The organism is Blastococcus sp. SYSU DS0541 (assembly GCF_054050875.1).
In genome coordinates, this window is record NZ_JBJHAD010000009.1 from 1 (window position 1) to 115,343 (window position 115,343).

A 115,343-nucleotide genomic window follows, 5' to 3' on the forward strand; every position below is an offset into this window, starting at 1 on the left:
CCGCCCCCACCCCGCCTCCCCCCCCCCCCCCCAGCCACCCCCCACCGGGGGGCCGGCCCGCCGCGCGACGGCCGGCAGGCCGCCGGGGACGCCGACCGTGCGCCCGCGCGCCCGCTGCGCTGTGGCAGGGTTTCCGGCGTCGGCCGGCCGGACGCTCTCGCACCCGATGACCCGCACCCCGACGACCCCGCACCCCCGATGAAGGACGACCTCCCATGAGCACCGACACCCCGAACCCGACCGGCCCCCCGGCGGGCGAGGGCCAGCCGAACCCGTCCTTCCCGCCGCCCGTGCCGGCGGTCGCCGGGCCGACCGACGGCGTGACCAGCGGCGTCCTCGACGGCGGCGGTGTCGCCGGCGCATCCGCCCCGGGCGGGCAGCCGGAAGGCTCGGGCGAGCCGGGCTGGGCGGCGCGCAACAGCGGCCTGCTGATCGCCGCGCTGGTCGCCGTCGTCGTGGCGGCGATCGCCATCGCCGGCCTCGTCCTGTGGCGCGGCGGCATCGACGAGGACGACGCCGCCACCGAGGCCGCCGTCACCCGCGCGCTGGCCGAGCAGGGCGGTGAGGTGGAGACCATCGAGTGCGACGGCGACACCTGCGACGCGATCATCGGCGGTCAGGCCTACACCGTGCTGGTCCAGGTGGACGAGGACGGCGAGCAGCACTTCGGCGTGGCCGCCTACACCGGCGACTGACCATGACCCGACGCGAGCCCCGCACCCGACCGGGTGCGGGGCTCGCGGGTTCTCCGGATCAGAAGCTCGACCGCGGAACGCCCATGCCGGGGTCGATCCGGGTGGGGCCCGACGCCGACGGCGTCACGTCGAAGTCGAAGATCCCGGTCGGCAGGTAGACCGTGGAGCAGGAGTTCGGGATGTCGACCACCCCGGACAGCCGGCCCTCGATCGGCGCGGCGCCGAGGATCATGTAGCCCTGCTCCGGCGTGTAGCCGAACTTCGTGAGGTAGTCGATCGCGTGCAGGCAGGCGCGCTGGTAGGACAGGTGCGAGTCCAGGTAGCGCTGCTCGTCGTCCAGGGTGACCGACGTCCCGGAGAAGGCCAGCCAGCGCTCGTACCGGGGGTCGACGTTGCCCGGCATGAAGATGGCGTTCTCGCTCACCCCGTAGGTCTCCATGCCGCCCTTGATCAGGTCGACGTGCAGGTCGATGAAGCCGCCCATCTCGATGGCGCCGCAGAAGGTGATCTCGCCGTCGCCCTGGGAGAAGTGCAGGTCGCCGAGCGACAGCTTCGCGCCGTCGACGAACACCGGGTAGAAGACGCGGCTGCCCTTGGTCAGGTTCTTGATGTCCTGGTTGCCGCCGTTCTCCCGGGGCGGTGCCGTCCGCGCGGCCTCGCCCGCCACCCGGTCGTACTCCGCGCCCTCCAGCGTGCCGAGGATGGCGTCCTGGGGGAGCGGCGGCAGCGCCAGCGGCGGCACGCGGTCGGGGTCGGTGTCGATCAGCGCCTGCTCGCGGCGGTTCCAGCGGGCCAGCAGGTCGGCCGACGGCGCGGTGCCCATCAGTCCCGGGTGCACGATGCCGGTGAACGAGACCCCGGGGACGTGCCGGGAGGTGGCGGTCTGACCGGAGAAGTCCCAGATCACCTTGTAGGCGTCGGGGAACTGGTCGGTGAGGAAGCCGCCGCCGTTCTGCTTGGCGAAGATGCCGGTGTAGCCCCAGCCCTGCCCGGCGAGCGGCCCGGAGTCCTCCTGGGGGATGGGGCCGACGTCGAGGATGTCCACGATCAGGAGGTCACCGGGCTGCGCGCCTTCGACGGAGAACGGGCCGCTCAGGCAGTGCACCGTCGAGAGCGGGGCGTCCCGGACGTCGTCGGCGGAGTCGTCGTTGTGGATCGCCCCGTCGAACCACTCCCGGCAGTCGACGCGGAACGTGTCGCCGGGGCGGACGGTGACGTTGGTCGGGATGTCGGGGTGCCAGCGGTTGTGGCCCACGTACTTCTGGTCGGTGAACTTCTTGGACGAGTCCAGCGGGTAGACGACTTTCGGCACGGCTTGCCTCCTGGTCGGGCGACGCTGCACGGCCGGTGCAGCGGGGGTGGATCCGGCAGCGGGCGCGGTCACCTCCTCTCGTGGGCGGCGGGGGTGCCGGAGCGGGGGGACGGCGGCGCGTCGGGCTCCCGGAGTTCCGGCGCGGGTGCCCTCGCCTCCGCCGGCTGGGGCACGCGCAGCCTGGGGGCGAGCGCGAGCGACGCCAGGCAGATCACCGCGAGGACGATCGCGGACTCGGTGAGGTAGTCGCCCCAGACGCCGGTGAGCAGCATGAAGGCGGGGATCGCGGCGGTGAACACCCCGGCGACGACGGCGACCAGGCCGGTGAAGCGCGTCCACTCCTCGCGCTTGAGCCCGAGCACCACCCAGAACAGCGCCCAGAGGACGGCCCAGTAGAGCCAGATGACGCCGAAGGCCGGGTCGTCGAGGCGCCCGAAGTTCAGGCCGGCGTAGACCAGGGCGCACCCGGCGACGAACGCCGAGAACCACCCGAGCCCGGTGCCGTCCAGGCCGCCGAGCAGGTTGAACCCGACGTAGAGGTAGGTGAAGCCGAACAGGTACAGCCCCGAGGCGGCGAGGACCGCGTCGGGGTTCCCACCGGAGGTGAAGATCAGGTACGTCGGGGTGATCACCTGCAACCCACCGACGAAGAAGTTCAGCGGCGCGGCCGCCCGGGCGTCCACCCGGCCCAGGAGCATCAGGCCGTTGAGGATCAGGACGGCTCCGACGTACAGGAGTCCCACGCTGGCCATCTGGACATCCCCTCGCTGGTTGGCGTCGTGGTCCCCGTTCGGCGTAGCGGTGTCGCGTGGTGCGGTGTCGTGGTGCCCGGGTCAGGGCCGGGGGAGCCGGCGCAGCGCCGGGTTGGCGGCCACCGGGGAGGATCGGGCCGGCCGCGGGCCGGGGGAGGAGACGACCCGGGGTTCGTCGCGCGTGCGCTCGGTGCGGTCGATCAGCGCCCGGCGGGTGGCGTCACCGAGGGAGAGCCGCGGTGCGGTGATGACCCGCGCGGCGGCGGACCCGCAGGCGGGGCAGGGCGTCGTCGGCCCGGCGGTGCCGATCGGGTGCGAGCGCTCGGTGAGCCCGTGGTCGTCGCAGCGGTACACGTACTGCGCCATCGCCGTCCTCCGTCGAGCCGGGTGCGGTGATCGAGGTCGGCCACGCTGCTCGCGTGTGGAAGTGCTGGTCAACCCCTCGGGCGACGGCGACGCAGGCACGGCCGACCGTCCGGGATGGCGCATGCGCGCGCCCTCACCCGCCGTGCTGCCCCGTCACCGACCGCAGGGACTGCTGGTCACGGGCGGGGGACCGACGGCCCCGCCGCCCGCCACCGGGTCACGACCCCCGGCACGAGCTCGGCACCCGCGGCGGCCGCGGCGGCGCAGCCCAGCACCACGGCCCACGAGACCGGGTCCAGCGGCGTGCAGCCGAAGAACCGGCTCACCCCCGGGGTCTGCACGATCGCGACCAGGGCTGCCAGCGAGCCGGCCACGGTGACCAGCACCAGCGGGTTGCGCCGCCCCGACCACGCGGTCTGCGCCAGCTGCGTGGTGATCAGCGCGGCCAGCCCCATCGTGCTGGCCCGGCCGGGGAACACCGGCGTCGCACGGCCCACGAACCACGCAGCGGTGGCGCCGGCCGTCGTCGCGGCACCCCGCACGAGCACCATCCGCCGCACCGCCGCGGTGAAACCCCGGTGCGGGCCGGCCCGCAGCACCGGCGCCAGCGGGTGACCGGCCAGCGGCCCGTCGTCGTCGCCCGCCGGGGCCTGCCGGGGTGCGGCCACCGCGACGGCGAGCGCCGGGAACATGTCGGTGAGCAGGTTGACCAGCAGCAGCTGGCGGGTGTTCACCGGCGCCCGGCCCCCGACGGCGGTGCCGAGCACGGTGAACGCCACCTCGCCGGCGTTCCCACCGACCAGGACCGACACCGCGTCGCGCACCCGCGACCACATGGCCCGGCCCTCGGCGATCGCGTCGACCAGCCGGGTGAGGTCGAGGTCGGTGAGCACGAGGTCGGCGGCGGTGCGGGCGGCGGGGGACTCCGCGCCCTCGACGCCGACGCCGACGTCGGCCAGCCGGATCGCGGCGGCGTCGTTCACCCCGTCGCCGGTCATCGCGAGCGTCGCCCCCGCCCGGCGCAGCGCCTGCACCAGCGTGACCTTCTGCTCGGGGCTGAGCCGGGCGAAGACGGCGGTCCCGGCGACCAGCCGCGCCCGCTCGGCGTCGGTGGCCCGGGCCAGCTGCGCGCCGGTGACCACCCGGTCGGCGTCCGGGACCCCGGCCTGCGCGGCGATCGCGCTCGCCGTCTCGGGGTGGTCGCCGGTGGCCACCACCACCCGCACGCCGGCCGCCCGCAGCTGCTCGACGGCGCGCACCGAGGACTCGCGCAGGGTGTCCGAGAGCCCGACCAGCCCGCGCAGCGCCAGCCCGGTGGCCGCCCCGTCCAGGTCCTCGGGTGTCCCGTCGACGGCGCGGTCGGCGACGGCGAGCACCCGCAACCCCTCGCCGGCCAGCTGCCGGATGCGGTCGCGCAGCTCCGGGGCGCCGTCGCACCGGCGCAGCACCACCTCGGGCGCGCCCTTCACGACCAGCCGGCCGTCGCGGACGGCGGCGGAGAAGCCGCGGCCGGCGGCGAAGGCCAGGCACGCGTCGGGCGGGGAGCTCCACGCGTCGCCGGCGGCCTCCAGCACCGCCCGGTCGGTCTCGTGGGAGCGGTCGTCTCCGTTGCCCATGCCGGCGGCGGCGAGCCGGAGGAGCTCCTCCTCGGTGCCGTCGTCCAGGGGGAGCAGCCGGGCCACCCGCAGCCGGTTCTCGGTCAGCGTGCCGGTCTTGTCGAAGCAGACGGTGTCCACCCGGCCGAGCGCCTCGAGCACCCGCGCGCTGCGCACCACCGCGCCGCGCCGGGACAGCCGCCGGGCCGCGGCCTGCTGGGCCACGGTGGCGACCAGCGGCAGCCCCTCGGGCACCGCGGCGACCGCGATCGCGAGCCCCGATGCGACCGACTCCCGCAGCGGGCGACCCCACAGCACGCCGAGCAGGGTGACCGCGCCGCCGCCCGCGAGGGTGAGGGGCAGCACGGCGCGGGTGAGCTCGGCCAGCCGCGCCTGGACGCCGGCCGGGGGTGCGGCGCCCCCCGCGGCGCGGGCCGCGCGCCCGGCCTGGGTGGCGGCCCCGACGGCGACGACGGCGGCCCGCCCGCGCCCGGCGACCACCGTGGTGCCGTCGAAGAGCATGCAGGTGCGGTCGGCGAGCTCCGCCCCCGGCGTGGCGGGCACCGACTTGGCGACCGACAGCGACTCCCCGGTGAGGCTCGACTCGTCGACCTCCAGGTCCTCGGCCTCCAGCAACCGGGCGTCGGCGCCGATCACGTCGCCGGGCTCGACGAGGAGCACGTCGCCCAGGCGCAGCGCGGTGGCGGGGACCTCCTCGGTGCCGCCGCCGGTCTCGCGGCGGGCGCAGTGCGCCTGCTCGAGCAGCAGCGCCTCCAGCGTGCTCTCGGCGCGCATCCGCTGCAGGCCGCTGACGACGGCGTTGATGGCGGTGACGCTGCCGACCAGCACCGCGTCGGTGACCTCGCCGAGCACGGCCGTGGCCGCGGCGCCGGTGGCCAGGATCGGGGTGAGCGGGTCGGCGAGCTCCGCGCCGACGGTGCGGCCGAACCGGGCCGGGACCCGGACGGCGCGGGAGGCGGCGGCCCGCCGCGCGGCCGCGGTCACCCGGCCCGGGGGGTGCTCGGGCGGAGCCGGGACGTCGGCCAGCCGGCGCAGCACCTCGTCGGGGTCGAGCGCGTGCCAGGGGGTGTGCGCGGTCGGGGCCGGCACCGGGCGGCGGGCGGCCACCACGGCGGCGCGGGTGCCGGTGACCATCGTGGTGACGGTCGCCCACTTGCCCGGTGTCGTGGCCCGCTGCTGGCCGGCACGCGGGCTGCCGACGGCGGCGAGCAGCCCGCCGAGGACGTTCCCGGTGAGCGCGGCCGCGGTCGCCCGGCGGCTGACCGTCCGGGCGTCGGGGACCGCGGCGACGATGCGGCAGGCGTCGGCGAGGCCGGGATCGGTGACCAGGTCGGCGCCCCACACCGGCGCGCGGCCAGGCAGCACCGGGGCGACCGCGACGTCGGCGGCCATCAGCGCGGGCCCGTCGGTGGCCGAGACCACCAGGACGCCGTGCCCCTCCTCCTGCAGCCCCCGCACGGTGTCGACGAGCGCCGTCCCCGCATCGGCGACGTCGTCGGCGAGCCCGGCTATGTCGCGGGCCCCGACGTGCCGGGTGAGCACCAGCCGCAGGCCCGCGTCGGCGACGGTGGTGAGCAGCGACTCGGCGTGCGGGTCGAGCTCGGCGGCGACGGTGACCGTGCCGACCCGGCGGCGGCCCTGCAGCAACGAGCGCACCTCGCCGCCGGGGGCGTCGTCGCTGCGGCGCACCGGCCCGAGGCGGAGCCGGTCGTCGCCGTCGCCGTCGCCGGTGAGCAGGCGGGTGGCGGCCGACCAGACGGCGGCGTCGTCCCACCCGTCGGCGTCCGCGACGGCCTCGACGACCACCGGCGGGCCGGTGCAGAGCGCGGCGGCGTCGACGACGGCGGCGTCGACCCGGTCGAGCCGGCGGTAGACCGAGCCGTCCATCGGCAGCACGCCCTGCCGGCACAGCAGCAGGTCGAGCGTGGCGGCGAAGGACTCGCGGCCCTGCACGGCCGCCTTGGGGGTGAGCGCCCGGATGAGGTCGGCCGAGCGTCCGGGGCGCCCGGTGAGCGCGAGCAGGCCGAGCGCCGCGCCGAGCTCGGTGGGGCCGAGGCGGTCGCGGTAGGTCTCGATCGGGCCGCGCGGCAGCTCGCCGGGCCGCGGGCCGGGCGGCGGCGCGGGCGAGCGGTCGTCGTCGGGCTCCGGGCCGCACAGCTCCCGCTCGCGTCGGCACCACACCCGGCGGCGGGCGCGCACCTCCAGCGCTCGCTGCACCGCGGCGGCGGCGTTGATCGCGGGCAGGGTGGGGCTCTGGGTGAGCGAGTGCAGCAGCGCGCTGGTGCCCTCGAAGACCAGGTCCGTGCCGACCGGGCCGATCCGGTCCGACAGCCCGCGCTTGAGCCACTGCTGGGTGTCCAGCAGCGCCATGACCAGCGTGGCGTGCCGGTGCACCGCGGGGATCGGCAGGTACTTCGCGGCGGTGGCGACGCCGACGGCCGCGACGTCGACGGCGGCGGCGGCCACGGCGGCCAGCAGCGGCTCGACGTCGGCCGGGTGGTCGGGGCGGTACGGGAAGACGCCGGTGCCGCCGCGGGCCTGCTCGATCTCGGTGACCACGCCGACGACGTCCTCGATGCCGACCCGGCGGGCGTCGACCGCGACCAGCACCCGGCCGACGACGTCGTTGACCGTGGCCCACTCGACGCCCTCGAGGCGTTCGAGCTGGCGGCGCAGGGCGGCGCGGGCGGCGGGGGGATCGTCGTCGGCGGGGTCCTCGACCTCGATCTGCAGCCGGTCGCGGTCGCGCCAGACGCGGCGCGTGTGCCGGGTCTGCGGGGGCTCCAGCAGGCCGCGGGCGGCGTCGACCAGGTCGTGCAGGTGGCCGCTGGGCAGCGGGTCGGCGCCGCTGACCAGGGTGCCGACCGCGCGGGTGCCGGAGACGGCGACGCCGTGGGCCAGGTGCAGGGACCCCGCGACCCCGGCGCGCGCCGCCCGCGTGGTGGCCGACGCCGTCCCGCCCAGCAGGCCCGCACCCACGACCACCGGGACGGCGGCCAGCGCGGCCGCACCGGTGGCCACCTGCGTGGCCTGGCGAGCGGCGGAGCCCAGCCGGTGCAGCACAGTCATGGCGCCCCCGTGACGACGGTCACGGGAAACGGTACGTGAACGGCCGGTGAACCGCAGGGTTCGCGGCCCGGCGGTCTCACCGGCGCAGCGCGGCCGGCCCGTCGGGGGTCACGAGCAGTGCCCGCCGTGCTCCCCGTTCGCCGGCGCGCAGTGGGAGGAGGCCGACCGCGGCACGCCGAGGGCCGGGTTGCGGTCGAAGAACCCGACCGGCTTGAGCGTGAACCCGGCGTAGTCGACCGGCATGACCGGCCAGTCCTCTGGCCGCGGGAAGTGGGTGAGGCCGAAGGTGTGCCACAGCACCACGTCGGTGTCGGTGAGCGGCTCGTCGTCGGCGACGAACGCCGGCAGCCCGGCCGATCCCGGGTGCTGGTTCACGAAGTCACCGGCCGCGTACCGCTCCGCCGGGTCGTACCGCGTCACCCACAGGTGCCTGGTCGAGAAGGTGGCCCGGGCGTGCACCGAGGAGTTCTCGTCGGCCAGCAGCACCGGCCCGCCCTCCGGGTGCAGCGCGTAGCCCACCGGCTGGCCGAGCCGGTTGCGCTTCGACTCGTTGACCACGTGCCACACCCGGCCGACGCTGCTGTCGGCCAGCCGGGCGGCCTCCGCCTCGGAGGTCAGCGGGGTGCTGCGCCGGGTGAAGGCGTTGCCGTACGGGTTGGCGTCGCTCACCGGCTGCCGGACGGCGTCGACCTCGTAGACGGTGTTGTCGACCCCGTCGACCGCCATGTCCAGCCGGGCGGAGAACAGGTGCTGGTGGAACGGCGCGCCGAGGCCCGGGGCGATCTCGGTGGCGTACGGGTGCTCCTCGCCGCGGAAGGCGGAGGTGAAGACGACGCCGGTGGCCTTGCTCTCCAGCTGGATGGTGCCGTCGAGGTAGAGGTACCAGTAGAAGCCGTAGTCGTAGTTGCCGATGGTGGTGAAGAAGCTGACCACCAGCCGCCGCTGCCGCCGGGTCTCGGCCATCCCGTTGAAGAGGTCGGTGTGCTTGAAGAGGACGCCGTAGTCCTCCTCGTGCATGCAGATCGCGTTCCGGATGGTGCGCGGGGCGCCGTCCTCGTCGGCGATCGTGGCGTCGAGGTAGTGGATCTCGCCGAGGCAGTCGCAGCCCAGCTCCAGGGAGTTGGTGTACCGGGCGAAGAGGTACTCGCCGGTGTCGAAGTAGTTCTGCCAGAACCGCACCGGCGAGGGGTCGGCGTAGGGCACGACCATCTCCGCGATCGACGCGCGGTGGATCACCGACCGGCCGTCGATCGAGACCTGGTGCAGGACCAGCCCCTCCCGCATGTCGAACCCGATGCGGAACCGCCAGCCGGCCCAGCTGACCTCGTCGTCGACGACGGTGAAGCTCGGCCCCTCGGGCTGGGTGATCTCGATCGGCTTGAGGTCGCGCAGCGGGGCGGGGTGCACGTCGGGGGTGAGGTCGGCGCGCTCGGCGGGGACCGCCAGGTCGTAGTGGTCCTGCACCGCCGTCGCGACGCCGCGGGTCATGTCGACGAACGCGACGACGCCGTCCACGGGGTGCGCCCACGGCAGGTCCGCCTCGTCGGCCTGGTGGAAGCCGAGCACGCGGATCATCCGGTGCCCCTCCTCGTCGGCGAAGTAGGAGCCGGCCGACAGGGGCACGCAGCGCACCTGGGCGACGTCGAGCCCGCGCTTGGTCATCGCCGCGACCCAGCGCTCGTCGGCGGCGAGGATCGGCTCGATCGCCTCGAACTCGGCGTCGAGGATCGGCACCTGCCCGTCGGCGACCGCGTCGAGCTCGACGTCCCGGACGACGGCGCCGGCGGTGAGCGAGACGGTGACGTCGCGCCCGCCGCCGGTGGCCCGGTCCAGCAGCAGTGCCCGGACCCGGCGCTCGACGGCGTCGCCGGGCTGCCAGGCCAGGACCTGGGCCTTGTGCGGCTCCTCGAGGCCGACGTAGACGACCTTCGTCGACCCGGCGCAGAGGCCCGCGGCGCGGACGATCCCCGTCGCGGTCGTGATCTCCTCGGCGGTGAGCCGGGCGAGCGGGTGGGCGGTCGTGCGCGTGGTGACGGCGGTCATGGTGATGTGCCTACTCCCGGTGGCGCCGGAGCGGAAGGGCCCCGCGTGACCGGGAGCACGTCCCCGCTCCGGCGGCGCGGGTGTCGGGCGGGCGGGTGCGTCGGCTAGACAGGTGCCATGACCGAGCTGACGACGGCGACAGGCGGGGGCTGGCTGGCCCGCGAGGAGATGGACGCGGCGCGCGAGCGGCTGCCGATCCTCTACGTCGACGTGGTGCCGGTGCGGGTGGACGAGCAGGGCACGGTGACCTCGATCGGGCTGCTGCTGCGCGCGGGCGAGGACGGGCAGATCAAGCGGGCCCTGGTCTCGGGGCGGGTGCTGTACCACGAGCGGGTGCGCGCGGCGCTGCTGCGGCACCTGGAGAAGGACCTCGGCCCGCTGGCGCTGCCGCGCGTCCCGCCGGCGCCGCAGCCGTTCACCGTCGCCGAGTACTTCCCGACCCCCGGGGTGACGCCGTTCCACGACCCGCGCCAGCACGCGGTCTCGCTGGCCTACGTCGTCCCGGTGGAGGGTGACTGCTCGCCGCAGCAGGACGCGCTCGAGCTGACCTGGTTCACGCCGCTGGAGGCGCGCGACCCGGCGGTGCTCGCGGAGCTCACGAACGGTCAGGCGACCCTGCTGCTGCAGGCGCTCGCGCATCTCGGCGTCTGACCCCGGCCCCGCCCGGTGGCGGAGCTGGTGGGCGGGCACGCTCTCCCGGCACCGGCCGCGCACGCCTCTTCGGGCCGGGCGGCCTCGTCGCCCGGAGCACCCGCTGCGCGCGTGGGGGTCGACGCCTCCGCCGGCGCACGGGCTGGGCTAGCGTTGCGTCATGCGCAACGGTGCGGACGGCGACGGCCAAGCCCCGCTCGTCCAGTCCGTCGACCGGGCGCTGGCGATGCTCTCCCTCCTGGCCGACCGCGGCAGCGCGGGTGTCACCGACCTCGGCGCCGAGCTGGGGGTGCACAAGTCCACCGCCTTCCGGCTGCTGGCCACCCTGGAGGCCCACGGGCTGGTCGAGCAGCTGGGGGATCGGGGCACCTACCGGCTCGGGTTCGGGTTGGTGCGCCTGGCCGGGGCGAGCGCGGCGCAGCTGGACCTCACCCGGCTGGGGCGCGAGGTGTGCGAGCGGCTGGCCGCCGAGCTCGACGAGACGGTCAACCTCGCGGTCCTGGACGGCGACAGCGCGGTCAACATCAGCCAGGTGCAGGGGAGCGCCTCGGTGGGAGTGCTGAACTGGGTCGGCCGGCGCACCCCGCTGCACGCCACCTCCAGCGGCAAGGTGCTGCTGGCTTTCGGGCCGGCGGCCGCGCGCGCGGCCCTCTCCGGCACACCGCTGGAGCGGTACACACCGTCGACGATCACCGAGGCCGCGGTCCTGGACGAGGTGCTGGCCGGGGTGCGCGAGCAGGGGTGGGCGGCCACCGAGGGGGAGCTCGAGCTGGGCCTCAACGCGGTGGCCGCGCCGGTGTGCGCGCCGGACGGGCGGCTGGTCGCCGCGCTCAGCGTCTCGGCGCCGTCCTACCGGCTGCCGCGCGACCGGTTCGCCGAGGTCGCGGAGCGGCTGTGCGTCGTCGCCACGGAGACCGGCCGGCAGCTGGGCTGAGCGCCGGAGCCGCGCTCCGTGTCGGCGGTGTGAACACCGTGTCAGGACGCGCGACGACACGCGGACGCCTCTTGACGGGGTGCGGAGGCCTTTCGGACGCTGTTGCGCATCCCGCGAACCGTTGCGGGATCCGCAACGAGCGAAGGGCGTGGCCATGGACATGGCTCCCCGCAGGACGTCGCCCCGCGTCGTGGTCATCGGCGCCGGGATCGTCGGGTGCTCGCTGGCCGACGAGCTCACCGCGCGCGGCTGGACCGACGTCACCGTGCTCGACCGGGGGCCGCTGTTCGCGGCCGGCGGTTCGAGCTCGCACGCGCCGGGCCTGGTCTTCCAGACCAACCCCTCGAAGACGTTGGCCGAGTTCGCGAGCTACACCGTCGGCAAGCTGGGCGACCTCGCGCTCGACGGCGCACCCGTATTCCGGCCGGTCGGCGGCCTGGAGGTGGCGACGACGCCGGAGCGCTGGGCCGACCTGGCCCGCCGGCACGGCCTGGCCACCTCGTGGGGCATCGAGGCTCGGCTGGTCGACCCGGAGGAGTGCGCCCGGCTGCACCCGTTGCTGGACCCGGCCGCCGTGCTGGGCGGGCTGCACGTGCCGAGCGACGGGCTGGCGCACGCGGTGCCGGCCGGGGAGGCGCAGGCGCGGCGGGCGATCGAGCGGGGCGCCCGCTACCTCGCCCGGCACCGGGTCACCGGGGTCGCGCAGGAACGCGGCCGGGTCAGCGGCGTGGAGACCGACCAGGGCTTCGTGCCGGCCGACGTCGTCGTCTGCGCCGCCGGCTTCTGGGGCCCGGACGTCGGCGCGCTCGCCGGGCTGACCGTGCCGCTGCAGCCGCTGGCGCACCAGTACGCCACCACGGCGCCGGTGCCGGCGCTGGCCGGTGCGACCCGGGAGATCAGCGCGCCGATCCTGCGGCACCAGGACGCCGACCTCTACTACCGGGAGCACGGCGACCGGATCGGCATCGGCTCCTACGGCCACCGGCCGATGCCGGTCACCGCCGCGGAGACCGAGCAGCACCCGAACAGCTGCCTGCCCTTCACCCCCGACGACTTCGCCGACGCCTGGAAGCAGAGCCTGGCGCTGCTGCCCGGGCTCGCCGCCACCGAGGTCGCCGACGGCATCAACGGCGTCTTCTCCTTCACCCCCGACGGCATGCCGCTGCTCGGCGAGCACCGCGACCTGCCCGGCTTCTGGGTCGCCGAGGCGGTGTGGGTGACCCACTCGGCGGGCGTGGCGAAGGCGCTGGCCGAGTGGCTGGTCGAGGGCCAGCCGCGCACCGACGTGCACGAGTGCGACCTGCACCGGTTCACCGACGTGCAGCTCTCGCCGGAGTACGTGGCCGGGCGCGGGGCGCAGCAGTTCGTCGAGGTCTACGACGTCGTGCACCCGCTCGACCCGCCCGCGGTGCTGCGTCCGCTGCGCACCAGCCCGTTCTACGGCCGGCAGCAGGAGCTCGGCGCCGTCTTCACCGAGGCGGGCGGCTGGGAGCGGCCGCTGTGGTTCGAGGCCAACGCGCCGCTGGCCGAGGGGCTGGACCTGCCGCCGCGGCACCCCTGGGCGGCGCGGTGGTGGTCGCCGACCGTGGCCGCCGAGGCGCTGGCCACCCGGAGGCACGGCGCGATGTACGACATGACGCCGCTCACCCGGATCGAGGTGACCGGTCCGGGGGCCTGCGCCTTCCTGCAGCGGCTGACCACCAACGACGTCGCCCGGCCCGTCGGCCGGGTGACCTACACCCTGCTGCTGGACGCCGCGGGCGGGATCCGCAGCGACCTGACGGTCGCCCGGCTGGGCGAGCAGCGGTTCCAGGTGGGGGCCAACGGCCCGCTCGACCTCGACTGGTTCCGGCAGCACGCGCCGGACGACGGATCGGTGCAGCTGCGGGACACCACCGCGGGCACCTGCGGCATCGGGCTGTGGGGGCCGCGGGCCCGCGACGTGCTCCAGGTGCTGACACGCACCGGCGTCTCGCACGAGGCGTTCGGCTGGTTCCGGGCGCGCGAGCTGTCCGTCGACGGCGTGCCGGTGACCGCGCTGCGGGTCTCCTACGTCGGCGAGCTCGGCTGGGAGCTGTACACCGAGGCGGCCACCGGGCTGCGGCTGTGGGATGCGCTCTGGGAGTCCGGGCAGCGGCACGGGCTGGTCGCCGCGGGGCGCCGGGCGTTCGACAGCCTGCGGCTGGAGAAGGGCTACCGCGCCTGGGGGGTCGACATGACGACCGAGCACGACCCGGTCGAGGCGGGGCTGTCCTTCGCCGTCCGCCAGGACGAGGACTTCGTCGGCGGGGAGGCGCTGGAACGCCGTCCGCACGACCGGCGGCTGGCCTGCCTCGTCCTCGACGACCCGGCGACGACGGTGCTGGGCCGCGAGCCGGTGCGGATCGGCGGGACACCGGTCGGCCACGTCACCAGCGGGGGCTTCGGCTACACGATCGGCCGGTCGATCGCCTACGCCTGGCTGCCGGCGTCGGTGGCGGGCCCCGGCACCGCGGTGACGATCGACTGGTTCGGGGAGCCGGTCCGGGCGACCGTCGCCGCCGACCCGCTCGTCGACCCCGCCGGCGCCCGGATGAGGTGCTGACCATGACCTACGACGTCATCGTCCTGGGGCTGGGCGGCATGGGCAGCGCGGCCGCCGCGCACCTGGCCGCCCGCGGGCAGCGGGTGCTCGGGCTGGAGCGGTTCGGCCCGGCGCACGACCAGGGATCCAGCCACGGCGGCTCGCGGATCACCCGGCAGGCCTACTTCGAGGACCCGGCCTACGTGCCCCTGCTGCTGCGCGCCTACGAGCTCTGGGACCAGCTGTGCGCCGACTCCGGCACCGACGTGCTGGTGCGCACCGGCGGGGTGTTCCTCGGCCGGCCCGACAGCCGCACCGTCGCCGGCAGCCTGGGTGCCGCCCGCGAGTGGGGGCTGGCGCACGAACTGCTCGACGCGGCGGAGGTCCGCCGCCGGTTCCCGACGCTGACCCCGGCCGACGACGAGGTCGGGCTGTTCGAGGCCGCGGCCGGGTTCGCCCGGCCGGAGGCGACCGTGGCCGCGCACCTGGACCTGGCCTTCTCCCGCGGCGCAGAGCTGCGCTTCCAGGAGCCGGCGCTGGAGTGGACGGCGACCCCGGGCGGCGGGGTGCGGGTGCGGACGGCGGCGGGGGAGTACGAGGCGGGCGCGCTCGTGGTCAGCCCCGGCTCGTGGGCGCCCGAGGTGCTGGCCGCCCTCGGCGTCCCGCTCACCGTGGAGCGCCAGGTCATGTACTGGTTCCAGCCGACCGGCGGCACCGCCGCATGGACGCCGGACCGGCACCCGATCTACATCCACGAGGCGGCCGACGGCACCCAGGTCTACGGCTTCCCGGCGATCGACGGCCCGGACGGCGGGGCGAAGGTGGCCTTCTTCCGGCGCGGGATCCCGTGCACGCCGGAGACGATCGACCGGGAGGTGCACGCCGAGGAGGTCGCCGCGATGGCCGGGCACCTGGCCGGGGTGCTGCCGACCCTGCCGGGCGAGCTGCTGAAGGCCGCGACGTGCATGTACACGACGACCCCCGACGAGCACTTCGTCATCGCGCCGCACCCCGCGCACCCGCAGGTGACCGTGGCCTGCGGCTTCTCCGGGCACGGCTTCAAGTTCGTGCCGGTGGTCGGGGAGATCCTCGCCGACCTCGCCACGACGGGAGCGACGACGCACCCGATCGGCCTGTTCGACCCCCGCCGGCCCGCACTGGAGGCCACCCCATGACCGCGACCCTCCCTGCCGCGTCCGCGAGCCTGATGCCGACCCTGGCGGGGCGGTACTACACCGACCCGGCGCTGTTCACCTGCGAGCAGGAGCGGGTGTTCGAGGTGATGTGGCAGTGCGTCGCCCGCACCGACGAGGTCGCCGCCCCCGGCAGCTTCCGGCGGGTGCAGGTCGGCCGGGAGAGCGTGCTGGTGGTGCGCGGCCGGGACGGCGCGCTGCGGGCGTTCCTCAACGTGTGCCGGCACCGCGGCGCGCAGCTGTGCAGCGAGGAGTCGGGGCAGGTGACCCGCACGCTGCGCTGCCCGTACCACGCGTGGTCCTTCGGGCTGGACGGCGAACTCGTCGCCGCACCCAACCTGGCACGGATGCCCGACGTCGACCGGGTCGCCAACGGCCTGGTGCCGGTGCACCTGCGCGAGTGGCTGGGCTACGCGTGGGTGTGCCTGGCCGACGCCCCGCCCTCCTTCGAGGACGACGTCGTCGGCGCGGTGACCGAGCGGCTCGGCGACCCCGCGGCGATCGAGGAGTACGACGTCGGGCGGCTGGCCCTGGGCCGGCGGATCCGCTACGACGTCGCGGCCAACTGGAAGCTCGTCGTCGAGAACTTCATGGAGTGCTACCACTGCGCGACGATCCACCCCGAGCTGACCGACGTCCTGCCGGAGTTCAGCCGCGGGTACGCGGCGCAGTCCTTCGTCGGGCACGGGGCGGAGTTCGCCCCCGCCGCCGAGGGCTTCACCGTGGACGGGAGCGCCGGGTTCCCCGCGCTCCCGGGGATCGACCCGGACCGGGACCGCCGGTACTACGCGGCCACGATCAAGCCGGCGGTCTTCCTCAACCTGGTGCCCGACCACGTGATCCTGCTGCGGATGACCCCACTCGCGGTGGACCGGACGGTGGTCGAGTGCGACTGGCTGTACGCATCCGAGGTGGTCGCCGCCGGGCTGGACGTCTCCCGGTCGGTCGAGCTGTTCCACCGAGTCAACCAGCAGGACTTCGCCGCCTGCGAGCGCACCCAGCCCGGCATGAGCTCGCGGGCCTACGCGGCCGGTGGCGTGCTGGTGCCCGTCGAGCACCACCTCGCGCTGTTCCACGACTGGCTGCGCGACCGGCTCGGCGAGGGCTGAGCCTCGACGGGCTGGTCGCTCAGGCCGGAGCTGCCAGCCGCTGGGAGGAGCGGTCGATGAAGGCACGGACGACCGGGTAGATCTCCGCCTCCCAGCGGGATCCGCTGAAGACGCCGTAGTGGCCGACCCCCGGCTGCAGGTGGTGGTGCTTCTTCTCCTGCGGGATGCCGCTGCACAGCTCGTGGGCGGCCACCGTCTGCCCGGGTGAGCAGATGTCGTCGTTCTCGCCCTCGACGGTGAGGAGGGCGGTCCGGCTGATCGCGCGGGGGTCCACGCGCTGCCCCCGCCAGGAGAGTCGGCCGGTCGGCAGGGCGTGCTCCTGGAAGACGCGGCCGACGGTCTCGAGGTAGAACTCCGCGGGGACGTCCATGACGGCGCCGTACTCGTCGTAGAAGGCCCGTGTGGCGGCCGCCCGCTCCGTGTTGCCGGCGACCAGGTCGCGGTAGAGCCGCCCGTGGGCGGACAGGTGCCGGATCGGGTGCATCGACATGAACGCGGTCAGCTGGACGAAACCCGGGTACACCCGGCGCCCGGCGCCCGCGTACCCCTTCGGCACGGTGTCGACGACGCGTCGCTCGAACCAGGAGAGCGGCTTGGTGGCGGCCCTGGTGTTGATCCGGTTCGGGTTCACCCGGGTGTCGATGGGTCCTGCCATGAGCGTGACGCTCGGGGGTTGAGCGGCGTCCTCCGCGGCGGCGAGCAGGGCCACCGTGGCCAGCACCGGCACGGCCGGCTGGCAGACGGCGACGACGTGGGTGTCCGGACCGAGGAACCGGACGGCCTCCATCACGTGCTCGATGTACTCGTCCAGCCCGAACGGGCCGTGCTCGACCGGGATGTCGCGGGCGTTGTGCCAGTCGATGACGTGCACGTCGTGGTCGGCGAGGAGGGTGTGGATCGTCGGGCGGATCAGCGTCGTGAAGTGCCCGGACATGGGCCCGACGACGAGCACCCGCGGTTGACCGGCGACCGCGGGCTTCTCGAAGTGCAGGAGGGTGGCGAACGGCGTCCGCATCGTCGGGCGCTCCTGCACGGCGACGGGCTCGTTGTCGATGAGCACCGAATCGATGCCGAACGCCGGGCGGTCGTGCGTCGGACGCGCGTGGCCGAGGACGTCGCAGGCCGCGCGTACGTGGCGGAGGGCCGGCGTACGGGCCAGCGGGGCGGGGACGGCCTCCAGTGCCCGGGCGGTCAGCTGCGATGCGGTCAGGAGGGGCGCCGTGGCCCGCCGGTTCCACTGGTAGGCGCTGTAGAGCATGCGATCCGCCTGTTCCGTCGTCGGGCGCAGCGTGAGATCTGCGTCACGTCACGGTAACCGGGTGCCGAGCCGCGCGCCCGCAGGAGGGCGGCTCGCTCGTGCGCGTCGCGCAGGGGGCCTGGTCAGGCCCGCAGGGCCGGGGTGCGGGCGGACCGGTCGTCCAGCGACGCGACGACGTCCGCCAGGGGTGCGGGCCGGCCGAAGTGCCAGCCCTGGCCGAAGCTGCAGCCGACCGCGCGGAGCTCGGCGTCCTGCTCCGCCGTCTCGACGCCCTCGGCGACGACGTCGAGACCCAGGCCGTGCGCCATGCCCACGATGCTGCGCAGCATCGTGGCCCGCCGCGGGGAGCTGGTGATCGTCGCGGTGAACGACGCGTCGACCTTGAGGACGTCGAGGGGAAGGGTGTCCAGGCGGCTGAGGGACGAGTACCCGGTGCCGAAGTCGTCGATGGCGACGACGAAGCCCAGGGCGCGCAGGTCGTGCAGCGTCGCCACGGCGAGGGAGGACTCCGCCTCGAGGAGGCTCTCGGTCACCTCCAGCACGGTGTCGGCGGACCGCCAGCCGGTCTCGGCCAGCACGGCGCGGACCCGCTGCACGTAGGCCGGGTCGGACAGCTCGCGGCCGGACACGTTGATGCCGACGTGCAGCCGCCGCCCCGTGGCGGCGTGCAGCGCGGCCAGTTCGGTGCAGGCGGTCCGGAACACGTGCTCGCCCAGGCGGGGCATCAGGCCGTGCTGCTCGGCGACGGCGACGAACTCGCCCGGCGGCACCGGGCCACGCTGGGGGTGCGTCCAGCGGGCCAGTGCCTCGACGCCGACCACCTCGTCGGTGCGCAGGTCGAGGATCGGCTGGTAGTGCACCGTCACCGCGCCGGCGTCGAGCGCCGCGGCGAGATCGGTGGCCAGGTCGGAGGTGGGGCCGCACTCGAGCCGGCACCCGCCCCGGCCGGCCGTCTTGACGCCGTAGAGCGCCAGGTCGGCGCGGCGCATGAGCTGGGCGGCGCTGTCGCCGGGGCGGTGCTCGGCCACGCCGCAGGACATGCCGATGTCCGGGTGCAGGGCGCGGACGAGGCTGACGACGTCCAGGGCGGCCGGCCCGGTCAGCCCGGGCAGCAGCAGGGCGAACTCGTCACCCCCGTGCCGGGCGAGGACGGCGGGTGCCGGCAGGGCCGTGCGCCAGACGTCGGCCACCCGCTGCAGGATCCGGTCGCCGGCGTCGTGGCCCTGGGAGTCGTTGAGGGCCTTGAAGTGGTCGAGGTCGAGGAGCGCTGCCGACAACGGCTCGCCGGTGCGGGCGGCCGCTGCCATGGCCTCGTCCATCGCCTGGTCGAAGCCGCGCCGGTTGGCCAGGCCGGTGAGCGGGTCGCGGCTGGCGCTGGAGGCCCGCATCACCAGGCCGCGGGTGATCGTGCTCAGCCCGATGGCCACCGCGTCGAGCGCCAGGGCGGTGGGCAGGGCGATGTCGCCGCGGAGCAGGAGGGCGGTCGTGAGGGTCCCGAGGACCGCGACCACGTGGACGACGGCGAGCCGGAGGCTGAAGAAGCAGGCGTCGATCGCGATGAAGCTGGCCAGCGAGCCGATCACGACCGCCGTCACCGGGTCCGGGCTCAGGGTGACGGCGACGAGGATGACCGTGGTCGCCGTGCCGATGGCGACGTGGAAGGCCTGCCGGGGCCAGCTCCGTCCCCATCGGAAGGCGATCCCGGAGGTGACGAGCACGCCCCCGGCGAGGGCGAAGAGGGCGGTGCGCGACGGGTCGCCGGGGTCGGTGCCCAGGGTGGCGAGCATGCCGGCGATGCCGCCGACCAGGTACAGGACGGCGGCGGTCTGGGTCATGACGCGCGGTGTCGCCACCTCGGGGACGTCGGACCACCTCATGGAAACGACATCGACCGGAACGTGCGGGCCGTTGATCTCCGCTCACCCGTCCGGGGGGACCGAGGCAGGCGGGGCGCCTCGCCGGTTCCCGCCGCGACCGGTCAGCGGCCGGCGTCGGGCACGATGCGCCGGCTCTGCAGCGGCGCGCGCACGTCGTCGGCTCGCGCCGATGCTCACGCACGCGAGGGGTGGCTGGTGCCGTCACCCCATCGAGCGACACGATTCGGATAGCGGCTCTGCGCACCGAGGTCTTGACTGGCTGTGAGACATCGATCACCGACGGTTGGGGGGCGGCATGGCCATGCGTGTGACCGCCGCCCTCCGCCGGCCGTGGGGCCCGCCCCTGGGCCGGCGCACGTTGCTGCTGGTGGGCCTCGGCGTCGGGCTCTGGGTGGCGGGGTCGGCGACGGCGTCGGCGGCCGCGGATGACTCGCCGCCGTCGCCACTCGCTCCGCTGACCGCCCCGGTGCAGGACATCGCGGATGGAGCCGGCAGCCTGCCGGCGCCGGTCGCTTCTCCGGTCGCACCGGTCGTGGCGCCCGTCGTCGACGCCACCGTGGCGCCGGCGGCCGAGGCCATGGCGCCGGTCGTCCGGAGCACCGCGCCGGTGACGGACGTGCCGGCGCCGGTCGGGAGAACCGTGGTCGTGCCCGTCCTCCGTGCGGTCGAGCCGGTCACCGCGCCGGTGATCACTGCTCTCGCGCCGGTGGTCGACTCCGTCTCCCCGGTGCTGGAGCCGGTGAGCACCGCGGTCTCGCCGGTGCTGGCGCCCGTGATCCGTGAGGTCGTGGAACCCGCGCGTGCGGCCGGTGCGCCGGTCGCCGCAGGGGTGATCACCGGATCGCCCGTCGTGGGGGCGTCTGCCGCCTCCTCGACGAGTCCGGGGTCCGCCGTCCCGACCAGCTCCGATCCCTCGATCGCCGGGCGCGCTCCGGCCGCTCGGGTCGGCGTCGCCGAGCACGTGGACGACGCCGTCACCGCCGTTCCCGCCCCTGTCCCCGGCGGGAACCACGTGCCGGTGCCCGGACCGGCTCTGCCGTCCGGCGCACCGGCACCGGCGGCGGCCTCCGGGCCGTCGTCCCCGGACCAGCCGGCGGCGGACCAGCCGCCGGCCGCCGGTCTCGTCGACCCCGCCGCGCTGCCCGCCGCGGCCGACGGCGCACGCGGCACGGCAGCCGACCGCGCGCTCGACCCTTCCTTCGCCCCCGACTGAGGGCGCCCTGGTCAGCCCCGCGCTGACCGCGGCCATCCCACCCGGTCCGACGGACCGGTCCCTCAGTCAGAGAGAAGGACATCGCTCATGAACGTGTGGATGAAGCGCGGGCTGCAGACGGCCCTGCTCACCGGCGGTCTGCTGGCCGCCGGCACGGGCCTCGCGTCCGCCGACGAGAACGCGGTCGCGGTGACCGTCCCGGTCACCGTCACCGACAACGCAGTGGCGGTGCTGGGCACCGCGCCCGGGAACACGCCGGCCGAGATCGACCTGCCGGTGCTCGAGGGCACGGTGGGCGTCGACCTCGGCGGCCTGGCGGTCGAGGTGCCGATCAGCATCGGCGGGAACGCCGCCGACGTCGCCGGGGTGGATGCAGCTCAGCCCGCGGCCGCTCCGGCGGCCGGCGGGTCCTCCGGCTCGGTGGTCGACGCCGACGTGCCGGTGACCGTGACCGGCAACGCCGTCGGGGTGCTGGGCGACGCCACCGCCGGTGGTTCCTCGCCCGGTGCCGCCCCGGCGGCACAGCCCGACGCCGGTGCCTCCCTCGTGGATGCCGACGTCCCGGTCACCGTGTGCGGTACCGCCGTCGGCGTGCTGGGTGACGCCGCCGCGGACTGCGCCGCCCCGGTTCCGGCCGCGGGTGGTTCGACGGACGGCACCGACCCGGTCGTCGGCGTCGATGCGCCCGTGAGCGTGTGCGGGATCGGCGTCGCGGTCCTGGGTGGAACCGGCACCACCTGCACCGGTCCGGTCTCGCCGGGCACCCCGGTCGCGCCGGCGGCGCCCGTCCAGCCGGCGTCCGGTCCGCCGGCCGCTCACCCGGGCGTGGTTCCTGCGAGCACCACGGTGTCGACGGGCGAGGGGGACAGCGCCGGAACGAAGACCGCCGGCGCTGCCGCCGGTAGCGACTCGGCGCTGGCCTACACCGGCAGCGCCGCCTACCCGGCGCTGTTCGCCGGGCTGCTGGCCGTCGCCCTCGGTATCGGACTGACGCTGCTCAGCCGCCGCCGGGTCGCCGTCCGCAGCTGATGCCGGGACGGCGGGCCCGGCCACCCACGGGTGGTCGGGCCCGTCGGGCTGCGCCCGGGTTCAGGCGGGCACGAGCTCGCGTTCCGCGACGCGCGTCCGGGGCGCGCGGTGCGTGAGGCCGGCGGCGACCACGAGCGCGGCGGCCACCGCCGGTGCGGCGAGCGCCGTCCCCACGCCGAGCCGGTCGACGAAGGCGCCGGTCACCGCGGCCGCGAGCGCCTGCCCGACGACGACCGCGGAGTTGAGCATCGTCATGGTGGTGGCCGAGCGGCCGGCCGGGCTGAGCAGCGCGCCGACGCTGTAGAGGGTGACCAGCGTCGGCCCGATCCCGCAGCCGAGGACGGCGAGGGCGACGACGAGCGCCGGCACCGAACGCGCGGTCGCGTAGAGGATCGCGCCGGCGAGCAGCAGGGTGCCGAAGGTGGCCCAGCGCGCCCGCAGGGAGAAGCGCCGGGGGAGCGCCGCGGTGCCCAGCGCCAGCACGGCCGACCCGATGCCCATGACGCCGTAGAGCAGGCCGGCCCGCTCGCCGCTGCCGTCGTCCGCGGCCAGGAAGCCGGTGAGCGAGGTGAGGGTGGCGCCGAAGAAGAGGCCGACGCCCAGGGTGCCGGCGACGACGGTGAGCAGCGGCAAGCGGGCCAGCTCGCGGGCGGGGGCCCGGTCTGCCCTGCCGTGCTGGGCGCCGGGCTGGAGCCGGCCGGTGGGGTGCAGCGCGAAGGCGGTGACGAACACGAGGGTGAGGGCGGCGGCGCCGGCGATGGCGACCCACGGGGCGATCGCGGTGGCCAGCAGCCCCACGAGGAACGGTCCGACGATGAAGACCATCTCGTCGGCGGCGGACTCGTAGGCCATGGTGCCGTCCAGCGCCCGCCGGCGGCGGTCGCGCTGCACCGAGCGGCGGATGACCGCCATCAGGCGGGTGCGGGACATGGGGGCGACCTGCGGGGCGGACATGCCGATCAGCACCGAGAGCGCGAGGACGGCGGCGTCGGCGGCGGTGCTCGCGACGACCAGCGGGAAGGCGCCGAGCAGGGCCGCGTGGACCAGGCTCACGGGGACGAGCACGCGGCGCTGGCCGAACCGGTCGGCCGCGGCACCGAGGAGCGGGCCGGCGAACGCGGTGCCGATGCCGGCGACGGCGGAGTTGAGCCCGCCGAGGGTGACCGAGCCGCGCTCGGCGACGACCAGGGTGAGGACCCCGACGATCATCATCGCGAAGGGGAGCCGCGCGACGAACGCGAGCGGGAAGTAGGACAGACCGGCGGAGCGGATGACCGCGGAGTCGGTGGGGCGCGTGCGGAACATGACCTCTGCTGCTGCGGATCGGGGCGTGCCGCCTTGATCCGCCGGCGGGGCCGGCAGCAGGTAGTTACACACGGACGTTCGGAACGCCCGCGAGCCTAGCGCGGTGACCCGCCGACGCCGCTACTTCCAGCGGTCGATGAACTCGACCGTCGCGGGGTTCACGACCTCGGGGTGGGTGGCGCTGAGGAAGTGCTGGCCGCCGTCGACGACGCGGAGCTCGGCGTGGGCGCTGTCGACGAACAGCTTGATCTCGTCCACGGCGTTCTCCACGGAGTAGACCCGGTCGGCCGTGCCGTGCATCCACAGGACGGGGCACCGGACGCTGTCCAGCCGGCCGTGCAGGCCGTCCCGGTCGCGCAGGTTGATGCTGCTGATCCGGAGCCGCTCGCGCCCGGCGTCGCCGGTGTAGTTCTGCTGGTGGGTCTCGTGCCAGAAGGCGCGCTCGTCGTCCGGGACGTCGTCGCCCATGCCCTCGGCGAGGGTGGCGTCGACGAGCTCGGTCGGGACGACCCAGTCGTCGCCGACGGGCTGGGCGAGGGCGTCGATGGCGGGGGTGCAGAACTCGACGCCGTTCCAGCAGCCCAGCTCGCGGCTGCGCTCGCTCTCGAAGTCCATCGAGGTGCCGAGCGGGACGATGCCCTTGATCCGGTCGGGGGCCAGCATCGCCATGCGGGCGGCGATCCAGCCGCCCTGCGAGGTGCCCAGGACGAACGCGTCGGGGATGCCGAGCGCGTCGAGCACCTGCAGCCCGGCGATGGCGGTGTCCCAGTAGGTGTACTGCCGGTAGGTGGCGCGGGTCTGCCCGTGCCCGTAGGGCTCGATCGCGAGCAGGTTGGCGGTGGCGGAGAGCTGCTCGTCGGCGAACTGCGGCCGGTACAGCTCGACGGAGGTGGTGAAGGAGTTGACCATCACGAGCGTCGGGAGCGACGGGTCGTAGGCCTTGCCGAACCGGTGACCGATGGTCGAGCCACCGAGGTGGGGGATCTGGATCGTCTCCGTGCTGCTCATGGTGTCCCTCACGGTTCTCGGTCGGCGGTCGGGTCATCGTGGCGGCCGGGTCGCTGGGGGTCAATCGTCGGGACGCCGGCGAGCTCGGCGATCGGGGTGGACCAGGCGTGCGGCGCCGTCCAGACGAAGCTGTGCGCGCCGGGGACGCTGCGGAATCGGCCGTCCCTGGCCCGCTCGCTGAGCTCGCGAGCCCAGGCCTCGGTGCAGAGGCGGTCGCGGTCGCCGTGCAGGACGAGCACCGGCTGGGGGACGCGCTCGACGGTGTCCTCGAGTCGGTCGCGGAGGTGGACGGCGAGGGCGTGCCTGACCCGGCGCAGCCCGGCGCGCCGGCGGTCGGGGGTGTGGGCGACGTCGAGCTCCGGCGGCTCGAGTTCGTGGTTGCGGCGCCAGGCGAGCAGGACCCGGCGCATGCTGCGGTAGGCGGGGTCGATGGTCGGGCTGGCGAGGACCAGCGCCCTCACCCGGTCGGGGTCCCGGACGGCGACGTGCGCGGCGACCTGGGTGCCGCTGGAGTGCCCGACGAGGACGACGTCGGTCATCTCACTCGCGGCCAGCCACTCGACGACGGCGTCGGCGTGGTCGGCGACGTCCATGGGCCGCGGCGGGTCGGCGCTGCCGGAGAAGCCGGGCAGCTCGACCAAATGGGCGCGGGTCCAGGTGCCGAGCTCGCGGACGGCGGGCTCCAGGTAGTCGGCCACCGCCAGCCCGTGGACGACGACGACCTCGGGGACGCCCGGCCGCGGGGTGCCGGCCAACCGGCTGCGCATGGCGCCCCAGCGGGTGGCGCGGTGCTGCAGCTCGACGGGCACGGTCTACCGGTCGCGGGTCGGCCGGACGGTCATGGCTCGGACGCTAGCCGCGGGCGGGGTCGCTCGCGCTGCGGGTCGGAGACGCCGCTGGTTGAGTGGCCGGTGGCGGTGAGCGCACGCCGTCCCTCTTCGTTCCGGGAGTTGACGATGGCCAAGAAGAAGACCGCGGCGGAGACGTCGAAGAAGTCGATGGCGCAGGCGCTGGGTGCGGTGGGGGTCGCGTTCGGGGCGATCAGCGTCCTGGCGCCGCGCAAGGTGGCGAACGGCTACGGCGTCCCGGTGACGCCGTCGGGGCTGCAGCTGCAGCGGCTCTTCGGCAGCCGCGCGCTCGTGGTCTCCGCCCTGGCGCTGACCGCGAAGACCGACGAGGAGGTCGACCGCGGGCTGATGGCGGTCGCGGCGATGAACGCGCTCGACACGCTGACCGCGCTGGCGACCGCGGGGAAGGCCGGCGGCCGGACCACCACGCGCGCCGTCGTCAGCTCGCTGGCCTACGGCGCGGCAGCGCTGTGGATCCGCTCGCTGGACGACTGAGGCACCCCGGCGTCCGGCACCTCAGGTCTGGTCGGCCTTCGCGCGGCGATCGGCATGCGTCTCGCCGGCGACCGCGATGTCGGTGGGCGGCACCTCGACGATCCAGGCCCGCACCGTCTCCGGCGGAGCGCCGATGCTGTCGGTCGTGGCCTGGCTGACCGCGGCGAGCAGGTCGCGCTTCTGCTCCTCGGTGCGGCCGGCGATCATGGTGATCTGGATGAAGGGCATGAGGCATCCCTAACCCAGCCGGCCGCGGACGACCACTCGGCGCGGTGCGGTCAGGCCGCGTCGGCCACCGGCGAGAGCAGCCGGCGGGGGAGCTCCAGGGTCGGGTGAACCGCATCGGTGTGGGGCTCCTGCGGCTCGCCGGCCTCCTGCGCCGCCGGGGCGGCTGACTCCAGGGAGCGAGCCAATTCGTCGAGGTGGCGGAGCGCCTCGTCGTAGAGCTCCTGGATGGCGCTGGCCGCCGCCGCGTGCGCCGCTTCCGCAGGACCGACATGTCGACTGGTCATGGCTGCCTCATCGGCGGGCGGCCGGGACTGCATGACCGGTGGTGCCCTACGGGCAGGCGGCGTCCTGCTCCGGGTGGACGATCACCTCCGGGAAGGCTCGCGGCCCCGACGTCGCCACCGTGGATGCGTTCTCGCCGCGGCGACACCGTGCGTCGCACGCGGACGGTGGACGGTCACCGATAGAGGTGCGGTCCGGTGCGGGTCAGACCAACTCGGGGACGCGCAGGTGGTGCAGGACGACGTCGAACTCGGCCACGTCCGTGGCCGACATGCGCAATGCCCGGCGGAACTCGTCGCGGATGTACATGGCTCGCTGGCGGGTCGCCTCCAGGGCGCGGCGGTCGGTGTAGACGGCGGTGAGGGAGTTGTCGCCGGTCTGCCGGTCGAGCATCAGGCTGAGGCTGCAGAAGCCGGGCATCTCGTCCATCCGCGGGATGAGGTCGGTGCGGAAGACGTCGAGGACCTTGTCGATTCTGGCCGGGTCGACGCGGGACCAGGTGACCCGGGCGCAGGAGTTGTCACCCGCGGGGTGCAGCCGGTGCATCGCGGCGATCTCCCACTCGCGCACCTCGGGCGCTTCCGCGCCGAACTGCTCCGTCGCCTGCTCGCGCATCCGGAGGACCGCCTCGCGGGTCGCGGCCATCGCCTCCTCGTTCTCCCAGGCCGTGGTGACGATGCAGCGGCCGGAGTCGCGGTCGCACAGCATCGAGAGCCCGACGTAGCCGTCCATGCCGCTCACGGCGGACATGACGTTGTCGCGGACGTCGGCGATGCCGGCGTCGATGCGGTTCGGGTCGGCGGTGATCGTGGTGGATCGGGCGTGCATGACGCCCTCCCTTCCGGGGACAGGCGCGCGGCGCCCCGACGGCGTCGCCCCAGGTCATAGTGCCCAAGCGCCGACCGCTGTCAACTGGAGCGAGCGCGGGCAGTGTCCTGGCTCGCTTCGAGGATGCCGAGCGCTTGCCCCCTTACCGGTGGCCTTCGTCGACGGCCCGGCCTGCGAGGCGCGGCTGGAGCAGGCGGACAGGTGGTCAGCGCAGTGAACGGCACGCAGTCCGAGCGCCCGGCGCATATCTGTTCGGCTCAGTCGTACCCCGGCAGCCACCGCCGAGCCTCCTCGTCCACGGAAACCGTGGCGCCCAGCGAGCACAGCACGCCCACGAGGCCCGTGGTGACTCGTTGGAGCAGCAGATGGCGAGCGGGGATGCTCAGCCGGCGCTGGGTGCGGGCGGCGCTGGTGAGCGGATCGGAGGCCCGCCTGGTCTGCTCCTGCAGCCAGCTACGCGTGAAGCGGTACTCGGACGCGCGCAGCGGCTCGAGATAGGGATCGAGCAGCGCCATCAGCGCGGCCGGGTCGACCCTGGCCGGCTGCAGCAGGCCGGCGTCGGTGGCGATGCGGTGCAGCGCCGGCGTGTCCCGGTCGCGGCCGGCGGCCAGCAGCGGGCCGAGCCGGGACGGCCAGCCGGTCGGCAGCGGCTCGGTGGCGCCGAAGTCGAGGACGCCGAGCCGTCCGTCGGGCAGCAGCCGGAAGTTGCCGGGGTGGGGGTCGCCGTGGAGCCGGCGGGCGCGGACGGGGGCGGAGAGGAGCAGGCGTACCAGGAGCAGCCCGGCGCGGTCGCGGTCGTCCTGGGTGCCGGTGGCGATCACCTGCGACAGAGGGGTCCCGTCGAGCCAGCGGGTGACCAGCACGACGTCCTCGGCGGCGAGCACCTCGGGAACGGCGATGTCGGGGTCGTCGCGGTAGGCGGCGGCGAAGGCGGTCTGGTTGTCGGCCTCGCGGGCGTAGTCGAGCTCCTCGACAAGGCGGGTCCGCAGCTCGGCGATCAGCTCCCGGGCGTCGAGGCCGGGCATGGCTGTGTGGATCACCGGGGCCAGGGGTTGCAGCATGCCGAGGTCGGCGACCAGCGCCTCGCCGGCGCCCGGGTACTGGATCTTCACCGCGACCGGGGTGCCGTCGGACCAGGTCGCGCGGTGCACCTGGCCGACGCTGGCCGCCGCGACGTGCCGGTCGTCGAAGTCGCGCAGGTGTCGTTCCCAGCCGCCGGGGAAGGCGCGGTCGAGCTGAGCGTGGACCATCGCCGTCGGCATGGGCGGTGCCGCCTCCTGCAGCCGGACCAGTGCCTCGCGGTAGGGGCCGACCAGCTGCTCGGGCAACGCGGCCTCCATCGCCGACATCGCCTGGCCGACCTTCATGGCGCCGCCCTTGAGCTGCCCGAGCGTGGCGAACAGCTGCGCCGCGGTGCGTTGCTGCACCTGCGCTGCGACCGCCTCGGCGGGACGCCCCCCGATCCGCTTTCCCAGCCCGACGGCGGTGCGCCCCGCGTGCGCGGCAGGGAGCGCGGCAAGGCGGGCCATGCGGCCCAGGCGGCTGGGCGGCGGCCGGCCCTCCGTCGGGTCGGGGTCCACGGAGGGACGGTAGCGCCGGGCGGTGGTCCCGGAGCCGCCTCGGCTGCTGAACGCGTCGCGCCGCCGCAGCGGGCTCCGTGTCGACGTGGGCGGACCTTCACGGCAGCATCCGGCGATGTGACCGCTCCTGAACCGCACCGCTTCGTGGCCCACGTCGTCGAGGAGTCGACCAACAAGATCCACGAGGACGACATCGCGCGGCGGTACGGCTTCGCCGGGGCGCTGGTCCCCGGCGTCGAGCTGTTCGCCCGCACGACGACGCCGCTGGTGGCGGCCTGGGGAGCCGAGTGGCTCTCCCGGGGCCGGATCGACCTGCGCTTCCGGCGGCCCACCTACGACGGCGACGAGCTGCTGGTCGACCCGGCGGACGGCCGGCTCACGGTGAGCGGCCCGTCCGGGGAGGTGCGGTGCGTCGGCTCGGCCGGGCTCGGCGCGGACCGCCCTGATCTCGCCGGGTACGCCCCGGTGCCCGCGCCGCGCGAGCTCCTGACCGACCCGGTCGTCGGTCCGATGGGCAGCGTCTCCGAGGCCGGCACCGCGGAGCGCAACGACTGGTACCTGGATGCGATCGGCGAGCCCCTGGAGCTGTACCGGCAGGAGGGCTTGGTCCATCCCGGGCTGCTGCTGCGGCTGGTCAACGAGCTGCTCATGCAGAACGTCGCCCTGGGGCCGTGGATCCACACGTCCAGCGACTGCCGCTTCCTCGGCGCCGCCCGGTTGCCGGTGGAGCTGACCGCGCACGGGCGGGTCACCGACGTGGGCCGGCGTGGACGCCACGACGAGGTCCGCTACGACGCGCTGGTGCTGGCCGGCGACGAGCCGGTGCTGCAGGTGCACCACACCGCGCTCTACCGGCTCGACGCGGCCTGATCCTGGCCGAGGCGCGTCTGCAGGCTGAGGGGCGGGTCACCGGCCGGGTACGCACGCCGTCCGGACGCCCGGTCACCGCGGGGGCGCGCAGCGCTCGCAGGCCCCATGCCGGCGTGTCACGACCTCCGCATGCGTTGACCGGGCCGCCCCGCCGTCGCGACGCTGCTGTCCTCGGATGCGAGGGGGAGGCCATGAGCCGGAGTGACATCGATGCCGGGAACGCCAAGTTCATGAAGGGGGTGGAGACCGGGGACGCCGCGCTGATCGCGTCGGTCTACGCGCCGGACGCCAAGATCATGCCGCCGGGCTCGCCGGTGGTCACCGGCGAGGGGATCGAGCAGTTCTGGGCAGGCGTCCTGGAGATGGGGGTCACCGGCGCCGTCCTGAAGACCGTGTCGCTCGACGAGAGGGACGACCTCGCGGTCGAGGAGGGGCAGTACGAGATGCGTGTGGGTGCCGACGTCGTCGACAACGGCAGCTACGTCGTCGTCCATCGCCGGCAGCCCGACGGTGGGTGGCGCATGGGCCTCGACATCTGGAACTCCGACTCCCCGGCGCAGCAGTCGTAGCGCTCGAGCCGCCCACTGCCGGGGGTCGTCGGAGCTCGCCGAGCGCGGACGGCGCCCGATCCTGCGGATGGTGCGGCGAGGGTCCGTCCGGGTCGGGCACGATGAGCGGCGTGCTGCACACCCACCGCCTCGATCTGGACGATGCGTCGGTGCGCTCCTGGGACGCCGCCGTCCTGGCGAGCGACCCCGAGCAGGGCATCGTGCTGGACCGGTCGGCGTTCTACCCGGGCGGCGGCGGGCAGCCGCCGGACGAAGGCGTGCTGCTGTGGGGCGGGGTGCGCACGCGGATCGTCGGGACCCGCAAGGGCGACGAGCTCTACCTGATCCCCGCTCCGGAGGATCCACTGCCCCCGGTGGGGACCGCGGTCCGCGGGGCGCTGGACGACGAGCGGCGGACGGCGCTGATGCGCACGCACTCGGGGCTGCACGTGCTGTGCGGCGTGGTGTTCCGCGACTTCGGGGCACTGGTGACCGGCGGCAACATGGAGCCGCTGTCGGCACGGATGGACTTCGACCTGGCCGAGGTCCCCGCCGACTTCAAGGACCGGGTGGCTGCCGCGGTGAACGCGGAGATCGAGAAGGACCGGCCGATCCAGGTGTCGGTGCTGCCGCGCGAGGAGGCGTTCGCGATCCCGGACATCATCCGGACGGCGACCAACCTGCTGCCGCCCGGCATCGAGACGGTGCGGATCGTCGACATCGTGGGTCTGGACACCCAGGCGGACGGTGGCACGCACGTCGCTTCGACGTCGATGGTGGGTCGGGTCGAGGTGACCAAGATGGAGAACAAGGGCCGGGGCTTCCGGCGGCTGCGGATCCGGATCGTCTGACGCAGGGCTTCCGCTCGGGTCCGCCGGTGACCCAGACCGCCGCCCTCGGCGCCGTGGTCGCGCCCGTGACCTGTTCTCGCGGGACTGCTACGCCGGCGGCGCCGGGGGGAGGGCGACGCCGCGGCACTCGCGCAGGTAGGTGCCCCAGTCCCAGCGGGCCAGGAACTCGCGCGCGGCCCGTTCGCCGGACGCGATCAGCCGGGCCCGCTCGACGGCGTCGATGTCGAACTCCGTGAGGCCGGTGCCGATGGTGCCGATCGAGAAGGCCCGGCGGCGCACGCAGGGGGAGGCCAGGTAGGTGCGGTCCCGCCCCGTCACCGTGGTGGCGACCAGCGAGTCCAGCAGCCGCAGCGGCGGCAACAGGTGCCGGCCGCCGAACACCGAGACGTCCTCGTCGGCGAGCGTGTCACCCACGCCCACGCCGAAGGTCGGCCAGCGCGGTGTGGCCGCGTCGGTGCGGTCGAAGATCTCGATCGGGAAGTTGGACAGCACCCCGCCGTCCACCAGGGTCGACCGCCGCCCCGTGCGCGGGTCCCGCAGGCTCCGGGGGGCGAAGAAGTAGGGGATCGCCAGCGACGCACGGACGGCCTCGGCCACCGGCTGGCGGTCGGGATCCAGGCCGAACTCGCGGTAGTCCCACGGCAGGCGCAGCAGCCGGCCGCGGGTGACGTCGGTCGCCGTCACCACCAGCCGGTAGCGCTGCCACGGTTCCAGCGCGGGGTCGTCGCCGGGGTCCTCGCGGCGCAGGTCCCCGAAGGTGACGATGCCGAGGTCGGCCAGCTCCCGGCGCACCCACTCGGTGATGTAGCGGCCCGGGTGCAGGCCCGACCGGAGCAGCAGCCCGGCCGCCGGCGCCAGCAGGGGCACCGGCGCCCAGGAGTCCGGGATGCGGTCGTACTCCAGCCGGGCCGCCGCCGCCCGGATCCCGTCGGCGGAGAGCCCGGCGGCGAGGAATGCGGCCAGCACGGCGCCCGCCGAGGAGCCGGCGACCCGCTCGAACCGGTACCGGCCCAGCAGCTCGACGGCGGCGCCCGTGAGCGCGATGCCCTTGACGCCGCCGCCCTCGAGCACCAGGTCGGCCGGCAGGGGTTCCGGCGAGGTCATGCCCCACCGTAGGGCCGTCCCCTGGGATTCCCGCTGTACGGCAGGGTGGACAGCGCGGTGCCGCGGTCAGACTCGGCCGCCCCGGCGTGCCGCCAGCATCAATGCGCACGGTGGGACGTCGAGGACGAACCCATTGCGCCTCTGGGGAGCAGGCGGATGCTGCTACTGCCGTGTCCCGGGAGGGGAATGTGGCGCTGAACGGCCCGAGCGGCGTCCGCGCTGCGTCGGTCTGCGCGCTTACGGTCCCGGCCGTGGCTGACGACGCGCAATACGAGTTCACGTCCGTGCAGGCGCTGCGCGGCACCGAGGCCAAGGCGATCGCCAAGTGGGAGAAGGACGGCTGGGAGGTTGATCGCCGGGACCAGGGAGTGCTGCGGACGGAGCTGACCTTCCGTCGCATCAAGCCGAAGACCTTCGGCACGGTCGCCCTTGCGGCCTTCCGCGGCCTGCAGCCGAAGGCGCAGTTGCTCGCCGTGTCGGCCGTCTTGGTCCTGTTGGCCGGCGTCGTTGTCGGCATCGTTCTGGGGACGCAGGGTGGCACCTCGTCCCAGCCTTCGGCGTCGGCGACCGACGCCGAGGTGGGTGCGGACCCCACTCAGGTGCCGGCAGTGCCCAGCTCGGCCGCCCCCACGACTTCCGCCCCCACGACTCCCGTCCCCACAACTTCCGCCACTGACGAGACCCTGACGGTCGAGAACAACGCGGACCTGGCAGCGCTGCTGGCCCTGACCCAACCCAACGCGCCTGCGGTCAGTGAGTTCGCGGCGAAGTACCGGGGCCGGACCATCGAGTTCGACGGGAACATCGCCTACCTGAATCCTCATGGCAGCTACACGACCAGGTACGACCTGCTGATCCTCTCTGGGGACTACAGCAGCGAGGCCGCCTCCCCGGGGCCGAACTTCCAGTTCCGGGACGTCAACATCACGAACGACCTGCAACTCACCGGCCCGAACGTCCCGGACACCATCGGCGTCGGCAACAACCTCCACATCGTCGCCCGCGTCGGCGACTACAACAGCACCCAGGAGCTGTTCCTCCTCGAGCCGGTCCGCACCGAAGTGAGGTGATCGGGTCATTGCGGTGACCAGGGGGTGGGCTCGTCGCCGTCGCCCGACCGGGTGATACGGATCGAAAACGTGTCACTACCGTCCGGTCTGATCTGCACCGAGGCCGCGGACGCTCCACGGCTCAGGGACGACGGAGGATCGATGAAGCAGGTCGACGGCGGGATGCGCTACTCGGCGACGGACCTGCTCACCTGGCACGGCTGCGCGCACGCCTCCCGACTGGACGCGTTGGCGCTCAGCGATGCCGCACTCGCCGCGTGGCTCGCCGCGCGATCGCAGGCGCGTGCGGCGGCGATCGCCTCCGGTGCGGACTTCCCTGAGCCGGCGAACGTCCGTGGTGACGAGCACGAGCGCGCAATGCGGAACCGGCTGGTGGCCTCCGGGCTGGAGGTCGTGGAGATCCCGCGGCCATCCGGGGTGAACGGGCTGATCGAGGCCGCGCGCGCGACCGAGCAGGCGCTGCGCGACGGCGTGGACGTCGTCTACCAGGCCGCGCTGTTCGATGAGCCGTGGTTCGGCTACGCCGACTTCCTGGTGCGGGTCGACGGCGTGCCCAGCCGGTTCGGCGACCACGCCTACGAGGTGCGCGACACCAAGCTCGCGCGCAAGCCCTCGGCCAACGCGCTGGTGCAGATGGCCCACTACGGCTCGATGCTGGAGAGCCTGCAGGGCTGCCCTCCGCCGCGGCTGGTCGTCTGGCTGGGCACCGGCGAGGAGTTCACCTGGGCGTACGACGACGCCGTCCCGTACCTGGAGGAGCTGCGGGAGCGGTTCCTCGCCTTCCACCGCGATCCGGTCGAGACGCTGGCCGACCCGGTCGACGCCTGCGGGCTGTGCCGGTGGGCCGAGCGCTGTGAGGACGAGTGGGGCCCCGACGACCTGCGGCACGTGCACCGGCTCTCCCGCCGGCAGCGCGCGCTGCTGAGGGAGTGCGGCATCTCGACGGTGCAGGCGCTGGCGGCGGCGTCGGACGACGACCGGCCGCAGGACATCGGCGTGGTGACCTTCGAGCGGCTGCGCGCCCAGGCGGCGGCACAGGCAGGGGCGGACGACGTCGTGCTCGTGCGGCCCCAGCCGCGGGTCACCGGGATCGCCGGAACGCCGGAGCCGCACCCGCTCGACGTCTACTTCGACCTCGAGGGCGACCCGTACGCCGCGATCCCGACGCTGGACTACCTCTGGGCCTACTGCGACGTCGACGGCGCCTACTTCCACCGCTGGGCGCACGACGTGGAGGGGGAGCGGGCGGCGTGCCGCTGGTTCCTCGACGAGCTGCGCCGCCGGGAGGCGCTCGGCGGCGACTGGCGGGTCTACCACTACAACTCCTACGAGGTCACCTCGCTGGAGCGGATCGCCGCCGCCTGGCCGGATGCCGCGGAGCGCGAGCGCCTGGTCGCCGAGGTCGAGCACTTCGTCGCCACCCGGTTCGACGACCTCTACCGCCGCGTCGAGGCCGGCCTGCGCACCCAGGACGGCAGCACCTCGCTGAAGATCGTGGAGAAGCTGGCCGGCTACGACCGCACCGCTGCGGCGGCCGCGGTCGGCAAGGCCGACGACAGCATCAAGGCCTACGAGGCCTACCTGGCGGTGGAGGACGGCGACGCCCGGGCGGCGCTGCTCGAGGGCATCCGCGCCTACAACGAGCACGACGTGAAGGCGACCCGCGCGGTGCACCTGTGGCTGCGCGCGCTGGCCGCCGATCTCTCCGAGGACGACCTGCTGGACGAGCCGGAGGACGACTACACGCCGCCGGACTCGGTGCTGCAGCGCGCGGCCCGCACCGAGGAGCTGCAGCAGCGGCTGCTTTCCGCGGCTGCGGTGGGGGACCTGCCGTCGGGGTTGTCGGCGGCCGGCACGGGGATGCTGGCCGAGATGCTCGAGTGGCACCGGCGGGAGTTCGTCGTCGCCTACCAGGACTTCCTGCGGCTGCAGGACTGGGCGGCCGACCACGACGGCGCCACCTCCGAGCCGGCGCCCGAGGTGTCGCGGGACTTCGCCGAGCTCAACGGCGCCCCGGTCGAGGAGACGCGGATCCGGCGCGGCACCGAGCACGAGTCGTGCCTGGTCGACGTGGTGCTGGAGAGGGTGCACCCGCCGGTGACCGGACGGAAGAACGAGGCGCTGCTGCGCGAGTGCCGGGCAACTTCGGGAGCGTGGAAGCTGCGGGCCGGCGCCGACGTGGTGGAGGTCGTGCCGGCGGGGCAGGACCGCAAGCCGCTCGCGGTGCGGCTGCTCGACCACGACCCGAAGACCGGCTGGTTCTCCTTCAAGAAGGGGCAGGTGCCGGCCGAGCTCGGGCCGCTGGTCGCGGCGCCGTTCTACGACCCGGACGCCGTGTGGGAGTCGCTCGTGCGGCTGGGAGAGGCGGCGTTGGTGGCCGACCCGCCGGCTGCGGCGGTGACCGGTCTGCGCCTGCTCGACCGCGCCGCTCCGCTGGCGGCGGCGCGGATGGCGCTGCGGGCGGGGGAGGAGGCGGCGGAGCGGGCGCGCCGGCTGCTGGGGGAGATGACCGCCGGGGTGCTGCCCGTGCAGGGTCCGCCCGGCACGGGGAAGACGTGGCTCGCGGCGCGGCTGGTGCTCGACGAGGTGGCGCGGGTGGCGGCGACCGGGGGCTCGGCCGCGATCGGCGTGGTGGCCAACTCGCACAAGGTGATCGACCACCTGCTGGAGGGCGTCGCGGCGCTGGCGGCCGAGCGCGGGCTGGACCTGGCCGTCGGGCACGTCGGGTCGGGTGACCAGGTGACCGGTGCGGGTGTCGCGCCGATCTCCGGTGGGAGCAGGGAGCTGCGGCCGCGGCTGGACGGCCACCGCTCGGCCGGGCGGCCGGCGGTGGTGGGGGCGACCAAGTTCGGGTGGGCCCGGCCCGATCTGGCGGGTGTGCTGCACCTGCTGGTGGTGGACGAGGCCGGCCAGCTGTCGCTGGCCGATGCGGTGGCGGTGGCGCAGGCGTCGCCGCGGGTGGTGGCACTGGGGGACCCGCAGCAGCTGGCGTCGCCGATCCAGGCCAGCCACAGCGAGGCGGTGCGGGTGTCGCTGCTGGAGCACCTGGCGCGGGGGAGGGCGGTGCTGCCGGCGGAGGCCGGGGTGTTCCTCGACGTCTCCCGGCGGATGCACCCGGCGGTATGCGAGGTCGTGGGCGCGCTGGCGTACGACGGCGCGCTGCAGGCGCATGAGACCGCGGCGGCGCGGGACATCTCGGGGCCGGACGTCGTCATCGGCGGCCACCGGATCCCGCTTCGGCCGGGGGTCGTGTGGCTGCCGACCGATGCGGCCGAGGAGGCGCAGGCGGCGCTGGTCGCATCGCTGGTGGGGGAGCTGGTGCGGCGGGCCTCGGTGACGGTCGATGGCTGCGCCCAGCGGCTGACGTTCGACGACGTGCTGGTGGTGGCGCCGCACAACGCCCACGTGAACCGGATCCGGGCGGCGCTGGGCGGCAGCGACCGGGTGGGGACGGTGGACAAGTTCCAGGGGCGCGAGGGGCACGTCGTGGTGTTCGCGCAGGGACGGCCGGCGGAGAAGCCGGGTGACGTGCCGTTCCTCTACGAGATCAACCGGATCAACGTGGCGCTGTCGCGGGCGCGGCTGATGGCGATCGTCGTGGCACACCCGGACGCGGTGTTCCCGCCGGTGTCGCAGCCGGAGCACCTGAAGCTGGCCAGCCGCTTCGCGCGAGCGGTGAGTGCTCGGAAGGCCGTCGTCGACAGCTGAGCCCGGCAACGAGACGAGGTGGTGTGTCTCGCGTTGCCGGTCGTCGTCCGGCGCACCTGCACCGTCACGGCGCACGCCGCTCGCTCGGGGAGGAGGGAAGCAGGCACTCGGCCAGGGCAATCACCGGGCCGTTGGTGCGAAGGTCCTTCTGGCGAGACGAAGTCCGGCCCAGGCCAGGGCAGCCCCGAGGACGGCGCCGATGGTGTTGGCGAGCCAGTCGTTGGTCGAGCACGACCGGCCCAGGCCTGGTGCGAGGGCCTGCAGCAGCTCCACGCCGGCCGACACGGCAATTGCCACCGCGGCGACCAGGACGGGTCGTCGGGTCGCGGTGGCGAGGAGCACGACCGGGGCCAGGAACAGGATGACGTTGGCGACGTCGCCGCGGAAAAAGGTCGGAACGCTCCAGGCCACCTCGCAGAAGGAGAACGCCCTCCGGTCGTCGGGCCAGAGGGTGAGGCCGGCCGCCACCGCGACGGCAGCTGCCGCCAGCCACCGGGGCCGATTGCGGGCGGTTGGCCAGCCACCGGGCGGCCACCGGTGCGCCGATGAGGAGGACGAGGAACGCCGTCGGCTCGAGCCATCGGTGCTCGGCGAGCACGGTGCTGATCACACGCAGGATCCTGACCGTCCGACGACGCCGACGGCGCGATCCCGTGGGACGTCGCGATGCAGCCGGAGCGCCCGGCGCAGATGTGGTCGACGAGGCGTGCGGCGAGTTGAGCGAGGGCGCGCCGTCGTCCGGCTCCCGGGTTCCCGCCCCGTCGGCACCTACGGTCGATCGTGCGTCCTTCCCCGTCTTCCGGCGCGCTTGCGGCAGTACCCGGTCCTCCGCGACCGCGGTTCTGCCGTGCCCGGGTGACGACGCCGCCGACCCGGTGAGGACGTCGAAGTTCGTCGTCCTCGCGTAGGGAGCTGCACAGCGTTGTCCGGTCTGCCGTCCAGCGGGATGCTCCGCGCGATGTCCACCGGCAATCTGCTGGCCGACTGCGAGCGGTGGTGCCGCGAGAACCTGCCGCGCCGGGTCGAGCAGCGCCGGGAGCCGACGCTGCGGGTCGTACCGCCGCTGGCCGAGCCGGCGCCGTCCCGCCGTCAGGTCTTCCGGCCGGGCCCGGGCTGGCCGGGTGTGCCCGTCACGCGCACCGGGGGCTGATCTCCGCGCAGCACGGCGGCGGCGGGCGCCCGGCCCGAGGCCGGCGCGGTCGGTGCCGCGCCGGCCGTCGTCCCTCAGGCCATCTCGGGGACGCGCAGGTGGTGGATTGCCAGCTCGAACTCGGCCACCTCCATGACCTCCGCACCCAGCTGCTGGGTGAACTGTTCACGCATCCCGCGCACGGTCTGGGCGGAGTTCTCCAGAGCCGCACGGTCGTCGTAGGTTGCGGTCAGGACCCCCATGCCGGTCTGCCGGTCGCCCATCATGCTGACGCTGCAGAAGCCCGGGATGTCGTCGAGGCGCGGAATGAGACCGGTGCGGAAGGTCTCGGTGGCCTCGTCCATGCGGGCGGGGTCGCCGCGGGTCCAGGTGACGCGGCAGCAGGCGCCCTCGGGTGCCTGGTGGGCGCGGTGCAGGAGGGAAATCTCCCACTCCTGGACCTCGAAGCTGCCTCCCATCACCTCGGTGGCCCGCTCGCGCATGGGCATGACCGCGTCCCTGCTGGCGCTCATCGACTCCTCGGAGTCCCAGCTGGTGGTGACGATGCACCGGCCGGAGTCGCGGTCGCAGAGCATGGACAGGCCCATGCACCCGGGCATGCTCTGGACGGCGGGCATGATCTCGTCGCGCACGTAGGTGATGCCGTCGTCGATCCGCTGCGGGTCGGCGTGGACGGTGGTGGATCGGGCGTACATGCCGCCCTCCTCTCGGGATGGCGGGCGACGCCCCGGCGGCGTCGCCGCCCTCCCGATGGTGCTCGCGTCGGCGCCCGAGGAACAGGCATCGGGACGCCATGGCGCGGTGCTGGCCGGTCGTGCCCTGTGCCGCTCAGTAGCCCGGGAGCCACCGCCTCAGCTCGGCGTCCACCGCGACGGTGGCGTTCAGCGAGCAGAGGACGCCGACCAGCCCGGCGGCCACCCGCTGCAGGAGCAGGTGGCGCGGGGGGATCGACAGCTTCCGCTGGTGCGCTGGGCGGCGCCGAGCGGGTCGGAGGCTCGCCGGGTCTGCTCCTGCAGCCAGCCGCGGGTGAACGTGTACCGCTCACTGCGCAGCGGCTGCAGGTAGGGGTCGAGGAGCGTGAGCAGGGCGGTTGGTGAGACGTCGTCCGGTCGCAGCAGGTGGGCCGAGGCGGCGATGCGGTGCAGTTCCGCGGCGTCGCCGTCCCGCCCGGCGGCGAGCAGCGGGCCAAACCGGGGCGGCCAGCCGCGCGGCATGGGCTGGTTCGACCCGAAGTCGAGGACGCCGAGCCGGCCGTCGTCCATCAACCGAAAGTTGCCGGGGTGCGGATCCCCGTGCAGCCGCCGGACCCGCGCCGGGCCGGAGGTGAAGAGGTGCACGAGGACCTCGCCGCAGCGGTCGCGGTCGTCCTGGGAGCCGGAGGCGATGACGCGCGACAGGGGAGTGCCGTCGATCCACTCGGTGACCAGCACCTCGCCCTCGACGGCCAGCACTTCGGGCACGAGGACGTCGGGGTCGCCGCGGTAGGCGTCGGCGAAGGCGGGCTGGCCGCGGCTTCGCGGGCGTAGTCGACCTCCTCGACGAACCGTGCGCGCGGTTCGGTGAAGAGCTGGCGGACGTCGAGGTGCGGGGCCGCGGCTTTCACGATCGGGGAGAGCCCCTGCAGCATGCCGAGGTCGGCGACCAGCGCCTCGGCGGCGCCCGGGTACTGGACTTTGACGGCCGCCGGCGTGCCGTCGGACCAGGTGGCGCGGTGCACCTGGCCGATGCTGGCGGCCGCGGCGGGCCGGTCGTCGAAGTCGCGGAAGCGCTCGCGCCAGTGCGGACCGAACGACGCCTCTAGTTGCTCGTGGACGCGGGCGGCCGGCATGGGCGGCGCCGCCTCCTGCAGCCGGACGAGCGTCTCGCGGTAGGGGCCGGCCAGCTGCTCGGGGAGGGCGGCCTCCATGGCGGAGAGCGCCTGGCCCATCTTCATGGCGCCGCCCTTGAGATGGCCGAGGGTGGCGAACAGCTGCTCGGCGGTGCGCTGCTGCACCTGCTCCGCGACGAGTTCGGCGGGGCGGCCACCGAGGCGCTTGCCGAGGCCGAGGGCGGTGCGGCCGGCATAGGCGGCCGGCAGTGCGGCGAGACGGGCCGTCCGGGCGAGGCGGCCCCGCGCCGGCGTCCCCTCGTCCCGACCGGGCATGGCTACCAGGGGAGGGCCTGAGACGTCGCGATGCAGTACGAGCTCCGCGCAGATGCGGTCGATGCGCCGCCCCGCCCATCCGCGTCGGCGGGGTGCCCAACCTTCTGCGCGGTTCCCGAAGACATCGCGCCAATTCGCGGACTGTGTCGTTCCTCTGTGTTCCCATAGGGCTCGATCAACGCAGACTCGACGCAAGGGGGACGGGGCGTGCCAGACGTCATCGGCGACCACTACATGCTCCTGAAGGTGGAGCGCCGTGGCGGGACGTTCTCCGTCGTACGCAAGGCCATCGATGATCGCGACGAATCCTTCGTTGCCGTCAAGCTCTTGTCAGGCCAGTCCGACGACGTGACGCGCAAGGTCTTCAACAACGAAGCCAAGACGCTCCAGAACCTGTCGCACCCCAACATCGTTCGCTGCCGCACGGCCGGCATCGACGCCACGGACACCTACTTCCTTGTCCTGGACTGGGTGGAGCGCAACCTCGACGACGTGCTGAAAGAGTCGGGTCCGTGGGAGTCCTGGGACCGCCTCGCCACCGACGTTGCAGTGCCGCTCGTCGACGCCCTGGCCTACACCCACCTGAAGCAGATCGAGCACAGGGACATCAAGCCTCAGAACGTGCTCATCTCCGACACGGGGGTCCCGATGCTCGCCGACTTCGGGATCGCCAAGATCCGAGGGGAAGAGCAGACGACCGCCGAAACAGTCGCAGCCTGGCACTCCAAGCCCTACGCGCCGCCCGAACTCAATGCGGACATCCGATACGTACGGGACGTCTATTCGATGGGCGTGCTTCTCATTCAGTGCATGACCAGGGAGCAGCTCAAGGACCTCACCGGTGTCGAGCGCGCCTTGGGGTCTATCCCGGTGCCCCCCGACGTCCGGCGCCTGCTCGGTGCCTGCATCGCCACGCAGCCGGACGACCGCCCGAAAAATGCAGGCGACCTCCTCGGCGCCCTGAGAGCCATCCAGCAGCGGCGCCAGGCCCAGCAGCGGGTCGTACAAAACCCCGTTTGGCTGCGCCTCACCAAGTCGGCAGTGCGATCGCTCGGCGGGAATGACGAGGCGCGGCAGGAGGCGACGGGCAGGGCGCAGGCTGACCTGTCCGGCGACGTCTACGCTTCGTTCTTCAACGACCCACAGTCAGGCGAACGGCAGCGCGACAGCATTCGGGTCGACGGCGAGGCGTGGAGCTTTACCCTAAAGTCCGATGAGAGCGGCGCCGTCATCATCAAGGCTGCCGAATTGGAATTCGACCAGCTCGAGAACCACCGCCGTCGGGCGCTGTTGTTGCCGAAGGTCTTCGAATGGACGTTCAACCGACCTCCGAACGGGGCCCTCGCTAAGGCCGGCGTCGCGACCCTGATCGACACTATCGATGCCTTCTACGAAGCCCAGGGCCGGGCGGACGAGACCGGCAGCGACGAGCGGGACGGGGACGAACTCTTCGACACTTGGCGTCGAATACTCAACGCCCGCGAGGAACTCGCCCGGGGCGAGAAGAAGCCCCTCCCGTATCGGAAGTGGCAGGCCCGCGGCCGTGAGGCCACCTTCACGCTTGAGTCCGCGGTCGACCACGACTTGGTCGGCACCGAGTGGCGAGTGAGGGATCAGGCAACTGATCGCAAGTTCGGGTGGGGCGAGGTGATCGACCACGACATCGATCGAGTCGTCATCCTCAGTTCGCGAAGGTGGGAGGGCCTGCCGGATCGCGCCGTCCTCGATCCGCACCTTGGACCTGACGAAGCGGCCCTCAACCGGCAGCGACAAGCCGTCGATGATGTACAGCGCGACAAGTCAGCTCGCCCAGATCTGCGAGAGCTACTCCTCGACCCCGCCCGCAATACCGAGCCCAGACCCGTCTCGATCTCCGAGTGGAACCGCGACCTCGACGACCGTAAGCGCGCGGCGATCGAGACTGCGCTGGGCTCGCCGGACATCTATGTTGTCCAGGGACCACCGGGGACGGGGAAGACGAGCTTCATAGCGGAGCTCGTCGAGCAGACCCTCAGTAGTAACTCGGAGGCCCGCGTACTCATCGCATCCCAGACCAACGTGGCTGTAGACAATGCCCTCCAGCGCCTGGCCGACGGCGGACGGGCCAGCATGGTCAGACTGGCGAGCGCCGACCCCAAACGCGTCGATGAATCCGTTCGGCACCTTCTGCTCGATGCTCAGATGAGGCGTTGGGCGCGCACTGTGCGTAAGAACGCCGAGAGTCACCTTGGGGCTCGGGCGAACCAGGCCGGGCTGACGCCGGCACACCTGCGAGCGGCACTCGCCCTTCAGCAGCTTTCCGCGACACTGACGCAACTCAACTACCTGCAAAATGCGCGTCCAGAGGAGGAAGAAGACCGGCCGTCCGAGATTGCGACATCGCTGGCAGAACCGACATCTTCCACTTCTGTGCAGGAAAAGGTGGATGCACTAGCGGACCTTCGCGACGAGCTGTTGTCGGAGGCGCAGGCAGAGTTGGGGGGTGACCTCACGCTCTCCGCGGAGATGACCGCTAAGGACGCGCTCGCTGCGGTGGACGCCCTCATCGGGGAGAGTACGGATGCTCAGAAGCTGCTCACTCGCCTGAAGCTGCAGGGTGAGTGGCTGCAGCGGATTGCCTCCGATTCAGCGCTTTCGACCGTATTCCTCAACCAGACGAGCGTCATCGCGGGAACCTGTATCGGCTACCTCAGGCACCCAGCGGTGCGCCACCTAGAAATCGATCTATGCATCGTCGACGAGGCGTCCCGAGCCACGCTAACCGAAGCTTTAGTTCCTGTCTCGCGGGCCAAGCGGTGGGTCGTGGTCGGTGACACGAACCAGTTGCCGCCCATCGACGAGGATCTCCTGCGAAACAAGGAGCTGATGAATGACCATCAGCTGCTCCCCGAGGATGTCAAGCAAACGCTGTTTCAGCGGCTAACCGACCGGCTCCCCGAGCACTCCCAGGTCATGCTAAATCAGCAGTACCGCATGATTCGCCCAATCGGCGACATGATCTCGACCTGCTTCTACGAGGAGCAGTTGCGGTCGCCAAACGAGGGCGGGCTCGAGGGCTACGCCCTTGGGTACGGCAAGCCCGTCCTTTGGCTCGACACCTCTGCCCATGCCGACGCCCGCCGAGAGGCGGCTCCTCAGGGCAAGGGCAAGAGCTACGCTAACCGCGCCGAAGCCCGCATCGTGATCGATCGGCTCGAGGTTCTGAACGGCGCGATAGACCACAACGTCGTTCGCCTGCCGGAGGGCAGCAAGCAACTGGATGTGCTTGTCGTCGCGCCGTACGTCGCCCAGGTTGCCGACTTAGAACAGCAACTCGCGCCTCGTCGAGATCGGCTCCGGCACCTCAGGGTCACCGTCATGAGCGTCGATGCCGTGCAGGGCCGCGAGTCGGATGTGGCCATCTTCTCGGTGACGAGGAGCAATGCCAGGGCCGAACTCGGGTTCATCGGGCCCGACTATTGGCGACGCATCAACGTGGCGCTCTCCCGCGCACGGTTCGGTCTCACCATCGTGGGGGACGCGGGCTTCATCAGGGGAACGACTGGAGCCCTGAAGAGGGTGCTCACGTACATCGAGTCCCATCCGGATGACTGCGAGCTTAGGACGGCCGACCGATGAGCCTCACGTCAGCCGACATCATCCGGCGCCGCTTCGGCGACTACCGTCCAGGACTACAGCTCGTGAGCGTCGTCGACGCCGCCGTCCCTGTCACGATGTTGCGCGTAGACGTACTCGCCCAGGAGCGCAAGCCGCTTCCCCTCCTCGACGAGTTCATTCTGAGATTCGTTGATGCAGGAGCACGCGAGATCGATGAGATTGCCGCCCTCCTGGGTCTGCAGCGTGAGCAAGTCGTGGCGACCGTCGCTGACCAGATCAGCTGGAACAACCTCGCCAGGGCCCAAAGCGGGCAGCTGGGCCTAACGGCGCTCGGCCTTGAAGCGGCCCGCAATCTCGCCGCAGTGCAGCCGGTACTGACCCAACTCAACGTCCCGTTCGATCGACTCGTGTGGGATGCCCAAGACTATTCGCGCTCGAGCCTCATGAAGAAGTGGGACGCCCAAGAGGCCGGCCTAGAGATTCTGCCCGCAAAGAAGAGTGCTCGCGTCGACCTCAACGACCTCAGGGTTGAGCGGTTCAACGAACTCGTGGAGTCCCGTGACGATCGCATGCGGCAGGTTGAAGTGCTGCGCGTCCGGAAGGTCGCCTCGCAGAATCTGCACCTCTACATGCCCGCGCAGCTGCTGATCTATGGAGATCCCGACTCGGGGGAGGTCGAGCTTGGCCTGTGCATCGAAGGGCATCTTCAGCCGGCACACGGCCTTGAACTCGCGGCCGCTGGCGCCGTCGCAAAACTCGGCATCGTCGTCGCTAGTTCGGCGCCGCGCCCCACACTTTCTCGCGAGCTCGAGGAGCAGCGGGTCTCAAGTGACGAGATCGAGATCATCAGGGCGGCTGGTGAACAGGCTTCTAGAAGCGACGATTCGCCCGCGGAGCAGTCGCCCAAGCGCATCGAGGACATCGCGGTGCGCAGCGTCGATGTGCACGAGCACGCACAGTTGCTGGCTGAAGCTCTGAATGGGGCAAAGAAGCGACTGCTGATCATTGCCCCGTGGGTTAAGGGCGGCGTGGTCAACACAGACTTTGTTGCTGCGCTGGAGCGACGGCTACGAGCCGGGGTAGAGGTGTATATCGGTCACGGCTACGGTCCTGATGACCGAGGGTCCGACGACTTCGCTCTTCGGAAGCTCAACAACCTGGCCGCGCGCTACGACAAGTTGAGGATTGTCCGCTTGCAGAACACGCACGCCAAGATCCTAATTTTCGATAACACCTGGATAACAACAAGCTTCAACTGGCTCTCCTTCAAAGGTGATCCAAATAGAACGTACCGAATGGAGGAGGGCACGCTCGTACAGATCCCAGGCGAGGTTGACAAAGCGTTTGAGCGATACAGCGCAATCTTGGCCACAGACGGAGTCGAGCCACGCGCGGGTGGCTGAACGGCTCGATGGGCCACCGCAGTCGGCCGTGTGAACGGTCTTGGCGGCGGTCCGGTCACCGGCCTTACCCGCCTTGTCAACGCATGCGGGGGATGGTGTCGGTCCTGTTGGTTGCATTGGCGCTAGACAGCCGTCGCAAATGCCCTTCCGTGAGGCAATTAACGGCATCTAGGTTGTCGCCATCCGTACGGGCCATGCACTCAAGGGAGATCGTTGCGGGGACGGGGTGTAGCCCGAGACCGCGGCTACCGGCTAGGTACCTTGCAGCGGTACGAACAACATCTCGATGTTGACTGCCCTACGTGCGAAAGGGCTGAGTCGCCGTGGCGTCTCCACCTGAGGCGAGCCTCCTCCACGTAGGCAACGTCAGACCCGAGTGCCCGCCGATCCTGACCCCGCTGGTCGACGACCGGCGGTCGAGCGGCCCGAGGCGCCTTGGTTACCTTGGCCGCGCCGAGCTCCGCACCGGACTAGCGGAGTTGCGTAAATGTTGTGAAGCCCGTTCTCCTGTACGACGCTCTGATGTGCTCTTTGTTGGCCATAGCAAACCAACAGCCCACCGAATGCGGGGTTGAGCTAGTATCTGCATAGTTTGTGGATGTTGGCGAAACTTCGCTTAGGTTGGGGGGCCTATAGCTGCCCGATTAGCGCAGACTCTCGTGATTGGCCAATGACTGCTTGGTGCCCTGTGGCGTGCTTGGTGGGTCCGGCGGCGAACTGCGGCGGTGGGTGTGACAGCCGTCTCTCGGTTCGTCGATCGACGCCTCGGCGCGGCAGTGACGCGCTTCAGTCTGGACTGCTCCTGGATGGCCACCGCCCCGCGTGTTGGCGTCGTTCCAGGACGAAGGCACGGAAGACTAAGGCGCATGGCCAAGCGCGTACTGACGAGCCTTGTGGATGATCTTGATCCGTCGAGCGCCGCTGATGAGACAGTGCGCTTCGCTCTCGATGGCGTGGAGTACGAGGTCGACCTGACCTCGGCGCACGCCGCTGAGTTCCGATCCGCCATGAACGTGTACGTAGGGGCCGCTCGACGCCTCAGTGGTGGCCGCCGGTAGGCGGGATGAGTCGCCCCGCCCCGTTCTGTCGGTGCTCGTACGTACCTTCGATCCGCTAGTCATCCAACCGCGCAGCGCGTGAGAGAGGCGACATGGCTGACCTGATCTATCTCGACGCCGCCGCGTCGGCCCCGGTCGCTCCCGAGGCGCTGGCTGCGACCGTTGAGGTTCTGCAGCAAATCGGCAACCCCGGCGCGGCGCATGCCGCAGGGCGAGCGGCGGCGGCTCGCGTCGAGTCGGCTCGGGGGGCGGTCGCGGAGCTCCTGAACGTGGGTCCGGCCGGAGTCGTCTTCGTCGGCAGTGCAACGGAAGCCAACAACCTGGTGCTGCGGGGCGTCACCGCCGCTCCTGGACGTCGTGAAATCGTGACCACGACGGCGGAGCACCCGTCAGTGCTGGCCACTCTCGCGGACGTTGGGGGGGAACGGGGCGCGATCCATCTGGTGTCAGTCGGCAGGACCGGCGAGGTCGATCTCGAGCGGTTAGACGGCGTGCTGTCTGCGGCGACCATGCTGATCTCGATTCACGCAGCCAACAACGAAACAGGTGTGATCCAACCTCTCGAGCAGGTCATCGAACGAGCCCGCGCTGTGGGAGCGATCGTCCATGCAGACGCAAGCCAGCTCATGGCGTGGGGACCAAGCTCGCTCCTTGATGAGTGTGACCTCATTACCGTCAGCTCCCATAAGATGCATGGCCCTCAGGGGGCAGCTGCACTGATCGTGCGACCGTCTGCGCGGGACCGCCTCCGCCCTCAGGTAACGGGAGGCGGTCAAGAGCGGGGCCTTCGCAGTGGCACCGTCAACGTAGCGGCCGTCGCAGGGTTTGGCGCCGCCGCGACTCTGGCACTGAGTTCAGGCGCGAAAGCGGCTGCTACGGTCCGCGATCAACGAGTGCGGTTGCTTGCAGGACTGCGGCGGGCGATACCTGACTTGACTGAGCACGGAGCCGGTGCGGCTCGCCGTCTACCCGGAATCTTAAACGTCGCGCTCGGAACTAGCTGGCCGGACAGCGTGGAATCCGAGGCGCTCCTCGCTCGACTCCCGGCCCTCGCTGCATCTACTGGCAGCGCCTGCCGTGCCGGCGCTCCCGAGCCGTCGCCCGTCCTGCTCGCCATGGGGAGCTCGGAATGGGAGGCCGCCCGTTCTATTCGACTCAGCTTGAGTCGCTACACAACCGACGCCGATATCCACGCCGCGGTCGCGGAAATCCGTCGCGGATACACCGAACTTGTCCAGCTATTGGACCCTTGTGATTCTGAAGAGAGGCACTGAATTGAGTGGGGCACTGCTGGCGGCCGCGACTGATCCAGCCTTCGCGCGGCACGAAACGTTTCACCTAAGGTTTGGATGGCTGCGAAAAGGCTTCACGGCTGCTCTGCAAGACCCAGAGACCTTTAGTAAGCCGGGCGCCACTGTTGAACTGGGTGTCGGGAAAAACATGGTTAACGCTATTCGCTACTGGTGTCAGGCGTATAAGATTCTCGAGACGGCCCCGAATCATGAGCGTCCTCGGATGCCTCTACTGCAACCTTCGGCCTTCGGTCGCCAGCTGCTCGACGAGAATGGCTGGGACCCTTGGCTCGAAGACTCTGCCAGCCTGTGGTTGCTTCATTGGAAGCTGCTCGGCCCAAAGTGCCTCGCGCCAGTGTGGTGGACGGCGTTTAACCTCTTCGCCCCCGAGCAGTTCGAGGACCACCAGCTGACCGACCTAGTCGTCGAGCTGACCGCTGCCGCTGGCTGGAAGAGTGTGATGGAATCTTCCGTTAAGAAGGATGTCGACTGCTTGCTGCGCACGTTCGCCGCTCGGCGGACCGGCCGGCAAACAATGGACGACCTTCTCGACTGCCCAACCCGTCAGCTCGGATTGATTTCCCCGGCGGCGGGAGAGGCGAGGAGTTGGCGCTTCGTTACGGGTCCCAAGCCGTCGCTCCCGGCGGCCATCGTGGCTTACGCGTGCCTCGACTTTCTTGCTCAGGTGGGTCCGAAGGAGCGCACCATCAGCGTGGCCCGATTGGCCGGCGATCCGGGTGCTCCCGGCCGTGCCTTCCGGCTCACGGAGAGCAATGTCTACGACATCCTCACGGAGGTGGCGAAGTCGGTACCGCAAATGCACGTGGCAGAGCCTGCGGGACTTCGGCAGCTAGTCGTCGACGGCGACGTTGGGTCTCTTCGCGATGAGCTTGTCAACGACTATTACCGGGTGAGCCAGGAGCGCGCGGCATGACCGCAAGGCAGATGTTGGGTACGCAGATCACGCCAAAGGAGCGTTATCTCCGAGCAGCAAACCTCGAAGCCCACCAGGAGCAGGCGGAGCACTACATCCCGACGAGCCGCGCTCTGGAAGTGCTTCGCCGGTTCGTTCACTCGGTAGGCGACTCCACTGCTGGGCGCTCATGGTCGCTCACCGGCCCTTATGGCGCAGGTAAGAGTTCGTTCGCGCTCTTCTTGCGCAGCCTGCTTGGTCCTGCGGGTGAGCTACGTGACGCCGCCGAGCGGTCGCTAGGAGACGCCGACGAGGCGCTTCTTGAGGCCCTTATCTCCGCCAGGGAGGCGCTCGGTGCGCACGACGGATTCGTGTTGGCCACAACAACGTGCCAGCAGGAGCCGCTCGCCGACAGCCTGCTCAGGGGGCTCGTCAAAGGGACGCAGGCGCGATGGCCAAAGCGCCGGCCAACGTCAATCGCCGAGGCACTCAAGGTGGCCCACGCGACGAAGTCCGCGCGCGCTATCGCGGCCGCGGCGCGGGTCATCGCAAGTGAGGCTCCCGTCCTCCTGGTACTCGATGAGTTCGGCAAGACGCTTGAGCACTTTGCCGCCAATGTGGGCGAAAACGTGGGCGCCTCCGCCGACCTGTTCGTCCTGCAGGAGCTAGCAGAGCAGGCAACGGGTGACCGTGCAATTCCGATCTTCACCTTTACCTTGCAGCACTTGGCGTTCGATGACTATGTGCGGCAGGCGTCGGCTCAGCAGCGTCGCGAATGGGGCAAGGTGCAGGGCCGCTTTGAGGACGTCTCTTTCCTTGAGTCGGCCGAGCAGTCGCTCCGTCTAGTGGCCGGCGCTCTGGACAGCGCAGGCCTCTCGCGAGCGCTTTCTGAGCGCCGCGGCGAGTGGGCCGAAGCGGCATTCGCGTCAGCGCGTGAGGTTGGTATAGCCAACCACCTCCCTGGTGGTGTGGACACGGTGATGCAGTGCTACCCGCTGCACCCGATTGCGCTACTTGCGCTGCCAGAGCTCTGCGGTCAGCTCGGTCAGCACGGTCGCACGCTTTTTGCTTTCCTCGCAAGCGCAGAGTCCGGAACGGCGCGGAGCTTCCTAGAGTCAACGCCAATCCCGAGGCCCTCAGAACCACTGCCCGCTGTCTCTCTTGCAGACCTGTTTGACTTCTTCGCGGGATCGGGCCAGGCCATGGCCCTCAGTATCGGTGGCAGCCGTTGGCGCGAGATCCATGAGCGGGTCCGGGAAGCGGTCCATCTTGAACCGCAGGACCTCGCTGTCCTTAAGACCGTTGGGCTGCTGAACCTCATGGGGAACGCGCTGGGGCTTCGCGCCTCCTCTGAGCTGGTCGCCTTCGCCTTGAGTGACGCGGCCGGTCCTCCGGACGTGTCCTGGCGAGCGCGCCTGGAGGACCTGGAGGGCCGTGGGTTCCTCACATTTCGGTCCTTCGCCGACGAGTACCGGCTGTGGCAGGGCAGTGACGTTGACCTGCGGGGGCGTGTGGCAGACGCCAGGGAGCAGTTGAGGAGCACTAACGCAGCCGACCTGCTTGCGCGACTTCATTCGGACAGTCCGGTCATCGCTGCGAGACACAGCCAGCACGTCGGCATGCTGCGGTACTTCTCGGTGGCCTATACGGACGATGGTTCCCGTGCGGTGCCGAGCCTGACGAGTGACGACCCCGCAGACGGTGTCGTGGTGTATCACCTTGGTAGTGCCGCGTCGATTGGTCAGCTTGCACTGCCATCTGACCGGCGACCCACTGTGCTAGTCACCAGTGCAAATGCTGGCCGCGTGCGAGATTCCGCCATTGAGGTGGCTGCGGCTCTCGCCGTTCTCGACGAGCAGGAAGTGATCGACGACCGTGTCGCGCGCCGCGAGCTACAGGATCGCGTCGCGGACGCCCGCAACCGGCTGTCGCAGGCGCTGGCGGAAGCTTTCCAAGCCGGCGTCGACGGCGTGGAGTTCCGCGTCCTGTTCGATGGACGGTTCGGTGAGCCGCTGCCTTGCCCTCACGGGCTGTCACGCCTTCTTTCAGACGTCTGCGATGAGGCCTACGGCCAGAGCCCCCACATCCGTAACGAGATGCTGGGTCGCCGGGAGTTGACTAGTCAGGGCGCGAAGGCGCGGCGCCAACTCATCGAGGCCATGATCGAGCGCAGCTCGGAAGAACGGCTTGGCCTGCAGGGCTACGGGCCCGAACGGGCAATGTACGAGGCCGTACTTCGCTACACGGGCCTCCACGCCGAACGCGAGGGCGTATGGACATTCGGAAAGCCAGGGTCTAACGGATCGCTACAGCATGTCTGGGGGGCGATAGCGCAGTTCATCGATGCAGCAAGTGACGCGCCGGCCACCGCGGACCGCCTGTATGCCCGCCTTATGGCGCCGCCAATCGGGCTAAAGGAAGGACCGATCCCGGTTCTTCTCGTGGCCTACTTGCTTCAACGCAACGATGACGTTGCCATTTATGAGGATGGCACCTTCCTGCCGAACCTCACTGCCGATCTTGTCGAGCGGCTGGTCAAGGGACCACAGCGGTTTGCGTTGAAGTCCTTCAGCACGCTGGGCAATCGCGTGGAGATTCTCTCGGCCATCTCTAATGCAACTGCGTCCCTTGGCATCGGCGGCTTGCGTGCACTGTCCGCCAGAAGTCTTCGTAACGAGACTGTGCTAGCCGTCGCCGCACCGCTGCTCAATCTGGTGCGGAGCATGCCGACGTACACCAAACGCACGAGCAATCTTTCCGAGCAGGCGCTGGCCGTGCGAGCGGCGCTTCTCGGGGCGAGGGAGCCCGACAAGTTGTTGCTCATCGAGCTGCCGGCTGCTTGTGGGTTCGTAGGTGATGAGTGGAAGAGCCCAAATGCGGAGACGATCGCCCAATTTGGCGAAAGGCTTAGTGCAGTGCTCGAAGAGCTACAGGGTGCATACGAGCGCCAGCTCCTAGAGATCCGTGATTTGCTCGCGCAGGCGTTCGACCGTTCGGCGGATGTGCCCGCCCTTCGTAGGGCCCTGCAGGTGCGATCTGAGCTGCTGCAAGGGCGGGTGCTCAATCCCAAGCTGCAATCGTTCATCTTCAATGCGGGCGACGATGCAACTGATGATGTGGCGTGGCTCGGTCGCATGGGATTGACACTGACCGGAAAGTCGGTGGAGTTGTGGCTTGACGAGGACCGCGCTCGGTTCCGCACGCTTCTCCCGGAGACCGTTGCAGCCTTCCACCGTGTCGAGGCGCTGAACTTTGACGCCACTGCCCGGTCGAAGGAAGGTGCCTTCACGGCGAGGCGACTGACCCTCACCACGCCGGAGGGGGATGAGAGCAGTCGGGTGATCTTCTATGACGACGCCGCCGTCGACGCCTTACAGGCGCTCGTTGACGAGGTGCTCGTGCAGGCGGAGGAACTCGTGGGCGGACCGCAGGGTCGAGACGGACTCACGGCACTGCTGGTGGAACGAATGGTTGGCGCTACGGCGCAGCAAGATATCGGTTCGATTAGTGACGCCGAGAAGGCGCAGGTTAGGAAGTCCCGACATGGCAGCTGACATGCCCAATACGACCGGCGTTACGGTCGATGAAGCGCTAGCAGATGTTGGTGCCCGCCACGTGCTCGGCATCAGTGGGGGGAAGGATAGCGCTGCGCTGGCCATCTATCTCAGAGAGCGCATCCCCAATCTTGAGTACTTCTTCACGGACACCGGGGCCGAGCTTCCGGAGACCTACGAGTACCTGTCCAGCCTTGAGGCGGTTCTCGGTAAGCGAATTGAGCGTCTAAACTCCGAGCGCGGATTCGATCATTGGCTGCAGGTGTATGGGGGGGCGTTGCCTAGTCCCCAAATGCGCTGGTGCACCAAGCAGCTGAAGATCAAGCCACTGGAGGCGTGGCTGGGCGACGCGCGAACATACACGTATATCGGAATCCGGGCAGACGAGAACCGCAGTGGTTACATCAGCACCAAGCCGAACATCAAGCCGGTCTTTCCCTTCAAGGAGGACGGCATCGTGAAGGAGCAGGTCTTCAAGATCCTCGACGATGCCGGCGTCGGTTTGCCTGAGTACTACGAGTGGCGAACTCGTAGTGGGTGCTCATTCTGCTTTTTCCAGCGCAAGGCCGAGTGGATTGGACTGTCCGAACGGCACCCGGATTTGTTCGCCGAGGCCGTTGCATACGAAGAGAAGGAGGGCTTCGAGAGCACTGCAATGAAGGGGCGACAGTACACCTGGTCGCCTGGCGAGACGCTTCGCGAGATGCAAGACCGCGCCGACGAAATCAAGGCCAAGCACGAGGTTGCTATGGATCGTGCGTCAAGTCGTCGGACCAATATTCCACTCCTCGACGTGCTCGACGATGTCCTCGCTGAGGACGGTGGAGACGACGCATGCATGGTCTGCCATGTCTAACCAAATTGAGTGACGGCCCGACTAGTCTCGTATGGAAAAAGGTTGAGCGAACAATAGCATCGCAACCCTGGCTTAAGGGCCACGAACTATCCCTAGGTGTGCCTGGAGGCCAGGAATGACGGTCGGCGCGGACTCTCTCGCTGACCTAATCCTGCGTCACCGAGATTCCCCAAGTCCGGTCCTGCACAATCGCGTAGCCCTTCTCCGGCTGCTAGATGAGGCGGGATGCAACGCGCTTCAAGACGACCTGAAGCGTCACGCACAGGCATGGGAGATGCGTGTCGCGGGGCAGCGGACCTGGGAGATGGTCCCAGAGGAGCCGGGCCTCTACATGTTCGTCTGGCGGCCGTTCTTTCGGTTCGACATCTCAGGTGGCCGAAATGTCGATCTCGAGCAAGTCCTGTATATCGGCCAAGCTGGCGCTGGCAGGTACAAGCAGGCCACGTTGCGCAGCAGGTACAAGTCTGGGTATAGCAAGTACTTCCCGGGAGACCCGGCACATCTCTGGAACGGGCAGGAAGCAATCAATCGGAACAGTCGTCTAGAGCGATACCTCTCACTGCGTCCGCTGGAATTCTGGTTCGCGGTGGTCGAGGACCGAGATCAGATCGGCCTCTTGGAGGACCGATTGCTGCAACTTCTCAACCCCCTCATAAACCGAGACCGTAGACCCCAGCTTGTGCGTGGGGCTGCACAACCCGCGTTCGCGCGAGACTGAAGGAGAGCACAGTTGGCGACGAAGACCTTCACACCTGCTTTTCGCGCAAAGGTGGGCGACTGGGACTATTACGTATGTGTGATGAGCTATGGGCAGGTGGCTCGGGAGGTGGCTTTTCACTACGAGCTCAAGGGTAATCCGGAGCTCGGCGACATGCTTCAGCGCGGGATTGGCGTGCGCACCAACGCGATCCGCGACTATCTTCTGAACAATAGTCACCGGTTCCTCGGAGCGATGATTGTGGCGGCCTGGGGTGGTGCCCCCGAGTATATTCCGCTCGAGATGGCGGACACCGAGGATAATATCCTCGCTGGTGTGGATCGAGACTTCGGAGTCCTCAGCTTCGACGGTGCGCAGCAATACTTCGCGTTGGATGGCCAGCACCGGCTTCGGGCCATCAAGGACGCGATCAAGAAGGATCCAGAGCTGGCCAATGAGGACATCACCGTGCTTGTGGTTCCTCACTTTGACGATGAGGGGGGCCGGCAGAAGACTCGTCGACTGTTCACGAACCTCAACAGGAATGCCGTCAAGACCACAGCCCAGGAGAACATCGCTCTCGATGAGGATGATGGTTTCGCCATCCTCACTCGGCGGCTGATCGACGAGCACCCTTTCTTCGGAAAGGACGGAGTGATCCAAGTTCGTGGGGGTGGTAAGGACGAGGACGGCATGCTCAAACTGGCGACCACCCAGGTGACAGGCAGCAACAATCCTGCGTTCACGACGATTGGCGTCCTGTACGACCTCCTCTGGGAGTTGCGCTTCGAGCTCCATGGATCGATGGAGATGCGGGAACAGCGTGCGACAGACGAGGTTCTAGATGCCTCGTATGAGGCACTCGGATCGCGAATGGTCGAGATCTTGAAGTCGGCCGGCGACCTGTTCGACAAGTACGAGCAGTCGGCGACGCCTGCGATGCTTCGTGCGACCAAGGGGAATGAAGGATCCGGCCACCCGATGATGAGGCCGGTCGTTCAGAAGGCTGTCCTTAGGGCGCTCCGCAACGTTGTTGGTGAGCAGGAACTGCTCAGCTGGGAGGAAGCGTTTGCGCGTCTCAGCGCTCTCGACTGGCGTATGAAGAGCGCCCCGTTTAGTGCTGTCTGGCTGGAGACGCCTGGGGCGAAGTCCGAAGGCAAGATGGCGACGGGCAAAGATAACACCGACCTGCTCTTCGATCTCCTACTTGTCCATCTCGCACCGATGAGCAAGGCGCAGATTACCCGTGCGCTGACAAGCTTCAAGCAGATCAAGGGAAAGGCCTACCCGCTGAAAGTTGAGGACCTTGTCGGCAACATTGTGACCAAAGATTCATAAGTCAGTCAGGTCTTGTCTTAGGCGTCCTGGGCGTTAGGCAGCCGGGATGAGTCGGCTGCGGGGCAAGCCAGTCAGCGGATGGGGTCCCCGCTGTCTGGCTTGCTCAACGCCGGCTGGACATCGCCGGTTCTTGACGGGAAGTTGCTCGCGGCGCGGCTGGCACTCCTGACCTCGTTACGACGCGCTGCGCTGGGGCTGGTCGTCAGTGGGTGAACCGCCCCGGGATTGATGGAGGCTTCCAACCCCCGAAGGATGGAAGTCATGGCGGCACCGAGGAAGTACCCCGACGAGCTGCGTGAGCGGGCGATCCGCTTCGCGGTCGACCTGGTGCAGGGTCCGGAGAAGCTGAGCGTCAACGCCGCGTGCAAGCGGGTCGGCGAGCAGCTGGGGATCGTGCCGGACTCGCTGCGGAACTGGGTGCAGCAGGCGCGCATCGACGCCGGCGCCGCGTCGGGCCTGACCACCGATGAGCGGGCGCGGCTGGCCGAACTGGAGCGGGAGAACCGCGAGCTGCGGCGGGCGAACGCGATCCTCAAGAGCGCCTCGGCCTTCTTCGCGGCCGAGCTCGACCGGCCATCCCAGCGCTGATCGATTACATCGACCAGCATCGACAGGAGTTCGGGGTCGAGCCGATCTGCCGCGCGCTCACCGAAGCGGGCGCGAAGATCGCTCCGAGCATCTACTACGCCGCCCGGATCCGAGCGCCCTCGGCGCGGGCGGTCGCCGACGAGCAGCTGAAGGTCGAGATCGGCCGGGTGCACGAGGCCAACCTCGGCGTCTACGGCGCCCGCAAGGTCTGGCGGGCGCTGAACCGGGAGGGCGTCCCGGTCGCCCGCTGCCGGGTGGAGCGGCTCATGCGCGAGCTGGGGCTGGCCGGCGCGGTCCGCGGCAAGGTCAAGCGCACCAACGTACCCGCCGACGCAGCCGCCCGCCCCGGGGACCTGGTCGACCGGAACTTCACCGCCCCGGCGCCGAACCGGCTGTGGGTGGCCGACCTGACCTACGTCGCCACGTGGTCGGGATTCGTCTACGTCGCCTTCGTCATGGACGTCTACTCACGGCGCATCGTCGGCTGGCGCGCCTCAACCTCGCTGCGTGCGGACCTGGCGCTCGACGCTCTCGAGCAGGGGCTGTGGACCCGAGCCCGCGACGCCCGCGACGTGACCGGTCTGGTGCACCACTCCGACCGCGGCGTGCAGTACCTCGCCATTCGCTACACCGAGCGCCTCGATGCTGCCGGCGCCGCTCGGTCGGTGGGCAGCAAGGGCGACTCCTTCGACTGTGAGCATGAAGAGGTCGCTGCGGTGGCGGTCTGACCCTTGTTATGACCGGCCCTGCGGGTGCCTTCGCGTTGACGTGTCGACCGTTGCCGCAGCGACGTCCGGGCCGCTGGCCGGGCGGTCGTGACCTCATAGGAGCCTGATCGCAGCAGGTCCCATCGCAGTCCTGTCCGTCCCGCCCGACCAGCGGGATACGACCGCGATCTGTGAGGAGACCTCGGCCATGACCAGGATGACCCTGCGCCGCGACGATGTCGTCGTCGGCGTCGACACGCACAAGGACGAACACGCCGCGGTGCTACTCGACGGCCACGGCGGCACGCTGACCGAGATGGTCGTGCCGGCCACCACCGCGGGATTCACGCACCTGCTCTCCGTCGCCACCGGCCACGTCGGGCCGCAGGGCCGGCTGATCGCCTTCGGAGTCGAGGGCACCGGTTCCTACGGCATCGGGCTGGCCCGGTTCCTACGCCGGCATGGCCACCAGGTGCACGAGGTCAATCGACCTCCGCGCAAGGGCGAGCGGCGCATGACCGGGAAGAGCGACCTGCTCGACGCCGAGCACGCCGCCCGCCAGGTCCTCTCCGGCGCACAGCTGGCCACCCCGAAGACCGCAGACGGCGATGTCGAGTCACTGCGGCTGCTGAAGATCGCCAGGGACACCGCCGTCAAGGCCCGCACCGCGGCGATGATCGCGCTCAAGGCGACGCTGGTGACCGCCGCCGACGACCTGCGCACGCAGCTTGAGCCACTCACCGATTCCAAGCTCATCCAGGCCTGCGCGGCCCTTGACTCGGATGCGGACCTCTCGGTGCCGGACGCGGCGATGCGGCATGTGCTGAGTTCACTGGCGCGCCGGTGGGAGCAGCTACACGAGGAGATTGCCGTGCACAGTCGGCAGCTGGAGACGCTGACCCGGGCGGCCGCCCCGCAGATGCTCGAACTCGTCGGCGTGGGCTTCGACATCGCCGCCGAGATGCTGGTCACGGCCGGGGACAACAGCGACCGCGTCCGCTCCGAGGCCGCGTTCGCCAAAATGTGCGGTGCCTGTCCCATCCCCGCTGGCTCCGGTCGCACCAACGGGCGTCACCGGCTCTATCGAGGTGGCAACCGCCAAGCCAACGCGGCCCTCTACCGGGCGGTGATCGTCCGCATGCGCTGGCACCAGCCGACGATCGACTACGTCACTCGCCGCACTTCTGAGGGCCTGTCCAAGCGGGAGATCATCCGCTGCCTCAAGCGCTACCTCGCCCGCGAGATCTATCGACGACTGCCGCTCCTCGACAGCGAGCCCACGCACCTCAGGGCCGTGGAGTCACCCGACCGTCACGCCGCTTGACAGCTATAGGAGCTTCAATGCCGCCGCCGAGTCACTCATCGGCCTCTACAAGACAGAACTCATCCGCCGCCGCGGCCCCTGGCGCGGCCTCGACGACGTCGAACTCGCGACCTTGGAGTACGCCGACTGGTTCAACCACCGCCGGCTCCATTGCGCCTGCGGTGACATCCCGCCGGTCGAGTACGAGGACAACCACTACCGTTCGATCGCCGGCCTCACCGAGGACCTCCCGGCAGAACCGAGCCTCCACTGAACCCGGGGCGGTTCACTGCGTCCCGGTCGGAGACACTGCAGCGACTGGTGCTCGAGCATTCGGATGGCCGCGACCCAGTGTTCGCCATAGAGGCGACCGGCGGCCTGCATCAGGTCTGGGTCCGCGAGCTGGACCAGCGGTTCCCCGGATCGGTGCGGCTGTTCGCGCCGTCGGAGACCACCGCCGCCCGCGCGCAGCTTGGCTCTCGCCGGTTCAAGACCGATGACCGGGACTGCGCCGCGCTGACCTATCTGGCCCGCCAGGGGCAGGGGCGGCTGGTCACCGACCGGATCGAGGACGCGCTGGCTGCCGCGGTCCGGCACCGCCGGGGCCTGGTCGCCGAACGCAAGGTCGCTCAGCAGCGGCTGCACGACCAGCTCAACGCGCTGTGCCCGGGCCTGTCTGCGCCGGTCGGGCACGGCCGGGCGCTGAAGCTGGAAGGCGTCATCGGACAAGCGGTGCTGGACTGCGCGGTCGCCTTCGCCGGGCGGCCGCCCTTGGTCCGGTCGCTGCGTTCCCGCGCCCGCGGCCGGGTCCTCGACTCCGAGGCGCAGTTCTGGGTCCACCGGTGGCGGACCTGCCTGCCACCGCCGGCCGACGCGCCGGCCCGCGCTGCTCGGCTGGGCCGCGGCCTGCTCCGCTGGCGGGCATTGACCGCCGACATCACCGCTGTCGACGACGACCTCACCGGCCTGCTGGCCGGCACCGACGGACAGGTCTTGACCACGCTCCCCGGCGTGGCCACCAGCCGGGCAGCCGCGTTCGCCGCCTTCAGCCTGCCCATCGCCCGCTTCCCCAGCGCAGAGCACCTCTACTCGGCCACCGGCCTGGCCCCGGCCAGCTACCAGTCGGCCACCCTGAACCGGCGCGGTCGCATCTCCCGCCAGGGGCTGCCCGAACACCGTGACGCCCTGATGAACCTGGCATGGGGTCTCTCTCAGCACTGCGGCGTGTTCATCCAGCGCCACGACGAACTGCGCGCCCGAGGCATGCGCCCCATCCCGGCCCGGGTCGCCCTCGCCCGCCACGCGTGCCGGCTGGCCTACACGCTGCTGAAGACCCAACAACCCTTCGACGAACAGCGCTACCGTCGAGCCCGGCACCAGAGCGAGCGGTGACGGCTGCGACAGCTATGCCGCACGACGGCGCAACCTAGCTTGCCGCCCGCTCGCCCTGGGGCCGCCTACGGCGCACACGAAAGCCAGCCGCTCGACGGCGTCTGATCAGCCTGCCGAACCTGGCCCCACCGCCGGACCCGACCACCGCGCTGCACCCAACCGGCCGGACGCTGAAGCACCCGGCCTGATGCCCCCTGCCCGCTACAGCTCTTGACTGGCGAGGCGAAAGCTAGTCGGAGAAACTCTCCAGGGCCACCTTTCCGCCGCCCACGAGGGCGGACAGGCGCTCCACGAACTCCTCCCCGCGGTGGGTGAGCGACGAGTCCCGCAGTGCGAACGTGCTGACAGTCGGCTTGTCCTCTGCCCCGTGCTCGATCCGCAGGTCGAACCCGTCGTCGCGATCGCTGTCCGGAACCTTGGCGACAGTCCGCACCGACGTCCACGGGAATTCCAGGTCGACGTCCCCGTCGCTGAGGAAGTTGCCCTGGCGGACGATGAGGATGCGGCTGCTCGTGAAGATCAGGTAGCGCTCCAGCTCCCGCCAGCCGCCAGACTTCGTCACCGCGACCAGCGCCTCGCCGTCGCGGAGGATCCAGCGCAGGCGCGAGGTGACTTGCTTCATGGGGTTGAAGGGGAGGAGGGCGAACTCCGCCGGAGCCGGTGGCGGATCGGCTTGGTACGCGCCGTGGTGGCCTGCGAGCGCGCCCAGTTGGGTGGCGACGCGGCCGGCCGCCTCGCGCACCGCTTCTCGGTCCCGGGCAGCCGGGAAGAGCTTCTTCCAGGCGGATCCCGTTCCCTGCTCCAGCATGCGCAGCAGCCGGTAGACGTCCTCGAGGAGAGGGAAGGCAACCGCTCGCACCTCCGCGTCCCGTCGCCGAGCGCCCTCGATCACCCGCTCGAGAAGAGCAGCGTCCTGGGGATCGTCCGCCGCGGTGCGGTGGAGGTAGCCCGCTCGCAGTGCCTGATAGCGGAGCCACGCGCTGTGCGCCATGAGCAGCGTCTGCGCCTCCTGCGTGACACTCCGCGCGTTGGTGTCGAGCCACTTGCGACGAGCCGGCGAGTCCTGCAGGGCGGTGAGCTCCTCGTGGTGCCGTCGCGCGGCTCGAAGCGACAGCTCCAGCAGCTCGCGAAGCTTCGTCTCACTTGCCTGCGCCTGCGCCTGAGCCCAGATGCTGGGCGTCACCTCACCGAGCGCGTTGGCATGGCCGAACTCCTCGGCAATCGCGTCGAAGTGTGACTTGGCGCTCGCCCACCGCTCGTCCTCGACCGCCTGCAGCAGCGACCTCGTGAGCGCGATGTTCTCCTCCACCAGGGCGGAGATCTCGGCGAGCTGCATCTGGATGGCCAGGATTGCTCCAGCCGGTCCGGCGGTCGCCGCGAACGCGTTGGCACCTTGACCGCCGGCCGGAGCCCATCGCACGGAGTGCGCGAACTTGCCGTTCTGCATCAGGGTGCCGATGTTCCAGCCGTCCTTGGTCATCGGCTGGGCGCCCGCCTTCAAGGCGGCGACTGTCTGCGGCGACAACTGGACCAACCCTCGGGCCACGTTGACGGCGTGGGCCACCTGAGCGGCCAGGCTCGCGCCCCCGACCGCCATGGCCGCCCGGTCGGTCGCCTTGGACCGTGCCGGAGGGGGGGCGAACGTCAACGGCGCGACATGGGTGCCCAGGACGGAGAGGTCCCCGCTGGCGAGGTACAGCCCCGGAACCGACGTCTCGACCAGCGCGATGTCGGTCTGGTCCTCGCTCCCGGGAGCGTCCGGCTCCGGTGCCCCGTTCCACAGGTCGACGTGCGCGTCCATGCTTCCCCCGTTGTCCGTGCGTCTCTTCATCAGGACTTTAGGCACGGGCCGTCCCCGCATCGTGACCCCCGCGCCCACGGTGACCGTTGTGACTCGTGCTGTCAGCCCAGCTTGGTCGCTCGCGTCTCGAGGCGTTGCAGCGCGGCGGTGAAGCTTGCGTTCCACAGACCGAGGTGGGGCCAGCGCTCGGCCACGTGCGCCGTCGCCTCCTCGACCGACATCCCCTTCTCTCGCACCAGCCAGCCGCGCAGCACCAGCCCGGTGCGTGAGGCACCACCGTGGCAGTGCACCAGCAGCCGGTGCCCCTCCTCCTGCAGTGCCTTCATGTCGTCCAGGACGTCGGCGAGCATGATGTCGAGGTCGGCGTTGTGCTCGTTGTCCGCGATGTAGGCCATCCGGTGCACCGGGTGGGGGAACGGCTCACCCAGCCGGCACAGCGAGATGACCGCGAAGTCCTCCTCGCTGTACCGGGCGCCGTCGAGGTTGCCGGCCCAGATGCCGGGCAGCACCTCTGTCGGGCCGATCCGCGGGATCACGCCGGGGTCGTAGTTCTGCTGCACCCCACCGTCGAGCGCGGCGGCGAGCTGCTGCAGGTCGGCGAGCCGCCAGACCTTGTCGCCGTGGCCGGGCACCCGGCCGTGCACCGCCGACGCCCACCGGCTCGGGATCGCGCCCATGCCGAAAACCGCTCCCGCCATCCCGCCGGCGACGCACGCCACCGTGTCGGTGTCACCGCCGAGGTCGATGACCAGCCGCAGCACCTCGGCGAAGTCCCGCCCGTGCCGCAGCGCCCACACCGCCTGCCCGAGCGTCGGCCACACGGCGCCGTTCGACTCGGTGGCCCGGTCAGGCGTCCAGTCCGGCGCCAGCACCGTCGCCCACCGCTCACGGTGCTCGGGCAGCACCGCCTCCAGCGCAGAGGGGATCGCGGCCAGCGGATCGCCCCCGTCCAGCGCCACTCGCATCAGCTCGTGGAAGATCGCGCAGCCCTCGCCGGCCGACGGGTCGCCGTGGGTCAGCGCCGAGATGCGCCGGGCGGCGTCCATGGTCGCCTCGCGGCCGTCCCGCGAGAACCGGATCGCAGCCGGCGTCGTCCGCATCAGCGAGCCGTTGCCGGCCGCGTGCCCGGAGCGGGCGAAGTGCTCGGCCGCGGCGACGTCCCACGGCCGGCCGGAGCCGAGGACGGCGCGCGTCTGGTTGCCGATGTCGGGCGGCCCGGCCTCCGCCCACGCGCGGAACCGGCCGAAGACGTCGGCTTCGTCGAGGCCGTCGCGCTCCACCAGCGAGGTCGCCACGAGCAGCGCCATCTGGGTGTCGTCGGTGAACTCGCCCGGCTCCCAGTCCAGCGAGCCGCCGCCGCACATCTCCGTCTTCGATCCGCGCGCCGGCACCGGGAAGCGGGTCGAGAACTGCCCGGGCGGTCCGAACTCGAACGGGGCGCCGAGGGCGTCGCCGACGGCGGAGCCGACGAGCGCGCCGGCCACGCGGTGGGAGCGGTGCATGCGCTGGGTCACCCGGGCATCCTGGCGGACGGCGGTGCCGCGCGTGCGTGCGACGCCGAACGAGGCTCCTGCTTCGTCAGCGGGCCTGGACGAGCAGCGGCTGGGCCACCTCGCCGATCGAGCCGCGTTGGTCGGAAAGTTCGCCGTGGCACAGCCCGATGCCGTCGGCGGCGATCTGCGTGCGGCAGGCCAGGTGCACCCACTCGCCGTCCGGCTCGCGGGTCAGGTGGGTCGTCATGCCGGGTGGGATGGACCACCAGCTGTCGATGGGCAGCTCCACGGAGATGCCGTTGGCGGCGTCGGCGGCGATGAGCGCACGGTCGAGGCCGGTGAGCGGCAGGCCGGCGACCAGCGGGACGCGCACCCGCGTCCAGACGTCGGCCGGCCCGAGCTCTTGCGGTGACCCGGCGGTGTAGCGCCAGTCGATGGCCTGCCCGAAGCCCCAGTCGGGCAGGCCGAACAGGACCTGCGGCGAGGAGTCGGGGACAGCCGGTGGCGGGCGGAGCTCGGTGACCACCGGCGGGGTGGGCCCGACGGAGAGTGACCACACGCGGGCGACGGCGACCGTGCGGCCCTCCACGGTCATCACCGCCTCGGTCAGGTCGATCCGCCGTCCCGGGCGGACGGGGGACACCTCGACGGCCAGCTCGCGGCGGGGGATGGCGCCGAAGAAGTCGACGCTGATCCGCGCCGGACGGGTGCGCGTCCCTGCTGCCCGGGCGGCGTCGGTGGCCAGGTGGGCCAGCAGCGCGGACGGCGGTCCACCGTGCTGGGCGCTGTGATCCCACGGGCTCTCCGTGGCCCGGGTGGGCGCGAACCGGTTGTCGCCCAGCGGCAGGTAGAAGGCCTCGAACTCCATGACCGGGAGTCTGGCCGAGGCAGTTCCCCGGGGACCGGGCGGACGTGCCGTCGCCCGATCGGGTGGCGCTGCGGCGGATGCCTGGGCGGGCGGCCGGTTGCTGTCGGTGGCGCCTGCCATGGTCCGCCCCTGCCGTCACGGGGACGGTGCGGACCAGGGAGTGGCATGGGCGGATCGGTCGGTGTGCAGGCGGGGCGGGTGTGTTCCGGGTGCGGGCGGGAGGACTCCGTCCCGCTCGTCTACGGGTTGCCGGGAGGTGACCTCTTCGAGCAGGCGGAGCACGGGCGTGTCGCGCTCGGTGGCTGCCTGGTGATGGACGAGCAGCCGGCCTTCGTCTGCCGCAGCTGCGACCTGGCGTGGGGGAGCGAGTCCGACCCCACCGCCGACGAGGCCGAGCTGGCCGGCCTGCTCGACGTGGAGCACGCCGAGCTCGTCCGAGCACTGGGTACCGGCTGGCGGCGCGAGAGCGCTGCCGACGGCCAGGACGGCGTGCGGTGGTTCGTCAGTGGCGAGCCGGCGCAGCTCGCGGTCGGCGTGCAGGGCCCGTGGTTCGTCCTGGCCCGCCCGCTGACGTCCTGGGGTCAGCACCGGCCCGGCCCGCTGATGGGCGACGAGCCGCGGCTGACCCGCGACGACGTCCTGCACCAGCCCCATCTCGTCGCCGAGATGGCGGAGGCCATCGCGTCGCACCGGCGCCGGTCCTTCCGCTGGTGCCGCACCTGCCGCCGATCCACCGCGCCCGAAGCGTTCGTCGCCGCGGAAGGGTCCTGCGCGACCTGCGTCGAGACCTTCATCGATCCCTGATCCCCCGTCGTCATGGCCTCGCCCGTCGCGAGTAGGCAGCCCGGCGTCGACCTCCTCCTTGCCGGCGGAGGTTCCGATGGGAGGACGTCAGGCCAGCGGCGAGCGCGGGGGATCGAGAGTGCGGAACGGTGCAGGACCGGGCCGGGTGCCGTCCGGCCTCCGGACGTCGCCCACCGGCCGGGTGCCGCAGTGGGTGCTCGACGAGGCGAGCGGTCGGGCGCCCACCCCGGAGCCCTGGCGCACCTGGTCACCCGCTCTGCCGTCCATGCGCCCGGCTCGGCGTCGCGGCCGCCGTCTCGCATACCTGGTGGCCGTCCTGGCGGGCGTGGGTCTCCTCTGTGCCGTGCTGCTCGACCCCCGAGGGCTCGGAGGGGTGATCGGCGACGCCAGGCCGGCGAACTGGCCGACGCCCGGCTTCGAGGCCGCTGATGCGCCGCTCGGCGCACCCGTGCCGGCACCGAGTCCCGGTGGCACCCACCTGTTCATCGGGGTGCAGGATGACGGCGAGCGGCCCGTGGCCTACGACCCCTGCCGACCGGTCCACTACGTCATCCGCCCCGACCATGCGCCGCCCGGGGGAGAGGCGCTGGTCCACGAGGCCTTCGCCCGGGTGTCCGACGTCACCGGTCTTCAGTTCATCTTCGACGGCGCCACCGACGAGTCGGCGTGGGAGGAGCGCCCGAGCTTCCAGCCGGACCGCTACGGGGACCGTTGGGCGCCCGTGCTCGTGTCGTGGCAGACGGAGGCCGAGAATCCGGAGCTGGCCGGCCGTGTCGCCGGGCTCGCCGGCAGCGCCATCGTTGAGCCGCCCGGCGGCCCGCGGGTGTTCGTCACCGGCGTCGTGGGACTCGACGCGGCCGCTTTCGGAGACATGCTCGCCGATCCGGCTGGGGTCGCGGGTGCGCGTGCCGTCGTCCTCCACGAGCTCGCCCACCTGGTCGGCCTCGCACACGTCGAGGACCCCGGTCAGCTGATGTACCCGACGACCAGCACGGTGCTCGACTTCAACGTCGGTGACCTGACCGGCCTGTCCCAGCTCGGGGGAGGGGAGTGCGTCCCGAACGTGTGAGCGGACTGCCGGGGCAGCGTCGGGCGGATACGGATGGGTCCTGCGGGGAGAACTCGGCGTCCGGTTGGACGGAGATGTCGGTGTGGCATGTCACGCTGCCGGGACGATCCATCCCAGCCAGCCACGGGGGCACGGCATGACGACGTCCACGGTGTGCGCATGACGGCGCGCGTCTTCCCGAGCAGTCCGGTCTTCGAGTCGCATGCCGAGCGGCTCTTCGCCGAGGCGCTGCGCGACCAGCTGCCCGACGACGCCGTCATGGTCTGCGGCCAGCGGTTCAGCGACCGACGGGAGGACCGCGAGGCCGACGTCATCGTCGCCTGGCCGGGCTTCGGGATCGCCGTCATCGAGGTCAAGGGCGGCAGCGTCCACCTCCGCGGAGGGGAGTGGCGGCAGGTCGGCGGCGGGCTCGACAAGCAGATCCGCCCCGTCGAGCAGGCGCTGCGCTGCAAGTACCTGCTGCGCGACTACCTGCGCCGGGACCGCCGCTGGACCGCCGGAGACCCGCGGATGGTGCACCTGGTCGCCCTGCCGGCGACGACGCTGCCGGACGACTTCGCCGCCCCCGACGCGCCCCGCTGGATGATCCTGGACAAGACGGACCTGTCGCAGGCCGCGGCCCGGGTGGCGAGCGCGCTGCGGCAGTGGGAGAGCGACGTCGAGCCGCCGACGGTCGAGGACGTCGAGGCCTTCGTCGACTGCCTGGCCGGGGTCGGCATCCCGCAGCAGGACCTGCTCGCGACGCTGCACGAGCGCGAGGCCGAGTGCGACCTGCTCACCCGCGACCAGGCGCGCGTCCTCGACTGGCTGCGCTCCAACCGGCGGGTCGAGGTGCGCGGCGGGGCCGGCTCGGGGAAGACCTGGCTCGCGCTGGAGAAGGCCCGCCGGCTGACGCTCGAGGGGGAGCGGGTCGCGGTGATGTGCTACTCCCGCGGCCTGGCCGAGTACCTCCGCCGCCGGGTCGAGACGTGGAAGCCGAAGGAGCGCCCGGCCTACGTCGGCACCTTCCACGGGCTGGGCATCGACTGGGGCGTCACCCCGGGCTCGGACGACGACAGCGGCTACTGGGAGGAGTACCTCCCCGAGCGGATGGTGGAGCTCGCGGCCGCGCTGCCCGTGGCGGACCGCTTCGACGCGATCGTCATCGACGAGGCGCAGGACTTCGCCGAGAGCTGGTGGCCGGCCGTCCTGGCCGCGCTGCGCTCCCCGGAGGACGGCTGCCTCTACGTGTTCGCCGACGAGGGGCAGCGGGTCTTCGCGCGCCAGGGCCGCCCACCGGTCGCGCTGACGCCCTTCGACCTCGACGAGAACCTGCGCAACACCAAGCAGATCGCCGGCACCTTCGGCAGCCTGACCACCAGCCAGATGCGCTACCGCGGTGGCGACGGCGTCCCGGTGCGCTTCGTCCAGTGCGCGACCGACGACGCCATCGGCGCGGCGGACGACGAGGCGGCCGCGCTCCTGGACGCCGGGTGGCCGGCCGAGTCGGTGGCGTTGCTGACCACCTACCGGCGGCACCCCGTCCAGGCGGAGCGCCAGACCGCCGGCCAGGACGCCTACTGGGACTCCTTCTGGGCCGACGACGACCTCTTCTACGGGCACGTGCTCGGCTTCAAGGGGCTGGAGCGGCCGGCGGTCGTCCTCGCGGTCAACGGCTTCCGGGACGAGGAGCGCGCCCGCGAGATGCTCTACGTCGGGCTGTCCCGCGCCCGTGACCTGCTCGTGGTCTGCGGCGACCTGGAGCTGATCCGGCGGGTGGGCGGCCCGGCAGTGGCCCAGCGGCTCGCGCAGTCTTCAGGCTCGGCGCCCACCGGCTGAGGGAGAGCCGTGGAGTTCGTGCTCGAGGGTGTCCCGTATTCGCTGGACGCGGAGGCCGTCCGGGCGGCGCTGCGCGACGCCGCTCCTGACGACCTGCGCACGCACTGGGTCGACGTCGACGGAACGCGCTGGCCGCCGAAGCAGGTCCTCGCTCTGGCAACCGGCTCGGAACGGTCGGCGTTCACGTCCCACCGGGCGCTGGACGTCCTCGGCCGGCTCGGCTTCCCGACCAGTTCGTGGAAGGGCGGCTCGTCGCCTTCCGAGGCCGATCCGACGACGCCGACACCGGCCCCGCCACGCGCGCAGCCGGGACAGCGCACCGGGGGCTCCGCGACCGCCGATCCGGGTGCCGAGGTCGTCCTCGTCGGCTGCTCCGGCTCCAAGGCGACCGGCTCGGCGCCCGCGGCCGAGCTCTTCACCGGGGCCGCCTTCCGGAAAGCACGGGATCTCGCCGTCCGGTCCGGCCGACCCTGGTACGTCCTCAGCGCCAAGTTCGGCCTCCTCCACCCCGAGGAGGTCGTCGCGCCCTACGACGTCTACCTGCCGAAGCAGTCCGCCCGGTACCGCAGCGCCTGGGCGAAGTGGGTGGTGGCACAGCTCGGTGAACGGCACGACCTCCGCGGCCTGACCGTGGAGGCGCACGCGGGCAGCGCCTACTGCGAGCCCCTCGTCGGTCCGCTCGCCCGGGCAGGCGCAATGCTGGTCCAGCCGCTGGCCGGGCTGCGGCAGGGGGAGCGACTGGCCTGGTACGGCGGCCGGACCGGGCACCCCGACGAGCCCGCGCCCGCGGCTCCCGACATCCCGGACGTGGCCTGGCTGCTGGACGAGGGCAACGCCGTGCCTCCGGGCGAGTTCCTCGCCGCCGGCCGGGCGGCGTCCGACCAGCCGGGGCTCTACAGCTGGTGGGCCGACGCGCAGGGCGCCGAGGACGGCACCGCCGGGCTCGGGCACCACGTCTCACCCGGGCTGGTCTACGCCGGCCGGGCGGGCGGTATCCGTCCGAACGGCGTCAGCTCGACCAACACGCTCTGGGGCCGGGTGGCCACCATGCACCTGGGCGGCAACCGCAACTTCTCGACGTTCCGCCTGACGCTGGCCGCCTGCCTGTCCCGGTCCGGTGACCAGCCGATCGCCGAGGACGACCTCACGGACTGGATGCACGCGCACCTGCGCGTGGCGACGCTACCGCTGCCCGCGGACCAGGTGACGGCGGGCGAGGCGCGCCTCCTGGAGGTCACCGACGCCCCGCTCAACCTGCGTGACGTCCCACGGACGCCGCTGCGAAAGGCGTTGAGCGCTCTTCGCTCGGCGATCAGGGAGCGTTAGGCACGAGCCCCGGGCAACGCGCGGTCACGGCTGTGCGCACTGCGCCGCCCCGCTCCGGATGTACGCCGGGCACGGCCAGTGCAACGCTCAGGCGGCGCTTCCGTCCTGCCATCGGGCCCACTCGGGAGTGGCCTTGCCGGCGGTGACGGCGTGCCCCCAATTCCCGCTCGCCTGGAGCCACAGCAGGATGTCGTGCAGTCGCAGCCGGGTCAGGGCGACGTCCTCCGCGCCGTCCGCCAGCCGGGCGAAAGCTCTCTCGAGGGCGTCGAACTGCTCCCTGTTCGCCGTGAGCTCCCGGTGGACGACGCCCCAGAGGCTGACGTCGTCGTCGGTGTGCTCCCGCAGGCGCGGGGCGGTCACGTTGTCGATGAGCGGGAACAGCTCCGGCCGCTTGTGGTGCAGCAGCTTGTGCGTGAGGGCCGTCTTGATCCCCGTGGTCGCCGCGCACTCGCGCCAGGCGTCGGTCAGCGCCGCCCCCGTGGTCCCCGGCGGGGGAGTGCGCCCGACCTCGACCTCGTCGAGGTCCCAGAACGACCGGCCTCCTGCACGCTGGATCGCCGTCCGGACGTGCGGCCATGCCCGGTCGGCAGCGTGCCTCAACGCCGTGATCGCGTTCTGGTCCATCTTCCCGTTGATGCCGTCCACCACGAGGACATCCAGCCACGCGAACTCGTCGTCGTCCGATGGCGGCACGCAGTCGTAGACCCGGTAGGCGTAAGCCCGCACGCTGACGGTGATCCCTTCCGGGTGGCTGGGCGTCCAGGCGATCCGGAGGTCGCGCTGGGCTCGCGCGTACCCCAGGACGGCGGCCAGCGCCTCGCGCCACTCGATCGGCTCCGCGGCCACGCTCGACAGCCGGAAGGACATCTCCATGTGTCTCCCCCGTTCGCGGGCCGTCCGCAACGGCCCCGGGGGCACGCTAGCGGCGAGCAGCGACAACACCGCGAGCCGCGCGCTGGCCTGTCCGCCCGCTTCCGCCATGCGGACGATCACCGTCCAGTGAGCCGAAGGGCCCTGTCTCGCTCGCCGAGCCGCCCACCCAACTGCTGCCGTTGCAACTGCCCTGAACGAGGTCGTAGGTCCGGCCGACCGTGCCGATGAAGAACAGGCACGACGTCGCCGAGTCAGGAAGCTGCCTGTTGCCCAGGACCACCGCACCGCGGCCCCGCGCCCGGCCGACGACCGGCCGCGGGTCGCCGAAGCCTTGCCGGCCCAGGAAGGGCGCCGGTCAGCGATCGACGCCGGCGAAGAAGAAGGCAGCGCGAGGACGTCGCCGCTCCGGGCCCCGCCGCGGTCGTCTCGTCCTGCTCGCGGTGCTGGTGGTCGCCGGCGTCGTCGTGTGGCCCACGGTCAAGCCGCATGTTGCCGCCCTGCCGTTCCTCGACTCGGTGCTCGCCGGTACGTCGCCGTCCGGGCCCACCTGGCCGCTGACCGGCGTCCCGGCCGGCACGGTCCCGGACCGCCCGGCGCTCGCCGTGAAGATCGAGAACTCCGCCGCCGCCCGCCCGCAGACCGGTCTCAACGCCGCCGACATGGTGTGGGAGCAGGTCGTCGAGGGCGGCATCACCCGGTTCGTCGCCGTCTACCACTCCACGCTGCCGCCCGAGATCGGTCCCGTGCGGTCGATCCGGCCGATGGACGCCGCGATCGCCGCACCGCTCGGCGGTCTCCTCGCTTTCTCCGGCGGCGTGCCGGACTACATCTCCGCCGCCGAAGCTGCCGGGCTGCAGGTGCTCCGCCAGGACTCCGGGGCCGACGGCTTCTTCCGGACGACGGCCCGCTCAGCACCGCACAACGTCCACGCGACGCCGCAGACCCTCCTCGACCAGGCCGACGCCGACCACCGCACCGCACCCGAGGCCCAGTTCGACCACGCCGCACCGGGGGAGCAGCCCACCGCCGTCGCCGCAGGCCAGCCGACCACCACGCTGGACCTTCGGATGTCGGGCATCAGCACTCCGCGCTGGACCTGGACCGCTACCGACGGTCGCTGGCTCCGCGCCGAGGGGAGCACCCCGGCGATGCAGGCGGACGGCGCGCGGATCGGTGCCGCGAACGTCGTCGTCCTGCGCGTCGACGTCGTCCAGACCGAGGCCCGCGACCCCGCCGGCAACCCCGTGCCGGAGACGGTCCTGACCGGCAGCGGGCATGCCCTCGTCGCCTCCGGTGGGCACACCGCCGAGGCAACCTGGACCAAGTCGGGCGTCGGGAACCGGGTGGAGCTCACCGACGTCGACGGCGACCCCGTGACCCTCGCGCCGGGGACCACCTGGGTCGAGCTGGTCCCCCACTCCGGCGCGGTCACCACCGGCTGACCGGGCAGCCGGAAAGGTCACTCCCCGGGGACGACGACGGCGCGACCGCGGATCGTGCCCTCGCGCAGCTTCCGATAGGCGGAAGGCGCCTGGTCGAGCGTGTACCGCTCCACCTCCACGTTGATCGCTCCTGCCCGGGCCAGGTCGAGCACCTCGATCAGCTCCGAGCGCGTTCCCCAGTACGGCGCCCGCACCGACGCACCCATCGGCGTCGAGAAGAAGCCGGTCGGCAGCAGCCCGCCGCCGATCCCGACGATCTGGATCACGCCGTCCAACGCGACCGACTTCCGCGCGATCTCCAGCGTCGGCGGCGCCCCCACCATGTCGAACACCACCTGTGCGCCGACCCCGCGGGTCAGTGCGCGGATCTCCTCGACGGCGGAAGCGTCGGACTTCAGCACGTGGTGCGCGCCCACCTCGCGGGCCAGCTCGAGCTTCTGATCGCTGATGTCCAGCGCGACCACGGTGGCGCCGGTGATCGCCCGCAGGATCTGGATGCCCACGTGCCCGAGCCCGCCCGCCCCGATCACCACCGCGGTGCTCCCGGCGGGCAGCGCACCCAGCGACGAGACGATCGCGTGGTACGGCGTCAGCCCGGCATCGGTGAGCGACACCGCGGCCACCGGGTCGAGGTCGCCCAGCGGGACCAGGTGCCGGACGTCGTCGACGATCATGTACTCGGCCAGCGCGCCGGGGGAGCCCAGCCCCGGCGGCTGGATCCCGAGCTCGGCCGCCCGCGGGCAGTAGTTCTCCGCGCCGCGCGCGCAGGCGTGGCAGAGCCCGCACCCCCACGCCCCGTAGACGGCCACCGGCTCGCCCACCTCGACGCCGGTCGCACCCTCGCCGAGGGCGTCGACCACGCCGGCGCCCTCGTGCCCGAGCGTCAGCGGCAGCCCGTAGACGAACTGCTCGGCCGGCAGGCTCATCACGAACGCGTCCGAGTGGCACAGCCCCGCGGCGGTGACGCGCAGCCGGACCTGCCCCGGACCCGGTTCCGGCGTCGGGAGCTCGACCACTTCGGGCTCGCCGCCGATAGTCCGGTACTGCACCGCGCGCATGCCTTCTCCTCCGTGGCCTGGACGACGTCCACTCGGACGCTAGGGCCTCGGCGCGGCGGGCGGCAGACCGTCAGGTCCCGCGGACGGGACGGAGATCCCTGGCAGCTCCCGCCGGCGGGACCTGTGGACGACGTGCTCGTCGCGGCGGCGATCCGTGCTGCGCCGGCTCCCGCATGGCGAACCCGTCGTCCCTCGCGCGCGCCCCGCACGTCGGCGCATTAGGTCGTGCAAAACATCTGTTCGTGCCGATGAGGGGAATCGGCATGCTCACCGTCGACCGGGCCGCCGAGCGTCTCGGCGTCGAGCCGGAGCAGGTCCGCCGGCTCATCCGCGCCGGCAAGCTGGCCGCTCGCCGGATCGGGCGCACGCTCGTGCTCGACGAGGACGCGGTGGAGGGCCGCGCGCGCCTGCTCGCCCGGCTGCGCGGCTACGACGCCGAGCGCCTGGTCGCCGCCGCCCGCGACCGCGCGGAGCGGCACGAGCTGCGGGTGCTGCCCGCCTACCGGCAGCGGCTGCTCGCCACCGACTGCGTCGTCCCCTCCGGCCTGACCGCGGCCGCCGCCGTCGGCGCCGACATCGTCGCTCCCGACGCGGCGGCCGAGGTGTACTGCGCCGAGAGCACGCTGGCCGGGCTGCGCCGCGACCTGGGTCTGTCCGAGCGCGGCGAGGCCAATCTGGTCGTGCGCGTGCCCCGGTACGAGGTGGACCTTCCCGGCCGCACGCACATGCCGGCCGCGGTCGTCGCCGTCGACCTCGCCGAGTCGCCCGACGTGCGCACCCGGCGGGCCGGCCTCGACCTGCTCGCCGCCGCCCTGGGCGACCTGCCCCGGTGACCGGGGCCGGGCGACCGGAGCCGTGGGTCGAGCTGCCGCCGCTGGCCGGCCCGCTGGACACCCTCTGGGACCTCGTCCTCGATCTCGCCGAGCAGCTGCCGCCCACCGGGTGGGTGCTGGTCGGGGGCCAGATGGTGATGCTGCACGGCCTGCTCGCCGGGCGGGTGGCGACGCGGGCCAGCCAGGACGTCGACGTCCTCGCCGATCCGCTCGCCGAGCGGGACCGCTTCGCCGGCAGTGACCGCAAGCGGCTGCAGCGGCTCGACGAGGTGCTCGGCGACCCGGCCGCCGCCGAGTGACGGCGGCTCGGCGAGGCGGCCGACGACGGCTACGCCACCTGGCGCCTGCTTCTGGGCTGACCTCATCCCGGACAGCACGCGCCTGGTCCCTGGGCAGCGGGCGGTCCCGGACCACCCGGTGCGAGCATGACGGCCATGACCGACGACCGGAGAGAGCTCGTCGGGCGCTACCTGCGCGGGGAGACCGACGTCGTCGCCGCCCGCGACGCCGCCAGCGTGGTCCTGCTCCGGGACGGGGCGGCCGGCCCGGAGGTGTACCTGCTCCGGCGCCGTCCGACGATGGCCTTCGCTCCGGGCATGCACGTCTACCCAGGTGGCTCGGTCGACCCCCGTGACCGTGAGGCCGCCGAGCACTGGGCGGGGCCACCGCCCGCCGAGTGGGCGGCGGCCTTCTCCTGTGACGCCGGTCTGGCGACCGCGCTGGTCGCGGCGGCGGTCCGCGAGACGTTCGAGGAGTCCGGCGTCCTGCTCGCCGCCCACCGGGACGGCACCCCGGTCACCGACACGACCGGTGACGACTGGGAGCGAGACCGGCTGGCGCTCATCGACGGCGCGCTGGCGCTCAGCGACTTCCTGGCCGCGCGGTCCCTGCTGCTGCGCGCCGACCTGCTCCGCCCCTGGGCCCACTGGATCACCCCGGAGTGGTCGGCCCGCCGGTTCGACACGCGGTTCTTCCTCGCCGCGCTCCCGGCCGGTCAGCGCACCCGCGACGTCGGCGGCGAGGCCGACCGGGTCACCTGGCTGCCGGTCACCGAGGCCTTCCGGCGTTTCCGCGACGGGTCGCTGACGATGATGAACGCGACCGCGTCGACCGTGCGCGACCTCACCGCCCATCCGGACGTGGCCTCCGCGATGGCCGAGCCGCGCCGCATCCGGCCGATCATGAGCCGACCGGTGCTCACCGACGGCCGCCTGGACTACGTGTACGACGAGGACGACGGTCCGGCCCGGCTCGCCCGGCTGGTCGAGCCGCTCGGGGGGCACGACATCGACCCGACCGCCATCAGCTGAACCGGTCGGCACGACAGGTCCGCGCACCGTCAGGCGTCGACGTCCTCGTGGGTGTTCACCCCGGGGATCCGCCGCACCGACCCCCAGCCGAACCGCGCCCACGCCACCAGCAGCGCGGCTCCGACCAGCGACCCGAGGCTGTCGCGCACCAGGTCGCCGTTCGTGTCGTCGTTGTCCACCGACAGGTCCGTGCCCAGCCACGCGTCGGAGCGCCACTCGTAGACCTCCCACAGCGCACCCAGCGAGATGCCCAGCGCCGCGGTGACGACGGCGATCCCCACGTAGTGCGGCAGGTGCGTCTCGTCGCGCGGGTCCGGCACCACCTCGACCCGGGCGAGTGCGATGTAGACGACCGGCGCGGTGAGCATCGGCAGCGTGAAGTGCACCAGGTCGTCGAACCGCACCCACTGGTCGTACAGGCCCAGCACCTCGCCGAACCCCTGCAGCGCCATCGCCAGGGTGAACGACAGGTCGTAGAGCCGGGGCAGGTTCACCAGCCGCGCGACGACGGTGATGCCGCCGAAGAAGAACAGCAGCCCGGCCGCACCCCAGTCGCCGGCCGCCGCGTAGGCCACGGCCCCGCCCAGGATCACCAGCCGCAGGACGTCGATGCCGTCCCGGATCACCGGCGTCCAGTCGCCCAGCAGCAGGGTGCGCGTGTCCACCCGCATGGGCTACCACGGGCGGACCCGCAGCGCGTCACCTCCGCCAGAAGAGGTGGTGGGTCACGCCGCTCGGGCTCGGGACGACGTCGCGGTGGAAGCGGTCGAGCAGCTCGTCGGGCGACTCCCACAGCCGCGACCCGGCGCCGAGCTCCACCGGCGCCACCGCCACGTGCAGGGTGTCGACCAGGTCGGCCTCCAGGAACTGCCGGACGACGCCGGCCCCGCCACCGAGCCGGACGTCCAGGCCGCCGGCCGCCGCGCGGGCCTTCTCCAGCACCTCGGCCGGCTCGCCGTCGACGAAGTGGAACGTGGTGTCCGACAGCGTGAACGACGGCCGCGGGTGGTGGGTCATCACGAACACGGGCGTGTGGAACGGCGGCTCGGGCCCCCACCAGCCCTGCCACTCGTGGTCCTGCCACGGCCCGCGCTGGGGGCCGAACTTGTTGCGGCCCATGATCTCGGCGCCGACCCCGTGCGCGAAGTCGCGGACGAAGTAGTCGTCGAGGCCGCGGCTGCCGCCGGGCTCGGCGCGGTGCGGGAAGCTCGCCGTCGCGACGGCCCAGGCCATGAGGTCCATGGGATCGGCGTGGCCGAACGGCCGCTCCAGGCTCTGGCCCTCACCGGCCCCGAACCCGTCGCTGGAGACGGTGAAGTTCTGCACTCTCAGCAGCTGCGCCACGTCGCTCCTCCTCGGTCGTCGATGCGGTGCAGACCGTGGCGCGGAGCCGAACTCATCTCCTCGGGCGACCCGCGCACCGGACCCTGGTCCGCCGGGCGGCGCACGCCTACCGTCACGGCAGCGGGGGCCGTCGGACGCATCGGAGCTCCCATGTCCGTGCCGCTGATCGTCGCGGTCGACGACGAACCCGCCCGGCTCTCCGCCGTCCAGCGGGAGCTGCGCACCCGGTACGAGGCCGACTACCGGATCTGCTGCCTGCCCAGCCCGGGCGAGGCGCTCGCCACCCTGGAGCAGCTCGCCGCCGACGGCGAGGACGTCGCCCTCGTGCTCGCGGCCGACGACCTCGCGGGCACGCCGGGCACGGAGCTCCTGGGCGAGGTCCCCGCTCTCTTCCGGCACGCCCAGCGCGCCCTGCTCGTCGAGTGGGCGAGCGTCGGGGTGGCGGAGACGGGCGACGCGATCTTCGAGGCGATCGCCGGTGGCCGGATCGACCACTACGTCGTACGGCCGGCGCCGCCCCCCGACGAGCAGTTCCACCAGGCGATCTCGACCTTCCTGCTGGCCTGGGCCGAGGCGCGCCGCCGCGTCCCGCACACCATCGAGGTGGTGGGGGAGAGCTGGTCGGGGCGGTCCCACGAGCTCCGCGAGGTGCTCGGCCGCTGCGCCATGCCGCACCGCTTCTGCCTGGCCGGGTCCGACGAGGCCCGCGCGATCCTCGGCGACGCCGACCAGCGGCGGCTCCCGCTGCTCGTGATGCCCGACGGGCACGTGATGGAGGACCCGAGCGACGTCGAGATCGCCCGGTCCGCCGGCACCCTCATCGAGCCCACCGGGGAGCGCTACGACCTGGTGATCATCGGCTGCGGGCCCGCGGGTCTCTCCGCCGGCGTCTACGGCGCCTCGGAGGGCCTGCGCACGGTGGTCATCGACTCGGGCAGCATCGGTGGCCAGGCCACGTCGAGCTCGTCGATCCGCAACTACCTCGGCTTCCCGCGCGGCGTCACCGGCGCCGACCTCGCCCGCCGGGCGTACCAGCAGGCCTGGGTGTTCGGTGCGCGCTTCGCCTTCATGCAGCGGGTCACCGAGCTGTCCCCGGAGAGCGACGGCGTCGTGGTCCGGCTCGACACCGGTGGCGTGGTCGTCGGCGGGGCCGTCGTCCTGGCGTGCGGCGCCAGCTACCGGCGTCTCGACGTCCGCTCCCTCGAGGCGCTGCATGGCGCCGGCGTCTTCTACGGCGCCGCCGCCTCCGAGGCGCCGCTCGTCGCGGGCAGGGACATCTTCATCGTCGGGGGCGCGAACTCCGCCGGGCAGGCCGCGATCCACCTCGCCGGCTACGCCGACCGCGTCACCCTGGTCGTCCGCGCGGCCTCGCTCGAGGCGGGCATGTCCCACTACCTCGTGCACCAGGTCCAGGAGACCCCGAACATCGAGGTCCGCACCGGCACCGAGGTCGTCGACGGCGGCGGTGACGGCTGGCTGGACCACCTCGTCCTGCGCGACCGGGCGACCGGCGCGGAGGAGAAGGTGCCCGCGTACGCGCTCTTCCTCATGATCGGCGCCCAGCCGCACACCGAGTGGCTCCCGGCGAGCCTCGAGCGCGACCCCGCGGGGTTCGTGGTCACCGGGTCCGAGCTGAGCGACGCCGGGACCGACGCGCTCGGCCGCCGCCCCCTGCCGCTGGAGACCTGCATCCCCGGCGTGCTCGCGGCCGGCGACGTCCGGCACGGGTCGGTCAAGCGGGTGGCCTCGGCCGTCGGCGAGGGCGGGATCGCGATCCAGTACGTGCACCGCCTGCTCGCCGTGTGAGGTCGCCGCACGCGGTCAGGCGGGTGCGCCGCCGAGCCGCGACACACCGATCGCCCCACTGGTCACAGCCGACCTGCACCTTTCGCGAAGGTCCCGGGAACCGTCGGATCCCGCTCGTAGGCTGGGCGAAACCCTCCACGGAAGGACATGGTGTGGGCAAGCACCTGCTCGATGAGACGGCCGAGTTCACGATGCCTCAGCTGGGGCGGCACGCCGCTCCGGACACGGCCGAGCTCGAGGTCACCCAGCGGTTCGACGCCGGCCTGCAGCGGCCGCGCCCCGTCGTCCCCAACGCCCAGCAGGGCAAGGACGCCGGCAGCCGCTGACCCCGACGCCGGGGCCCACCCGCGGGTGGGCCCCGGCGCGTGATCTCAGGCGGTGCCCTCCGCGGCGATCAGGTCGGTGACCTCCTGCGGGGGAGTGGTGCAGTCGTCCGCCGACGGTTCCTGGTCCGAGGCCAGCCCCGTGACGCCGGCGTCCTCGACCGGGGTGAAACCCAGCCGGTCCAGGTGCGCCGGCACCCGGTTCTGGGCGTTGATCACGTGCGAGCGGGACAGCCAACCCATGCCGTCGGCCACCTCGAAGTCCATGCCGCCGCCGGGGGCCCGCTGGACGTGCCCCGGCGAGGGCAGCAGCCCGACCAGCTGCACGGCCTCCGCGGCGGAGAGCTCCGCGGGCGGGGAGTCGAAGTAGTACCAGCCGGCCGCGCAGACGCCGTAGACCGTCGGCCCGAACTGCGCGTAGTTGACGTAGAGCTCGAGCATCCGGCGGTCGTCGACGAACGCCGCCAGCTCGGCCGACAGCGCCGCCTCCAGCCCCTTGCGCCAGGCGCTGAGCTCCTGGTTGAGGAAGAGGTTCTTCGCCACCTGCTGCGGGATCGTCGACCCCGACGGGTCCTCCGCGCCGGCCAGGTGCGCCGTCGCCCGCTCCCACAGCGCGTCCCACTCGAAAGCGCCGTCGCGGTAGGGGAGCTGCGCGTCCTCGTGCGCGATCACCGCGGCGAGGAAGTTCCGCGACACGTGCTCGACCGGCACCGACTGCTGGATCGCGCCCTCGGGGTTGGCCGCCATGAACGCCGTCGTCGGCGGGTCCACCCAGCGCAGCGACAGCACCACCAGGGCCTGGACGACGGCGAGCATCGCCAGCACGCGGACGACACGGCCCGCCAGGCCGCGACGACGACGCGGCCCCCGCAGCCGACGGCGGCGACCGCGCTCCGGAGCCGGGGCCGGGGCCGGCGGGGGTGGCGGGAACGGGCCCCTCGGCCGCGGCGGCGGATAGGCGCCGCCGGGCGGGGCCGAGGGGTACGGCCCCGGAGGTGCCTCACCGCGCCAGTGGCGGGGCGGCGGCGGCCCGGCGGCCGGCGGGGGGCCGGAGTACCAGTCGTTGCCCGCGGGGGGAGGGCGGTCGAACCGCGGCCGGGGCGGCGGCTCCACCTGCGGCAGCGGCTCGGTGGGGCGACGGCGGAGCCAGCGGGTCGAGCGGGGGTCCGGCGGGACGGAGGCCACGAGGCGGTGCTCCTCAGGTCGGCGTCGAGAGTCGATGGTACGGCGGCCGGGCGGGAAAACCGCCGACGCGAGAGCTAGCCGACACCCACCGCGCGACGATGACGGCGCCGCATGCGACCGGCCTGGACGCATCCTGTGCATCCGGTGTGAACCCGGTTCAGAGGTAGCCGCCCGGCTCCTCCCGGTGCGCCGGGTCGCGCACCCGGTCCTCCCGCACGGCGTAGAGCTCCGCCAGCGTCATCGGCCCCTCCGGCGCGGTGCCCCGGCTGCCCAGCCAGCGCCGCGCCTCGGCGGCCGAGAGCGCCTCGAACTCGACCTGGGCCAGGCACCGGCCCGGCCGGGTGATCGCCGGGTGCAGCCGCCCGACGTCCTCGTTCGTGGTGAGCAGCACCAGCACCCGCAGCCCGTGGCCGAGGATGCCGTCGCAGAGGTTGAGCAGGCGGCCCAGCGAGGCCCCGGCCCGGAGCTTCGCGTCCGCGCGCAGGTACTCGTCGCAGTCCTCGGCGATCACCAGGCGCCACTTCTGGTCGTCCCGGTCATCGCTCGCCCCGGCGACGTCGAGCAGGTACTGGGGGCTGTCGAACAGCCGCTCCGGGTCCATGACGTAGTGGGTCTGGCACCAGCCCGACCACGCCCGGCCGAGCGCGCGGGCCGCCGTCGTCTTCCCGGTGCCCGGGGCGCCGTGCCAGAGCACCAGCCGGCCGGCGCGGGTCGCCGGGGACGGCAGCGCCATCAGCTCGCCGAGCACGCCCGCCGTCCGGGCCGCGTAGTTGGCCGTCACCTCCGGCCACGCGGGCGCCTCCACCCGCCTCGTCGTCATCGAGCCCTCGCCGTCCCGCTCCGACCAGAAGCGCACGCGGACCGAGCCCTCGGGCAGGGTCGCCGCGCGCCGGGCCCCGGTCGCGAGGTGGTCCACCGCCGCCTCGACCTCGCCGCGGTCGCGGCCGACGACGTCGATCGAGGTGACCTGCCCGCCGCCCTCGACCCGGGCGAGCACCCCACCCCACGTGGCGACGACCGTGCGCTGGTCGCCCAGGCGCTGGTCGAGCCGGACCTCCGCGCCCTCCGGCAGCAGGGCCAGCGGATCGGCGACGCTGCCGGCGACCTCCGCGTCGCGGGCGATCCGCATGCCCTCCCACTGGGCGCGCACGAGCAGGCCGGTGCCCACCTCGCTGAGGTAGCTCAGCCAGAAGTGGGCGTCCAGCCCGTCCCCGTTCCCCATGCCCGTCAACGTACGGCCGGGGACCGACGATCCGGGCCGGATCAGAGCGCGGGCGGTGCGCCCCGCAGCCGGACGACGGCGGCGCGGAAGTCGCGGCGGCCGACCGCGCGCCAGGCGGTGCGGACGGCGGGGGAGAGGCCGGCCAGCACGCGGGCGCGGTCGATCGCCGAGGCGTCCTCGAGCAGCAGGCCCAGCACCAGCATCTGCTCGCGGCCCGAGAGGCTCGTGCCCGCCGCGCGGCACACCGCCGTCCACTCGCCGGCCGGCAGGTGCTCGGCCAGCAGCGGCAGCAGGTCGGCCTCCTCCGCCGCGGTCGACCCCGCCACGGCGTCGGCGACCCGCAGGCAGGCGCGCAGGAATGCGTCCCGCGCGGGCGGGGCGCCGGTCACCGCCCACTGCCGCGCCACCGTGGTCAGGTCGCGCAGCCGGTTGTCCAGCAGCGAGGTGCGGCCGGTCCACGCGACGACGTGCCGCCGGGCGCGCTCCTCCGCGGCGGAGGGCAGGGAGCGGAACAGCGCGGGCCACAGCCGCTCCCGCTCGACGGCGTGGTGCTGGAGGAGCACCCGCGCGACGAGGTCGGCGTGCCCGGTGAGCTCGGCGACGCGGGCGGCGTCGTCGGTGGTCACCCACGAGGCGAGCTCGGCCAGCAGCCGGAGCTCGCGGAGCACGGCCCGGTGCAGCACGCGCTGGTAGGCGGTGGCCGCGGTGCCCGGTGTCGCGGGCGGGGCCGGCGGGGTCAGGGCCGGCGGCGCGACGGTCGGGGCGGGGCGGGGGAGGACCGCGGTGGTCATGGCACCTCGTCGGGTCGGGTGGGAGCAGTGGGGTCGACGCTAGGGAGGGAGGCGTCCCGGGCGACAGGGACCGGTGTCCCGGACCTCGGGGGACCGGCACCCGGGACCGCGAGGCACCGACGCCGGTGACGCAGCCCCGGGCGCCGGGGATCAGCCGGAGGCGCGGGACAGCCAGCCGGCGGCGGCCATGCCGAGGCCGAACAGGATCGTGCCGGGGATGATGCTCCAGCCCTCGGCCGGCATCGCCGGTACGAGCAGGGCGCCGACGGTGATGCCGGGGATCGCCAGCGCCACCCACAGGGGCAGCAGCCGGTGGCGGATCGCCGCGATCGCGAGCAGCGCCGGGCCGATCATGTTGGCGAAGCCGGCGACCATCGTGAACGGCAGCGTCGCCTCCTCGATCACGTGGAAGGCGTGGTGGTCGAACAGCGGCCGCACCCACGCCTCCAGCACCGCGCCGGCCGGGATGAGCACCTGCCCGAGCCACAGCACGCCGAGGCCGATGACGGCGAGCCGCGAGCCGGCGAAGCGGCGCACCAGCACGCCGAGCGAGGCGGCGATCAGCAGGGCGCCGAAGCCGAACAGCACGTGCGCGAGCACCCAGGTCGGCGCCTCGGTCGCGGCGTCGTCGTGGGTCATCGGGTGCAGGGCGTTGCCGACGGCGAACAGCGCCCCGCCGACGACCAGGCTCATCGCCTGCAGCGCGTCGCCGGGGCGGTGGTCGCGCAGCACGGGGGTGGAGGTGGGGGCGGGCAGGGACGGTGCGGTGGTCATGGCGTTCCTCGGACTCGCGGTGCGTCGGGTCGGGCGACCCGGTCGGCCCCGACCCTCACCGGCCGTACTTGCCGACCGCTGAAGGCCGACTTGTCGCCACCGCGACAAGTCACCGGCAAGCGCGCGCACCCAGGGTCGGCGCACCGCCCGATCCCGAGGAGCTACGCGATGACCACCCCGCCCGTCCCCGTCACCCCCCGCACCGCCGGCGACCCGCGCCCCGACACCCTCGGCATGCGGCTGGCCCACCGGTCGATGCTGCGTGACGCCCGCCGCCTCACCGACCTGCTCCAGCAGATCGCCGCCGCCGGCACCCCGGTCGACCGGGGGCGCGCCACGCACATCGCCCGGTACGTCGGCGACTACTGCGACTCGGTGCACCACCACCACTCGGTCGAGGACGACGTCCTGTGGCCGGTCCTCGCCGCGTCCGCCGGCTCGCACGTCGACCTGACCGAGCTCAGCGACGACCACTCCGCCCTCGACCCGCTGCTCGACCGCATCCGCGCCGGCGCCGCCGCCTTCGCCGCCCGGCCGGCCGACGAGGACGCCGCCACGGCGCTCGCCGTCGACCTCGCCGAGCTGCGCGACACCCTCGAGGAGCACATCGCCGACGAGGAGGCCTCCGTGCTCCCGGCGATCGAGGAGCACGTGTCGGTCGGCGACTGGGCCGCGGTCGAGGCCCGCATCCGGAAGCGCGCGACGCTCTCCTTCGAGGTGCCGCGCGTCGTCGACGTCGTCACCCCCGAGGAGCGCGCGACGCTGCTCGCCGACGGCGGTCTCGCCGTCCGGCTGATGCTGGCGCTGCTCGTCCCGCCGTTCCGCCGCCGGGAGCGCCGGGTCTTCGGGGGATGAGTCAGAGGCCGACGGCGGCGAGCTCCGCGGTGAGCCGCCGCCGGACCTCGGCCGCACCGGCCCGGTGCCGCGCCGCCGCCTCCGGGTCCCCGAGGCGGTCGGCGACAGCGGCCAGGGCGTCGTCCACCGGACCGACGACAAGGGTGCCGGAGTCCAGGCCGCCGATCCGCCCCTCCCACGGCAGCAGCTCCGCGTACGCGGCGGCCGCGGCGTCGACGTCCCCGAGCCGCGCCGCCGCGTGCGCGCGCAAGGTCGTCGTCGCCAGCCAGTAGTAGTCGCGCGGCACCGGTCGCCGCGCGGCCCAGGCGGTGCGCGCCTCCTCCGCGGCGCCCACGTCCAGCAGCCCGAGGACGACGGCGTCGGTGAGCGCACCCGGCAGCGCGCCGTGCAGCCAGCGCAGCTCGCCGGCCGAGGCGGAGACGTCGCCGCGCGCCCAACCCGCGACGAACCGGCCCACCATCGCCATCAGCGCGCCGTTGGCCGCGCCCGCCTCGGCCAGCCGCGCGGCGACCGCCTCGTACCGGGCGACCCCGTCGTCGAGCCGGCCGGCCAGCACCAGCAGCGCCCCGGAAAAGGCCCCGAGCGCGCCCAGCACGTGCCCCAGCTGTCCGCTCCCCGAGAGCGCGACCGCCATGTCGACATGTCGCCGAGCCGACGCGAGGTCCGTGCGCGCGGCCGCGGCCAGGTGCAGCAGCCAGTGCGCCACCGCCTGGAAGTCCGCGGACCCGTCGGCCGCGGCGAGCGACAGCAGCTCCTCGGCCACCGGCTCCCGCTCGGCGGCGAGGTCGGGCCCCAGTGCAGCGAAGGCGCGGGCGTTCAGCGCCCCGCAGAGCAGCCGCCCGGCGTCGGGCAGTCCCGCATCGGCGCACCGCCGGGCCAGCGACACCGCCTCGGCGCTCACCGCGTGCGCCTGCGCGTCGTCGCGCCCCTCGACCTCGCGGAACAACGCCAGCAGCAGCCGGCACCGGAGGTCCTCGGGCAGCCCCTCCCGCGCGACCGCGGACAGCAGCGGGTCGAGCAGCCGGGGGTCCTCGAGACCGTCCTCGCGGACCGTCCAGACCAGCGGCGCGTCCCAGGCGGCGAGTGCGGCGAGCTCGAGGTCGTCGCGGCCGAGCCGCCGCGCGGTGCCGACGGCGGTGCGTTGCTGCTCCCGCGCCGCCACCGCGTTGCCCGCCCGCGCGTGCGCGGAGATCGAGGGCAGCAGGAGCGCGAGCAGCGCCTCGTCGCCGCCGGACCGCGGCCCGGCCAGCTCGTGCATGCGCACCGCGGTCGCCCACTGCCGCGCGGCGTCGGAGTGCGCGCCGAGCTCCTCGGCCTCCCGCGCGGCGGCCACCACGTACGGCACGGCGGCCGCCGCCGTCGAGGGCCCGGCCGCGGCGACGGCGTGGTGGGCCAGCGTGGTGGCGTCGGCGTCCCGCCCCTCGAGCGCGACCAGGGCCGCGGCGTGCACGCGGGCACGGCGCATGAGCGGCAGGTCCTCGTAGAGGGTGTCGCGCACCAGCGCGTGGCTGAAGCGCACCTGCCCCGGCCCCGGCTCGACGAGCAGCCCGGCGAGCACGGCGGTCTCCAGCGCGTCGAGCAGCTCGTCGGGGTCGTGCCCGGTCACCGCGGCCAGCAGGTCGACGTCGGTCTCGCGCCCGAGCACCGCCGCCTGGCGCAGCGCCGTCACGGCCGGCCCGGGCAGCCGGTCCACCCGCCGGCGCAGCACCTCCCGGACGCCCACCGGCACGCCCGTCCGCGCCGCGGCCGCGCCCTCCGAGACGATCAGCCGGGTCAGCTCGCGGACGAACAGCGGGTTGCCGCCCGTGCGCTCCCGCAGCAGCCTCAGCAGGTCGGTGTCGGCGCCCGGTAGCCCGAACTCGCGGGCGAGGACGGCCACCCCGGCGTCGTCCAGGCCGTGCAGCGTCAGGTGGGCGCTGCTCGCGGCGGCCAGCGCCGCCCGGGTGGCGCGGAGCCCCTCGCCGTCCTCGGTGCCGCGGAAGGTGCCGACGACGAGCACCGGCTCGCCGGCGAGCTGGTCGACCACCTGCCGGAGCAGCTGCAGCGTGAGGTCGTCGGCCCGGTGCAGGTCGTCCAGCACCACCAGCAGCGGCTGCTCCTGCGCCGCCGTCCGCAGCCGCTCGGCGACCGAGCGGGCGAGCCAGAAGGCGTTGCCGTCCCCGGGCAGCTCCGCGTCGGGGCCCAGGCCGCGCAGCACCTCGCTCCACGCCCAGGCCGGCGGGGCGCCGTCCACCTCCGGGCAGCGGCCCCAGGTCGCCCGCCAGCCGCGGGCGGTCAGCGCGCCGGCGACCGCCTCGACCAGCGTGGTCTTGCCGGCGCCCGCCTCGCCGCCGACCCAGGCCACGCGGGCGCCGTGGCGCGCCTCGTCGGCCGTTGCCAGCAGGCGGCCGAGCTCGGCGGTGCGGCCGATCGACGGGGGAGCGGGTTCGGGCACCCGGGGGGCCACGGGGCGCGCGGGCGGGACGGCCGACGGCGCGTCCAGCGCCGGGTCGTGGTCGAGCACGGCCGCCTCGAGCTCGCGGAGCTCCCGGCCGGGGTCGACGCCGAGCTCGTCGGCGAGGTGCGCCCGGGCCCGGCGGAGCACGCCGAGCGCATCCCCCTGGCGGCCGCCGCGGTACAGCGCCAGCGCCAGCAGCCGCACCGCCCGCTCGCGGCCGGGGTGCGCGCGCACCAACCGGTCGAGCTCCGCGACGACGGCGGCCGCGCGGCCCAGGTCGAGGTCGGCCTCGGCCCGGGCCTCCAGCGCGGTGACCCGTAGCTCGTCGAGCCGGGCCACCTCGGGCGCCGCCCAGCCGGTGTCGGCCACCTCCGCGTAGGCCGGGCCGCGCCAGCAGGCCAGCGCCCGGTCGAGGAGCTCCCGGCGGGCGGCGGCGTCCGGCTCGCCCTGCGCCCGGGCGACCAGGTCGGCGAACAGCCAGGCGTCGACCGCCTCGCGCGGCAGGTGCAGCGCGTAGCCGGGGGCGCGGCTGACGAGCACCGTCGCCTCGGCGCGGGTCCGGCGGGTGGGCTCCAGGGCGCGGCGCAGGTGCGAGACGTGCACCTGCAGGGAGGCCAGCGCCTTCGGCGGCGGCTCGCCGTCCCAGAGGTCGTCGACGATCCGGTCGGTGGAGACGACGTGGCCGCCGGCGACCGCGAGCCGGGCCAGCACCGAGCGCTGCCGCGGCCCGCCCAGCACCGCGGGCGCGCCGGCCACCGTGGCCCGCAGCGGACCGAGGAACGACAGCGCGACGGGCGGTGCGTCGGGATGCGTCGTGGCCATGGCGGGGCGAACCTAGCGGACGCGCGACCGGGTGCCCCGCGCTTTCTGCCAGGCTGTCCGCGTGCCGCCCGTCCGCAGCTCCGGGATCCTGCTCCACCGCCGCGGCGCCGGCGGCGTCGAGGTGCTGCTCGGCCACATGGGCGGGCCGTTCTGGGCGCGGAAGGACGACGGCGCCTGGTCGATCCCCAAGGGGGAGCACGACCCGGAGGAGGACGGCGAGGCCGCCGCGCGCCGGGAGTTCGCCGAGGAGCTCGGCTCCCCGGTGCCCGCCGCGGTGCTGCACCCGCTCGGCGAGGTGAAGGGCCGCAAGCTGCTCGCCGTCTGGACCGGTGAGGGCGACCTCGACGTCGACGCCGTCGTGAGCAACACCTTCCCGCTGGAGTGGCCGCCGCGGTCCGGCCGCGTGCAGGAGTTCCCGGAGGTCGACCGGGCCGCCTGGTTCGACCTCGCCACGGCGCGGGCGCGGATCGTGCAGGCCCAGTTGCCCTTCCTCGACCGGCTGGAGGCCCACCTGGCCGGCTGACCGGCCGGGCCGTGCACGGCGGACCACCCCGCCGGACAGCGCCTCACCCACTCCTGACCTGGCCCTGTGGACCCGCGGGTACCGAAATGATCACCAGGTCCACCTGCGCTGATCGCCCTCCGTGACGACGCGCACGGACGTGATCTGAGCGAGATCGACGACCGGCCCACGGCGCACAGCCCCCTGGCAGGTTCCCCCGCGTTCCACGGGGGTGTCGATCGAGGGAGAGAAGATGCGGTACATCAAGGCGGCGGCGGGTGCAGCCGCGGCCATGGCGCTGGTCGTCGTGTCACCGACGGCGGCCGGTGCCGACGACGGCAAGGGGCACGCCCCGGGTGGCGACGTCACCACCGTCGTCGGAGGGCTCGACGGACCACGGCAGCTGAGCGAGTACAAGGGTCGCCGGCTGATCGTCGCCGAGTCCGACACGGGGGAGGTGACCTGGATCGACCCGCGCGGAGGACGGTCCCAGACCATCCTGTCCGGCCTGGGCAACGCCCAGGGCGTGGACTACGTGCGCGGCCTCATCTACGTCGCCATCGGCGAGTTCGCCGGTCCGCCGGAGGCCGGTGAGGGCCTGCCCAGCCAGCAGCTCGTGGAGGCCACGCCGGGTGGGGAGATCCTGCGGACCTGGGACCTCCTGCAGTACGAGCTGGACAACAACCCGGACGGCCAGCAGCAGTTCGTCGGCGAGGAGCCGTTCGAGACGCTGTCCAACCCGTTCTCGGTGCTCGCCCAGCCCCACCGCATCCTCGTCTCCGACGCGGGCGCGAACGCCGTCCTCTCCATCGACCGGAAGTCCGGCGAGATCAGCACCTTCTTCGTCCCGCCGGTGGTCACCGACGTCGACGGGTGCGCGGAGGCGTTCAACAACCCGGACACCGTCGGGTGCGACCCGGTGCCCACGGAGATCACCGAGGGGCCGGACGGGAAGATCTACGTCGGCACGCTGGGCGCCGAGGTGCCCGGGGCGGCGCGGGTCTACGTGCTCGACCAGCACGGCCACCAGGTCGACGTGATCGAGGGCCTGACCAGCGTCACCGGGGTGGCCGTGGACCACAAGGGCACGGTCTACGTGTCCAACGTGCTCGAGGGCATGCCGATGGGCGAGGGCCCGCCGCCGGCGGACCTCGACCCGTCGACGGTCGGCGAGCTGACCCGGATCGAGCGGGACGGCGACCGCGCCACCGCGCAGGTCACCATGCCGACCGGCCTGGAGATCGAGGGCGGGCACCTGTACGCCTCGGCGTGGAGCATCGCCGGCTTCCTGGGCATGCCCTCGGCCGGTGAGATCCAGCGGGTCGGCCAGGGCGCCTTCACGGCAGCGACCCCCTGATCCGGCGGTAGGACCGCGAGGGCGGTCGGGGTGCCCGCGGGCTCCCCGGCCGCCCTCCCGGCCGCCGGGGTGGGATCAGGGGAAGCCGGCGTGCGGGACGGTGACCTCCGTCGACACCAGCACCGCCTCCCGCGCCGGTGCGCGGGTGTGCTCGTAGAAGTCGGGGGCGCAGCACAGCAGCAGCGTCCGGCCGTCCTCGCCACCGAGCGCGCAGGCGTAGGTGCCCAGGCCGTCCGGGGCGGCGACCTCGTCGACCACCTGCCCGCCCGGCGCGACCCGCAGCACCCGCGAGCCGAAGCCGTCGGCCACCCAGACGTGCCCCTCGGCGTCCAGCGTGCAACCGTCCGGGGCGACGACGACCTGGCCCATCAGCTCCTCGATCGAGCCGCCCACCGGCTCCGGGCCGAACTCCACCCACGTGCGCCGCGGGCCCAGCGAGCCGTCGGCGGCGACGTCGAAGGCCGAGAAGCGGTTGCCCCAGGTCTCGCCGACGATCAGCGTCCCGCCGTCGGGGGTGATGACCGAGCCGTTCGGGAAGCGCAACCCCTCGGCGACGACGGTCACCGTGCCGTCGGGGTCGACCCGCTTGAGCGACGCCGCCGCCGGCGCGCCGCCGCCCATCAGGTCGAAGCCGAAGTCGCCGACGTACGCCCGGCCGACGCCGTCGACCACCATGTCGTTGAGGTAGCCGCCGCAGACCCCGGAGAGGTCGGCGTGGGTGGACACCTGGCCGTCGGCGACCCGCAGCAGCCGCTGGTCCTTCATCGACACCACGAGCAGCGAGCCGTCGGGGAGCCAGCCCAGCCCCGAGGGCTGGTTCTCCACCTCGAGGACGACGGTCTCCGGGCTCCCCGGCGTCACCCGGCTCACCGTGTGCCGGTAGAAGTCCGACGCCCACCACTGCCCGTCGTGCCACCGCGGACCCTCGAAGAAGGAGCCGCCCTCCAGCACCGTCCGGAACGCTCGATCAGCCATGCCGCCGGACGCTACGACCATCCGGGCGGGCGCACGAGCCCGCCACCTCCCGTTTTCCGCCGCGGCGGGCTGGGCACGGGTCCGGGCATGGCCACGGAAGACGCGCACCGGTGAGCGTCCGGAACCTCCTCGAGCGGGCGGTGAGCCGGGTCGAGCGGATGGAGGTGCTGGACGCGCCGAGCTACCAGGTCGAGCACGGGATCTCGCTGACCTTCCTGCTGGCGGGCCGCTACGCCCGCCCGCTGCAGGACCTGCTGCACGGCGTCTGGTTCGGCCACCCCCTGCACCCGTTCCTCGTCACCGTGCCGATCGGCGCCTGGGGTGCGGCCGCGCTGCTCGACGGGCTCGACGCCACCGGCCGCGGCGGCCCGGGTACCGGCCAGGCGGCGCGCACGGTCGTCGGGTTCGGGATCGCCGGCGCGGTGGGCGCCGCCGCGACCGGCATGACCGACTGGCAGCACGCCCACGACGAGGCGCGCCGCGTCGGTCTGGTGCACGCCGCGCTCAACAGCACCGCGCTCGCGCTGCAGACGTGGTCGTTCGTGGACCGGGGGCGTGGGCGCGCGGTGCGGGCCCGGGTCACCGCCGCCGCGGGCTACGCGATCGTCCTGGCCAGCGGCTACCTGGGCGGTGCGCTCTCCTACCGGCACCGGCTGGGTGTCGACCACTCCGCGGCCGGCCGGTCGCCCCGCCGGTTCACGCCGGTCGCCCGCCTCGCCGACCTCCCCGACGGCGAGCCGTTCGGCGTCGACGCAGACGGTGTGCCGGTGGTGCTGATCCGCACCGAGGACGAGGTGCGCGCGCTGGGCGGGCGCTGCCCGCACCTGGGCGGCCCCATGGCGGAGGGGTGGCTGCACCGGGACGAGCTGGTGTGCCCGTGGCACGGGTCGCGGTTCGACCTCGACACCGGGGAGCCGGCGCAGGGGCCGTCCACGGCGCCGCTGCCCTGCTACGACACCCGCGTCCGCGACGGCGCGGTGGAGGTGCGGCGGCGGGCCCGCTGGCGCACCCCGACGGCCGTGACCACGGTGGAGGAGGCGTCCCGGTGAAGGCCGACGAGGTATTGATCGCGCACCACGACGTGCTGCGCGGGCTGCTGCGCGAGCTGGCGGAGACGACCGAGGGGCAGGCCGCCCGCCGGGAGGAGCTCCGGGACGAGTTCCTGCGCGAGATCGAGATCCACGCCCAGATCGAGGACGAGCTCTTCTACCCCGCCGTCCCCGACGTCTCCCCGTTGCTGGCCCTCGCGCACGCCGAGCACCGGCAGATCGACGACCAGGTCGCCACCGTCATGCGCATGGACGTCACCGACCCGGAGTTCGCCACCGAGGTGCGCATGCTGGAGAAGACGGTGCGCCACCACACGATGGAGGAGGAGGAGCGGATGTTCCCCCAGTCGCACGCGCTGGGGGAGCAGCGCCTCGAGGAGCTCGGTGAGCAGCTGCGCGCGCGGAAGCAGGAGCTGGCCGAGTCCGGCGGGATGCGGCTGATCATCCGGCTCAAGCGCGCCACCCTGCGCCACCTGTAGCCGCGCGGCGGGCCCCCGGTCGTGCGCGGACGACCTGGGACCCGCCGTCGCAGGCGCTCAGACGATGCGGCGCGCGGTGTTGTAGCCCCACATGCTGTCGACGGGCACGACCGCGACCGGGTTGCCGAAGGTCGAGGAGTGCACCATCAGGCCGTCGCCGATGTACATGCCGACGTGGCCGACCGGGTCGTAGAAGAAGATCAGGTCGCCGGGCTGCAGGGAGGCCCGGTCCACGTAGTGGCCGGCGGTCGACTGGGCGCGGGAGGTCCGCGGGATCTCGATGCCCGCCGCCTGGTAGGCCGACCAGGTGAGACCGGAGCAGTCGTAGCCCCCCGGGCCGGTGCCGCCCCAGATGTAGGGCTTCCCCTGCTGCGCCAGCGCCGTGTCGACGGCGACCTGCGCGGCGTGGTTGGGGGCGACGGCGGTGGTGGTGACGACGGTGCCGGTGCCGCCGCCGCCGTCACCGGTGGAGGCGGTGGCGGTGAACGGGGTGAGGGCGATCCCCGCACCGGTGAGGAGCGCGAGCGCCGCTCCGCGGAGCGAGCGACGGGTGGTGGTCGTACGAGTGGTCGTCATGGACGACGGTTTCTCCTGTTCTCCGACAACCGCCTACCGGGTGAGCTGACGGGTTCGGGCGGGGAACGCGCCCGGCGCCCCGGACAGGCCGGTGGCGCTTCACCCCACTACTGCGGTGGGTCCCCGGTCCGGGCTCCGGCGTGCGCCGGCGCCCGGTTCGGCGGTGTCCGTCCGGGTGTCACCGGGGGCGGTGACGGGGGAGCCCGGCCGGACCGGCGACGACGCTAGGTCGGTCACGGAAAGGTCACAAAGCGGCCGACACGCCACCCGTGGGGGTCGCGGGGCGGAGTCCGCGCGGGGCTCCGGACCGCGACTCGCGAGCCGACCACGGGAGATCCGTCGGCCCCGGACGGGCCGCCTCGGCACCGGGTTACCGACCGTGTGCGGCCCTGTACTTCTCCGGACAGCGGCGCTCCTGCACTCTGCGTGCTCGGCCACTCCGACCTCGTAGCCAATTCCTCAGCCGACGTCGCAGCCGCACAGGCAGTCCTCGACGTGCACCGGCCGGCCGCTCCGGTCGTCGAGCTCGTGGCATGCCGGTGGGCACGCGCACGACCAGCCGTCGTCGAGGTGCCGGAAGGCTCCCGACTCGAATCGCCGCCGGAGCTCCTCCTGCCGCCGTCGGGCGGCGGCCGCCCGACGGGCCGCGGTGCGCTCCTCCGGGGAGTCGCCGGGCCGGGGGACGAGGTGGTCGTCCGGGCGGTCGCGCTCGCGGTCGGCGGGGTCCACCCAGGGGCATCGACGGTCGAAGGTGTACGTCGGTCGTGGTCGCCGGGGCTGGTGCTCCCACCGCGAGGCGCGCTCCTCGCTCAGCATCGTGTCGAGATGGGCGGGGAACCGTCGGCCGACCCTGTCGCGGACCGTGCCCGCCGCCATGCCCGCGACCGGTCGTCCCGCGTCATCGAGCAGGCCGAGCCGGAGGCCGGCAAGCGCCGCGGCGGCCGCGAGCATCCCGGCGTCCATGCCACGGTCACCGGATTCCACGGCCGCCACCGTGGACTTGGAGACGCCCAACCGAGCCGCCAGTTCCCGCTGGGACAGGTCCGCCCGGCGGCGGATCCGCCGCACCAGACCGCACAGGTCGAACTCCGCCGGCCCACCGTCGTCGGTCACCGGCCGAGCCTCTCCACCGGAGGCGGTGCGGCACGACCCCTGGTGTCCATCTGTGGACAGTCGCCCTCTGCCCACACCGGCGGGGCAGAGGGCGACTGTGCCCACTCCGGCGGGGCAGAGGGCGACTGCGCCGGGGAGGTTTGGGTGGCGCGCTCACTCTCTGCCCACTCCGGCGGGGCAGAGGGCGACTGTGCCAGCGAGGTGTCGGTCGGGCGCTCACTCTCTGCCCACTCCGGCGGGGCAGAAGGCGACGTTCTCCGGCGAACCTGTGCGGGCTGAGCGGCGGAGCACCCGGCCGCGGTGACCGGGGCCACAGTGGCGTCCGGGGCGCGTGCGAGCATCCCCGGGTGGCCCGCCTGCTCATCGCCAACCGCGGCGAGATCGCCGTCCGCATCGCCCGCGCCGCCGCCGCCGAGGGGCTGGCCTCGGTGGCCGTCACCGCCGCCGACGAGCCCGACGCCGCGCACCTGGCGGCCGCCGACGAGGTGCACGTCCTCCCCGGCAGCGGCCCGGCCGCCTACCTCGACGCCGCGGCGATCGTGCAGGCGGCGGTCGCCACCGGATGCGACCTCGTCCACCCCGGCTACGGCTTCCTCTCCGAGACCCCCGACCTGACCCGTGCGTGCGCGCAGGCCGGCCGCGCCGTCGTCGGGCCGAGCGCCGAGGACCTGGCCGTGCTGGGCGACAAGTCGCTCACCCGCGCACGGGCAGCGAAGGCCGGCGTGCCCGTCCTGCGCGCGGCCGACGGGGACGCGGCGGCGGTCGCCGACCTGCTCGACGAGGTCGGCGCGATCATGCTCAAGGCCCGGTTCGGCGGAGGGGGGCGGGCCACCCGGGTGCTGCGCCGGGGTGACGACGTCGCCGCGGCCGTGGCGGCGGTGCGGGGCGAGGCGCGTGTCGCCTTCGGCAACGGTGAGCTGCTGGCCGAGGAGTTGTTCGAGCGCGCCCGCCACATCGAGGTGCAGCTGCTGGGAGACGGGCGGGGCGGCGTCGTCGCCCTCGGCGACCGGGACTGCTCCCTGCAGCGCACCCGGCAGAAGGTCGTCGAGATCGCCCCCGCGCCGCGCCTGCCCGACGCCGTCCGCGCCCGGCTGGCCACGGCGGCGCGCGGCGTCGTCGGCGACGGCTTCCGCGGCCTGGCCACGGTGGAGTACCTCGTCTCCGCCGACGACCCCGACCGGTTCACCTTCCTCGAGTGCAACCCGCGGCTGCAGGTCGAGCACACCGTCACCGAGGAGACGCTGGGGCTGGACCTCGTGCGGCTGCAGCTGCGGGTCGCCGTCGGCGCGACCCTCGCGGACCTCCGCCTCGCCGACGGCGCGCCCCGGCCGCTCGGCACCGCGGTCCAGGCACGCGTCGTCGCGGAGACGGTCACCACCGACGGCGCCGTCCCCGCCGCCGGCACGATCACCGCCCTCGCGCTGCCCGGGGGCCCGGGGGTGCGCGTCGACACCGCCGCGCGACCCGGCGCCGAGCAGAGCCCCCGCTACGACCCGCTGCTGGCCAAGGTGGTCGTGCACGAGCGCACCGGCTCCCTCGCGGACGCCCTCCGCCACCTGCGCCGGGCGCTCGGCGAGGTGCGGGTCGACGGCGTGCCGACCAGCACCGCCTTCCTCCGTGCCCTGCTCGCGCACCCGCAGGTCGGCACCGCCACCACGACGTTCGTCGAGGACCACCTCGCCGAGTTCGTGGGGGGTGCCGCGCTCGCGCCGGAGGCCGGTGGGGGACTGCGCGCACCCGTCCCCGGCACGGTGGTCGCCGTGGCGGCGGGCCCCGGCGACGCGGTGGACCCCGGGGGAGCGGTCGTCGTCCTCGAGGCGATGAAGATGGAGCACGTCGTCGCGCTGCCGGCCGGCGGCACCGTGCGCCGCGTCGCCGTGCGGGTGGGCGACACCGTCCGGCAGGGCCAGCTCCTCGCCGAGGCGGAGCACGCCGACGGGGACGGCGCGGCCGACGCCGCCGCCATCGACCTGGACGTCGACCGCCCCGACCTCGCCGAGGTCCGCCGCCGCCACGAGCAGGGGCTCGACGAGCACCGCGCCGATGCGGTCGCGAAGCGGCACGCGCAGGGCCGGCGCACGGCGCGGGAGAACCTCGCCGACCTCGTCGACGAGGGCAGCTTCCTGGAGTACGGGCCGCTGGTCTTCGCCGCCCAGGAACGCCGCCGCAGCCGCGCGGAGCTCCAGGAGAAGACCCCGGCCGACGGCGTCGTCGGCGGGCTGGCCGACATCGGCGGGCACCCGGCCGTCGTCGTCTCCTACGACTACACCGTCCTCGCCGGCACCCAGGGCATGCGCGGCCACCTCAAGAAGGACCGGCTGTTCGAGCTCGCCGAGAAGCGGCGGCTGCCGGTCGTCCTCTTCGCCGAGGGCGGCGGCGGGCGGCCCGGCGACGTCGACCACCCGGTCGTCTCCGCGCTCGACACCGCCGCCTTCACCCTCTTCGGCCGGCTCTCGGGCCTCGTGCCCACCGTCGGCATCGCCAGTGGCCGCTGCTTCGCCGGCAACGCCGCGCTGCTGGGCACCTGCGACGTCGTCATCGCCACCGAGGACGCGAACATCGGCATGGGCGGCCCGGCGATGATCGAGGGCGGCGGCCTCGGCGTCGTCGCCCCCGAGGAGATCGGGCCGATCGACGTGCAGCACGCCAACGGGGTCGTCGACATCCGGGTCGCCGACGACGCGGCCGCCGTCGCCGCGGCCCGGCAGTACCTCTCCTACTTCCAGGGGCCGGTCGACGGCTGGACCGCACCCGACCAGCGGTTGCTGCGCCACCTGGTGCCGGAGAACCGCAAGCGCGTCTACGACGTGCGGGCGGTGCTGACCGCGCTCGCCGACGAGGGCAGCGTGCTGGAGCTCCGCGACGGCTGGGGCGCCGGCATGGTCACCGCCCTGGCCCGGGTCGAGGGCGCGCCGATCGGGGTCCTCGCCAACGTGCCCACCCATCTCGGCGGCGCCGTCGACGCGGACGCCGCCGACAAGGCCGCCCGCTTCCTGCAGCTCTGCGACGCCCACGGCCTGCCGGTGCTCTCGCTCTGCGACACCCCGGGCTTCATGGTCGGCCCCGAGTCGGAGAAGACGGCGACGGTGCGCCACTTCTCCCGGCTGTTCGTCATCGGCGCCAACCTGTCGGTGCCGATGGGCACCGTCGTCCTCCGCAAGGCCTACGGCCTCGGCGCGCAGGCCATGGCCGGCGGCAGCACCAAGGTGCCGCGGTTCACCGTCGGCTGGCCCACCAGCGAGTTCGGCCCGATGGGGTTGGAGGGCGCGGTGCGCCTGGGCATGCGCCGGGAGCTCGCCGCCATCGAGGACGACGCCGAGCGGCAGGCCGCCTACGACGCCGCCGTCGCCGCGGCCTACGAGAACGGCCGCGGGCTCAACGTCGCCGCCCACTGGGAGATCGACGACGTCATCGACCCCGCCGACACCCGCCGCTGGATCGCTACCCTCACCCGCGAGGCGGCGGCCACACCGCGGCCGCAGGGCCGGGTGCGGCCGCACGTCGACACCTGGTGAGCCACCCGGTCGTGTGGTTGACCGGCGGCGCACCGGGGCACGGAGAACGGCGAGACGGCACCGGCGTGCGCCGGTGCGACGACGAGGAGGCAGACATGGGAATGATGCGCAAGCTCATCGCGTCCGGGGTGGCGGCGAAGGTCTTCCAGGAGGCCAAGAAGCCGGAGAACCAGGCGAAGATCAAGAAGTTCATCTCGGACTTTCAGAACAAGAGCGGTGGCACCGGCAGCGGCAAGGGTCGCGGCTCCGTCCGCTGACCCCGCTCCGCGCCGTGCGGAACCGCGGCGCGACCCCCGATCCCGAGGCAGCCGCCTCGGGGCCGGGGGTCGCTCCCGTTCCCGGGTCCGACCACGACGCTCCCGTGAAGAGCCGTGAGGAGCGCTGGCAGGAACGGCTCGCCGTCCCGGTCCTGGTGGCGGCGCTCGCCTCGATCCCGGCCATGTTCCTCACCGTCGCCGAGGGCAGCCTCGGCACCGCCGGGCACGTCGTCGACCTGGCCAGCGGGGCCGTCCTCGTCGCCGAGACGGTCATCCTCCTGGCCGTCGCCGAGGACAAGCGCGCCTGGATCCGCGGCCACCTCGGCCTGATCGCGCTCACCGTCGCCGTGGTGGTCGCCGTCGTCCTCGCCCTCGGCCCGGTGCAGATCCTGCGGCTCGTCCGCACTGTCGGCGCGCTGCGCATCCTGCGCGCCGGGCGCATCGTCAAGGCCGCCCGCAGCGTCGGCGACCGGATGGGGTTCACCGGGCGGCTCGCGCACGTCGCCGCCGCCGGGGCCGGGCTGCTGGTCGCCGTCTTCGTCGGGGTGGTCCTCGCCGACCCGACCTCCCGTTCGCGCGACCTGCTCACCGCGGTCCTCGGCGACGTCAGCACGCCGGTGATCGTCGTGCTCTCCGCGGTCGCCGGGGTGGTGCTCGGCGTGGCCACCTACCTGCTCGCCCGCGACCCCGGCGCGGGCGCCGACGCTGAGGACGAGGACGCGCCCGGCACCGCATGACGCCGACGTGACAGCCGGGCCGCGGGCGCATGGACCGCCACGGAACGGGCACCCACAGCCGCATGGGAATCATGAGCAAGCTCGCGAAGGGCGGCATGGCCAAGAAGGCGATGGACGAGGCCCGCAAGCCGCAGAACCAGCGCAAGATCAAGGACGCGATCTCCAAGTTCTCGAACAAGAGGAAGGGCGGCGGCACCACGTCGCGCTGACCGGCGTCGGGAGCCTGTCGCGGAGAGGAGCAGCGATGAGCGAGGGATCGATGACCGGCCGCCCCTACGGCGGCGCGAACGACGCGTCCGCCGACGAGGGCCTGCCGGGCGAGACCCCGGAGCACGGCGAGGTCGGCGCGGCACCGGAGCAGTCGCCGCGGGCAGCCCAGGGCGGCGCCATGTCCGACGACGTCACGCACGTCCCCGCCGGCGGGGACGGCGAGAAGCCGGCCGGCATCTCCGACGCCACCGGGCCGCAGGGCTGAGCATCCGGTAGACCTTGGGACGTGCACCGCATCGCCGTCCTGGACGACTACCAGTCCGTCGCCGCGGAGTTCTGCGACTGGTCGCGGCTGCCCGGGCCGGCGGAGGTCGTCGAGTTCCACGACACCGCCGCCGGCCCGGACGCGCTCGTCCAGCGGCTGCGCGGCTTCGACGTCGTGATCGCCATGCGCGAGCGGACGCGGTTCGACCGCGCCGTCCTCGAGCGGCTGCCCGACCTGCGGCTGCTGGTCACCACCGGCATGCGCAACAAGTCGATCGACGTCGCCGCGGCCGGTGAGCTCGGCGTCACCGTCTGCGGCACCGCGTCCTCGGCCACCTCCACCGTCGAGCTCACCTGGGCGCTGGTGCTGGCCACCCTGCGCCACCTGCCGCAGGAGGCCGCCGCCATGCGCGCCGGCGGGTGGCAGACCACGATCGGCGGCGACCTGCACGGCGCCCGGCTCGGCGTCATCGGTCTCGGCCGCATCGGCGCGCAGGTGGCCCGCATCGGGCAGGCCTTCGGCATGGACGTCGTCGCGTGGAGCCAGAACCTCACCGACGAGCGGGCCGCCGAGGTGGGGGCGCGAAGGGTCGAGCGCGACGAGCTGTTCGCCACCGCCGACGTCGTCACCGTGCACCTGCTGCTGTCCAAGCGGACCCGCGGCCTGATCGGCGCCGACGACCTGGCGCTGATGAAGCACACCGCGGTGCTGGTCAACACCAGCCGTGGCCCGATCGTCGACGAGGCCGCCCTGGTGGACGTGCTCCGCCGCGGCGCCATCGCCGGCGCCGGCCTCGACGTGTACGACGCCGAGCCGCTGCCGCGGGACCATCCGCTGCGCGAGCTGCGCCGCGCGGTGCTCACCCCGCACCTGGGCTACGTCACCCGCGGCACCTACGAGGTGTTCTACGGCGAGGCGGTGGAGGACGTCGCGGCGTGGATGGCCGGCGCCCCGATCCGGGTCATCGAGCCCGTGTAGCCGGCGGCGCGGCGCACGGTCACCGCCCCCCGGGCAGCCACCCCGGGACGCCGACGACCGCGAGGCCGAGCAGGACCGCGGCCAGCGCCAGCACCGCCGTCCCCGCCGCGAGCAGCAGGCGCACCGCCGGACCGTGCGCGGTCGCCCAGCGGGTCCACCGAGTGACGTGCCGCCGGGCGACGGCGAGCAGGCGCTCGGCCCAGGTGAACTCCGACGCCAGCAGGGCCAGCCCGGCCAGCACCGTGAGCCAGCCGGGCCCGGGCAGCGGGACGGTCACCAGGCCGACCAGGACGACCGCCGTCCCGACGACCGCCACGCCCGCCCGGTAGGCCCGGTCCAGCGGCCGCGACGCCGCGAGCCGCCGTCGCCACGGCCGGCGGGGAGCCAGCGCACCCGTGCGGACCGGCGGGCGTCCCAGGCCGAGCCCCGCGCCCACGCCGGTCACCCGGCGTCCCGGCGCAGCAGCGACCACCCACCGGCGGCCAGCGCGGCGGCCGCCCAGCCGGCGAGGAGCGACGTGGCGTGCGCCGCGGTGAGGTCCAGCGCGTCGAGCAGGACCCAGACCGCGCCCGAGCCCGGCAGCAGCTCGGCGATGTCGGCCGCCCACACGCCGAAGGCCGGCAGCAGCGCCGGCAGCACGAGCTGCAGCAGGAACACCGCGGCCAGCGCGGCGGCGGTGCTGCGCAGGAGGAAGCCCAGCCCGGCGGTCATGACGCCGGCGGCGAGGAGCACGGCGGCGACCCCGCCGAGGCTCCCGGCCAGCTCGCCGGAGGAGAGCACGAGGCCCGGCGCCAGCACCTTCGCGAGGAGGTCGGCGACGAGGGCGAGCAGCACCCCGGCCGCGGTGGCGACGGCGACCGGCACGGCCACCCGCGCGGCGAGCAGCACGCCCCGGCGCGGGGTCCACTGCAGCGTCGGCGCGATCGCCCCGCTGCCGTACTCGGCGGTGACCGCGAGCAGCACCACCAGCAGCAGCGCGAACTGCCCGACCAGGGTCCCGTACTCGCCGGCGACCGTCGCGGCCACCGTCGTCCCGGTGGCGTTCGCCATCTCCGCCTCGTCCAGGGCGGAGAGGGTCCCGATGCCGACGGTGGCCACCGCGGCCGCGAGCAGGCACCACCACGTCGTCCGCACGGTGCGCAGCCGCAACCACTCGGCGCCCGCGGCCCGGGCGAGGACGGTCGCGGCGCCCGGCTCCGCCACCCGGGCGGTCGCGGCGGTCACGCCCGCACCTGCCCGGCCGGCTCGGGGCTGCCCGCCACCCGGTACTGGACGCTGTCCCCGGTGAGGTCGAGGTAGATCTCCTCCAGGGAGTGCTGCTGCTCGGCCAGCCGGTGCACGGCCACGCCGGTCTCCAGCGCGACGTCCCCCACCGTCTCGGCGGAGGCGCCCTCGACGAGGAGGTCGCCGTCGCCGGTGGGGTGCACCCGGAGACCGCGGCGCAGCAGCGCGCCCGCGAGGTCGTCGGTCGACGGCGTCCGCACGACCACCTTCCGGCCGGCGTGCTGCCCGCGCATGACCTCGTCGATCGGTGCGTCCGCGATCAACCGCCCGCGGCCGATGATGACCAGGTGGTCGGCGGTCTGCTCCATCTCGCTCATCAGGTGGCTCGACAGCAGCACCGTGCGCCCCTCGTCGGCCAGCCCCCGCACGAGGCGGCGGATCCAGCGGACGCCGTCGAGGTCCAGCCCGTTCATCGGCTCGTCGAACAGCAGGACCGCGGGGTCGCCGAGCAGCGCACCGCCGATGCCGAGCCGCTGCCGCATGCCGAGCGAGTAGCCCTTCACCCGGCGCGTGGCTGCGGGACCGAGCCCCACCTGGTCGATCACCTCGTCCACCCGGCGGGCCGGCAGGCCGTGGGTGCGGGCGGCCACCCGCAGGTGGTCCCGCCCGCTGCGGCCCGGGTGCACGGCCTGGGCGTCGAGCAGCGCACCGGCGGCGCGCATCGGTTCGGCCAGCCGGGCGAACGGCCGGCCGCCCACCAGCGCCTGGCCGGAGGTCGGCCGGTCCAGGCCGAGCACCATGCGCATCGTGGTGGACTTGCCCGCGCCGTTCGGACCGAGGAAGCCGGTGACCTTGCCCGGCTGCACGTCGAAGGTCAGGTCGTCGACGGCGCGCACCGCGCCGTAGGTCTTGGTGAGCCCGCGCACCTCGATCATGCCGGGCTCCGGGAGAAGGATGAGGTCATGGCTGCGAGCGTCCCGGGGGCGGGGGTGCGTGCGGATCACCCCGCAGCGCCGACCTGGCTCCCCCGCGCGGGGGAGGAGCGGAGCACGCCCGAGGGGGAGTCGCGCGGCGGCGCGGTCGGTCAGGATCGGGACGTGCCTCCCTCCACCTTCCCGCGGTCCGGGGCCGAGATCGCGGCCGGGCTGCGCGCGGTGGTCCGCACCGCCGCGCGCCCCGGCTGGCCCGGCCGGGCCCTGTACGCGCTGGCGATGGTGCCGGTCGGCGCGCTGGCCCTGGCCTTCCACTTCGCGCTCCTCGGCTCGGTGGTCGCCGTCATCTACGGCGTCGGCCTGCTGCTCGTGCCGCTCGTCCTCGCGACGATCCGCGGCTTCGCCGGCTTCGAGCGGGAGATGGCCCGCACCCTGCTCGGGATCGACGTCCCGGCCGGCGAGCGGGTCCGCCAGCTGCCCGGCGTGGTGCCCCGGGCGCGGCGGCTGCTGGCCTCGGCCGGCACCTGGCGGGCCGTCGGCTGGCTCGGCGCACGGGTGCTCCTCGGCGCCGCCACCCTCGGCCTGCTCTTCTTCGCGACGGTGGCCGTGGCGGCCATCCGCTGGGGCCCGGACTGGAACTGGCTGAACTTCCTGCCGTTGCTCGCGCTGATGGCGCTCGTCGTCGTCGTCACCCTCGTGCTGCTCGACGCCGTCGTGCGGCTGGCCGCCGCGGTCATGCCCCGCCTGCTCGGCGCCGGGGCCGAGCAGCAGATCGCGGCGCTGCAGCAGAGCAGCCGCCGGCTCGCCGACCGCAACAAGCTCGCCCGCGACCTGCACGACACGATCGGCCACTCGCTGACCGCCAGCCTGCTGCAGGCCACCGCCGCCCGCCGCACGCTCACCCCCGCCGAGGGGCGCCCGGTGCACCCCGACTTCGCCCGCCAGGCGCTCGGGCACATCGAGACCAACACCCGGGCCGCGCTCGCCGAGCTCGACCGGGTGCTCACCGTGCTGCGCGACGGGGACGGCCCGCCCGGCGGCCCCGCGTTCGCCACGCCCGCCCTTGCCGACCTCGACGACCTGCTCGCCGGGCTGCGCGACGGCGGGCTGCCGGTCGCCCTCGTGGTCGACGGCGACGTCGACGACGTCCCGCCGGGCGTGCAGGAGCTCGCCTACCGGGTGGTGCAGGAGGGGACGACGAACGTGCTCCGGCACGCCGGCACGCCGCTCACCGTCGCCCAGGTCGTCCGCTCCGGCGACACCCTCGACGTCCGCGTGGTCAACGAGCGGGCCTCGCAGCTGGACAGCCGCCCCGGCCCCGGTGGTGGCCGCGGCCTGGCGGGCCTCCGCGAGCGGACCGCAGCGGCCGGCGGCACGCTCCGCGCCGAGCCGACACCCAGCGGCGGGTTCGAGCTGTGCGCGAGCCTGCCGCTGTCGGGGGCGGCGTGACGCTGCGGCTGCTGCTCGTGGACGACGACGTGCTCGTCCGGTCTGGCCTGCGGGTGATCCTGGAGAGCGAGCCCGACCTCACCGTCGTCGGCGACGCCCGCACCGGCCGGGAGGCGCTGGACGTGGCGGCGCGCACCGACCCCGACGTCGTCCTCATGGACGTGCGGATGCCCGACATGGACGGCATCGCCGCCACCCGGGAGCTGGTCGGGCGCGATCCGCAGCGCCCACGGGTGCTCGTGCTGACCACCTTCGAGGACGACGACTACCTGTTCCGGTCGCTGCAGGCCGGGGCGAGCGGCTTCGCGCTGAAGCGGGCCGACCCGGAGGAGCTGGTCGACGCGATCCGGGTGGTGGCGCGGGGGACGTCGCTGGTGCTGCCCGACCTCACCCGCCGGCTCATCGCCTCCCACGCGCCGTCCCGGGCCCGCGGGGACGCCGCGCTGCCCGAGCTGACCGGCCGCGAGGCCGACGTCCTGCGGCTGGTGGCCGGTGGGCTGTCCAACGCGGAGATCGCCACCGAGCTGTTCCTCAGCCGCGAGACGGTGAAGACCCACGTGAGCAGCGTGCTGCTCAAGCTGCGCGCCCGGGACCGCACCCAGGCGGTCATCGCCGCCTACGAGAGCGGCTTCATGACCGCCTGAAGGGCGCGGCGAGCTGACCCGGGGCTGTCCGCCCGCGGGTGGAGCCGGGTCGGGCGGCCTCGAGCCGCGGGGGAACGCGGCTCGACGCTCCCCGGGGCGGCCCGAGGTGCCGGGGTGGCCGCCCCGGCGGCGCGCTCAGACGAGGAAGCGGTAGGCGGTCGTCCCGGGGGCGACGAGCTGGATGCGCAGCGGGCTGGCCTCGCACCGGGCCAGCAGGGCGGGCAGGCCCTCGGCGCTGCCCAGCTCGATCCCGGTCAGGGCGGCGCCGGTCTCGCGGTTGTCCCGCTTGACGTACTCGAACAGCACGATGTCGTCCTCGGGGCCGAGCACCTCGTCGAGGAAGCGGCGCAGCGCACCGGGCTCCTGCGGGAACTCCACGAGGAAGTAGTGCTTCAGCCCGCGGTGCACCAGCGACCGCTCGATCACCTCGGCGTACCGGCTGACGTCGTTGTTGCCCCCGGACAGCAGGCAGACGACGGTCTGCCCCGGCTCCACGGTGACCAGCCCGCCGCTGACCGCCGCGGCCGCCAGAGCGCCCGCGGGCTCGGCGATGATCCCGTCGGCCTGGTACAGGTCGAGCATCTCGGTGCAGATCTGGCCCTCGGGCACGGTCAGCAGCTCGGCGCCGCTGTCGCGCACCAGGGGGAGGGTCACCGCCCCCACCCGCCGCACCGCCGCGCCGTCGACGAAGGTGTCGATCTCCGGCAGGTCCACGGGCTCCCCGGCCGCCAGCGCCGCGGCCATGCCCGCCGCCCCCGCGGGCTCCACGCCGACCAGCCGGGTGCCGGGGGAGTGCCGGCGCAGCCACGTGCCGCACCCGGCCAGCAGCCCGCCCCCACCCACCGGGAGGACGACGACGTCGGGCGCGGACCCGAGCTGCTCCAGCACCTCCACCGCGACCGTCGCCTGCCCGGTCACCGTGCTGAGCGCGTCGAAGGCCGGCACCGGCGTCGCACCGGTGGTGGCGGCGTCGACCGCGGCCGCGGCGGCGGCCTCGTCGTAGGAGTCGCCCGCGACGACGAGGGTGACCATGTCGCCGCCGAGCGCGGCGATCCGCTCCCGCTTCTGCCGCGGCGTCGTCCCGGGCACGTAGACCCGCCCGCGCACCTGCAGGGCGCGGCAGGCGTACGCGACCCCCTGCCCGTGGTTGCCGGCGCTGGCGCACACCACCCCGGCGGCGCGGGCGGCGCCGTCCAGCCCGGCGATGGTGTTGTAGGCGCCGCGGATCTTGTACGAGCGGCCCACCTGCAGGTCCTCGCGCTTGAGCCACACGTCGGCGCCGGTGAGCCCCGAGAGGCGGGCGTTGCGCTGCAGCGGCGTCCGCTCGGCCACCCCCGCCAGCCGGCGGCCCGCCTCCCGCACCGCGGCGGAGAAGTCGTCGGGCGACGCGTCGTCGCGAGGAGTACCGCTCACACCGCCCATCGTCGACGACACGCCCCCCGGCCGGTGGACGAGATCACGGTTGGGTGCGTGATGTACCCCACGACGGGTCGGGCGGGCCTACGGTCGGCGCCCTCCTGCAGGCGGCACACGAGGCGGTGAGGTCGGTGGCCGGAGCCCTGGTCGTCTACGAGTCGGTGTTCGGCGACGCGAGACGGGTCGCGATGGCCGTCGCCCACGGCCTGTGCGGCCGCCTGCAGGTCGACGTCGCCTGCGCGCGGGAGGCCCCGATGCTGGTGCCCGCCGACGTGCGGCTGCTCGTGGTCGGCGGCCCGACGCACGCGTTGGGGATGCCGCGCCCGGCCACCCGTGAGGGCGCGGTCCGCGAGCACGCGGCGGTGATCCCCGACGTCACCTTCGGCCTGCACGAGTGGCTGGACCACGTCCGGCTGCCGCGCGGCATCCAGGCCGCCGCGTTCGACACCCGCATGGACCGACCGGTGCTGGTCACGGCGCTGGACCACGCGGCCCGCACCGAGGAGACGCTGCTCCGCCGGCTGGGCGCCACGCTGGCCGCGCCGGCCGAGCACTTCCTGGTGTCCGACGTCGCCGGGCCGCTGCTCGACGGCGAGGAGGACCGGGCCCGCCGGTGGGGTCAGGCGCTGGCCGAGCTGGTGGCGCCGCACCCGATCCCGGTCCGGGGCTGACCGGTCAGCGCGGGTCGAGCAGGCGCAGGCGCGGCTGGGTGACCAGCCGCTTCTCGAAGCTCACCCGGTGGCGGCCGTCGTCGTCCTGCACGAACTGGAGCTGGTCGACCAGCGCGCGCATGAGCACGAGCCCGCGGCCGCGCGCGTCGAAGGGGGAGGTGGGGGCGTCGTGGGCGGCGCGGGGGTCGAAGCCCGCGCCGTCGTCGAGCACGCTGATCCGGCACGTCTCGTCGTCGATCGCGACGTCGACCTGGTAGGCCTCGTGGTCCGCGGCGTGGTCGACGACGTTCGCGCAGGCCTCGGTCAGCGCCAGCACGATCTCGTCGACGACCGCCTGCGGCACCGCCAGGTGCTCCAGCGCCTGCCGCAGCAGCCCGCGCACCAGCGGCACGCTGTGCGCGTCGGTCGGCAGGCGCACGCTGAAGTCGATGTTCATGGCCGTTCAGCCTCCTCCTGCACGGTGGCCTACCCTCGGACGTCGGAGACGACGCGCTGAGGGAGGTGAACGGTGCTCTTCGACGTGGACCGTACGACGATCGCCGGGCGTCCGGCCCTCACCGTACGGGGTGAGCTGGACATCGCGACCGCGCCGCGGCTCGCCGAGGCCGCGGAGGCGCTGCTGGCCGCCGGCCCGGAGGGCATCGTCGTCGACCTGGCGCCGACGGCCTTCCTCGACTCGTCGGGCGCCCGCACCCTCATCGCCGTGGCCCGCAAGGCCGCCGCCGCCGGCGTCGAGCTGCACGTCGTCGCACCGCGGAGCAACCGCCCCGTCCGGCTGCCCATCGACCTGCTGGAACTCCACGCGGTGATCCCGATCGTGAACTCCGCCGGCGAGGTGCCCAGCCCCGCCGTCAACCGCGACGCCACGTAACGTCGCCGGGGTGACCAGCTCCCCGGCCGGCCCCGCGCGCACCGTCGACGACGACGCGCTCGCCCGCTGCGCGGACGAGCCGATCGCCGTCCCCGGAGCCGTCCAGCCGCACGGGGTGCTGCTGGCCGTCACCGAGCCGGGCCTCGCCGTCGTCGTCGCCTCCGCCAACGCGGGCGAGCTGTTCGGCCGCCCGGTCGCCGGCGCAGCCCTCGACGAGCTGCTCGGCCCCGACGATGCCGCCCGCCTGCGCGCGGGCCTCGCCGGCGACCTCGGGGAGCTGAACCCGCTGCGGGTCGGCGTGGCCGGCGCCGAGGTCGACGTCGTCGTGCACCGCGCCGACGGTCTGCTGCTCACCGAGTGGGAACCGGTCCTGGGCGCGGAGGAGGCCGGCACCGCCTGGCACCGCCGCCTGCCCAGCGTGCTGCAGCGGCTGTCGGCCAGCCCGACCCTCGACGAGCTCTCCGACGTGCTCGCCCGCGACGTCCGCGCCCTGACCGGCTTCGACCGGGTGATGGTCTACCGCTTCGACGCCGAGTGGAACGGCGAGGTGATCGCCGAGGACCGCCGCGAGGACCTCGAGCCCTTCCTCGGTCTCTGGTTCCCGGCCAGCGACATCCCGGCCCAGGCGCGGGCGCTGTACGCCACCAACTGGATGCGGCTCATCCCGGACGCGACCTACCGCCCGGTGCCGCTGGAGCCCCCGACGGTGGCGGGGCGCCCCCTGGACCTCTCCGGTGCGATGCTGCGCAGCGTCTCCCCGGTGCACCTGGAGTACCTGGCGAACATGGGCGTGCGCTCCTCCATGTCGATCTCCCTGGTCGACGGCGGGAAGCTGTGGGGCCTCATCGCCTGCCACCACTACGCGGGGCCGCACCGGCCGTCCTACACCGACCGCACGGCCGCGGAGTTCCTCGGCCGCACCGCCTCCCTGCTGCTGCCCACCAAGGTGGCCGCCGGCGAGGAGAGCGGCGTCGTCGAGGTCGCGCACCGCCAGGCCGAGCTCGCCGCGGTCATCGGCCGCACCCCGCGCGGCCTCGCCACGGCGCTCACCGAGGGCGGGATCACCGCGCTGGACCTGCTGCCCGCCGCGGGCGCCGCCGTGCGGCTGGGCGGCCAGCTGCGGCTGCTCGGGACGACGCCCCCGGCCGACCGGGTCGGCCCGCTGGTCCGCGACCTGCTGGCGGCGGGGGTGGGCGTCACCGACGCGGTGAGCCGGGTCGTCCCGGGGGCGGCCGACCTCGCCGCCACCGCCAGCGGCGTGCTGGTTGCCGAGGTGGCCGGCGGGCGCGGGGACTTCCTCGCCTGGTTCCGCCCCGAGACGCTGCGCGAGATCACCTGGGGCGGCAACCCGTACACCGCCAAGACGGCGCAGACCGACGCCGGCCCGCGGTTGAGCCCGCGCCGCTCGTTCGACGCCTGGAGCGAGACGGTGCGGGAGACGGCGCAGCCGTGGCTGCACCACGAGGTCGCGGCGGCCCGCAGCCTGGCCGCACTGCTCACCGAGACCGCCGCGAACCGGGCCACCGAGGACGACCGCCTGGCCGGCGCGCTGCAGCGCACGCTGCTCCTGGAGCAGCTGCCGAAGGTCCCCGGCGTCGACCTGGCGGCCCGGTACCTGCCCAGCGAGGACGACGTCGTCGGTGGCGACTGGTACGACCTGGTGCCGCTGCCCGGCGGGCGGGTGTCGGTCGTGCTGGGCGACGTCGCCGGGCACGGGCTGGCCGCCGCCGCGATCACCGCCCAGCTGCGGCACGCGCTGCGCGCGCACCTGCTGCGGGCCGGCGGCCCGGCGGCCGCGCTCGACGGGCTGAACCAGGTCATCGGCGCGCTCCTGCCGGGGGAGCTCGCCACCGCTGTGGTCGCCGAGCTGGACCCGGCGACCGGCGAGGTCGTCATCGCCAACGCCGGCCACCTGCCCGTGCTGCACGCGACCGGCGGCACCGCCGAGTACCTGCGCGAGGGCCGGGGACCGGCGCTCGGACTGCTCGACGCCGCCGGCTACCGGGAGACCCGGCTGACGCTCGCCGGCGACGACCGCCTGCTGCTGATCAGCGACGGTCTCGTCGAGCGCGGTCCGGGTGGGCTGAGCACCGGCCTGGACGACCTGCGCGCCGCCGTCGCCGGCGGACCGGTCGCCCCCCAGGCGCTGCTCGACGCGGTGCTCGCGGCGCTGGACCCGCCGCGCACCGACGACGTGACGCTGCTGGCGGTCGCGCGCACCTGAGCGACCGGTGCCGGCCGCGACAGGTTCCCGCCGCGGTCGTGCGGAAGGCCGGTGACCACCTGCCGGCAGTAGCGCTCTGCCCACGTCGGCGGGGCAGAGCGCTACTACGGGCCGGGCATGTCCCTCCGCCGCTGGCTCTCTGCCCACGAGGGCGGGGCAGAGAGCGACTGCCCGGAGGAACCATCGCCGGTGCGGGCGTTCCGAGCCAGGACGCCCGGCGGCGCTCGCGGCCACGTCGTGCGGGCGCCCTGATCAGACGGTCTCCGGTACCCGCAGGTGGGCCAGGAGCAGGTCGAACTCGGCCATGTCGGTGATCTCCATGCCCAGCTCCCGGGTGATCTGCTCCCGCATGCCGCGCACCGTCTCGGCCGACGCCTCCATGTCCGCCCGGCTGGCGTAGGTGGCCGCGAGCGCGCCCGCACCGGTCCGGCGGTCGGTGAGCAGGCTGACGCTGCAGAAGCCGGGCAGCTCGTCCAGTCGCGGCAGCACCCCCATGCGCACGGCGTCGACCGAGCGGTCGGTCGTGGCCGGGTCGCCGCGGGTCCAGGTCACCCGGGTGCACGCGCCCTCGGGCGCCTCCGTGCGGCGGTGCAGCAGCGCGATCTCCCACTCGGCCACCTCGGCCTCCCTGCCGAAGACCTCGCCGGCGCGGGCCCGCATCTCCCGCACGCTCTCCGCGCTGGCGTGCATGGCGCTCTCGTCGGCCCAGGCGGTGGTGACGATGCACCGACTCCCCGGGCGGTCGCACATCATCGACAGACCGACGCAACCGCTCATCCCCTGCACGGCCGGCATGACCGTGTCCCGGACGTAGGCGATCCCGTCGTCCATGCTGCGGACATTGCGCATCGTGGTGGACCGGGCGTACATGCCACCACTCCTCTCGGACCGGGCGACGCCCCTGCGGCATCGCCGCGACGACCACTGTCCTCGCGGCGGGCCCCGCTGTGAACCGGCTCCGGCGCCCCGTCCCGGGACACGCCGCCCGGCACCGGGTCAGCCGGTGACGAGGCCGTCGCCCGACTCGGTGAGCCGGCCCGAGCCCAGGGCGGCGGCCAGCGCCTTCTCCAGCACCGGGGTCACCGACGCGGCCCGCCGCTTGTAGCCGAACACCGTCGCGGTCGCCGTCAGCAGCTCGTCGCGGGTCATGCCGGCCGCGGCCCGGCAGAGCGCCGCCATCGCGTTGGCGACCTCCTCCGGGGCCACGTGCTCCAGCGGGCGGTCGGTGCTGGCCACCTGGCGGCGGAACCCGGTCCAGGTCGCCCGGTCGACGCCCTCGGGCCACAGGAAGTCGCCGTCGACGGCCGAGGGCGGCAGCAGCGACAGCAGCACCTGCTTGCGCGCCTCGGTGGCCCGGTTGAGCCCGAACGCGCCCACGGTCAGCTTGGCCAGCCGGTCGACGTGGATGGGTCCCTCCGCCTTGACGCCCGCGGCCATCACCCGGCGAACCGCCCGCGCGGCCTTCGACACCGGCAGCTCGTCGAGCACCGACTTCTCGCCCGCGGTCTTGGGGATCCACGGGACGAAGGGGGTCTCGCCCTCCAGGGCCGGGGCTCCGGCGGGCTTGGCCGCGGCGGCCGGCTTCGGCGCCGGGCGGGCGGTCCGGGTCGGCACCGCCAGGGAGGTCACCGAGGAACGGAGCGCGGCCACGCCCTTGAACGACTCGACGGCGGCCGTGGGCAGCGGCACCGGCTGCGCGATCGGCCGGCTGGCGACCGGGGCGGCGTCCACCGCACCGGCCAGCCGGTCGACGACCGCGGACGGGTCGGCCAGCCACGCGGGCAGCCACACCCGCTCCACGACGGGCCAGCGCAGCATCTCGCCGAGCACCTCCGGGGGCAGGCCGTCGCGGTCGCCGACGGTGCCCCGGCGCGCCCAGGCCGGGCCGTCCAGCAGCATGGCCATCACCGGGGTCGAGGGGTCGGCGGGGCGGGAGACCGACAGGTCGACGCGGAACTCCGAGAGGCCGACGTCGGTGCGCACCACCAGCCCGCGCTCGCGCAGCGCGGCGGCGATCTGCTCCCGGTGCCGGTCGACGACCGCGGCCGACCGTGGGGAGCGCGGCAGCACGTCGGTGCCCTGCTCGGCCATGTCGAGGTAGGCCCGCAGGTGCTTGATGCCGACCGAGGACGTCTCCTCCGCCCGCAGCTGCGCGGGGTCGAAGGAGGAGAAGACGACGACCTGGCGCCGGGCCCGGGTGATGGCGACGTTGAGCCGTCGCTCGCCGCCCTGCCGGTTCAGCGGGCCGAAGTTCAACGGCAGCGTGCCGTCGGCCGTGGGCGAGAATCCGGTGGAGAAGAAGATGACGTCGCGCTCGTCGCCCTGCACGTTCTCCAGGTTCTTGACGAACAGGCCCTCGCCGTCGGTGCGGTCCAGCGCGGCCGACAGCCGGTCGTCGTCCGCGTCGCGGAGCAGCGCCTCGATGTAGGAGCGCTGCTGGGCGTTGAAGGTCACCACGCCGATCGAGGGGACGGCGTCGATGCCGTCCCACTGCGGCACCGCGTCGAACCGGCGGCGGATCTCGGCGACGATCGCCTTGGCCTCGATCGGGTTGGTGCGCAGCAGCCGCCCGGCCCCGGAGCGGTGGAAGGTGCCGGGCACCCGCACCAGCGAGACCCCGCGACCGTCGGCCTCGGCCGAGGCCCGCCCGTGCGTGGGCGCCGGGAAGGAGGAGAGCCGGCTGTCGTAGTACTGGGCGTTGGAGAAGGCGATGAGCGACTCGTCCTGGCTGCGGTAGTGCCAGGACAGCCAGTGCCGCGGCACCCGCGCCTGCACGCACTCGCCGAGGATGGACTCCTCGTCCTCGACCGCGGTCTCCACGACCTCGACGGCGTCGTCGTGCGCGGTGGTCGTGGGCTCGAGGAAGGACGTTGGCGGCATCTGCTTGGAGTCACCGACGACCACCGCGGCCCGGGCCCGGCCGAGGGCGCCGATGGCGTCGGCCACCCGGATCTGCGAGGCCTCGTCGAACACCACCAGGTCGAACTGGTCGGCCTTCGCCGGGAAGAAGCGGGCCACCGAGTCCGGGGAGACGAGCACGCACGGCATGACGGCGGTGACCAGCTCGCCGTACCGGGCGAGCAGCTGCCGGACGCCCAGCCCGCGGCGCTGCTTGGCCAGCTCCCGTTGCAGGGCGCCGACCTGGCCGGTGCACATCGCGGCGTCGAACGGCCGGGAGGCCAGGACCGACGCCGGCAGCGCGGCCGTCAGGTGGGCGCGGACCGCTCGCGAGGCCTCGGTGAACCGCACGATCGCCGCCTCGTGCGCGTCGACGTCGAAGAGGTCCAGGCCGGTGGCGTCCAGCCGCTCGGCGACCGACGCCGTCGCCAGGCCGCGGTCCAGGGCGCGCACCGCGTCGTCCGCGGTCACCGCCCCGGTGATCAGCATCGTGCGGGCGTCGAAGAGCCCGGCGTAGCGCAGCGGCTCCAAGGTGTCCAGGAAGGAGACCCACCGGCGCAGCGACATCAGCACCGAGTTCTCCACACCGCGCTCCGGGCGGGTCATCGACCAGCGGAGGACCAGCCCGTCGTCACCGGCCCACGTGGCGAGCTGGTCCGAGGAGCTGCGGCAGACGTCCAGCAGCGCGACGACGGCGTCGCGGAGGCGGGCGACCGCGGCGGCGGGGGCCGGCGCGGCGGGCATCCCGGCGACGATGAGCTTGCGCAGCGCCACGTGGAAGGCCGAGGAGCCGTCGACGGCGGCGCCGGCCCGGCGCAGCCACTCGACCTCGCGCTCCAGCAGCCCGGGGTCGGTGAACGGGTTCCAGGAGGTGGGCGCGGACAGGCCGGGGACGGTGTCGACCCGGCCGGCGACGGCCTGGACCGCCGTCCGCACCCGCCACAGGTTCTCCACCAGCAGCGGGACGTCCTTGGGCCGCACCTTGGCGCCGGGGCGCAGGCAGGCGGCGATCTCGTCGCGGACCGCGAGCAGGCGCTTCCGGCGGCCCCACCAGCCCGACGCCGCCGCCGTCTGCGCGCGCACGTAGATCTCGGCGAGCGGCAGCCCGAGCACCTCGGGGCCGGCGACGTCGAGGCCGGGGTGGCGGAACGCGGTGAACGCGGCGACCTCGCCGAGCACCGCGCCGGTCGCCGTCGTCCAGCGGCTGCTGAACGTCTCGTCGAGGACGTCGAGGCCGACCGGCGGGCCGGAGAGCAGGTGGACCAGCGCGTCGAGGTCCTCGGGGGTGCGGGCGTGCCGCAGCACGCCGCCGAGCTCGGCGAACCCGGAGGCCTCCCGGACGGCCGCGTCGACGGCCGCCGCCGCCTCGCGGGCCGCCGGCAGGTCGATCTCGGGGGAGTCGACGAACGCCCACGGGTGCCGCAGGGAGGGCCGGGTGAGGTCGGCGATGTCGGGCAGCAGCGCGAGCGCCCGGCGGACCGCGGTGAGCACCTCGGCCGGGGCGTTGGCGACGAAGGGCTGCGGCACCGGCAGCGCCGGGACGTCGGTACCGGCGGTGAGCTCCGCGGTGCGCGCGGTGTAGAGGGAGAGGCCGGCGGCGTTCTCCGCGTGCAGCCGGTCGGCGTAGCGGGCCAGCTGCCGGCGCGCCGAGCGCAGCCGCTCCTCGTCGGTGGCCATGCCCTGCTCGTCGACGGCGACGGCGTGCTCCAGCGCGAGCCGGATCTGCGCCCGCACCATCGAGGCGCGCGAGCCCTTGTCGTGCAGGTCGAGGGCGAACATGCCCATGCCCACGGCGTCCAGCCGGCGGGCGACGACGTCGAGCGCGGCGCGCTTCTCGGCGACGAAGAGCACCCGCTTGCCGTCGGCGACCGCGCGGGTGAGCAGGTTGGTGATGGTCTGCGACTTGCCGGTGCCGGGCGGGCCCTCGAGGACGAAGGTGCGGCCGGCGGAGGCCTCGGCGATCGCGCGCAGCTGGGAGGCGTCGGCCGGCACGGGCAGCCGGCCGGCCAGGTCGTCCAGGTCGACGTGGGCCCCGGAGTCGCGGGCCGGGTCGAGGAAGGGCTCGGTCGGCTCGTGCACGAGGTGGTGCACCAGCGGGTTGCCGGCGAACTCGCCCCAGTGCTCGTCCAGGTCCTTCCACAGGCGGTACTTGGCGAACTGGAGGATCGCCAGGTCGGCCGTCGCCTCGACCCGGTAGGGGAGACCGTGACCGACGAGGCCGACCCGCACCGCCTCGAGCGCCCGCTCGACGTCGGGGGTGCTCTCGGCGCTGTCGCTCAGCGCCGGGACGACCAGGCCGTGCACCTGGCGCAGCTTCTCGAGCAGGCAGTAGTTCGGGGTGCTCGCGCCGGACTCGTCCAGCGACAGCCGGTAGGAGCCGGTGCGGCCCACCGGGGCGAGCACGACCGGCACCAGCAGCAGCGGCGAGCGCAGCGGGCGGCCGTCGAGCTCCCACACCAGCGACCCCAGCGCCAGGTACAGGTTGTTGGCGCCGGTCTCCTCCTGCACCGTCTTCGCGCGGTAGGCGAGGTTGCGCAGCCTGGGCAGGTACCCGCCGGAGGTGACGTCGGCGTGCACCTCGCGGCGCTCGACGAGCAGCTCGGTCAGCTGCTCGGCCGGCAGCTCCCTGGCGGCGGTGAGGCCGCGCTCGGCCTGGACGGCGGCCAGTTGGTCGCCGGGGAGCAGGGTGATGGGGGTGCCGTCGTGGAGGAAGTTGTCCAGGATCGGCAGCGCGGTGCCGGGGAGCGTCAGCGGCAGCCCGGCCCGCTCGCTGTAGTTGATCAGCCGGTTGCGCAGGCTGAGGTCGAGCAGCGCGTTCTTCCACTGCTGCACCCGGGGCGGGGCCTCGGGGCGCTGCGGGGCCGCACCCACGGCCGGGGCGGGGAGCGCGGGGGCGCTGTGCTCGGCCGGCCGGTACTCGACGACCTGCAGCAGCCCCTCCGGCGTCCGGGCACGCGCCGGCAGCGGCAGGATGCCGTCGCGCCGGGCGCGGTGGACGTCGGTGACGCCGAGGACGCGCTCGAGCTCGCCGGCCAGCCAGCGCTCGTAGGCCGGGGCGTGCAGGTCGGCGCCGGGCTCGCCCCCGCCGGTGAGCAGCGAGGTCTCGACCAGCCCGATCAGCCCGAGGTCGACCAGGTTCACCAGAGGTGAGGCGTCGGTCGTGGCGGCCGACTCCGAGCTCCGCTCCTCCCGCCAGTAGCCCAGGAAGGCGTGCGCCCCGCCGGGCCGGCCCCCGCCGGAGCCCTCGGCCAGCCACAGCAGCGGCCGGATGCCCGCCTGCTCCAGCGCGGCGGCCACGAGGACGACCGCGTCCAGGGGCGTGGCGACCCGCCAGGTGAGGACGTCGCCGGGGGAGCGGACCTGCTGGCCGAGGTCGGCCCAGCTCAGCGGCGGCTCGGAGTGGCGGACCCCGCGGCGGCGCACCACCTCGGCGACCGCCGCGACGACCTCGTCCACCCGCTCGGCGGTGGCCGCGTAGCCGACCAGGGCGCCGCTGCCGGTGCGGTCCTCGAGCAGCTCGGCGGCCTCGGCGACCAGGCCGGTGACCGCCGGGTGGTTGGGCATGACGTGGGCGGCGAGCATCTCCAGCGCCAGCGGCAGGGGGCTGGCCAGCCACTGGTTGGCGGCGAGCACCTGCACCGGCGCGGTCGCCTCGCCGACCAGCACGTCCTCGTGCCACACCTCGACGTCGACGACGCCGGGGCGCTGCTCCTCCACGTGCAGCATCGCCGCGGGGTCCATGACCAGCCCGATGCCGGTGAGCACGGTGGTGCGGCCGCCGTCGACGTCGGCGAGCAGCTCGACCCCCTGGGCGATGGGGCCCTCGGCGTCGCGCACCGACAGCCGCACGGTGGCCCCGCGCAGCGCCCGCTGGGAGGTGAGCGCCAGGCGCGAGACGACCGGGATGCGGTTGTGGGCCAGCGCGTAGCTCAGCACCGGGGTGGAGGTCAGCTCGATGGAGACCACCGTCGGCGGCGCGATGACATCACCGAGCCGGATGTCGGCAGTGCTCTCCATGTCACCTGTCTACCGGGTCGGACGGACTGGTCCGCCCATGGTCCCCGACGGGTGGGGCGGGTGTGACGGGAGAGCCCGATCGTTGCCGGGGATCACAGACGGGGGGCCCGCCGACGGTTCCGATCCGGGCCGGTCCTGCCGATGGCGCGGTCCCCGGAGGGACGACCCGGCGACGCGGCCCGGCTTGCCGCCCGCGCGGCGCAGGAGGCAGGTTGACCGTCATGGACCCCACGCGGCGACACGAGTCCGGCCTGGTCGTCGAGGAGCGCGGGCACGTCCGCGTGCTCATCCTCGACCGGCCCGAGCGGCGCAACGCGCTCTCCACCGAGCTGCAGGCAGACCTCGTGGAGGAGCTGCTGCGGGTCGTCGAGGACGGGGTGCGCGCCGTCGTCCTCACCGGCACCGGCCCGGCCTTCTGCGCCGGCTTCGACCTCAAGGAGATCCGCGCCGCCGACGAGCGGGGCGAGCGGTTCCGCCCGCCGATGAACCGGCCGGCGCGGTCGGTGTTCGAGGTGGTCACCGAGACGCCGGTCCCGGTGCTCGCCGCGCTCAACGGCCCGGCGGTCGCGGGCGGGTTCGAGCTCGCGCTCGCCTGCGACCTGCGCATCGCCTCGCCGGCGGTCCGGTTCGCCCTGCCGGAGGCCGCGATCGGCATGGGCGCCAACTTCGGGTCGGTGGTGCTGCCCAAGCGGATACCGGTCGGCATCGCGCTGGAGATGCTGTTCACCGGGGACGCCGTCGACGCGAGCGAGGCGCAGCGCTGGGGCCTGGTCAACCGGCTGGTCGAGCCCGACCGGGTGCTGCCCACGGCGCTGGAGCTGGCCGGGCGGATCGCCGCCAACGCGCCGATCTCGGTGCGGCGGATGAAGGAGACGGCGATCAAGGCGCTGGAGCTGCCGCTGTGGCAGGGGCTGCGGCTCGACGTCGGCCCGAACCCCTACCTGAGCGAGGACCGCCGCGAGGGGATCGCTGCCCGGCTGGAGAAGCGCCCGCCGCGCTGGACCGGCCGGTGACCGGGCGCCGGGTGGGGGCGGGTGGTCAGCCCCCACCCGGCGCGGCCGGTCAGCGGAACCGCTGCTCGAGCTCCTGGATCTCGGGCAGCCCCACCAGGTCGGTGAACTCGCCGAAGCTGGGCAGCGCGTCCAGGGCCGAGGTGGGCACGCCGTCGCGCTTGAGCACGTCCAGCAGCGAGCGCATCCCTGCCGTCGCCGCCAGCAGCGTGCCGATCGGGTAGAGGACCAGCGAGAACCCGAGCTCGGCGATCCGCTGGTAGGTGAGCGGCGGGGTGCGGCCGCCCTCGGCCCAGTTGAACAGCAGGGGAGCGGTGCCGCGCAGCTCCTCGGCGATCCGGGCGATGTCCTCGGCCGAGGTGGGGGCCTCGACGAACAGGACGTCGGCGCCGGCCTCGGCGAAGGCGCGCGCCCGCGCGATCGCGTCCTCGACACCGGAGACCGCGACGGCGTCGGTGCGGGCGATGACCAGCAGATCGGGGTCGCGCCGGGCGGCGACGGCGGCGCGGATCTTGCCCGCCATCTCCTCGGTGGGGATCACCGCCTTGCCGCTCATGTGCCCGCACTTCTTGGGCGAGACCTGGTCCTCCAGCTGCAGGGCGGCGACGCCCGCCTGCTCGTAGAGCTGCACGGTGCGGACGACGTTGACCGCGTTGCCGTAGCCGGTGTCGGCGTCGGCGATGACCGGCACGTCCACCGCCGCGACGATCCGCCGGGCGTTGTCCACCATCTCGGCGCCGGTCAGCAGCCCGACGTCGGGCCGGCCGATGAGCGAGGCGGTGGTGCCGAACCCCGTCATGTACACCGCGCCGAAGCCCGCCTGCTCGACCAGCCGCGCCGACAGCGCGTCGTAGGCGCCCGGTGCGATGAGCGGCTCCGGCCCGTCCAGCAGCTCGCGCAGCAGTGCCCTCGGCGCCCGCCCGTCGCTCAGCAGCTCCGCCACCGTCGCCCCCTCGTTGTATGCAGTCACACGGAATTTACGGGGACCCATTGCCTCGCGGAACCCGGCGCCCCTAGGTTTGCACACAATCTTCGAGGGGGTGTGACCGGTGACACGACCCGCGACGTCGGCCGAGCGCGTCCTGCAGGAGCTGCGCGAGCTCATCCTGGCCGGCGCCCTGGTGCCCGGTGCTCGCCTCGGCGAGGTCGAGCTGGCCGAGCGGCTGGGGGTCAGCCGGACACCGGTGCGCGAGGCGCTCACCCGGCTGGCCGCCGAGGGCCTGGTCGAGATCGCGCCCAACCGCGGCGCCCGGGTCGCCACCTGGACCGTCGCCGAGCTCGAGGGGGTCTTCGACCTGCGGCTCTCGCTGGAGCCGCAGCTCAC

General features: G+C 73.4%; 95 protein-coding genes, 3 pseudogenes, 1 riboswitch and 1 other annotated feature (1 of these 100 running past the window's edge). Of the genes and pseudogenes, 56 read left to right on the top strand and 42 right to left on the bottom strand.

The window, feature by feature from the left end:
• The first annotated feature begins 215 nt into the window (after positions 1–215).
• Complete coding sequence (locus ACI794_RS11465) at positions 216–695, top strand: hypothetical protein (protein WP_456603715.1); 480 nt, start codon at positions 216–218, stop codon at positions 693–695.
• A gap of 58 nt (positions 696–753) precedes the next feature.
• Here the strand turns inward: ACI794_RS11465 and fmdA are convergent, their stop codons facing one another.
• From fmdA to ACI794_RS11490, 5 genes are all read right to left on the bottom strand, one after another.
• Positions 754–2,007, bottom strand: coding sequence for a formamidase (fmdA, locus tag ACI794_RS11470; protein ID WP_456603716.1), 1,254 nt, complete (start codon positions 2,005–2,007; stop codon positions 754–756).
• Between the two features lie 68 nt (positions 2,008–2,075).
• Positions 2,076–2,759, bottom strand: a complete 684-nt coding sequence (locus ACI794_RS11475; protein WP_456603717.1) for an AmiS/UreI family transporter — start codon at positions 2,757–2,759, stop codon at positions 2,076–2,078.
• 81 nt (positions 2,760–2,840) lie between these two features.
• Positions 2,841–3,125, bottom strand: a complete 285-nt coding sequence (locus ACI794_RS11480) for a zinc ribbon domain-containing protein (RefSeq protein WP_456616407.1) — start codon at positions 3,123–3,125, stop codon at positions 2,841–2,843.
• Positions 3,126–3,301: 176 nt separating this feature from the next.
• Positions 3,302–7,810, bottom strand: coding sequence for an HAD-IC family P-type ATPase (locus ACI794_RS11485; protein WP_456616408.1), 4,509 nt, complete (start codon positions 7,808–7,810; stop codon positions 3,302–3,304).
• Positions 7,811–7,918: 108 nt separating this feature from the next.
• Positions 7,919–9,853 (bottom strand): primary-amine oxidase, encoded by a 1,935-nt coding sequence (locus ACI794_RS11490; RefSeq protein ID WP_456616409.1) that lies wholly within the window; start codon positions 9,851–9,853, stop codon positions 7,919–7,921.
• Positions 9,854–9,970: 117 nt separating this feature from the next.
• Between ACI794_RS11490 and ACI794_RS11495 the strand changes: the two genes are divergently transcribed.
• The 5 genes from ACI794_RS11495 (at position 9,971) to ACI794_RS11515 (ending at position 16,303) form a co-directional block, all read left to right on the top strand.
• On the top strand, positions 9,971–10,504 hold the full coding sequence (locus ACI794_RS11495) for an NUDIX hydrolase family protein (RefSeq protein ID WP_456579877.1): 534 nt from the start codon (positions 9,971–9,973) through the stop codon (positions 10,502–10,504).
• A 160-nt stretch (positions 10,505–10,664) separates the two neighbouring features.
• Positions 10,665–11,438, top strand: a complete 774-nt coding sequence (locus ACI794_RS11500) for an IclR family transcriptional regulator (protein WP_456616410.1) — start codon at positions 10,665–10,667, stop codon at positions 11,436–11,438.
• A gap of 154 nt (positions 11,439–11,592) precedes the next feature.
• The gene (locus tag ACI794_RS11505; protein WP_456616411.1) at positions 11,593–14,022 is read left to right on the top strand and encodes a GcvT family protein; all 2,430 of its coding nucleotides are present in this window, start codon (positions 11,593–11,595) and stop codon (positions 14,020–14,022) included.
• A 2-nt stretch (positions 14,023–14,024) separates the two neighbouring features.
• The gene (gene solA / locus ACI794_RS11510; RefSeq protein ID WP_456616412.1) at positions 14,025–15,176 is read left to right on the top strand and encodes an N-methyl-L-tryptophan oxidase; all 1,152 of its coding nucleotides are present in this window, start codon (positions 14,025–14,027) and stop codon (positions 15,174–15,176) included.
• Positions 15,173–16,303 carry an aromatic ring-hydroxylating oxygenase subunit alpha gene (locus tag ACI794_RS11515; protein ID WP_456616413.1) on the top strand — a complete coding sequence of 377 codons (1,131 nt, stop codon included), beginning with the start codon at positions 15,173–15,175 and terminating at the stop codon, positions 16,301–16,303. The genes solA and ACI794_RS11515 overlap by 4 nt, the downstream gene beginning before the upstream one ends.
• A 19-nt stretch (positions 16,304–16,322) precedes the next feature.
• On the opposite strand, the gene ACI794_RS11520 is transcribed toward ACI794_RS11515, so the two are convergent.
• On the bottom strand, positions 16,323–17,561 hold the full coding sequence (locus tag ACI794_RS11520) for a polyhydroxyalkanoate depolymerase (RefSeq protein ID WP_456616414.1): 1,239 nt from the start codon (positions 17,559–17,561) through the stop codon (positions 16,323–16,325).
• Between the two features lie 122 nt (positions 17,562–17,683).
• Positions 17,684–19,438: a putative bifunctional diguanylate cyclase/phosphodiesterase gene (locus ACI794_RS11525; RefSeq protein WP_456616415.1), complete on the bottom strand. Its 1,755-nt coding sequence runs from the start codon at positions 19,436–19,438 to the stop codon at positions 17,684–17,686.
• A gap of 295 nt (positions 19,439–19,733) precedes the next feature.
• Between ACI794_RS11525 and ACI794_RS11530 the strand changes: the two genes are divergently transcribed.
• Positions 19,734–20,651 (top strand): hypothetical protein, encoded by a 918-nt coding sequence (locus ACI794_RS11530; RefSeq protein ID WP_456616416.1) that lies wholly within the window; start codon positions 19,734–19,736, stop codon positions 20,649–20,651.
• Positions 20,652–20,738: 87 nt separating this feature from the next.
• The gene (locus ACI794_RS11535) at positions 20,739–21,680 is read left to right on the top strand and encodes a hypothetical protein (RefSeq protein WP_456616417.1); all 942 of its coding nucleotides are present in this window, start codon (positions 20,739–20,741) and stop codon (positions 21,678–21,680) included.
• A gap of 60 nt (positions 21,681–21,740) precedes the next feature.
• Here the strand turns inward: ACI794_RS11535 and ACI794_RS11540 are convergent, their stop codons facing one another.
• The 3 genes from ACI794_RS11540 to ACI794_RS11550 all read right to left on the bottom strand — a co-directional run bounded on the left by ACI794_RS11540 (position 21,741) and on the right by ACI794_RS11550 (position 24,802).
• Positions 21,741–22,985, bottom strand: a complete 1,245-nt coding sequence (locus ACI794_RS11540) for an MFS transporter (protein ID WP_456616418.1) — start codon at positions 22,983–22,985, stop codon at positions 21,741–21,743.
• A gap of 120 nt (positions 22,986–23,105) precedes the next feature.
• Entirely contained in the window at positions 23,106–23,993 is an 888-nt protein-coding gene (locus ACI794_RS11545; RefSeq protein ID WP_456603729.1) for an alpha/beta fold hydrolase, read from the bottom strand.
• A gap of 8 nt (positions 23,994–24,001) precedes the next feature.
• Entirely contained in the window at positions 24,002–24,802 is an 801-nt protein-coding gene (locus tag ACI794_RS11550; RefSeq protein ID WP_456616419.1) for an alpha/beta fold hydrolase, read from the bottom strand.
• A gap of 147 nt (positions 24,803–24,949) precedes the next feature.
• Here ACI794_RS11550 and ACI794_RS11555 point away from each other — a divergent pair, with 147 nt between their 5' ends.
• A complete protein-coding gene (locus tag ACI794_RS11555) occupies positions 24,950–25,336 on the top strand; it encodes a hypothetical protein (protein WP_456579863.1) in 387 nt (128 codons plus the stop codon).
• Positions 25,337–25,357: 21 nt separating this feature from the next.
• Here ACI794_RS11555 and ACI794_RS11560 read toward each other — a convergent pair whose 3' ends face one another.
• The 4 genes from ACI794_RS11560 to ACI794_RS11575 all read right to left on the bottom strand — a co-directional run bounded on the left by ACI794_RS11560 (position 25,358) and on the right by ACI794_RS11575 (position 28,254).
• Positions 25,358–25,564: a 2-hydroxymuconate tautomerase gene (locus ACI794_RS11560; RefSeq protein WP_306001666.1), complete on the bottom strand. Its 207-nt coding sequence runs from the start codon at positions 25,562–25,564 to the stop codon at positions 25,358–25,360.
• Between the two features lie 50 nt (positions 25,565–25,614).
• Positions 25,615–25,848, bottom strand: coding sequence for a hypothetical protein (locus tag ACI794_RS11565; RefSeq protein WP_456616420.1), 234 nt, complete (start codon positions 25,846–25,848; stop codon positions 25,615–25,617).
• Between the two features lie 202 nt (positions 25,849–26,050).
• Complete coding sequence (locus ACI794_RS11570; RefSeq protein ID WP_456616421.1) at positions 26,051–26,674, bottom strand: antibiotic biosynthesis monooxygenase; 624 nt, start codon at positions 26,672–26,674, stop codon at positions 26,051–26,053.
• A 257-nt stretch (positions 26,675–26,931) separates the two neighbouring features.
• Positions 26,932–28,254, bottom strand: coding sequence for an ABC1 kinase family protein (locus tag ACI794_RS11575; protein WP_456616422.1), 1,323 nt, complete (start codon positions 28,252–28,254; stop codon positions 26,932–26,934).
• 117 nt (positions 28,255–28,371) lie between these two features.
• Here ACI794_RS11575 and ACI794_RS11580 point away from each other — a divergent pair, with 117 nt between their 5' ends.
• The 3 genes from ACI794_RS11580 (at position 28,372) to ACI794_RS11590 (ending at position 30,523) form a co-directional block, all read left to right on the top strand.
• Positions 28,372–29,124, top strand: coding sequence for a hypothetical protein (locus ACI794_RS11580; protein WP_456616423.1), 753 nt, complete (start codon positions 28,372–28,374; stop codon positions 29,122–29,124).
• 191 nt (positions 29,125–29,315) lie between these two features.
• Entirely contained in the window at positions 29,316–29,693 is a 378-nt protein-coding gene (locus tag ACI794_RS11585; RefSeq protein WP_456616424.1) for a YybH family protein, read from the top strand.
• A gap of 110 nt (positions 29,694–29,803) precedes the next feature.
• Complete coding sequence (locus ACI794_RS11590) at positions 29,804–30,523, top strand: alanyl-tRNA editing protein (RefSeq protein WP_456616425.1); 720 nt, start codon at positions 29,804–29,806, stop codon at positions 30,521–30,523.
• A gap of 87 nt (positions 30,524–30,610) precedes the next feature.
• On the opposite strand, the gene ACI794_RS11595 is transcribed toward ACI794_RS11590, so the two are convergent.
• The gene (locus ACI794_RS11595; RefSeq protein ID WP_456616426.1) at positions 30,611–31,627 is read right to left on the bottom strand and encodes a patatin-like phospholipase family protein; all 1,017 of its coding nucleotides are present in this window, start codon (positions 31,625–31,627) and stop codon (positions 30,611–30,613) included.
• 251 nt (positions 31,628–31,878) lie between these two features.
• Between ACI794_RS11595 and ACI794_RS11600 the strand changes: the two genes are divergently transcribed.
• A complete protein-coding gene (locus ACI794_RS11600) occupies positions 31,879–32,697 on the top strand; it encodes a DUF4839 domain-containing protein (protein ID WP_456616427.1) in 819 nt (272 codons plus the stop codon).
• Between the two features lie 141 nt (positions 32,698–32,838).
• On the top strand, positions 32,839–36,405 hold the full coding sequence (locus tag ACI794_RS11605; RefSeq protein ID WP_456616428.1) for a TM0106 family RecB-like putative nuclease: 3,567 nt from the start codon (positions 32,839–32,841) through the stop codon (positions 36,403–36,405).
• A gap of 120 nt (positions 36,406–36,525) precedes the next feature.
• Here ACI794_RS11605 and ACI794_RS11610 read toward each other — a convergent pair whose 3' ends face one another.
• Positions 36,526–36,873, bottom strand: coding sequence for a VanZ family protein (locus tag ACI794_RS11610; RefSeq protein WP_456616429.1), 348 nt, complete (start codon positions 36,871–36,873; stop codon positions 36,526–36,528).
• A 490-nt stretch (positions 36,874–37,363) separates the two neighbouring features.
• On the opposite strand from ACI794_RS11610, the gene ACI794_RS11615 reads away from it, so the two are divergent.
• Positions 37,364–37,555, top strand: a complete 192-nt coding sequence (locus ACI794_RS11615) for a hypothetical protein (RefSeq protein WP_456616430.1) — start codon at positions 37,364–37,366, stop codon at positions 37,553–37,555.
• 74 nt (positions 37,556–37,629) lie between these two features.
• On the opposite strand, the gene ACI794_RS11620 is transcribed toward ACI794_RS11615, so the two are convergent.
• The 3 genes and pseudogenes from ACI794_RS11620 to ACI794_RS11630 all read right to left on the bottom strand — a co-directional run.
• On the bottom strand, positions 37,630–38,250 hold the full coding sequence (locus tag ACI794_RS11620) for a hypothetical protein (protein ID WP_456616431.1): 621 nt from the start codon (positions 38,248–38,250) through the stop codon (positions 37,630–37,632).
• Between the two features lie 186 nt (positions 38,251–38,436).
• Positions 38,437–38,817 (bottom strand): hypothetical protein, encoded by a 381-nt coding sequence (locus ACI794_RS11625; protein ID WP_456616506.1) that lies wholly within the window; start codon positions 38,815–38,817, stop codon positions 38,437–38,439.
• Positions 38,818–38,823: 6 nt separating this feature from the next.
• Positions 38,824–39,698, bottom strand: a pseudogene (locus tag ACI794_RS11630) (ABC1 kinase family protein); the annotation flags it as partial.
• 207 nt (positions 39,699–39,905) lie between these two features.
• Between ACI794_RS11630 and ACI794_RS11635 the strand changes: the two are divergent.
• The 13 genes and pseudogenes from ACI794_RS11635 to ACI794_RS11695 all read left to right on the top strand — a co-directional run bounded on the left by ACI794_RS11635 (position 39,906) and on the right by ACI794_RS11695 (position 58,396).
• Positions 39,906–43,316, top strand: a complete 3,411-nt coding sequence (locus tag ACI794_RS11635) for an AAA domain-containing protein (protein ID WP_456616432.1) — start codon at positions 39,906–39,908, stop codon at positions 43,314–43,316.
• 62 nt (positions 43,317–43,378) lie between these two features.
• Positions 43,379–44,698 (top strand): phospholipase D-like domain-containing protein, encoded by a 1,320-nt coding sequence (locus ACI794_RS11640; protein WP_456616433.1) that lies wholly within the window; start codon positions 43,379–43,381, stop codon positions 44,696–44,698.
• An 866-nt stretch (positions 44,699–45,564) separates the two neighbouring features.
• Positions 45,565–45,756: a histone-like nucleoid-structuring protein Lsr2 gene (locus tag ACI794_RS11645; RefSeq protein WP_456616434.1), complete on the top strand. Its 192-nt coding sequence runs from the start codon at positions 45,565–45,567 to the stop codon at positions 45,754–45,756.
• A gap of 92 nt (positions 45,757–45,848) precedes the next feature.
• Positions 45,849–47,030 carry a cysteine desulfurase family protein gene (locus ACI794_RS11650; RefSeq protein WP_456616435.1) on the top strand — a complete coding sequence of 394 codons (1,182 nt, stop codon included), beginning with the start codon at positions 45,849–45,851 and terminating at the stop codon, positions 47,028–47,030.
• On the top strand, positions 47,008–47,982 hold the full coding sequence (locus ACI794_RS11655) for a DUF4007 family protein (protein WP_456616436.1): 975 nt from the start codon (positions 47,008–47,010) through the stop codon (positions 47,980–47,982). The genes ACI794_RS11650 and ACI794_RS11655 overlap by 23 nt, the downstream gene beginning before the upstream one ends.
• Entirely contained in the window at positions 47,979–51,515 is a 3,537-nt protein-coding gene (locus tag ACI794_RS11660; RefSeq protein ID WP_456616437.1) for a hypothetical protein, read from the top strand. Before ACI794_RS11655 ends, ACI794_RS11660 begins: the two co-directional genes overlap by 4 nt.
• Positions 51,505–52,371: a phosphoadenosine phosphosulfate reductase family protein gene (locus ACI794_RS11665; protein ID WP_456616438.1), complete on the top strand. Its 867-nt coding sequence runs from the start codon at positions 51,505–51,507 to the stop codon at positions 52,369–52,371. The genes ACI794_RS11660 and ACI794_RS11665 overlap by 11 nt, the downstream gene beginning before the upstream one ends.
• Positions 52,372–53,101: 730 nt before the next feature.
• Positions 53,102–54,406, top strand: coding sequence for a DNA sulfur modification protein DndB (locus ACI794_RS11670; protein WP_456616439.1), 1,305 nt, complete (start codon positions 53,102–53,104; stop codon positions 54,404–54,406).
• A gap of 261 nt (positions 54,407–54,667) precedes the next feature.
• A complete protein-coding gene (locus tag ACI794_RS11675) occupies positions 54,668–54,994 on the top strand; it encodes a transposase (protein ID WP_456616440.1) in 327 nt (108 codons plus the stop codon).
• Positions 54,952–55,080 (top strand) — a sequence feature (AL1L pseudoknot). It overlaps the preceding gene by 43 nt.
• Positions 55,039–55,686, top strand: a pseudogene (locus tag ACI794_RS11680) (IS3 family transposase); the annotation flags it as partial. (Overlaps the previous feature by 42 nt.)
• Positions 55,687–55,909: 223 nt before the next feature.
• Complete coding sequence (locus ACI794_RS11685; RefSeq protein WP_456616441.1) at positions 55,910–57,025, top strand: IS110 family RNA-guided transposase; 1,116 nt, start codon at positions 55,910–55,912, stop codon at positions 57,023–57,025.
• Positions 57,024–57,278 (top strand): annotated as a pseudogene (locus ACI794_RS11690) (integrase core domain-containing protein); the annotation flags it as partial. The gene ACI794_RS11685 and the pseudogene ACI794_RS11690, both read left to right, overlap by 2 nt.
• Positions 57,275–58,396, top strand: coding sequence for a transposase (locus ACI794_RS11695; protein ID WP_456616504.1), 1,122 nt, complete (start codon positions 57,275–57,277; stop codon positions 58,394–58,396). The pseudogene ACI794_RS11690 and the gene ACI794_RS11695, both read left to right, overlap by 4 nt.
• 229 nt (positions 58,397–58,625) lie before the next feature.
• Here ACI794_RS11695 and ACI794_RS11700 read toward each other — a convergent pair whose 3' ends face one another.
• From ACI794_RS11700 to ACI794_RS11710, 3 genes are all read right to left on the bottom strand, one after another.
• Complete coding sequence (locus tag ACI794_RS11700) at positions 58,626–60,197, bottom strand: hypothetical protein (protein ID WP_456616442.1); 1,572 nt, start codon at positions 60,195–60,197, stop codon at positions 58,626–58,628.
• Positions 60,198–60,298: 101 nt separating this feature from the next.
• Positions 60,299–61,711, bottom strand: coding sequence for an ADP-ribosylglycohydrolase family protein (locus tag ACI794_RS11705; RefSeq protein ID WP_456616443.1), 1,413 nt, complete (start codon positions 61,709–61,711; stop codon positions 60,299–60,301).
• 64 nt (positions 61,712–61,775) lie between these two features.
• Positions 61,776–62,558, bottom strand: a complete 783-nt coding sequence (locus ACI794_RS11710) for a thioesterase family protein (RefSeq protein ID WP_456616444.1) — start codon at positions 62,556–62,558, stop codon at positions 61,776–61,778.
• Between the two features lie 165 nt (positions 62,559–62,723).
• Here ACI794_RS11710 and ACI794_RS11715 point away from each other — a divergent pair, with 165 nt between their 5' ends.
• The 4 genes from ACI794_RS11715 (at position 62,724) to ACI794_RS11730 (ending at position 67,575) form a co-directional block, all read left to right on the top strand.
• Positions 62,724–63,362, top strand: coding sequence for a hypothetical protein (locus ACI794_RS11715; RefSeq protein WP_456616445.1), 639 nt, complete (start codon positions 62,724–62,726; stop codon positions 63,360–63,362).
• Positions 63,363–63,810: 448 nt separating this feature from the next.
• Positions 63,811–64,431: a matrixin family metalloprotease gene (locus ACI794_RS11720; protein ID WP_456616446.1), complete on the top strand. Its 621-nt coding sequence runs from the start codon at positions 63,811–63,813 to the stop codon at positions 64,429–64,431.
• Between the two features lie 159 nt (positions 64,432–64,590).
• The gene (locus ACI794_RS11725) at positions 64,591–66,249 is read left to right on the top strand and encodes an NERD domain-containing protein (RefSeq protein ID WP_456616447.1); all 1,659 of its coding nucleotides are present in this window, start codon (positions 64,591–64,593) and stop codon (positions 66,247–66,249) included.
• Positions 66,250–66,258: 9 nt separating this feature from the next.
• The gene (locus tag ACI794_RS11730; protein WP_456616448.1) at positions 66,259–67,575 is read left to right on the top strand and encodes a DUF6884 domain-containing protein; all 1,317 of its coding nucleotides are present in this window, start codon (positions 66,259–66,261) and stop codon (positions 67,573–67,575) included.
• A gap of 87 nt (positions 67,576–67,662) precedes the next feature.
• Here the strand turns inward: ACI794_RS11730 and ACI794_RS11735 are convergent, their stop codons facing one another.
• Positions 67,663–68,448 carry a DUF6308 family protein gene (locus ACI794_RS11735; RefSeq protein WP_456616449.1) on the bottom strand — a complete coding sequence of 262 codons (786 nt, stop codon included), beginning with the start codon at positions 68,446–68,448 and terminating at the stop codon, positions 67,663–67,665.
• A gap of 440 nt (positions 68,449–68,888) precedes the next feature.
• Between ACI794_RS11735 and ACI794_RS11740 the strand changes: the two genes are divergently transcribed.
• On the top strand, positions 68,889–69,890 hold the full coding sequence (locus ACI794_RS11740) for a DUF3048 domain-containing protein (protein ID WP_456616450.1): 1,002 nt from the start codon (positions 68,889–68,891) through the stop codon (positions 69,888–69,890).
• 17 nt (positions 69,891–69,907) lie between these two features.
• Here the strand turns inward: ACI794_RS11740 and ACI794_RS11745 are convergent, their stop codons facing one another.
• Positions 69,908–70,948: an NAD(P)-dependent alcohol dehydrogenase gene (locus ACI794_RS11745; protein WP_456616451.1), complete on the bottom strand. Its 1,041-nt coding sequence runs from the start codon at positions 70,946–70,948 to the stop codon at positions 69,908–69,910.
• A gap of 263 nt (positions 70,949–71,211) precedes the next feature.
• On the opposite strand from ACI794_RS11745, the gene ACI794_RS11750 reads away from it, so the two are divergent.
• The 3 genes from ACI794_RS11750 to ACI794_RS11760 all read left to right on the top strand — a co-directional run bounded on the left by ACI794_RS11750 (position 71,212) and on the right by ACI794_RS11760 (position 73,091).
• A complete protein-coding gene (locus ACI794_RS11750) occupies positions 71,212–71,781 on the top strand; it encodes a helix-turn-helix domain-containing protein (RefSeq protein WP_456616452.1) in 570 nt (189 codons plus the stop codon).
• A complete protein-coding gene (locus ACI794_RS11755) occupies positions 71,778–72,080 on the top strand; it encodes a hypothetical protein (RefSeq protein ID WP_456616453.1) in 303 nt (100 codons plus the stop codon). Before ACI794_RS11750 ends, ACI794_RS11755 begins: the two co-directional genes overlap by 4 nt.
• Before the next feature lie 135 nt (positions 72,081–72,215).
• On the top strand, positions 72,216–73,091 hold the full coding sequence (locus ACI794_RS11760; protein WP_456616454.1) for an NUDIX hydrolase: 876 nt from the start codon (positions 72,216–72,218) through the stop codon (positions 73,089–73,091).
• Between the two features lie 29 nt (positions 73,092–73,120).
• Here the strand turns inward: ACI794_RS11760 and ACI794_RS11765 are convergent, their stop codons facing one another.
• Both ACI794_RS11765 and ACI794_RS11770 read right to left on the bottom strand, forming a co-directional pair.
• Positions 73,121–73,756, bottom strand: a complete 636-nt coding sequence (locus tag ACI794_RS11765; protein WP_456602743.1) for a hypothetical protein — start codon at positions 73,754–73,756, stop codon at positions 73,121–73,123.
• A 34-nt stretch (positions 73,757–73,790) separates the two neighbouring features.
• The gene (locus tag ACI794_RS11770) at positions 73,791–74,435 is read right to left on the bottom strand and encodes a dihydrofolate reductase family protein (RefSeq protein WP_456616455.1); all 645 of its coding nucleotides are present in this window, start codon (positions 74,433–74,435) and stop codon (positions 73,791–73,793) included.
• A 150-nt stretch (positions 74,436–74,585) separates the two neighbouring features.
• On the opposite strand from ACI794_RS11770, the gene ACI794_RS11775 reads away from it, so the two are divergent.
• Together ACI794_RS11775 and ACI794_RS11780 are read left to right on the top strand one after the other, a co-directional pair.
• Entirely contained in the window at positions 74,586–76,241 is a 1,656-nt protein-coding gene (locus ACI794_RS11775) for an FAD-dependent oxidoreductase (protein ID WP_456616456.1), read from the top strand.
• 152 nt (positions 76,242–76,393) lie between these two features.
• Positions 76,394–76,567 (top strand): hypothetical protein, encoded by a 174-nt coding sequence (locus ACI794_RS11780; RefSeq protein ID WP_456602740.1) that lies wholly within the window; start codon positions 76,394–76,396, stop codon positions 76,565–76,567.
• Between the two features lie 45 nt (positions 76,568–76,612).
• Here the strand turns inward: ACI794_RS11780 and ACI794_RS11785 are convergent, their stop codons facing one another.
• From ACI794_RS11785 to ACI794_RS11800, 4 genes are all read right to left on the bottom strand, one after another.
• Entirely contained in the window at positions 76,613–77,380 is a 768-nt protein-coding gene (locus ACI794_RS11785; RefSeq protein ID WP_456616505.1) for a transglycosylase domain-containing protein, read from the bottom strand.
• 526 nt (positions 77,381–77,906) lie between these two features.
• Complete coding sequence (locus tag ACI794_RS11790) at positions 77,907–78,971, bottom strand: DUF5925 domain-containing protein (RefSeq protein WP_456616457.1); 1,065 nt, start codon at positions 78,969–78,971, stop codon at positions 77,907–77,909.
• Between the two features lie 41 nt (positions 78,972–79,012).
• On the bottom strand, positions 79,013–79,762 hold the full coding sequence (locus tag ACI794_RS11795) for a hemerythrin domain-containing protein (protein ID WP_456616458.1): 750 nt from the start codon (positions 79,760–79,762) through the stop codon (positions 79,013–79,015).
• A 150-nt stretch (positions 79,763–79,912) separates the two neighbouring features.
• Complete coding sequence (locus tag ACI794_RS11800; protein ID WP_456616459.1) at positions 79,913–80,536, bottom strand: hypothetical protein; 624 nt, start codon at positions 80,534–80,536, stop codon at positions 79,913–79,915.
• A 168-nt stretch (positions 80,537–80,704) separates the two neighbouring features.
• On the opposite strand from ACI794_RS11800, the gene ACI794_RS11805 reads away from it, so the two are divergent.
• On the top strand, positions 80,705–81,391 hold the full coding sequence (locus ACI794_RS11805) for a hemerythrin domain-containing protein (RefSeq protein WP_456616460.1): 687 nt from the start codon (positions 80,705–80,707) through the stop codon (positions 81,389–81,391).
• A 1-nt stretch (position 81,392) separates the two neighbouring features.
• On the opposite strand, the gene ACI794_RS11810 is transcribed toward ACI794_RS11805, so the two are convergent.
• A complete protein-coding gene (locus tag ACI794_RS11810) occupies positions 81,393–84,650 on the bottom strand; it encodes a BTAD domain-containing putative transcriptional regulator (RefSeq protein ID WP_456616461.1) in 3,258 nt (1,085 codons plus the stop codon).
• A 61-nt stretch (positions 84,651–84,711) separates the two neighbouring features.
• Between ACI794_RS11810 and ACI794_RS11815 the strand changes: the two genes are divergently transcribed.
• Together ACI794_RS11815 and ACI794_RS11820 are read left to right on the top strand one after the other, a co-directional pair.
• Positions 84,712–85,173: an NUDIX domain-containing protein gene (locus ACI794_RS11815; RefSeq protein ID WP_456602733.1), complete on the top strand. Its 462-nt coding sequence runs from the start codon at positions 84,712–84,714 to the stop codon at positions 85,171–85,173.
• 232 nt (positions 85,174–85,405) lie between these two features.
• Entirely contained in the window at positions 85,406–86,509 is a 1,104-nt protein-coding gene (locus ACI794_RS11820; RefSeq protein WP_456602732.1) for a ScyD/ScyE family protein, read from the top strand.
• 75 nt (positions 86,510–86,584) lie between these two features.
• On the opposite strand, the gene ACI794_RS11825 is transcribed toward ACI794_RS11820, so the two are convergent.
• Positions 86,585–87,484, bottom strand: a complete 900-nt coding sequence (locus ACI794_RS11825) for an SMP-30/gluconolactonase/LRE family protein (RefSeq protein WP_456616462.1) — start codon at positions 87,482–87,484, stop codon at positions 86,585–86,587.
• 110 nt (positions 87,485–87,594) lie between these two features.
• Here ACI794_RS11825 and ACI794_RS11830 point away from each other — a divergent pair, with 110 nt between their 5' ends.
• The gene (locus ACI794_RS11830; protein ID WP_456616463.1) at positions 87,595–88,533 is read left to right on the top strand and encodes a Rieske 2Fe-2S domain-containing protein; all 939 of its coding nucleotides are present in this window, start codon (positions 87,595–87,597) and stop codon (positions 88,531–88,533) included.
• Positions 88,530–89,012, top strand: a complete 483-nt coding sequence (locus ACI794_RS11835) for a hemerythrin domain-containing protein (protein WP_456616464.1) — start codon at positions 88,530–88,532, stop codon at positions 89,010–89,012. The genes ACI794_RS11830 and ACI794_RS11835 overlap by 4 nt, the downstream gene beginning before the upstream one ends.
• A gap of 57 nt (positions 89,013–89,069) precedes the next feature.
• Here ACI794_RS11835 and ACI794_RS11840 read toward each other — a convergent pair whose 3' ends face one another.
• Together ACI794_RS11840 and ACI794_RS11845 are read right to left on the bottom strand one after the other, a co-directional pair.
• Positions 89,070–89,588, bottom strand: coding sequence for a C40 family peptidase (locus ACI794_RS11840; protein ID WP_456616465.1), 519 nt, complete (start codon positions 89,586–89,588; stop codon positions 89,070–89,072).
• A gap of 15 nt (positions 89,589–89,603) precedes the next feature.
• A riboswitch (cyclic di-AMP (ydaO/yuaA leader) is annotated at positions 89,604–89,761 on the bottom strand.
• A gap of 286 nt (positions 89,762–90,047) precedes the next feature.
• Positions 90,048–90,701 (bottom strand): helix-turn-helix domain-containing protein, encoded by a 654-nt coding sequence (locus ACI794_RS11845; protein ID WP_456616466.1) that lies wholly within the window; start codon positions 90,699–90,701, stop codon positions 90,048–90,050.
• 347 nt (positions 90,702–91,048) lie between these two features.
• Between ACI794_RS11845 and ACI794_RS11850 the strand changes: the two genes are divergently transcribed.
• The 6 genes from ACI794_RS11850 to ACI794_RS11875 all read left to right on the top strand — a co-directional run bounded on the left by ACI794_RS11850 (position 91,049) and on the right by ACI794_RS11875 (position 96,663).
• Positions 91,049–94,216 (top strand): carboxyl transferase domain-containing protein, encoded by a 3,168-nt coding sequence (locus ACI794_RS11850; RefSeq protein ID WP_456616467.1) that lies wholly within the window; start codon positions 91,049–91,051, stop codon positions 94,214–94,216.
• Between the two features lie 95 nt (positions 94,217–94,311).
• On the top strand, positions 94,312–94,473 hold the full coding sequence (locus tag ACI794_RS11855; protein ID WP_456581617.1) for a hypothetical protein: 162 nt from the start codon (positions 94,312–94,314) through the stop codon (positions 94,471–94,473).
• A 104-nt stretch (positions 94,474–94,577) separates the two neighbouring features.
• The gene (locus ACI794_RS11860; protein ID WP_456616468.1) at positions 94,578–95,210 is read left to right on the top strand and encodes a hypothetical protein; all 633 of its coding nucleotides are present in this window, start codon (positions 94,578–94,580) and stop codon (positions 95,208–95,210) included.
• Between the two features lie 71 nt (positions 95,211–95,281).
• On the top strand, positions 95,282–95,419 hold the full coding sequence (locus tag ACI794_RS11865) for a hypothetical protein (RefSeq protein ID WP_456602724.1): 138 nt from the start codon (positions 95,282–95,284) through the stop codon (positions 95,417–95,419).
• 35 nt (positions 95,420–95,454) lie between these two features.
• Entirely contained in the window at positions 95,455–95,685 is a 231-nt protein-coding gene (locus ACI794_RS11870; RefSeq protein ID WP_456616469.1) for a hypothetical protein, read from the top strand.
• A gap of 21 nt (positions 95,686–95,706) precedes the next feature.
• The gene (locus ACI794_RS11875) at positions 95,707–96,663 is read left to right on the top strand and encodes a D-2-hydroxyacid dehydrogenase family protein (protein WP_456616470.1); all 957 of its coding nucleotides are present in this window, start codon (positions 95,707–95,709) and stop codon (positions 96,661–96,663) included.
• 19 nt (positions 96,664–96,682) lie between these two features.
• Here ACI794_RS11875 and ACI794_RS11880 read toward each other — a convergent pair whose 3' ends face one another.
• From ACI794_RS11880 to ACI794_RS11890, 3 genes are read right to left on the bottom strand one after another with little or no spacing between them, the layout of a single operon-like run.
• A complete protein-coding gene (locus ACI794_RS11880; RefSeq protein WP_456616471.1) occupies positions 96,683–97,108 on the bottom strand; it encodes a TIGR02611 family protein in 426 nt (141 codons plus the stop codon).
• The gene (locus ACI794_RS11885) at positions 97,105–97,887 is read right to left on the bottom strand and encodes a hypothetical protein (RefSeq protein ID WP_456602720.1); all 783 of its coding nucleotides are present in this window, start codon (positions 97,885–97,887) and stop codon (positions 97,105–97,107) included. The genes ACI794_RS11880 and ACI794_RS11885 overlap by 4 nt, the downstream gene beginning before the upstream one ends.
• Positions 97,884–98,822: an ABC transporter ATP-binding protein gene (locus ACI794_RS11890; protein ID WP_456616472.1), complete on the bottom strand. Its 939-nt coding sequence runs from the start codon at positions 98,820–98,822 to the stop codon at positions 97,884–97,886. Before ACI794_RS11890 ends, ACI794_RS11885 begins: the two co-directional genes overlap by 4 nt.
• Positions 98,823–98,984: 162 nt before the next feature.
• Between ACI794_RS11890 and ACI794_RS11895 the strand changes: the two genes are divergently transcribed.
• Together ACI794_RS11895 and ACI794_RS11900 are read left to right on the top strand one after the other, a co-directional pair.
• Positions 98,985–100,268 carry a sensor domain-containing protein gene (locus tag ACI794_RS11895; RefSeq protein WP_456602718.1) on the top strand — a complete coding sequence of 428 codons (1,284 nt, stop codon included), beginning with the start codon at positions 98,985–98,987 and terminating at the stop codon, positions 100,266–100,268.
• Positions 100,265–100,912 carry a response regulator gene (locus ACI794_RS11900; RefSeq protein WP_456616473.1) on the top strand — a complete coding sequence of 216 codons (648 nt, stop codon included), beginning with the start codon at positions 100,265–100,267 and terminating at the stop codon, positions 100,910–100,912. The genes ACI794_RS11895 and ACI794_RS11900 overlap by 4 nt, the downstream gene beginning before the upstream one ends.
• A gap of 135 nt (positions 100,913–101,047) precedes the next feature.
• On the opposite strand, the gene ilvA is transcribed toward ACI794_RS11900, so the two are convergent.
• Entirely contained in the window at positions 101,048–102,334 is a 1,287-nt protein-coding gene (gene ilvA / locus ACI794_RS11905) for a threonine ammonia-lyase IlvA (RefSeq protein WP_456616474.1), read from the bottom strand.
• A 125-nt stretch (positions 102,335–102,459) separates the two neighbouring features.
• On the opposite strand from ilvA, the gene ACI794_RS11910 reads away from it, so the two are divergent.
• Positions 102,460–102,999, top strand: coding sequence for a hypothetical protein (locus tag ACI794_RS11910; protein ID WP_456602715.1), 540 nt, complete (start codon positions 102,460–102,462; stop codon positions 102,997–102,999).
• A 4-nt stretch (positions 103,000–103,003) separates the two neighbouring features.
• Here ACI794_RS11910 and ACI794_RS11915 read toward each other — a convergent pair whose 3' ends face one another.
• Positions 103,004–103,435, bottom strand: coding sequence for an ATP-binding protein (locus ACI794_RS11915; RefSeq protein ID WP_456616475.1), 432 nt, complete (start codon positions 103,433–103,435; stop codon positions 103,004–103,006).
• 72 nt (positions 103,436–103,507) lie between these two features.
• Here ACI794_RS11915 and ACI794_RS11920 point away from each other — a divergent pair, with 72 nt between their 5' ends.
• Positions 103,508–103,870: an STAS domain-containing protein gene (locus ACI794_RS11920; protein WP_456602713.1), complete on the top strand. Its 363-nt coding sequence runs from the start codon at positions 103,508–103,510 to the stop codon at positions 103,868–103,870.
• Between the two features lie 10 nt (positions 103,871–103,880).
• Complete coding sequence (locus tag ACI794_RS11925) at positions 103,881–106,094, top strand: SpoIIE family protein phosphatase (protein ID WP_456616476.1); 2,214 nt, start codon at positions 103,881–103,883, stop codon at positions 106,092–106,094.
• 252 nt (positions 106,095–106,346) lie between these two features.
• Here the strand turns inward: ACI794_RS11925 and ACI794_RS11930 are convergent, their stop codons facing one another.
• Positions 106,347–106,964 (bottom strand): hypothetical protein, encoded by a 618-nt coding sequence (locus ACI794_RS11930; RefSeq protein ID WP_456616477.1) that lies wholly within the window; start codon positions 106,962–106,964, stop codon positions 106,347–106,349.
• A gap of 126 nt (positions 106,965–107,090) precedes the next feature.
• Positions 107,091–113,009, bottom strand: coding sequence for a DUF4011 domain-containing protein (locus ACI794_RS11935; protein WP_456616478.1), 5,919 nt, complete (start codon positions 113,007–113,009; stop codon positions 107,091–107,093).
• 221 nt (positions 113,010–113,230) lie between these two features.
• Here ACI794_RS11935 and ACI794_RS11940 point away from each other — a divergent pair, with 221 nt between their 5' ends.
• A complete protein-coding gene (locus tag ACI794_RS11940; RefSeq protein ID WP_456616479.1) occupies positions 113,231–114,022 on the top strand; it encodes an enoyl-CoA hydratase/isomerase family protein in 792 nt (263 codons plus the stop codon).
• Positions 114,023–114,071: 49 nt separating this feature from the next.
• On the opposite strand, the gene ACI794_RS11945 is transcribed toward ACI794_RS11940, so the two are convergent.
• Positions 114,072–114,962, bottom strand: a complete 891-nt coding sequence (locus ACI794_RS11945) for an isocitrate lyase/PEP mutase family protein (protein ID WP_456616480.1) — start codon at positions 114,960–114,962, stop codon at positions 114,072–114,074.
• A 106-nt stretch (positions 114,963–115,068) separates the two neighbouring features.
• Between ACI794_RS11945 and ACI794_RS11950 the strand changes: the two genes are divergently transcribed.
• Positions 115,069–115,343 carry the 5' portion of a GntR family transcriptional regulator gene (locus ACI794_RS11950; RefSeq protein ID WP_456616481.1) on the top strand. The gene runs 430 nt beyond the window's last position, so the window shows 275 of its 705 coding nt (coding positions 1–275); the start codon lies at positions 115,069–115,071; the stop codon falls past the right edge of the window.

Coding starts and splice junctions, on each gene's coding strand:
- ACI794_RS11940 (WP_456616479.1), top strand. CDS start 113,231: ATGGACCCCACGCGGCGACACGAGTCCGGCCTGGTCGTCGAGGAGCGC.
- ACI794_RS11570 (WP_456616421.1), bottom strand. CDS start 26,674: ATGCACGCCCGATCCACCACGATCACCGCCGACCCGAACCGCATCGAC.
- ACI794_RS11625 (WP_456616506.1), bottom strand. CDS start 38,817: ATGGACGACGGCCGGCTCGGCGTCCTCGACTTCGGGTCGAACCAGCCC.
- ilvA (WP_456616474.1), bottom strand. CDS start 102,334: ATGGGCGGTGTGAGCGGTACTCCTCGCGACGACGCGTCGCCCGACGAC.
- ACI794_RS11930 (WP_456616477.1), bottom strand. CDS start 106,964: ATGTACGCCCGGTCCACCACGATGCGCAATGTCCGCAGCATGGACGAC.
- ACI794_RS11800 (WP_456616459.1), bottom strand. CDS start 80,536: ATGACCACCGCACCGTCCCTGCCCGCCCCCACCTCCACCCCCGTGCTG.
- ACI794_RS11735 (WP_456616449.1), bottom strand. CDS start 68,448: ATGGAGATGTCCTTCCGGCTGTCGAGCGTGGCCGCGGAGCCGATCGAG.
- ACI794_RS11525 (WP_456616415.1), bottom strand. CDS start 19,438: ATGAGGTGGTCCGACGTCCCCGAGGTGGCGACACCGCGCGTCATGACC.
- ACI794_RS11475 (WP_456603717.1), bottom strand. CDS start 2,759: ATGGCCAGCGTGGGACTCCTGTACGTCGGAGCCGTCCTGATCCTCAAC.
- ACI794_RS11645 (WP_456616434.1), top strand. CDS start 45,565: ATGGCCAAGCGCGTACTGACGAGCCTTGTGGATGATCTTGATCCGTCG.
- ACI794_RS11790 (WP_456616457.1), bottom strand. CDS start 78,971: ATGGGGAACGGGGACGGGCTGGACGCCCACTTCTGGCTGAGCTACCTC.
- ACI794_RS11620 (WP_456616431.1), bottom strand. CDS start 38,250: ATGTACGCCCGATCCACCACCGTCCACGCCGACCCGCAGCGGATCGAC.
- ACI794_RS11515 (WP_456616413.1), top strand. CDS start 15,173: ATGACCGCGACCCTCCCTGCCGCGTCCGCGAGCCTGATGCCGACCCTG.
- ACI794_RS11805 (WP_456616460.1), top strand. CDS start 80,705: ATGACCACCCCGCCCGTCCCCGTCACCCCCCGCACCGCCGGCGACCCG.
- ACI794_RS11825 (WP_456616462.1), bottom strand. CDS start 87,484: ATGGCTGATCGAGCGTTCCGGACGGTGCTGGAGGGCGGCTCCTTCTTC.
- ACI794_RS11700 (WP_456616442.1), bottom strand. CDS start 60,197: ATGGACGCGCACGTCGACCTGTGGAACGGGGCACCGGAGCCGGACGCT.
- ACI794_RS11505 (WP_456616411.1), top strand. CDS start 11,593: ATGGACATGGCTCCCCGCAGGACGTCGCCCCGCGTCGTGGTCATCGGC.
- ACI794_RS11520 (WP_456616414.1), bottom strand. CDS start 17,561: ATGCTCTACAGCGCCTACCAGTGGAACCGGCGGGCCACGGCGCCCCTC.
- ACI794_RS11465 (WP_456603715.1), top strand. CDS start 216: ATGAGCACCGACACCCCGAACCCGACCGGCCCCCCGGCGGGCGAGGGC.
- ACI794_RS11615 (WP_456616430.1), top strand. CDS start 37,364: ATGTCCACCGGCAATCTGCTGGCCGACTGCGAGCGGTGGTGCCGCGAG.
- ACI794_RS11650 (WP_456616435.1), top strand. CDS start 45,849: ATGGCTGACCTGATCTATCTCGACGCCGCCGCGTCGGCCCCGGTCGCT.
- ACI794_RS11865 (WP_456602724.1), top strand. CDS start 95,282: ATGAGCAAGCTCGCGAAGGGCGGCATGGCCAAGAAGGCGATGGACGAG.
- ACI794_RS11785 (WP_456616505.1), bottom strand. CDS start 77,380: ATGCTCGCCGTCGTCCAGGCCCTGGTGGTGCTGTCGCTGCGCTGGGTG.
- ACI794_RS11725 (WP_456616447.1), top strand. CDS start 64,591: ATGACGGCGCGCGTCTTCCCGAGCAGTCCGGTCTTCGAGTCGCATGCC.
- ACI794_RS11935 (WP_456616478.1), bottom strand. CDS start 113,009: ATGGAGAGCACTGCCGACATCCGGCTCGGTGATGTCATCGCGCCGCCG.
- ACI794_RS11775 (WP_456616456.1), top strand. CDS start 74,586: ATGTCCGTGCCGCTGATCGTCGCGGTCGACGACGAACCCGCCCGGCTC.
- ACI794_RS11660 (WP_456616437.1), top strand. CDS start 47,979: ATGACCGCAAGGCAGATGTTGGGTACGCAGATCACGCCAAAGGAGCGT.
- ACI794_RS11915 (WP_456616475.1), bottom strand. CDS start 103,435: ATGAACATCGACTTCAGCGTGCGCCTGCCGACCGACGCGCACAGCGTG.
- ACI794_RS11840 (WP_456616465.1), bottom strand. CDS start 89,588: ATGACGACCACTCGTACGACCACCACCCGTCGCTCGCTCCGCGGAGCG.
- ACI794_RS11490 (WP_456616409.1), bottom strand. CDS start 9,853: ATGACCGCCGTCACCACGCGCACGACCGCCCACCCGCTCGCCCGGCTC.
- ACI794_RS11675 (WP_456616440.1), top strand. CDS start 54,668: ATGGCGGCACCGAGGAAGTACCCCGACGAGCTGCGTGAGCGGGCGATC.
- ACI794_RS11715 (WP_456616445.1), top strand. CDS start 62,724: ATGGGCGGATCGGTCGGTGTGCAGGCGGGGCGGGTGTGTTCCGGGTGC.
- ACI794_RS11685 (WP_456616441.1), top strand. CDS start 55,910: ATGACCAGGATGACCCTGCGCCGCGACGATGTCGTCGTCGGCGTCGAC.
- ACI794_RS11560 (WP_306001666.1), bottom strand. CDS start 25,564: ATGCCCTTCATCCAGATCACCATGATCGCCGGCCGCACCGAGGAGCAG.
- ACI794_RS11535 (WP_456616417.1), top strand. CDS start 20,739: ATGAACGTGTGGATGAAGCGCGGGCTGCAGACGGCCCTGCTCACCGGC.
- ACI794_RS11795 (WP_456616458.1), bottom strand. CDS start 79,762: ATGACCACCGCGGTCCTCCCCCGCCCCGCCCCGACCGTCGCGCCGCCG.
- ACI794_RS11810 (WP_456616461.1), bottom strand. CDS start 84,650: ATGGCCACGACGCATCCCGACGCACCGCCCGTCGCGCTGTCGTTCCTC.
- ACI794_RS11485 (WP_456616408.1), bottom strand. CDS start 7,810: ATGACTGTGCTGCACCGGCTGGGCTCCGCCGCTCGCCAGGCCACGCAG.
- ACI794_RS11890 (WP_456616472.1), bottom strand. CDS start 98,822: ATGATCGAGGTGCGCGGGCTCACCAAGACCTACGGCGCGGTGCGCGCC.
- ACI794_RS11545 (WP_456603729.1), bottom strand. CDS start 23,993: ATGAGCAGCACGGAGACGATCCAGATCCCCCACCTCGGTGGCTCGACC.
- ACI794_RS11760 (WP_456616454.1), top strand. CDS start 72,216: ATGACCGACGACCGGAGAGAGCTCGTCGGGCGCTACCTGCGCGGGGAG.
- ACI794_RS11585 (WP_456616424.1), top strand. CDS start 29,316: ATGAGCCGGAGTGACATCGATGCCGGGAACGCCAAGTTCATGAAGGGG.
- ACI794_RS11595 (WP_456616426.1), bottom strand. CDS start 31,627: ATGACCTCGCCGGAACCCCTGCCGGCCGACCTGGTGCTCGAGGGCGGC.
- ACI794_RS11710 (WP_456616444.1), bottom strand. CDS start 62,558: ATGGAGTTCGAGGCCTTCTACCTGCCGCTGGGCGACAACCGGTTCGCG.
- ACI794_RS11530 (WP_456616416.1), top strand. CDS start 19,734: ATGGCCATGCGTGTGACCGCCGCCCTCCGCCGGCCGTGGGGCCCGCCC.
- ACI794_RS11565 (WP_456616420.1), bottom strand. CDS start 25,848: ATGACCAGTCGACATGTCGGTCCTGCGGAAGCGGCGCACGCGGCGGCG.
- ACI794_RS11500 (WP_456616410.1), top strand. CDS start 10,665: ATGCGCAACGGTGCGGACGGCGACGGCCAAGCCCCGCTCGTCCAGTCC.
- ACI794_RS11820 (WP_456602732.1), top strand. CDS start 85,406: ATGCGGTACATCAAGGCGGCGGCGGGTGCAGCCGCGGCCATGGCGCTG.
- ACI794_RS11855 (WP_456581617.1), top strand. CDS start 94,312: ATGGGAATGATGCGCAAGCTCATCGCGTCCGGGGTGGCGGCGAAGGTC.
- ACI794_RS11605 (WP_456616428.1), top strand. CDS start 32,839: ATGAAGCAGGTCGACGGCGGGATGCGCTACTCGGCGACGGACCTGCTC.
- ACI794_RS11745 (WP_456616451.1), bottom strand. CDS start 70,948: ATGCGCGCGGTGCAGTACCGGACTATCGGCGGCGAGCCCGAAGTGGTC.
- ACI794_RS11540 (WP_456616418.1), bottom strand. CDS start 22,985: ATGTTCCGCACGCGCCCCACCGACTCCGCGGTCATCCGCTCCGCCGGT.
- ACI794_RS11480 (WP_456616407.1), bottom strand. CDS start 3,125: ATGGCGCAGTACGTGTACCGCTGCGACGACCACGGGCTCACCGAGCGC.
- ACI794_RS11555 (WP_456579863.1), top strand. CDS start 24,950: ATGGCCAAGAAGAAGACCGCGGCGGAGACGTCGAAGAAGTCGATGGCG.
- solA (WP_456616412.1), top strand. CDS start 14,025: ATGACCTACGACGTCATCGTCCTGGGGCTGGGCGGCATGGGCAGCGCG.
- ACI794_RS11750 (WP_456616452.1), top strand. CDS start 71,212: ATGCTCACCGTCGACCGGGCCGCCGAGCGTCTCGGCGTCGAGCCGGAG.
- ACI794_RS11870 (WP_456616469.1), top strand. CDS start 95,455: ATGAGCGAGGGATCGATGACCGGCCGCCCCTACGGCGGCGCGAACGAC.
- ACI794_RS11495 (WP_456579877.1), top strand. CDS start 9,971: ATGACCGAGCTGACGACGGCGACAGGCGGGGGCTGGCTGGCCCGCGAG.
- ACI794_RS11665 (WP_456616438.1), top strand. CDS start 51,505: ATGGCAGCTGACATGCCCAATACGACCGGCGTTACGGTCGATGAAGCG.